The sequence below is a fragment of the Streptomyces sp. NPDC046821 genome (assembly GCF_040645335.1).
Classification (GTDB): domain Bacteria; phylum Actinomycetota; class Actinomycetes; order Streptomycetales; family Streptomycetaceae; genus Streptomyces.
In genome coordinates, this window is record NZ_JBEYYB010000010.1 from 56,935 (window position 1) to 172,277 (window position 115,343).

101 protein-coding genes and 3 tRNA genes (2 of these 104 only partly in view) are annotated in these 115,343 nt (G+C 69.7%); 44 read left to right on the plus strand and 60 right to left on the minus strand.

Going from position 1 to position 115,343, the window contains the following annotated elements:
- The 5 genes from ABZ893_RS21290 to ABZ893_RS21310 all read left to right on the plus strand — a co-directional run.
- Window positions 1-1,388, plus strand: the 3' portion of a protein-coding gene (locus ABZ893_RS21290; RefSeq protein WP_361405952.1) for an acyl-CoA dehydrogenase. The gene continues 439 nt to the left of window position 1, outside the view; the window shows 1,388 of its 1,827 coding nt (coding positions 440-1,827); its start codon lies beyond the left edge, outside the window; the stop codon is at window positions 1,386-1,388.
- Window positions 1,389-1,495: 107 nt separating this feature from the next.
- Window positions 1,496-2,119, plus strand: a complete 624-nt coding sequence (locus ABZ893_RS21295; protein ID WP_361405955.1) for a Uma2 family endonuclease — start codon at window positions 1,496-1,498, stop codon at window positions 2,117-2,119.
- A gap of 61 nt (window positions 2,120-2,180) precedes the next feature.
- The gene (locus ABZ893_RS21300; RefSeq protein WP_361405958.1) at window positions 2,181-3,500 is read left to right on the plus strand and encodes a M18 family aminopeptidase; all 1,320 of its coding nucleotides are present in this window, start codon (window positions 2,181-2,183) and stop codon (window positions 3,498-3,500) included.
- Between the two features lie 127 nt (window positions 3,501-3,627).
- Window positions 3,628-6,642: a transcriptional regulator gene (locus ABZ893_RS21305; RefSeq protein ID WP_361405961.1), complete on the plus strand. Its 3,015-nt coding sequence runs from the start codon at window positions 3,628-3,630 to the stop codon at window positions 6,640-6,642.
- 139 nt (window positions 6,643-6,781) lie between these two features.
- Entirely contained in the window at window positions 6,782-7,519 is a 738-nt protein-coding gene (locus ABZ893_RS21310) for a DUF4232 domain-containing protein (protein WP_361405963.1), read from the plus strand.
- 27 nt (window positions 7,520-7,546) lie between these two features.
- Here the strand turns inward: ABZ893_RS21310 and ABZ893_RS21315 are convergent, their stop codons facing one another.
- The gene (locus ABZ893_RS21315) at window positions 7,547-9,322 is read right to left on the minus strand and encodes a thioredoxin-like domain-containing protein (RefSeq protein ID WP_361405966.1); all 1,776 of its coding nucleotides are present in this window, start codon (window positions 9,320-9,322) and stop codon (window positions 7,547-7,549) included.
- Window positions 9,323-9,448: 126 nt separating this feature from the next.
- On the opposite strand from ABZ893_RS21315, the gene ABZ893_RS21320 reads away from it, so the two are divergent.
- The gene (locus tag ABZ893_RS21320; RefSeq protein ID WP_361405969.1) at window positions 9,449-10,324 is read left to right on the plus strand and encodes a YhjD/YihY/BrkB family envelope integrity protein; all 876 of its coding nucleotides are present in this window, start codon (window positions 9,449-9,451) and stop codon (window positions 10,322-10,324) included.
- A 42-nt stretch (window positions 10,325-10,366) separates the two neighbouring features.
- Window positions 10,367-10,861 (plus strand): LURP-one-related family protein, encoded by a 495-nt coding sequence (locus tag ABZ893_RS21325; RefSeq protein WP_361405972.1) that lies wholly within the window; start codon window positions 10,367-10,369, stop codon window positions 10,859-10,861.
- Window positions 10,862-10,884: 23 nt separating this feature from the next.
- On the opposite strand, the gene ABZ893_RS21330 is transcribed toward ABZ893_RS21325, so the two are convergent.
- Entirely contained in the window at window positions 10,885-11,682 is a 798-nt protein-coding gene (locus tag ABZ893_RS21330) for a carbon-nitrogen family hydrolase (RefSeq protein ID WP_361405975.1), read from the minus strand.
- 177 nt (window positions 11,683-11,859) lie between these two features.
- Between ABZ893_RS21330 and ABZ893_RS21335 the strand changes: the two genes are divergently transcribed.
- A complete protein-coding gene (locus tag ABZ893_RS21335) occupies window positions 11,860-12,684 on the plus strand; it encodes a maleylpyruvate isomerase family mycothiol-dependent enzyme (protein ID WP_361405978.1) in 825 nt (274 codons plus the stop codon).
- A gap of 149 nt (window positions 12,685-12,833) precedes the next feature.
- Here ABZ893_RS21335 and ABZ893_RS21340 read toward each other — a convergent pair whose 3' ends face one another.
- Window positions 12,834-14,138: an MFS transporter gene (locus ABZ893_RS21340; protein ID WP_361405981.1), complete on the minus strand. Its 1,305-nt coding sequence runs from the start codon at window positions 14,136-14,138 to the stop codon at window positions 12,834-12,836.
- A complete protein-coding gene (locus ABZ893_RS21345; protein ID WP_361405983.1) occupies window positions 14,135-14,812 on the minus strand; it encodes a GntR family transcriptional regulator in 678 nt (225 codons plus the stop codon). The genes ABZ893_RS21340 and ABZ893_RS21345 overlap by 4 nt, the downstream gene beginning before the upstream one ends.
- Before the next feature lie 251 nt (window positions 14,813-15,063).
- Here ABZ893_RS21345 and ABZ893_RS21350 point away from each other — a divergent pair, with 251 nt between their 5' ends.
- Window positions 15,064-15,960 carry a D-alanyl-D-alanine carboxypeptidase gene (locus tag ABZ893_RS21350; protein WP_361406662.1) on the plus strand — a complete coding sequence of 299 codons (897 nt, stop codon included), beginning with the start codon at window positions 15,064-15,066 and terminating at the stop codon, window positions 15,958-15,960.
- On the opposite strand, the gene ABZ893_RS21355 is transcribed toward ABZ893_RS21350, so the two are convergent.
- From ABZ893_RS21355 to pdhA (ABZ893_RS21370), 4 genes are all read right to left on the minus strand, one after another.
- The gene (locus ABZ893_RS21355) at window positions 15,950-16,264 is read right to left on the minus strand and encodes a hypothetical protein (RefSeq protein WP_361405986.1); all 315 of its coding nucleotides are present in this window, start codon (window positions 16,262-16,264) and stop codon (window positions 15,950-15,952) included. The genes ABZ893_RS21350 and ABZ893_RS21355 overlap by 11 nt on opposite strands.
- A 130-nt stretch (window positions 16,265-16,394) precedes the next feature.
- Complete coding sequence (locus ABZ893_RS21360; RefSeq protein ID WP_361405989.1) at window positions 16,395-17,840, minus strand: dihydrolipoamide acetyltransferase family protein; 1,446 nt, start codon at window positions 17,838-17,840, stop codon at window positions 16,395-16,397.
- A gap of 10 nt (window positions 17,841-17,850) precedes the next feature.
- Window positions 17,851-18,831, minus strand: a complete 981-nt coding sequence (locus ABZ893_RS21365; RefSeq protein ID WP_361405993.1) for an alpha-ketoacid dehydrogenase subunit beta — start codon at window positions 18,829-18,831, stop codon at window positions 17,851-17,853.
- A 2-nt stretch (window positions 18,832-18,833) separates the two neighbouring features.
- Window positions 18,834-20,012: a pyruvate dehydrogenase (acetyl-transferring) E1 component subunit alpha gene (pdhA, locus tag ABZ893_RS21370; protein WP_361405996.1), complete on the minus strand. Its 1,179-nt coding sequence runs from the start codon at window positions 20,010-20,012 to the stop codon at window positions 18,834-18,836.
- Between the two features lie 385 nt (window positions 20,013-20,397).
- On the opposite strand from pdhA (ABZ893_RS21370), the gene ABZ893_RS21375 reads away from it, so the two are divergent.
- Both ABZ893_RS21375 and ABZ893_RS21380 read left to right on the plus strand, forming a co-directional pair.
- Entirely contained in the window at window positions 20,398-21,066 is a 669-nt protein-coding gene (locus tag ABZ893_RS21375) for a response regulator transcription factor (protein WP_361405999.1), read from the plus strand.
- A gap of 81 nt (window positions 21,067-21,147) precedes the next feature.
- Complete coding sequence (locus tag ABZ893_RS21380; protein WP_361406002.1) at window positions 21,148-21,573, plus strand: pyridoxamine 5'-phosphate oxidase family protein; 426 nt, start codon at window positions 21,148-21,150, stop codon at window positions 21,571-21,573.
- 15 nt (window positions 21,574-21,588) lie between these two features.
- Here ABZ893_RS21380 and ABZ893_RS21385 read toward each other — a convergent pair whose 3' ends face one another.
- The gene (locus tag ABZ893_RS21385) at window positions 21,589-23,211 is read right to left on the minus strand and encodes a protein kinase (protein WP_361406005.1); all 1,623 of its coding nucleotides are present in this window, start codon (window positions 23,209-23,211) and stop codon (window positions 21,589-21,591) included.
- A gap of 310 nt (window positions 23,212-23,521) precedes the next feature.
- On the opposite strand from ABZ893_RS21385, the gene ABZ893_RS21390 reads away from it, so the two are divergent.
- A complete protein-coding gene (locus ABZ893_RS21390; protein ID WP_361406008.1) occupies window positions 23,522-25,087 on the plus strand; it encodes a protein kinase in 1,566 nt (521 codons plus the stop codon).
- A gap of 163 nt (window positions 25,088-25,250) precedes the next feature.
- Here ABZ893_RS21390 and ABZ893_RS21395 read toward each other — a convergent pair whose 3' ends face one another.
- The 9 genes from ABZ893_RS21395 to pdhA (ABZ893_RS21435) form a co-directional block, all read right to left on the minus strand.
- A complete protein-coding gene (locus ABZ893_RS21395) occupies window positions 25,251-25,793 on the minus strand; it encodes a bacterial proteasome activator family protein (RefSeq protein WP_361406011.1) in 543 nt (180 codons plus the stop codon).
- An 83-nt stretch (window positions 25,794-25,876) separates the two neighbouring features.
- Complete coding sequence (locus ABZ893_RS21400) at window positions 25,877-26,017, minus strand: hypothetical protein (RefSeq protein WP_361406014.1); 141 nt, start codon at window positions 26,015-26,017, stop codon at window positions 25,877-25,879.
- An 804-nt stretch (window positions 26,018-26,821) separates the two neighbouring features.
- Window positions 26,822-27,802: an NAD(P)H-quinone oxidoreductase gene (locus ABZ893_RS21405; RefSeq protein WP_361406017.1), complete on the minus strand. Its 981-nt coding sequence runs from the start codon at window positions 27,800-27,802 to the stop codon at window positions 26,822-26,824.
- A 17-nt stretch (window positions 27,803-27,819) separates the two neighbouring features.
- Window positions 27,820-28,926: a potassium channel family protein gene (locus tag ABZ893_RS21410; protein WP_361406020.1), complete on the minus strand. Its 1,107-nt coding sequence runs from the start codon at window positions 28,924-28,926 to the stop codon at window positions 27,820-27,822.
- Complete coding sequence (locus tag ABZ893_RS21415; RefSeq protein ID WP_361406023.1) at window positions 28,914-30,836, minus strand: molybdopterin-binding protein; 1,923 nt, start codon at window positions 30,834-30,836, stop codon at window positions 28,914-28,916. Before ABZ893_RS21415 ends, ABZ893_RS21410 begins: the two co-directional genes overlap by 13 nt.
- The gene (locus ABZ893_RS21420; RefSeq protein WP_361406026.1) at window positions 30,833-31,801 is read right to left on the minus strand and encodes an NTP transferase domain-containing protein; all 969 of its coding nucleotides are present in this window, start codon (window positions 31,799-31,801) and stop codon (window positions 30,833-30,835) included. Before ABZ893_RS21420 ends, ABZ893_RS21415 begins: the two co-directional genes overlap by 4 nt.
- Before the next feature lie 58 nt (window positions 31,802-31,859).
- The gene (locus ABZ893_RS21425) at window positions 31,860-33,344 is read right to left on the minus strand and encodes a dihydrolipoamide acetyltransferase family protein (RefSeq protein ID WP_361406029.1); all 1,485 of its coding nucleotides are present in this window, start codon (window positions 33,342-33,344) and stop codon (window positions 31,860-31,862) included.
- Window positions 33,344-34,357, minus strand: coding sequence for an alpha-ketoacid dehydrogenase subunit beta (locus tag ABZ893_RS21430; RefSeq protein ID WP_361406032.1), 1,014 nt, complete (start codon window positions 34,355-34,357; stop codon window positions 33,344-33,346). Before ABZ893_RS21430 ends, ABZ893_RS21425 begins: the two co-directional genes overlap by 1 nt.
- A complete protein-coding gene (pdhA, locus tag ABZ893_RS21435; protein ID WP_361406035.1) occupies window positions 34,354-35,490 on the minus strand; it encodes a pyruvate dehydrogenase (acetyl-transferring) E1 component subunit alpha in 1,137 nt (378 codons plus the stop codon). The genes ABZ893_RS21430 and pdhA (ABZ893_RS21435) overlap by 4 nt, the downstream gene beginning before the upstream one ends.
- Before the next feature lie 173 nt (window positions 35,491-35,663).
- Between pdhA (ABZ893_RS21435) and ABZ893_RS21440 the strand changes: the two genes are divergently transcribed.
- A complete protein-coding gene (locus ABZ893_RS21440) occupies window positions 35,664-36,200 on the plus strand; it encodes an Lrp/AsnC family transcriptional regulator (RefSeq protein ID WP_361406038.1) in 537 nt (178 codons plus the stop codon).
- 21 nt (window positions 36,201-36,221) lie between these two features.
- Here ABZ893_RS21440 and ABZ893_RS21445 read toward each other — a convergent pair whose 3' ends face one another.
- Window positions 36,222-36,812 carry a TetR/AcrR family transcriptional regulator gene (locus ABZ893_RS21445; protein ID WP_361406041.1) on the minus strand — a complete coding sequence of 197 codons (591 nt, stop codon included), beginning with the start codon at window positions 36,810-36,812 and terminating at the stop codon, window positions 36,222-36,224.
- Entirely contained in the window at window positions 36,809-38,332 is a 1,524-nt protein-coding gene (locus ABZ893_RS21450; RefSeq protein WP_361406044.1) for a 3-hydroxyacyl-CoA dehydrogenase, read from the minus strand. The genes ABZ893_RS21445 and ABZ893_RS21450 overlap by 4 nt, the downstream gene beginning before the upstream one ends.
- A gap of 195 nt (window positions 38,333-38,527) precedes the next feature.
- Between ABZ893_RS21450 and paaN the strand changes: the two genes are divergently transcribed.
- On the plus strand, window positions 38,528-40,234 hold the full coding sequence (gene paaN, locus ABZ893_RS21455; protein WP_361406047.1) for a phenylacetic acid degradation protein PaaN: 1,707 nt from the start codon (window positions 38,528-38,530) through the stop codon (window positions 40,232-40,234).
- Between the two features lie 255 nt (window positions 40,235-40,489).
- Here the strand turns inward: paaN and ABZ893_RS21460 are convergent, their stop codons facing one another.
- From ABZ893_RS21460 to ABZ893_RS21470, 3 genes are read right to left on the minus strand one after another with little or no spacing between them, the layout of a single operon-like run.
- Complete coding sequence (locus ABZ893_RS21460) at window positions 40,490-41,272, minus strand: TrmH family RNA methyltransferase (RefSeq protein WP_361406050.1); 783 nt, start codon at window positions 41,270-41,272, stop codon at window positions 40,490-40,492.
- A 25-nt stretch (window positions 41,273-41,297) separates the two neighbouring features.
- The gene (locus ABZ893_RS21465; RefSeq protein WP_361406053.1) at window positions 41,298-42,482 is read right to left on the minus strand and encodes an HTTM domain-containing protein; all 1,185 of its coding nucleotides are present in this window, start codon (window positions 42,480-42,482) and stop codon (window positions 41,298-41,300) included.
- The gene (locus ABZ893_RS21470) at window positions 42,479-43,459 is read right to left on the minus strand and encodes a DUF5819 family protein (protein WP_361406056.1); all 981 of its coding nucleotides are present in this window, start codon (window positions 43,457-43,459) and stop codon (window positions 42,479-42,481) included. The genes ABZ893_RS21465 and ABZ893_RS21470 overlap by 4 nt, the downstream gene beginning before the upstream one ends.
- A gap of 286 nt (window positions 43,460-43,745) precedes the next feature.
- Between ABZ893_RS21470 and paaA the strand changes: the two genes are divergently transcribed.
- The 6 genes from paaA (at window position 43,746) to ABZ893_RS21500 (ending at window position 48,921) form a co-directional block, all read left to right on the plus strand.
- The gene (gene paaA, locus ABZ893_RS21475) at window positions 43,746-44,798 is read left to right on the plus strand and encodes a 1,2-phenylacetyl-CoA epoxidase subunit PaaA (RefSeq protein ID WP_361406058.1); all 1,053 of its coding nucleotides are present in this window, start codon (window positions 43,746-43,748) and stop codon (window positions 44,796-44,798) included.
- Entirely contained in the window at window positions 44,795-45,085 is a 291-nt protein-coding gene (gene paaB / locus ABZ893_RS21480; protein WP_361406061.1) for a 1,2-phenylacetyl-CoA epoxidase subunit PaaB, read from the plus strand. The genes paaA and paaB overlap by 4 nt, the downstream gene beginning before the upstream one ends.
- 110 nt (window positions 45,086-45,195) lie before the next feature.
- Window positions 45,196-45,879, plus strand: coding sequence for a 1,2-phenylacetyl-CoA epoxidase subunit PaaC (gene paaC / locus ABZ893_RS21485; RefSeq protein WP_361406665.1), 684 nt, complete (start codon window positions 45,196-45,198; stop codon window positions 45,877-45,879).
- Entirely contained in the window at window positions 45,873-46,574 is a 702-nt protein-coding gene (paaD, locus tag ABZ893_RS21490; protein WP_361406064.1) for a 1,2-phenylacetyl-CoA epoxidase subunit PaaD, read from the plus strand. Before paaC ends, paaD begins: the two co-directional genes overlap by 7 nt.
- A complete protein-coding gene (locus tag ABZ893_RS21495; protein WP_361406066.1) occupies window positions 46,574-47,632 on the plus strand; it encodes a 2Fe-2S iron-sulfur cluster-binding protein in 1,059 nt (352 codons plus the stop codon). Before paaD ends, ABZ893_RS21495 begins: the two co-directional genes overlap by 1 nt.
- A 155-nt stretch (window positions 47,633-47,787) precedes the next feature.
- Window positions 47,788-48,921, plus strand: coding sequence for an acyl-CoA dehydrogenase family protein (locus ABZ893_RS21500; RefSeq protein ID WP_361406069.1), 1,134 nt, complete (start codon window positions 47,788-47,790; stop codon window positions 48,919-48,921).
- Window positions 48,922-48,956: 35 nt separating this feature from the next.
- On the opposite strand, the gene ABZ893_RS21505 is transcribed toward ABZ893_RS21500, so the two are convergent.
- From ABZ893_RS21505 to ABZ893_RS21520, 4 genes are all read right to left on the minus strand, one after another.
- The gene (locus ABZ893_RS21505) at window positions 48,957-49,286 is read right to left on the minus strand and encodes a rhodanese-like domain-containing protein (RefSeq protein WP_361406668.1); all 330 of its coding nucleotides are present in this window, start codon (window positions 49,284-49,286) and stop codon (window positions 48,957-48,959) included.
- A gap of 118 nt (window positions 49,287-49,404) precedes the next feature.
- Window positions 49,405-50,271, minus strand: a complete 867-nt coding sequence (locus tag ABZ893_RS21510) for a hypothetical protein (protein ID WP_361406072.1) — start codon at window positions 50,269-50,271, stop codon at window positions 49,405-49,407.
- A 181-nt stretch (window positions 50,272-50,452) separates the two neighbouring features.
- Complete coding sequence (locus ABZ893_RS21515) at window positions 50,453-51,886, minus strand: DUF2252 domain-containing protein (RefSeq protein WP_361406075.1); 1,434 nt, start codon at window positions 51,884-51,886, stop codon at window positions 50,453-50,455.
- 383 nt (window positions 51,887-52,269) lie between these two features.
- A tRNA-Leu gene (locus tag ABZ893_RS21520) sits at window positions 52,270-52,353 on the minus strand.
- 649 nt (window positions 52,354-53,002) lie between these two features.
- Between ABZ893_RS21520 and ABZ893_RS21525 the strand changes: the two genes are divergently transcribed.
- The 6 genes from ABZ893_RS21525 (at window position 53,003) to pknB (ending at window position 61,179) form a co-directional block, all read left to right on the plus strand.
- The gene (locus ABZ893_RS21525) at window positions 53,003-53,869 is read left to right on the plus strand and encodes a DUF3662 and FHA domain-containing protein (protein WP_361406078.1); all 867 of its coding nucleotides are present in this window, start codon (window positions 53,003-53,005) and stop codon (window positions 53,867-53,869) included.
- Window positions 53,870-53,879: 10 nt separating this feature from the next.
- Window positions 53,880-54,404, plus strand: a complete 525-nt coding sequence (locus ABZ893_RS21530) for an FHA domain-containing protein (protein ID WP_361406082.1) — start codon at window positions 53,880-53,882, stop codon at window positions 54,402-54,404.
- 117 nt (window positions 54,405-54,521) lie between these two features.
- A complete protein-coding gene (locus tag ABZ893_RS21535) occupies window positions 54,522-56,087 on the plus strand; it encodes a Stp1/IreP family PP2C-type Ser/Thr phosphatase (protein ID WP_361406085.1) in 1,566 nt (521 codons plus the stop codon).
- Between the two features lie 26 nt (window positions 56,088-56,113).
- On the plus strand, window positions 56,114-57,553 hold the full coding sequence (locus ABZ893_RS21540; protein WP_361406088.1) for an FtsW/RodA/SpoVE family cell cycle protein: 1,440 nt from the start codon (window positions 56,114-56,116) through the stop codon (window positions 57,551-57,553).
- Window positions 57,550-59,010: a penicillin-binding transpeptidase domain-containing protein gene (locus ABZ893_RS21545; protein WP_361406091.1), complete on the plus strand. Its 1,461-nt coding sequence runs from the start codon at window positions 57,550-57,552 to the stop codon at window positions 59,008-59,010. The genes ABZ893_RS21540 and ABZ893_RS21545 overlap by 4 nt, the downstream gene beginning before the upstream one ends.
- Before the next feature lie 171 nt (window positions 59,011-59,181).
- Window positions 59,182-61,179 carry a Stk1 family PASTA domain-containing Ser/Thr kinase gene (pknB, locus tag ABZ893_RS21550; RefSeq protein ID WP_361406094.1) on the plus strand — a complete coding sequence of 666 codons (1,998 nt, stop codon included), beginning with the start codon at window positions 59,182-59,184 and terminating at the stop codon, window positions 61,177-61,179.
- Window positions 61,180-61,258: 79 nt separating this feature from the next.
- On the opposite strand, the gene ABZ893_RS21555 is transcribed toward pknB, so the two are convergent.
- The 6 genes from ABZ893_RS21555 to ABZ893_RS21580 form a co-directional block, all read right to left on the minus strand.
- Window positions 61,259-61,999 carry a class E sortase gene (locus ABZ893_RS21555; protein WP_361406097.1) on the minus strand — a complete coding sequence of 247 codons (741 nt, stop codon included), beginning with the start codon at window positions 61,997-61,999 and terminating at the stop codon, window positions 61,259-61,261.
- Between the two features lie 148 nt (window positions 62,000-62,147).
- Complete coding sequence (locus ABZ893_RS21560) at window positions 62,148-63,446, minus strand: class E sortase (RefSeq protein ID WP_361406100.1); 1,299 nt, start codon at window positions 63,444-63,446, stop codon at window positions 62,148-62,150.
- Window positions 63,443-64,093 (minus strand): aminodeoxychorismate/anthranilate synthase component II, encoded by a 651-nt coding sequence (locus ABZ893_RS21565; protein ID WP_361406103.1) that lies wholly within the window; start codon window positions 64,091-64,093, stop codon window positions 63,443-63,445. Before ABZ893_RS21565 ends, ABZ893_RS21560 begins: the two co-directional genes overlap by 4 nt.
- Window positions 64,093-64,251, minus strand: coding sequence for a hypothetical protein (locus ABZ893_RS21570; RefSeq protein ID WP_361406106.1), 159 nt, complete (start codon window positions 64,249-64,251; stop codon window positions 64,093-64,095). The genes ABZ893_RS21565 and ABZ893_RS21570 overlap by 1 nt, the downstream gene beginning before the upstream one ends.
- Before the next feature lie 31 nt (window positions 64,252-64,282).
- The gene (locus ABZ893_RS21575; protein ID WP_361406109.1) at window positions 64,283-65,014 is read right to left on the minus strand and encodes a class E sortase; all 732 of its coding nucleotides are present in this window, start codon (window positions 65,012-65,014) and stop codon (window positions 64,283-64,285) included.
- A 15-nt stretch (window positions 65,015-65,029) separates the two neighbouring features.
- On the minus strand, window positions 65,030-65,755 hold the full coding sequence (locus tag ABZ893_RS21580) for a DUF881 domain-containing protein (protein ID WP_361406671.1): 726 nt from the start codon (window positions 65,753-65,755) through the stop codon (window positions 65,030-65,032).
- A gap of 195 nt (window positions 65,756-65,950) precedes the next feature.
- Here ABZ893_RS21580 and crgA point away from each other — a divergent pair, with 195 nt between their 5' ends.
- Complete coding sequence (crgA, locus tag ABZ893_RS21585; protein ID WP_361406112.1) at window positions 65,951-66,208, plus strand: cell division protein CrgA; 258 nt, start codon at window positions 65,951-65,953, stop codon at window positions 66,206-66,208.
- A 243-nt stretch (window positions 66,209-66,451) separates the two neighbouring features.
- Here crgA and ABZ893_RS21590 read toward each other — a convergent pair whose 3' ends face one another.
- Window positions 66,452-67,354 (minus strand): rhomboid family intramembrane serine protease, encoded by a 903-nt coding sequence (locus tag ABZ893_RS21590; RefSeq protein ID WP_361406114.1) that lies wholly within the window; start codon window positions 67,352-67,354, stop codon window positions 66,452-66,454.
- A gap of 78 nt (window positions 67,355-67,432) precedes the next feature.
- Entirely contained in the window at window positions 67,433-67,960 is a 528-nt protein-coding gene (locus ABZ893_RS21595) for a peptidylprolyl isomerase (RefSeq protein ID WP_361406117.1), read from the minus strand.
- A gap of 317 nt (window positions 67,961-68,277) precedes the next feature.
- On the opposite strand from ABZ893_RS21595, the gene ABZ893_RS21600 reads away from it, so the two are divergent.
- On the plus strand, window positions 68,278-68,985 hold the full coding sequence (locus ABZ893_RS21600) for a DUF5324 family protein (RefSeq protein WP_361406120.1): 708 nt from the start codon (window positions 68,278-68,280) through the stop codon (window positions 68,983-68,985).
- 137 nt (window positions 68,986-69,122) lie between these two features.
- Here the strand turns inward: ABZ893_RS21600 and ABZ893_RS21605 are convergent.
- A tRNA-Ala gene (locus tag ABZ893_RS21605) sits at window positions 69,123-69,195 on the minus strand.
- A gap of 181 nt (window positions 69,196-69,376) precedes the next feature.
- Between ABZ893_RS21605 and ABZ893_RS21610 the strand changes: the two genes are divergently transcribed.
- Entirely contained in the window at window positions 69,377-69,925 is a 549-nt protein-coding gene (locus tag ABZ893_RS21610) for a DNA-binding protein (RefSeq protein ID WP_361406123.1), read from the plus strand.
- 117 nt (window positions 69,926-70,042) lie between these two features.
- The gene (locus ABZ893_RS21615) at window positions 70,043-71,683 is read left to right on the plus strand and encodes a protein kinase (RefSeq protein ID WP_361406126.1); all 1,641 of its coding nucleotides are present in this window, start codon (window positions 70,043-70,045) and stop codon (window positions 71,681-71,683) included.
- 23 nt (window positions 71,684-71,706) lie between these two features.
- Here the strand turns inward: ABZ893_RS21615 and ABZ893_RS21620 are convergent, their stop codons facing one another.
- Both ABZ893_RS21620 and ABZ893_RS21625 read right to left on the minus strand, forming a co-directional pair.
- Window positions 71,707-73,194: a hypothetical protein gene (locus tag ABZ893_RS21620; protein WP_361406129.1), complete on the minus strand. Its 1,488-nt coding sequence runs from the start codon at window positions 73,192-73,194 to the stop codon at window positions 71,707-71,709.
- A gap of 364 nt (window positions 73,195-73,558) precedes the next feature.
- Window positions 73,559-73,687, minus strand: a complete 129-nt coding sequence (locus ABZ893_RS21625) for a DLW-39 family protein (RefSeq protein ID WP_003999697.1) — start codon at window positions 73,685-73,687, stop codon at window positions 73,559-73,561.
- Window positions 73,688-74,001: 314 nt separating this feature from the next.
- Here ABZ893_RS21625 and ABZ893_RS21630 point away from each other — a divergent pair, with 314 nt between their 5' ends.
- Together ABZ893_RS21630 and ABZ893_RS21635 are read left to right on the plus strand one after the other, a co-directional pair.
- Window positions 74,002-74,340 (plus strand): DUF6344 domain-containing protein, encoded by a 339-nt coding sequence (locus ABZ893_RS21630; protein WP_361406131.1) that lies wholly within the window; start codon window positions 74,002-74,004, stop codon window positions 74,338-74,340.
- Between the two features lie 430 nt (window positions 74,341-74,770).
- Window positions 74,771-75,904: an FUSC family protein gene (locus ABZ893_RS21635; protein WP_361406133.1), complete on the plus strand. Its 1,134-nt coding sequence runs from the start codon at window positions 74,771-74,773 to the stop codon at window positions 75,902-75,904.
- Window positions 75,905-75,931: 27 nt separating this feature from the next.
- Here the strand turns inward: ABZ893_RS21635 and ABZ893_RS21640 are convergent, their stop codons facing one another.
- The gene (locus tag ABZ893_RS21640; protein ID WP_361406135.1) at window positions 75,932-76,498 is read right to left on the minus strand and encodes a potassium channel family protein; all 567 of its coding nucleotides are present in this window, start codon (window positions 76,496-76,498) and stop codon (window positions 75,932-75,934) included.
- Window positions 76,495-77,337 (minus strand): hypothetical protein, encoded by an 843-nt coding sequence (locus ABZ893_RS21645; protein ID WP_361406138.1) that lies wholly within the window; start codon window positions 77,335-77,337, stop codon window positions 76,495-76,497. Before ABZ893_RS21645 ends, ABZ893_RS21640 begins: the two co-directional genes overlap by 4 nt.
- Window positions 77,338-77,535: 198 nt before the next feature.
- Here ABZ893_RS21645 and ABZ893_RS21650 point away from each other — a divergent pair, with 198 nt between their 5' ends.
- Entirely contained in the window at window positions 77,536-78,933 is a 1,398-nt protein-coding gene (locus ABZ893_RS21650; RefSeq protein ID WP_361406141.1) for a glutamate decarboxylase, read from the plus strand.
- A gap of 81 nt (window positions 78,934-79,014) precedes the next feature.
- Here ABZ893_RS21650 and ABZ893_RS21655 read toward each other — a convergent pair.
- From ABZ893_RS21655 to dnaA, 9 genes are all read right to left on the minus strand, one after another.
- Window positions 79,015-79,091 (minus strand) — tRNA-Ile (locus ABZ893_RS21655).
- A gap of 101 nt (window positions 79,092-79,192) precedes the next feature.
- Window positions 79,193-79,864, minus strand: a complete 672-nt coding sequence (locus ABZ893_RS21660) for a DUF3566 domain-containing protein (RefSeq protein WP_361406144.1) — start codon at window positions 79,862-79,864, stop codon at window positions 79,193-79,195.
- Window positions 79,865-79,882: 18 nt separating this feature from the next.
- Entirely contained in the window at window positions 79,883-82,474 is a 2,592-nt protein-coding gene (gene gyrA, locus ABZ893_RS21665) for a DNA gyrase subunit A (protein ID WP_361406147.1), read from the minus strand.
- A gap of 42 nt (window positions 82,475-82,516) precedes the next feature.
- Window positions 82,517-84,619 (minus strand): DNA topoisomerase (ATP-hydrolyzing) subunit B, encoded by a 2,103-nt coding sequence (gyrB, locus tag ABZ893_RS21670; RefSeq protein ID WP_361406150.1) that lies wholly within the window; start codon window positions 84,617-84,619, stop codon window positions 82,517-82,519.
- 274 nt (window positions 84,620-84,893) lie between these two features.
- The gene (locus ABZ893_RS21675; protein WP_361406152.1) at window positions 84,894-85,448 is read right to left on the minus strand and encodes a DciA family protein; all 555 of its coding nucleotides are present in this window, start codon (window positions 85,446-85,448) and stop codon (window positions 84,894-84,896) included.
- Complete coding sequence (recF, locus tag ABZ893_RS21680; RefSeq protein WP_361406155.1) at window positions 85,445-86,569, minus strand: DNA replication/repair protein RecF; 1,125 nt, start codon at window positions 86,567-86,569, stop codon at window positions 85,445-85,447. Before recF ends, ABZ893_RS21675 begins: the two co-directional genes overlap by 4 nt.
- A gap of 77 nt (window positions 86,570-86,646) precedes the next feature.
- A complete protein-coding gene (gene gnd, locus ABZ893_RS21685; protein WP_361406158.1) occupies window positions 86,647-87,525 on the minus strand; it encodes a phosphogluconate dehydrogenase (NAD(+)-dependent, decarboxylating) in 879 nt (292 codons plus the stop codon).
- Window positions 87,526-87,683: 158 nt separating this feature from the next.
- On the minus strand, window positions 87,684-88,814 hold the full coding sequence (gene dnaN, locus ABZ893_RS21690; RefSeq protein ID WP_361406160.1) for a DNA polymerase III subunit beta: 1,131 nt from the start codon (window positions 88,812-88,814) through the stop codon (window positions 87,684-87,686).
- Window positions 88,815-89,845: 1,031 nt separating this feature from the next.
- Complete coding sequence (gene dnaA, locus ABZ893_RS21695; protein ID WP_361406163.1) at window positions 89,846-91,870, minus strand: chromosomal replication initiator protein DnaA; 2,025 nt, start codon at window positions 91,868-91,870, stop codon at window positions 89,846-89,848.
- Window positions 91,871-92,246: 376 nt separating this feature from the next.
- Between dnaA and rpmH the strand changes: the two genes are divergently transcribed.
- From rpmH to ABZ893_RS21740, 9 genes are all read left to right on the plus strand, one after another.
- Entirely contained in the window at window positions 92,247-92,384 is a 138-nt protein-coding gene (gene rpmH / locus ABZ893_RS21700) for a 50S ribosomal protein L34 (RefSeq protein ID WP_015659252.1), read from the plus strand.
- Between the two features lie 18 nt (window positions 92,385-92,402).
- The gene (gene rnpA, locus ABZ893_RS21705; protein WP_361406166.1) at window positions 92,403-92,774 is read left to right on the plus strand and encodes a ribonuclease P protein component; all 372 of its coding nucleotides are present in this window, start codon (window positions 92,403-92,405) and stop codon (window positions 92,772-92,774) included.
- On the plus strand, window positions 92,771-93,130 hold the full coding sequence (yidD, locus tag ABZ893_RS21710; RefSeq protein WP_100597227.1) for a membrane protein insertion efficiency factor YidD: 360 nt from the start codon (window positions 92,771-92,773) through the stop codon (window positions 93,128-93,130). Before rnpA ends, yidD begins: the two co-directional genes overlap by 4 nt.
- Window positions 93,131-93,133: 3 nt before the next feature.
- Window positions 93,134-94,423 (plus strand): membrane protein insertase YidC, encoded by a 1,290-nt coding sequence (gene yidC / locus ABZ893_RS21715; RefSeq protein WP_361406169.1) that lies wholly within the window; start codon window positions 93,134-93,136, stop codon window positions 94,421-94,423.
- A gap of 15 nt (window positions 94,424-94,438) precedes the next feature.
- Entirely contained in the window at window positions 94,439-94,951 is a 513-nt protein-coding gene (locus ABZ893_RS21720) for a R3H domain-containing nucleic acid-binding protein (RefSeq protein ID WP_361406171.1), read from the plus strand.
- Window positions 94,952-95,057: 106 nt separating this feature from the next.
- The gene (rsmG, locus tag ABZ893_RS21725) at window positions 95,058-95,774 is read left to right on the plus strand and encodes a 16S rRNA (guanine(527)-N(7))-methyltransferase RsmG (protein ID WP_361406174.1); all 717 of its coding nucleotides are present in this window, start codon (window positions 95,058-95,060) and stop codon (window positions 95,772-95,774) included.
- A 353-nt stretch (window positions 95,775-96,127) separates the two neighbouring features.
- Entirely contained in the window at window positions 96,128-97,204 is a 1,077-nt protein-coding gene (locus tag ABZ893_RS21730) for a ParA family protein (protein ID WP_361406177.1), read from the plus strand.
- The gene (locus tag ABZ893_RS21735) at window positions 97,201-98,301 is read left to right on the plus strand and encodes a ParB/RepB/Spo0J family partition protein (protein WP_361406180.1); all 1,101 of its coding nucleotides are present in this window, start codon (window positions 97,201-97,203) and stop codon (window positions 98,299-98,301) included. Before ABZ893_RS21730 ends, ABZ893_RS21735 begins: the two co-directional genes overlap by 4 nt.
- Before the next feature lie 306 nt (window positions 98,302-98,607).
- Window positions 98,608-99,225, plus strand: a complete 618-nt coding sequence (locus tag ABZ893_RS21740; protein WP_361406183.1) for a GNAT family N-acetyltransferase — start codon at window positions 98,608-98,610, stop codon at window positions 99,223-99,225.
- Window positions 99,226-99,328: 103 nt separating this feature from the next.
- Here ABZ893_RS21740 and trxA read toward each other — a convergent pair whose 3' ends face one another.
- From trxA to ABZ893_RS21775, 7 genes are all read right to left on the minus strand, one after another.
- On the minus strand, window positions 99,329-99,661 hold the full coding sequence (gene trxA, locus ABZ893_RS21745) for a thioredoxin (protein WP_361406186.1): 333 nt from the start codon (window positions 99,659-99,661) through the stop codon (window positions 99,329-99,331).
- 46 nt (window positions 99,662-99,707) lie between these two features.
- On the minus strand, window positions 99,708-100,670 hold the full coding sequence (gene trxB / locus ABZ893_RS21750; protein ID WP_361406189.1) for a thioredoxin-disulfide reductase: 963 nt from the start codon (window positions 100,668-100,670) through the stop codon (window positions 99,708-99,710).
- Between the two features lie 141 nt (window positions 100,671-100,811).
- Window positions 100,812-101,846: a hypothetical protein gene (locus ABZ893_RS21755; RefSeq protein WP_361406192.1), complete on the minus strand. Its 1,035-nt coding sequence runs from the start codon at window positions 101,844-101,846 to the stop codon at window positions 100,812-100,814.
- Entirely contained in the window at window positions 101,843-102,568 is a 726-nt protein-coding gene (gene sigM / locus ABZ893_RS21760) for an RNA polymerase sigma factor SigM (protein ID WP_361406195.1), read from the minus strand. Before sigM ends, ABZ893_RS21755 begins: the two co-directional genes overlap by 4 nt.
- A gap of 28 nt (window positions 102,569-102,596) precedes the next feature.
- Entirely contained in the window at window positions 102,597-104,315 is a 1,719-nt protein-coding gene (locus ABZ893_RS21765) for a protein kinase family protein (protein WP_361406198.1), read from the minus strand.
- A gap of 119 nt (window positions 104,316-104,434) precedes the next feature.
- Window positions 104,435-106,693 carry a murein biosynthesis integral membrane protein MurJ gene (gene murJ, locus ABZ893_RS21770; RefSeq protein ID WP_361406201.1) on the minus strand — a complete coding sequence of 753 codons (2,259 nt, stop codon included), beginning with the start codon at window positions 106,691-106,693 and terminating at the stop codon, window positions 104,435-104,437.
- A 45-nt stretch (window positions 106,694-106,738) separates the two neighbouring features.
- The gene (locus ABZ893_RS21775; RefSeq protein ID WP_361406204.1) at window positions 106,739-109,075 is read right to left on the minus strand and encodes a DUF6049 family protein; all 2,337 of its coding nucleotides are present in this window, start codon (window positions 109,073-109,075) and stop codon (window positions 106,739-106,741) included.
- Between the two features lie 193 nt (window positions 109,076-109,268).
- Here ABZ893_RS21775 and ABZ893_RS21780 point away from each other — a divergent pair, with 193 nt between their 5' ends.
- On the plus strand, window positions 109,269-110,720 hold the full coding sequence (locus ABZ893_RS21780; RefSeq protein ID WP_361406206.1) for a CCA tRNA nucleotidyltransferase: 1,452 nt from the start codon (window positions 109,269-109,271) through the stop codon (window positions 110,718-110,720).
- A 105-nt stretch (window positions 110,721-110,825) separates the two neighbouring features.
- On the opposite strand, the gene ABZ893_RS21785 is transcribed toward ABZ893_RS21780, so the two are convergent.
- The 4 genes from ABZ893_RS21785 to ABZ893_RS21800 all read right to left on the minus strand — a co-directional run bounded on the left by ABZ893_RS21785 (window position 110,826) and on the right by ABZ893_RS21800 (window position 114,528).
- Window positions 110,826-111,233, minus strand: coding sequence for a hypothetical protein (locus tag ABZ893_RS21785; protein ID WP_361406209.1), 408 nt, complete (start codon window positions 111,231-111,233; stop codon window positions 110,826-110,828).
- A 114-nt stretch (window positions 111,234-111,347) separates the two neighbouring features.
- Window positions 111,348-112,604 (minus strand): MFS transporter, encoded by a 1,257-nt coding sequence (locus ABZ893_RS21790; protein WP_361406211.1) that lies wholly within the window; start codon window positions 112,602-112,604, stop codon window positions 111,348-111,350.
- Between the two features lie 117 nt (window positions 112,605-112,721).
- Window positions 112,722-113,804 carry an inositol-3-phosphate synthase gene (locus tag ABZ893_RS21795; protein WP_361406214.1) on the minus strand — a complete coding sequence of 361 codons (1,083 nt, stop codon included), beginning with the start codon at window positions 113,802-113,804 and terminating at the stop codon, window positions 112,722-112,724.
- A gap of 43 nt (window positions 113,805-113,847) precedes the next feature.
- On the minus strand, window positions 113,848-114,528 hold the full coding sequence (locus tag ABZ893_RS21800; RefSeq protein WP_361406216.1) for a helix-turn-helix transcriptional regulator: 681 nt from the start codon (window positions 114,526-114,528) through the stop codon (window positions 113,848-113,850).
- Window positions 114,529-114,911: 383 nt separating this feature from the next.
- On the opposite strand from ABZ893_RS21800, the gene ABZ893_RS21805 reads away from it, so the two are divergent.
- A protein-coding gene (locus ABZ893_RS21805; RefSeq protein WP_361406219.1) for a transglycosylase domain-containing protein crosses the window boundary here: on the plus strand, window positions 114,912-115,343 show its 5' portion. 2,313 nt of this gene lie beyond the right edge of the window; the window shows 432 of its 2,745 coding nt (coding positions 1-432); the start codon lies at window positions 114,912-114,914; its stop codon lies beyond the right edge, outside the window.

Genomic DNA, 115,343 nt, shown 5'->3' on the forward strand with positions numbered 1-115,343 from the left:
AGAAGATCGCCGGGATCGCCGTCGAGCGGCAGTGGGGCTCGACGATGGTGCTGACCGAGCCGGACGCCGGTTCGGACGTGGGCGCGGGCCGTACCAAGGCGATCGAGCAGGAGGACGGCTCCTGGCACATCGAGGGCGTGAAGCGCTTCATCACGTCCGGTGAGCACGACATGTCGGAGAACATCCTCCACTACGTCCTCGCCCGTCCCGAGGGCCACGGCCCCGGCACCAAGGGCCTGTCCCTGTTCCTCGTCCCGAAGTTCCACTTCGACTGGGAGACCGGCGAGCTGGGCGAGCGCAACGGCGTCTACGCGACGAACGTCGAGCACAAGATGGGCCTCAAGGCGTCCAACACCTGCGAGATGACGTTCGGCGACCAGCACCCCGCCAAGGGCTGGCTGATCGGCGACAAGCACGACGGCATCCGCCAGATGTTCCGCATCATCGAGTTCGCCCGCATGATGGTCGGCACGAAGGCGATCTCCACGCTGTCGACGGGCTACCTGAACGCCCTTGAGTACGCCAAGGAGCGCGTCCAGGGCCCCGACCTCGCCCAGTTCATGGACAAGACGGCGCCCAAGGTCACCATCACGCACCACCCCGACGTGCGCCGCTCGCTCATGACGCAGAAGGCGTACGCGGAGGGGATGCGCGCGCTCGTGCTGCACACCGCCGCCGTCCAGGACGACATCGCGGTCAAGGAGGCCGCCGGCGAGGACGCGTCGCAGCTGCACGCCCTCAACGACCTCCTCCTGCCCATCGTGAAGGGCTACGGCTCGGAGAAGGCCTACGAGCAGCTGGCGCAGTCGCTCCAGACGTTCGGCGGCTCGGGTTACCTCCAGGAGTACCCGATCGAGCAGTACATCCGTGACGCCAAGATCGACACCCTCTACGAGGGCACCACCGCGATCCAGGGCCAGGACTTCTTCTTCCGGAAGATCGTCCGCAACCAGGGCGCCGCGCTGAACGGCCTCGCCGAGGAGATCAAGAAGTTCCTCGCGGTCGGCACCGGCGGCGAGGCCCTCGCCCCGGCCCGCGACGCGCTCGCCAAGGCGGCCGTCGAGCTGGAGGCCATCGTCGGGGTCATGCTGACCGACCTGGCCGCCACCGAGCAGGACACCAAGAACATCTACAAGGTGGGCCTCAACACCACCCGCCTGCTGCTCGCCTCCGGTGACGTCGTCGTCGGCTTCCTGCTGCTGCGCGGCGCGGCCGTCGCCGCCGAGAAGCTGGAGACGGCCTCGGCGAAGGACAAGGCGTTCTACGAGGGCAAGATCGCGGCCGCGAAGTTCTTCGCCGCGACCGTCCTCCCGGGCGTAGGCCTGGAGCGCCGCCTGGCCGAGAACGTCACCCTCGACGTGATGGACCTGGACGAGGCCGCGTTCTAGGACGTCGGCTCATGGACGCGTGAACCGGTGCCGCCACCCGACTCGTTCGGGTGGCGGCACTGTCGTATGCGCTGGGTACGCTGATCACACGGCCGAGAATCCCGTCCATGGGAGGAACCATGACCGCCGAGCTCCAGCCCGCCGGACTCCACAGTCTGCAGCCCGATGGCTCTGCATGGCCGATGCCGCCTCAGGACGGCTATACGACGGACGACTTCTTCGCCCTCGACCTCCCGCCGCACACAGAGCTGATCGACGGGAGCCTGGTTTTCGTGAGTCCGCAGCGCAAGTTCCACTCGCTGGCGATTGATCTACTGGCCTACACCATGCGCCGCACCGTCCCCGAACACCTCCGAGTGCGACGTGAGATGGCCGTCGTCCTGGGTCCGAAGCAGGTACCCGAACCGGATCTCGTCGTCGTAGCCGCCGAGGCCGACGCCGACCCGGTGCAGACCCGCTACGACGCCCGCGACGTCGTCCTCGCCGTCGAGGTCGTCTCCCCCGACTCCGAGGACCGCGACCAGGACACCAAGCCCCGCAAGTACGCGGCAGCCGGGATCCGGCACTACTGGCTCGTCACGATGGACGAGAACAACCGGCCCGCGGTCCACACCTACGAGCTCGACCCGCACACCGGCGCCTACACGCCCACCGGCGTCCACCACGACAAACTGAAGGTCTCGGTCCCCTACGACATGGACATCGACCTCACCGAGATCGACCGCCTTTGACCGGGGCTCGCCCGGTTCCGGGCGGCGGGTGGGGTGGGGAGTGCTAGTTACTCTGGCCCGCATGAGCGTCCTCCCCTCTTCCTCCCCCGACGCCGGTGCCCGGTTCGACCGTGGGCTCACCGACGACCTGATGTCCTTCCTCTCGGCCAGTCCCTCGCCGTACCACGCCGTGGCGAACGCCGCCGCACGGCTTGAGAAGGCCGGATTCCGCCAGGTCCCGGAGACCGACGCGTGGGACGGGACGACGGGCGGCAAGTACGTGATCCGCGGCGGCGCGATCGTCGCCTGGTACGTCCCCGAGGGCGCCGCCCCGCACACCCCGTACCGGATCGTCGGCGCGCACACCGACTCGCCGAACCTGCGGGTCAAGCCGCTGCCCGACATGGGGTCCCAGGGCTGGCGGCAGATCGCCGTCGAGATCTACGGCGGGCCGCTGCTCAACTCCTGGCTCGACCGGGACCTCGGCCTCGCCGGCCGGCTCACCCTGCGGGACGGCTCGTCCCGGCTTGTGAACGTCGACCGCGCCCTGCTGCGCGTACCGCAGCTCGCCATCCACATGGACCGCTCGGTCCACAGCGACGGCCTCAAGCTCGACAAGCAGAAGCACATGCAGCCCATCTGGGGCCTCGGCAACGACGTCCACGAGGGCGACCTGATCCGGTTCCTGGAGGACGAGTACGGCCTCGACGAGGGCTCCGTCACCGGCTGGGACCTGATGACGCACTCCGTCGAAGCGCCGTCCTACCTCGGCCGCGACAAGGAACTCGTCGCCGGGCCCCGCATGGACAACCTGCTCTCCGTGCACGCCGCGACCGCCGCGCTCGCCGCCGTCTCCGCCACGCCCGACCTCCCGTACATCCCGGTCCTCGCCGCCTTCGACCACGAGGAGAACGGCTCCCAGTCCGACACCGGCGCCGACGGCCCGCTGCTCGGCACCGTCCTGGAGCGGTCCGTGTTCGCGCGTGGCGGCTCGTACGAGGACAAGGCCCGTGCCTTCGCCGGGACCGTGTGCCTGTCGTCCGACACCGGGCACGCCGTGCACCCGAACTACGCCGAGCGCCACGACCCGACCCACCACCCGCGCGCCGGCGGCGGCCCCATCCTCAAGGTGAACGTCAACAACCGCTACGCCACCGACGGTTCGGGCCGCGCGGTGTTCGCCGCCGCGTGCGAGAAGGCCGGCGTGCCGTTCCAGTCGTTCGTCTCCAACAACTCCATGCCCTGCGGCACCACGATCGGCCCGATCACGGCCGCCCGGCACGGCATCAAGACCGTCGACATCGGCGTCGCGATCCTCTCCATGCACAGCGTCCGCGAGCTGTGCTCCGCCGACGACCCGGTCATGCTCGCGAACGCCCTCGCCGCCTTCCTGGAGGGCTGAGTTCCACGGCCGGTGACAGGTATCGGCCACATCCTGGACCGCTGACCTGCCGCTCCCCCCGGCCCCGTAAAATCGCCCCTGGACGGGCGCGATCACGGAGGTCGGGGGCCGAGGGAGGGCACCGGGCGTGGAGTTCAGGATTCTCGGCGCCGTCGCGGTCGCCACGGAGACCGGCGACCTGCCGCTCGGCCCCGCCAAGCGCTCCGGCCTTCTCGCGATGCTGCTCCTGCGCCCCAACAACGTGGTCCGCGTCGAGCAGCTGATCGCCGCGCTGTGGGAGGACGAGCCTCCGCTCCACGCCAAGACCGTCGTGCAGAGCCACGTCTCCCGGCTGCGCGCCCTCCTCGCCGCGCACGACGCCGAGATGTACGGGGTCCGGCTGACCACACAGGGCTCGGCGTACTCGCTCCAGCTGCCGGAAACCTTGCTCGACGCCCACCGGTTCGAGGAGCTGGTCGCCCTCGCCCGGCTCCAGCACCGGCCCGCCGACACCGTCCAGATGCTGCGCGAGGCGCTCTCGCTGTGGCAGGGCCCCGCCCTCACCGGCACGGTGCGCAGCGCGCCCCTGGAAGCCGCCGCGCTCGCCCTCGAAGAGCTGCGGATCGCCTCCGTCGAGGGGCTCGCCGAGGCGTACGGGCAGCTCGGCGAGCATGTGCGGGCGGCCGCCGTGCTGCGTCCTGAGGCGGTGGCGCATCCGCTGCGCGAGTCGCTGGCCGCCGCGCTCGTGCTGGCCCTCGGACGCTCGGGCCGGCAGTCCGACGCGCTCGACCACTACCACCGCACGCGCCGGCTCCTCGCCGACGAGCTGGGCGTCGATCCGGGGCCGGTGCTCGCGGCGGCGTACCGGACGATTCTGGGGACGCCTTCGACGCAGGCGCCTCCGCAGGCGGCGTTCGCGGGGAGTGGGCGGACGGCGGCTGGGCGGACGGCGGCTGGTGGGGGGCCGGTGCCGGGTGCTGTGGCGGGTGCTGTGGCGGGGCCGGGTGCTGTGCCGGTGGCTGGTGCTGTGCCGGTGGCTGGTTCTGTGGCCACTGCGGCGCCGGTGCCTGTTGTGGATGCGGTGCCGGTGGCGGCGCCTGTGGCTGCGCCCGTACCGGCTGAGCAGCCCGGTGCCGGGGCCGAGTCGGCGGCTGATTCCGCGTCAGGTGCGGAGGCCGAACCCGTAGGCGTACCCGTACCCGTACCCGTAAGGGATACCGTCCCCAGCCCCGACGAAGCCGAACTCCCCGCGCCCCCCAGCGGCGGTCTCACCCCGTCGCCGCACCTCCCCCCGCCCAATCTTCTGCCCCGGCTCCCGCGCGGTTTCAGCGGGCGGGACGCCGAACTCCGCGCTCTCGACCGTGTGTTGACCGGTGACGACGCCCCCGTGTGCCTGCTCGCAGGGCCCGCCGGGGTCGGCAAGACCGCCCTCGCCGTGCACTGGGCGCACCGGCGGCACGCCCGTCAGGACCTGTTCCCGGACGGAGTCCTCTTCGCCGACCTGCGCGGTTTCAGTGACACACCCGCGCCCGAAACCCCCGCCGTCCTACGGGAGTTCCTGCTCGCGCTCGGCGTACAGACCCGGAGCATCCCCGAGACCACCGCCGCGATGGGCGCCCTCTACCGCACCCTCGCCGCAGGGCGTCGCCTCCTCGTCGTCCTCGACAACGCCCGCACCTCCGCGCAGGTCCGCCCCCTGCTCCCCGGCGGCGACCACTGCGCCACCCTGATCACCAGCCGCGACCGGCTCGGCGGACTCATCGCCTCCGACGCCGCCGTCCCCGTACCCCTGCACCCCCTGCCGCCCGGCGACGCGGCCGGGCTTCTCGCCGCCGTGCTCGGCGAGGACCGGGTGGCCGCCGAGCCCGAGGCCGTCGAACGGCTCGCCGGGCTGTGCGACGGGCTGCCGCTCGCCCTGCGCGTCACTGCGGCCCGCCTCGCCGAGCGCCCCGACGGCACCCTGGACGCGATGGCCGCCGAACTCGCCGACGAGCAGCGCCGGTTGAGCCTGCTCGACATCGAGGACACCGGCGTGTCCGCCGCGCTGCGTCTCACCGTGCGGCACCTGCCCGAACCCGCCGCCGAACTGTTCGGCCTGATCGGCCTGCACCCCGGTTCCGACCTGGACCGGCACACCGCCGCCGCGCTCACCGGCACGACGCCCGACGAGGCCGACGCCGCCCTGTCCCGGCTCGCCGCGGCCCACCTCGTCGCCGAGTCGGCCGGCGGCCGCCGCACCCCGCACGACCTGGTCCGCCTCTACGCCCGCACGCTCGCGCCCGAGCCCGGCGCCGAACCGCTCGGCCGCCTCCTCGACCACTACCTGCGCACCGCCCTCGACGCGGCCGCCGCCGCCCACCCCGAGAGCAAGCCCTGCTGCGCCCTGCCCGCGGACATCCGGCCCCCGCACGCCGTACGGGAGTTCCCCGACCGCGCCGCCGCGCTCGCCTGGTACGAGTCCGAGCGGCCGGGCCTGGAAGGCGCGGTCGCCGCCGCTGCCGCCGCCGGACGCCACGACCGGGCCTGGCGGATCGCGCTCCTGCTGTGGCCGGTGATCCTGCTGAAGGTCGGCGACGGCTGGGTCCCGCTGCTCGAACAGTGCCTCGTCTCCGCCGAGCACGAGGATGACCCGGACGCGCAGTCGCGGGCCCGTGCCCTGCTCGGCTGGGTCCTCCACGAGGAGGGCCGGGACGACGAGGCCCTGGTCCACCTCGAACTGGCCCCCGGACTCGCGGCCCGCGCCGGCGACGTGACCAGCGAGGCCATCGCCTGCGTGAACCTCGCGGTGGCGCTCAACGGCACCGGCGAGCTCGAGCGCGCCGGGCTGCTCCTGTCCCGCGCCGTCACCCTCGCCGTACAGGTGCAGCATCCGCCGACGGAGGCGCTGGCGCTGCACCATCTGGCCCGGCACTGCCTCGACACGGGCGCCCATGAAGCGGCCCTGTCGCACGCCGTACGGGCGCTCGATCTGACGTCGCCGGACGAGGCCGCCCGGCGCGTGCTGCTGCTGACCTCGGGCGGTGAGGCGCTGGCCGCGCTGGGACGGCCCAGCGAGGCCGCTGACCTGCTCGGACAGGCGCTGCTCACGGCCGATTCGGAGGGGTTCGAGGAGGGCGCGGCAGCCGTGCGGAAGGCTCTCGAGTCCTTGCCAGCGGATCGTTAGCGCCGCGCAAGCCGATCGACAGAGGCACCCCCGAAGCTGAACTCAGCACCGAAACGGTGCCGGTCTCTTCGAAGACCGTTCAGCAGATCGCATTCACGGACCACGACCACGGTCCGTACCTACCCGGGGGAGCCCCACCATGACCGCCCACCGCAATCGTTCCCGTACCGCCCTCGCCGTCGCGGCGCTCGCGGCCCTGAGCCTGACCCTCACCGCCTGCAACGACGGCGGCTCGGGCACCAAGGACGAGGGCGCCGCGTCCTCCGGCAACACGTCCACCGCGACGGCCGGCTCGGACAAGGGTTCCGACAGCGGCTCCACGGGCGGCTCGACCTCCGGTTCGTCGGCCTCCGGTTCGTCGACCTCCGGCGGTACGGGCTCCACCACGTCCGGCGCGAAGCAGAGCACCGACAAGGGCTCGACCGGCGGGACCGGCGGGACGGCGGCGAAGGCCCCCGAGTGCAAGACCGGCTACCTCGACTACACCCTCAAGCGCGAGAACCCCGAGCAGCAGGGCGACCACCTGCTGATCACCGCCGAGAACCGCTCCGCCACGGCCTGCACCGTGCAGAAGTTCCCGGTCATCACCCCTGGCGCCGCCAACGGCGACATCCCTGTCGCCAAGGACAACGAGCAGCCCGCGCAGCCGCTGCTCGTCCAGCCCGGCGGCAAGGTCTACTCCGCGATCGCCGTCGTCCAGGACGTCAAGGCCTCGGACGACTACTTCAAGTCGATCCGCCTGAGCCTGCTCATGAACAACCCCGACGACTCCGTGACCGTCAAGCTGGCCACGCCCGGCGAGGTCGAGTACGACCCCAACATCGACGACGGCATCGAGGTGTACTCCTGGAACACCCAGCGCCCGTACGCCAACTGACCCTTCCCTCAAGGGACTTGAGGGGCTTTACGCCTCGTCCATCCCGGCGAGCACCAGCGGGAGCCGGTCCGCGCCGCCCTCGGTGATCCGGACCGGCACGCCCCAGTCCTGCTGGTGGACGTGGCAGGCCGGGTACTCGTTGGCGGGGTCGTCGTCGCAGGACGCGGCCATCGCCGACACGTGCAGGACGCCCTCCTGCACCTTCGGGTCGAGGACCAGCTCACGCGAGAGGTCCGACCCCGCACCGTCGCCGGCGAGCAGCAGCTCGGGCGGCGTGGAGGAGACGAGAAGCCGGGTCGAGGGCCCGTACCGGGTGTCGAGCTTCTGGCCGGCCGGCGCCTGGAAGATGACGTCGAGCCGGAGCTTGCCGCCCGCCACCTCGGTGGCGGCGCGCTGCGTGCGGTGGGCCACGGACTCGACGCGCACGGCCTCCTCGGGGAGGCGCAGTCGCGTCAGGCGGTGGCGCGCCGACTCGACGACGACGATGTCGCCGCCGACAAGGACGGCGTCGCTCGGCTCCCGCAGATCCGTGGCGAGCGTGGTGACCTCACCGCTCGCCGGGTCGAAGCGGCGCAGCGCATGGTTGTACGTGTCCGAGACGGCGACCGAGCCGTCCGGCAGGGCGGTGACGCCCAGCGGGTGCTGGAACAGCGCTTGACCTGCGGCGCCGTCCCGGTGACCGAAGTCGAACAGGCCGGTGCCGACCGCCGTGTGCACGACGCCGTCCAGGTCCACGTACCGCAGCGCGGACGTCTCGGAGTCGGCCACCCACAGCCGGTCGTCGCCGGCCGCGAGGCCGGACGGCTGCGCGAACCACGCCTCGGCGCCCGGCCCGTCGACCAGACCCTCGTTCGTCGTACCGGCCGCGACCTCGACGGTCTTCGTCGTCGGGTCGTACGCCCACAGCTGGTGGACGCCCGCCATGGCGATCCACACCTTGCCGCCGAAGACGGCGACGTCCCACGGCGACGACAGGGCGACCTCAAGGGCGGGACCGCTGGTCGGCGCGCCCTGCCACCACTGGCGGCCGGTGCCCGCGAGCGTCGTGATCTCCCCGCTCGCGAGGTCGACCGCCTTCAGCGAGTGGTGCACGGTGTCGGCCACGACGACCGTCGAGTCGTCGAGCAGGGCAAGACCCTGCGGTTCGTTGAAGTCCCCGGCGCCGCCGATGCGCCGGACGACGGTCTCGCCGTCGGCGGCCATCTCGACGAGCTGGTGCCGGGTGGTGTCGGAGACGAGCAGGTTCCCGGACGGCAGCAGGAGCGCCTTGCCGGGGAAGCGCAGGTCGGTCGCGACCGGCTCGGGCGCCACGTACGGGCCGTCGCCGCGGCGCAGCGTGCCCTTCGCCTCGTGCTCGGCCTCCAGCTGCTCGACCAGCCGCTCGATGGCGTGCGCGTGCCCCTCGCCGGCGTGCTGCGCGACGACGTACCCCTCGGGGTCGATCACCGCGAGCGTGGGCCAGGCCCGGACGGCGTACTGCTTCCAGGTGGCGAGCTCGGGGTCGTCGAGGACGGGGTGCTCGACGTTGTAGCGCTCGACGGCGTCGACGACGGCGGAGTGCTCGGCCTCGTGCACGAACTTCGGCGAGTGCACGCCGATGATCACGACGGTGTCGCGGTGCTTCTCCTCCAGCTCACGCAGCTCGTCGAGGACGTGCAGGCAGTTCACGCAACAGAATGTCCAGAAATCAACGATTACGATCCGCCCGCGGAGAGCCGCCAGGCTGAGTTCCTTACCGCCGGTGTTGATCCAGCCGCCCTTGCCGATGAGTTCGGGCGCTCGGACACGTGCACGCTTTGCCATGGTTCAAGCCAACCACATCTGCGCGTGTCCATATTCCGCTGCCCGTTCCGCTCCCGTTCCGCCGTACGGCCCAGCCCGCCGACCGTAGGAGTGTCCGGGGACGGAGGGTGCCCGACGCTGGCTTTTATGAGGGGTGAGAGTTCACGCGGCGGCCTCGCCGGCGGGTTGCGCGCGGTACGGCGATGGGGTGCCGCGCGGGGCGCCGACCTGCGGGAGTGGCTGCCGTTCGCCGCCCGGATGACTCGCCAGATGGTGGACGTGAGCCTCCTCGACTCCTCGACCCGGCTCGCCGCGCAGGGGTTCCTCACGGCCATCCCGCTGCTCTTCGCCTTCGCCGCGTTCGCCCCGTCGTTCGTCCGCGACGAGCTGGTCTCCTCGGCCACGTACGTACTGGGCCTGTCCGGGGCGGCGGTCGACCAGCTCAAGAACGTCACCGGCACGACGGACCAGGCCGCGCGCGAGGCCTCGGGGACCGTCGGCGTCTTCGTCACGCTGCTGTCGGCGACCGCGTTCAGCCGGGCGCTGCAACGTGTGTGCGAGCGGTCCTGGCACCTGCCGCCCGCCGGTCTGCGGATCGTCGCGTGGCGGTGGGTGGTGTGGCTGCTCGTGTGGCTGGCCGCGCTCGTGGTGCAGGGGCTGCTGCGGGACGGGTTCGGGGCGGGCGGATGGCTGGGGCTTCCGCTGTCGTTCGCGGCGAGCACGCTGCTGTGGTGGTGGACGCAGCATCTGCTCCTCGGCAGCCGGGTGCCGTGGCTGCCGCTGCTGCCGGGCGCGCTGCTCACGGGCATCGGCGTGGTCGCCCTCGCGTGGGCGTCGCGCTTCTACATGCCGCGCACGCTCGACCGCTCACTGGCCGCGTTCGGCCCGCTCGGCGTCGTCTTCACGCTGCTGTCGTGGCTCATCGTGCTGTTCACGGTCGTCTGCGTGGGGATCGCCGCCGGGTACGTCCTCGCCCACGAGGAACGGCTCGCACGAAGGCTCGGGACACCGCCGCCCGGGTGACCGGGGAGAGTCGAAGCGCGCGCTTCGGGCACCCTACGACGTATGAGATACGAGGTTCGCGAGCGGCTGCTCGGTGTGGGCGAGGACTACTGGATCGAGGACGAGCGGGGCCACAAGGCCTTTCTCGTCGACGGCAAGGCGATGCGCCTGCGCGACACCTTCCAGCTGAAGGCGCGTGACGGGCAGGTCCTCATCGACATCCACCAGAAGATGTTCGCCCTGCGCGACACGATGGTCATCGAGCGCGACGGCCAGGCGCTCGCCAAGATCAAGCGCAAGCGCCTCTCGCTGCTGCGCAACCACTACCGGGTCGAACTGGTCGACGGCACCGAGCTCGACGTCAGCGGCAAGATCCTCGACCGCGAGTTCGTCGTCGAGTACGACGACGAACTGCTCGCGGTCATCTCGCGCCGCTGGCTGCGGGTGCGGGACACGTACGGCGTCGACGTGATCCGCGAAGACGCGGACTCCGCGCTGCTCATCGCCGTCGCGGTCTGTGTGATCCATCTGGCGGAGAAGGAGGGGAGGGACGACTGAGGTTCAGGTGGTGCGGGGGGGCGTCAGCGGTGCGGGCGGTCCAGGCCCAGGATGCGGTCCTTCAGGGCCGGGAACTGGTCGCGCGTCGTGGCGACCCGCCCCGCGTCGAACTCGACGGTGAGGACCTCCTCGTCGGCGCCCGCCTCCGCGATCACCTCGCCCCACGGGTCCACGACCATGCTGTGCCCGGCCTGCGGCATCCGCGCGTGCGTACCCGCGGTGCCGCAGGCCAGTACGTACGTCTGGTTCTCGACGGCGCGCGCCTGGGCCAGCAGCCTCCAGTGGGCGAGGCGCCGCTCGGGCCAGCCCGCCGAGATGACGAGCGTCTCGGCGCCCCGGTCCACGAGTCCCCGGTACAGCTCGGGGAAACGCAGGTCGTAGCAGGTGGTGACGCCGAGGACGGTCTCCGGGAGGCGTACGGTGACCAGCTCGCCGCCCGCGCTCATCAGCACGGCCTCGCCCTTGTCGAAGCCGAAGCGGTGGATCTTGCGGTAGGCGGCGGCGAGTTCGCCGTCGGGCGAGAAGACGAGGGCGGTGTTGTAGAGCGGTCCGTCAGGGTCTCGCTCGGGGATGGAGCCGGCGTGCAGCCAGACGCCCGCGTCGCTCGCGGCCTTCGCCATCGTCTCGAACGTGGGCCCCTCCAGGGGTTCCGCCTCGTCCGCGAAGGACTCGTAGGCGAAGGCGCCCGTGGTCCACAGCTCGGGGAGGACCACCAGATCGGCGGACCCGGCCTGATCTCTCACCATCGAAGCGGCGCGCAGCCGACGGGAATTGACCGATTCGTCATCATCTACACGGATCTGGATGAGCGAGGCGCGCACACTACCACCGTCCTGGCATTCGAGCCTTCAACACAGGCCTACGATCGTCATACGAAAGCACTGCCGGGGTGCCTGTCAGCAGCGTACTGTGCATTTCCGGGGGTTCCCCCCGGACCCCGCAGACGCGTTCTCAGACACCCATTGCCCGCGCCACAACCGCCCGAGGGGTCCCGTTCCGTGAGTCTCCACCCCAGTCTTCAGTCCTACGCCGATGCCTGGACCCATTCCGTCGAAGCGATATCCGAGCTGGTGACGCCCCTGGTGGAGGGCGAGTGGAACCGGGCCACCCCCTGCCCCGGCTGGTCGGTGCGGGACATCGTCTCCCATGTCATCGGCGTGGACTGCGAGATGCTGGGTGACCCCCGGCCCATCCACACGCTGCCCCGCGACCTGTACCACGTGAAGACCGACGCGCAGCGCTACCACGAGGTCCAGGTCGACGTACGCCGTCACCACACCTCGCCGGAGATGGTCTCCGAGCTCGAGTACACGATCATCCGCCGCAACCGGCAGCTCCGCAACGAGAGCCGTGAGCCCGACACGATCGTGCGCGGCCCGCGCGGCGTCGAGGAGACCCTCGAATACTCCATGCGCAGGCGCGCGTTCGACATCTGGGTGCACGAGCAGGACCTGCGCCAAGCGCTGAACAAGCCCGGCAACCTGGACTCCCCCGGCGCACACGTCACGCGCGACATGCTGCTCGCGGTGCTGCCGAAGGTCGTCGCGAAGGACGCGGCGGCGCCGCCGAACTCGGCGATCGTCATCGATGTGCACGGTCCGATCGAGTTCCTGCGCACGGTCCGCGTGGACGCCGAGGGGCGCGGAACGATCGACGGCGCGCCCTCTCTCGGCCCGGCCGTGACGCTCTCGCTCGACTGGGAGACGTTCGTCCGTCTGGCCTGCGGGCGGATCAGCCCGGAGGGCGCGCAGGACCGGCTCAAGATCGAGGGCGACCCGGAGCTGGCGGCGGCGATCCTGAACGCGATGGCGGTCACGCCGTAGGACGTACGGCGGTGGGCGTCACGCCGTAAGACGTAGTACGTAAGACGACGGGCTGCGTCACCGTAAGACCGTCACCGTAAGACGAAGGGCGGGGCCTCGGCCCCGCCCCGCCCTACCGGTCTTTCCCAGGCCGGAATGTGCACCCCGTATCAGACCGGAACGTGCACCGTCTCCACCCGGCTGGCCACCAGCCGCTCGCGCTCCCGGCGCACCGCGCGGCCGCGCAGGCGCAGGATCTGGCTCATGCCGAGCGCTTCGAGCACGAACACCGCGGAGAACGCCACGCGGTAGTTGTCGCCGGTCGCGTCCAGCAGGACGCCGATCGCGAACAGCGTCGTCATCGACGCCACGAAACCGCCCATGTTGACGATCCCCGACGCCGTGCCCTGCCGCTCCGGCGGGTTCGCCGGACGCGCGAAGTCGAACCCGATCATCGACGCCGGGCCGCACGCGCCGAGCACCGTGCACAGGACGATGAGCAGCCACATCGGCGCGTGGTCGCCGGGGTAGGCGATCGTCGCCGCCCACATCACCGCCGTCGCACCGATCGTGCCGAGCGCCAGCGGCAGCCGGGCCGCGTGGTGCCGGGCCACGATCTGCCCGTAGACGAGGCCGATCATCATGTTGGAGACCACGACGAGGGTGAGCAGCTCGCCCGCCGTGCCGCGGGACAGGCCCTGTGCCTCGACGAGGAACGGCAGGCCCCAGAGCAGCAGGAACACCATCGCGGGGAACTGCGTCGTGAAGTGCACCCACAGGCCGAGCCGCGTACCCGGCTCGCGCCAGGCCGTCTGGATCTGGCGGCGCACGAAGGCCCCGCCGGTGTGGTGCACGGGCTCCGGCGCGAAGCCCTCGGGGTGGTCCTTGAGGAACAGCACCATCACGACGAGGACCACGACACCGGCGATCGCGCTGCCCGCGAACGCGGCCTCCCAGCCCACACCGTGCAGCAGGCGGGCGATCACGAGCGTCGACACGAGGTTGCCGGCCATGCCGACGAGGCCGGCGAGCTGTCCGACGAGCGGCCCGCGCCGGGCGGGGAACCAGCGGCTGCCGAGCCGCAGCACGCTGATGAACGTCATCGCGTCACCGCAGCCGAGCAGCGCGCGCGACAGCAGGGCCGTCCCGTACGAGGGCGAGAACGCGAAGCCCAGCTGGCCGAGGGTGAAGAGGACGACGCCGATCGTCAGGACGCGCTTGGGGCCGAGCCGGTCGACCATCAGGCCGACGGGTATCTGCATCCCGGCGTAGACGAGGAGCTGGAGGATCGAGAACGTCGACAGCGCCGAGGCGTTGATGTGGAAGCGGTCGACGGCGTCGAGGCCGGCGACACCCAGCGAGGTGCGGAAGATGACGGCGACGAAGTAGACGGCGACGCCGATGGACCACATCCGGACGGCTCTGCGGCCGCCGGGCGGGTCCCCGGGCAGTGCCGTCATCCCGGCGGAGCTCATCGGACGTCCCCCCTCGCCAGGTTCGAGACCCAGCTGACGTGCTTGTGTACGGCGGCGACGGCCGCGTCGGCGTCACCGGAGCGGAGCGCTTCGAGGATCTCCTCGTGCTCCGCGATGTTCTTGGCGATCCTGTCCGGGTGCGCCTGCATCACGGCGACGCCCATGCGCAGCTGGCGGTCGCGCAGCTGGTCGTAGAGGCGGGACAGGATCGCGTTGCCGCCGTGGCGGACGATCTCGGCGTGGAAGCAGCGGTCGGTGATCGCCACCTCGGCGAAGTCGCCGGCGGCGGCCTGCGTCCGCTGCTGGTCGAGCAGCTCTTCCAGGCGGGCGATGAGGCTCGCCGGCGCGGGGACGGCCTTGCGTGCCGAGTGCTCCTCGACGAGGAGGCGGGTCTCGACGACGTCGGTGATCTCCTGCGCGGAGACGGGCAGGACCAGGGCGCCCTTCTTCGGGTAGAGCTTGATCAGCCCCTCGACCTCGAGCTTGAGCAGCGCCTCGCGTACGGGGGTGCGGGACACCCCGACGGCCTCGGCGAGCTCGCCCTCCGTGAGCAACGTCCCGCCCTCGTAACGGCGTTCGAGCACGCTGCGCTTGATGTGGTCGTAGACACGGTCGGCCGCGGGTTCCCGCTTGACGGCGGGGGCGGGGGTCGGAGACGGGGGCGAGGAAGACATGCGCACATCATAGATACAACACGTACGCAAGATAGGTGTCCGTCCGGCATTCGGATGGAGAGCTGCGTCACTCGGGGTTGCGACGGGGGCTCGCGCCCGGCGTCACGGGGGGCTCGCGCCCGGCGTCAGGGGGCCGAATTTCTTCCCGGCCCCGCACATCCATTCACCCCCTTCATGAGTCTCACCAGCGAGCGGCACCCTCATGTGGCCGCATTCCAGGGGCATTTGGAGCGTTCGACTTGAAAATTCGCATCAAGGGCAGAATCAAGGGCATTCGTCGTGCAACCGCCGCCGTGACCACCGTGACCGCGGGCGCCGTCCTCGCGACCGGGGCCTTCGCACCCGCGGCGCAGGCGGCCACGCTGCCCACCCCCACGATCGTCGCCAAGGGCGGCTACGTGATGAACAACGGGACCGGTACGAGCCTGTTCTCCAAGGCCGCGGACACCCGTCGCTCCACCGGTTCCACGACCAAGATCATGACCGCGAAGGTCGTCCTGGCGCAGACGAACCTGAACCTGGACGCCAAGGTCACGATCCAGAAGGCGTACAGCGACTACATCGTCTCGAAGAACGCGTCGTCGGCCCACCTGATCGTCGGCGACAAGGTCACCGTCCGCCAGCTCCTGTACGGGCTCATGCTCCCGTCGGGCTGCGACGCCGCGTACGCGCTGGCCGACAAGTACGGCTCCGGCACCACGCGCTCGGCCCGCGTGACGTCCTTCATCGGCAAGATGAACAAGGCGGCCACCGCGCTGGGCCTGAAGAACACGCACTTCGACTCGTTCGACGGCATCGGCAGCGGCGGCAACTACTCGACGCCCCGCGACCTGACGAAGATCGCGTCGTCGGCGATGAAGAACTCGACGTTCCGCACAGTCGTGAAGACGACGTCGACGAAGCAGAAGGTCACGACGAAGAGCGGCGGCTACCGCTACATGTCGTGGACCAACACGAACAACCTGCTCGGCAGCTACGCCGGCACCATCGGCGTCAAGACCGGCTCGGGCCCCGAGGCCAAGTACTGCCTGGTCTTCGCCGCCACCCGCAACGGCAAGACGGTCATCGGCACCGTCCTCGCGTCCGACTCGGTCACCAACCGCACGGCAGACGCGAAGAAGCTGATGGATTACGGCTTCAAGAAGTAGTCACCGTCCAGAAACGTGAGTCGGGGGCGGGCGGCGCCACGGGCACCCAAGCCGCGCGGTCCGCCCCCGGACTCCAGTCCGGGACGTGACCGCCGTAGTAGATCGTGAACGCCCAGTACCGCTCGTCCTCGTGGAGGATGAGGTCGTCCTCCACGGACAGGTCCTGGCCGTCCCACTGCACATTGACCCGCGCCACCGCCTCCGCCCGGACGATCCCGAACTCCGCGACCATCTCGTCCACGACGGCGTCCAGAAGTTCCCGCGTCTGGGGACAGGTGGGCATGGTGTAGCTACCGGTACTCATCGCCGGCTCTCCTTCGGGTGTGGTCAGCCCGTCTCACGGCTCTGCCCCGCCGAGCCGAAGCTCGACGGGGCAGAGTTAGCGCCGCGTCAGACTGCTGAGGACCCGCCGAGGGCAGCCCTCAGTCGTTTGCTCACGCCCAAGTGATCAGCCGCTTCGGCTGTTCAAGGATCGCCGCTACATCCGCGAGCACCTTCGAGCCGAGTTCTCCGTCGACCAGGCGGTGGTCGAAGGAGAGGGCCAGGGTGGTGACCTGGCGGGGCTTTACCTTGCCCTTGTGGACCCAGGGCTGGAGTTTGATCGCTCCTACCGCGAGGATCGCCGATTCGCCGGGGTTGAGGATCGGCGTGCCCGTGTCGACGCCGAAGACGCCCACGTTCGTGATCGTGACCGTGCCGCCCTGCATGGCCGCCGGGGACGTCTTGCCCTCGCGTGCCGTGCCGACCAACTCGCCGAGGGCGGTGGCCAGTTCGGGCAGCGTCAGCCCGTGGGCGTCCTTGATGTTCGGGACGATCAGGCCGCGGGGTGTGGCCGCCGCGATGCCCAGGTTCACGTAGTGCTTCTGGACGATCTCCTGGTTCGCCTCGTCCCAGGCCGCGTTCACCTCGGGGTTCCGCTTGATCGCGACGAGCAGGGCCTTGGCGATGAGCAGCAGCGGATTGACCCGCAGCCCCTGCATGTCCTTGTCGGCCTTGAGCTCCTCGACGAGCTTCATCGTGCGCGTCACGTCGATCGTCACGAACTCCGTGACGTGCGGCGCGGTGAAGGCGGAGCCGACCATGGCGGCGGCGGTCGCCTTGCGGACGCCCTTGACCGGGATCCGGGTCTCGCGGACACCCGCCTGGACGGGGGCGGGAGCGAGTGTGGCGGCGGGGGCCGCCACCGGCTCCGGCTCACGCGTCACGGCCGGCTCCGGCGACACCGGCGTGGCGGCCGCGCGCACGTCCTCGCGGGTGATGACACCGTCGGGCCCGGAGGGTGTGAGCGAGGCGAGGTCGACGCCGAGGTCCTTGGCGAGCTTGCGCACGGGGGGCTTGGCCAGGGGGCGGCCGTTGCCCTTGCCGTGCCCGTTCGTGCGAGCGGGGGCTTCCGGCACGGGAGCGGGGGCTTCCGGCACGGGAGCGGGTGCAGGCGCCGGCTCCGTGACCGCCGCTTCAGCAGCCGCCGCCTCCGTCGCGGCACCCTTTCGAGGCCTCCGCTTCGTCGACGCCTCGGACACCCCGTAGCCCACCAGAACAGGCTGGCGCCCCTGCGGCTCCTCTTCCTCGCCGGCCTCCTCAGCCGGAGCAGGGGCAGCCGCGGCAGCGGACCCGGCCCCACCGGCCACGTCCACCGCGATGATCACCTGCCCGACATCCACGGTCGTCCCCTCGGGGAACCTCAGCTCGCGCACCACGCCGTTGAACGGGATGGGCAGCTCGACGGCCGCCTTCGCCGTCTCGACCTCGCACACGACCTGCCCGTCGGTGACCGTGTCACCGGGCTGGACGTACCACTTGAGAATCTCGGCCTCGGTGAGCCCCTCGCCCACGTCGGGCATCTTGAACTCTGCCGGCGCAGCGTCAGTCATCGTCGTCACGGCCCTCTCCTCAGTACGCCAGCGAGCGGTCGACGGCGTCGAGCACCCGGTCGAGGCCCGGCAGGTACTCGTCCTCGAGACGCGCCGGCGGGTACGGCACGTGGTAGCCGCCGACCCGCAGCACGGGCGCTTCCAGGTGGTAGAAGCAGCGCTCGGTGATGCGGGCGGCGATCTCCGCGCCCGTACCGAGGAAGACCGGGGCCTCGTGGACCACGACGAGCCGGCGGGTCTTCTCGACGGACCGCTGGATCGCGTCGAAGTCGATGGGCGACATGGAGCGCAGGTCGAGGACCTCCAGGGACTTGCCCTCCTCCTCGGCGGCCGCGGCCACCTCCATGCAGACCTTCACCATCGGCCCGTAGGCGACGAGCGTGAGGTCCGTGCCCTCGCGCAGCGTGCGCGCGCCGTGCAGTGGTCCGGGGATCGCCTCGGTGTCGACCTCGGACTTGTCCCAGTAACGCCGCTTCGGCTCGAAGAAGATCACCGGGTCGTCGCTCTGGATGGCCTGCTGCATCATCCAGTACGCGTCCGACGAGTTCGACGGAGAGACCACCTTGAGGCCCGCCACGTGCGCGAACAGCGCCTCGGGCGACTCGCTGTGGTGCTCGACCGCGCCGATGCCGCCGCCGTACGGGATGCGGACGACGACCGGCAGCTTGATCTTGCCGAGCGCGCGGGCGTGCATCTTCGCGAGCTGCGTGACGATCTGGTCGTAGGCGGGGAAGACGAAACCGTCGAACTGGATCTCGACGACCGGCCGGTACCCGCGCAGGGCGAGGCCGATGGCCGTGCCGACGATGCCGGACTCGGCGAGCGGGGTGTCGATGACCCGCTCCTCACCGAAGTCCTTCTGCAGCCCGTCGGTGACACGGAAGACACCGCCGAGCTTGCCCACGTCCTCGCCCATGACGAGGACCTTCGGGTCGGTGTCGAGCGCCTTGCGCAACGACTCGTTGATCGCCTTGGCCAGCGGAAGCTTCTGTACCGCCATGATCAGTTGCCCCCTTCGGCATCTGCGAACGACGCCTGGTAGGCGGCGAACTGAGCGCGCTCCTCGTCGACGAGCGAGTGCCCGTCCGCGTACGCGTTCTCGAAGATGGCCATCCGGTCCGGGTCCGGCATCGCCCTCACCGCTTCACGTACTCGAAGACCCAACGCTTCGCTCTCGGCCTCGAGTTCCGCGAAGAATCCCTCATCCGTGTCAGTTTCGGATTCGAGGTAGGTGCGCAGGCGCAGAATCGGGTCCTTCGCCTCCCACGCCTCACGCTCCTCGTCGGCCCGGTACTTCGTCGGGTCGTCGGAGGTGGTGTGCGCGCCCATGCGGTACGTGAACGCCTCGACCAGCGTCGGCCCCTCGCCCCTGCGGGCCCGCTCCAGGGCCCACTTGGTGACGGCGAGGCAAGCCAGGACGTCGTTGCCGTCGACGCGGACGCCGGGGAAGCCGTAGCCCTGCGCGCGCTGGTAGAGCGGCACGCGGGTCTGCTTCTCGGTCGGCTCCGAGATCGCCCACTGGTTGTTCTGGCAGAAGAAGACGACCGGCGCGTTGTACACGGCCGAGAACGTGAACGACTCGGCGACGTCGCCCTGGCTGGAGGCGCCGTCACCGAAGTACGCGACGACGGCCGAGTCCGCGCCGTCCTTGGCGACGCCCATGGCGTAGCCGGTGGCGTGCAGGGTCTGGGAGCCGATGACGATCGTGTACAGGTGGAAGTTGTTGCTGTTCGGGTCCCAGCCACCGTTGTTGACGCCCCGGAACATGCCGAGCAGGTTCGTCGGGTCGACGCCGCGGCACCAGGCGACGCCGTGCTCGCGGTAGGTGGGGAAGACGTAGTCGTCGTGGCGGGTCGCGCGGCCGGAGCCGATCTGCGCGGCCTCCTGGCCGAGCAGCGAGGCCCACAGGCCCAGCTCGCCCTGGCGCTGCAGCGAAGTGGCCTCGGCGTCGAAGCGGCGGGTGAGGACCATGTCGCGGTACAGGCCGCGCAGTTCCTCCGCCGTGATGTCCTCGACGAACGCGGCGTACTCGGCGTGCTCGGCGTTCTCCACGCGCACGCCCTCAGGGCTCAGCAGCTGGACAAGGTCCGGCGCTCCCGCGCCGGCTGACTTCTTCGCAGACTTTTTCGCAGCGGTGCGCTTGCGCGGCGTACGCGCTGCCGCAGTGCTGTCCACGGTCACGTGTGCTCCTCCGTCGGTCCGGCCCCCGGGTTCGCCGGGAAAGCCTGAGGGTCTCCCCAACCCTGTGAGGGCCCGGGGAGGCTCGCCTGGCCCGTCCTGCGCACGGGGTGGGTGCGACTCGGCCGGGTGCAGGCGTGACAGGTGCCCCGGCGAGCCCCTGCACCATGCACGTTACCCAGTGCTCCACATATCTGCGAAACCCCATCTGACCTGCGATTTTGCTTGGATATCCAAGTAAATAGAGCAAGTGGGGAACACTCGCTGGTCAGACGTGGTGAAGACAGCGGTCGAAGCTCTGGGTGACAGCCTGGCAGCCAGCCGGAACACCGGCACGTTATCCCGCTCACCTCGGGCGACGGAAGAGTTCGTATGTGAGACTGACCGGGTGCACGAAGAGGGAAAAATCCGCGTATTTCTACTCGATGACCATGAAGTCGTACGCCGAGGAGTGCACGAGATGCTCTCCGCCGAGGAGGACATCGAAGTAGTGGGCGAGGCGGGCACGGCGGCCGACGCGCTGGCCCGTTTTCCGGCCGCCGGTCCCGACGTCGCGGTCCTGGACGTACGGCTTCCGGACGGCAGCGGCGTCGAGGTCTGCCGCGAGATCCGCTCGCAGGACGAGTCCGTCAAGTGCCTGATGCTCACGTCGTTCGCCGACGACGAGGCCCTCTTCGACGCGATCATGGCCGGCGCCTCCGGCTACGTACTGAAGGCGATCCGGGGAAACGAGCTGCTCAGCGCCGTGCGGGACGTGGCCGCCGGGAAGTCGCTGCTCGACCCCGTCGCCACCGCCCGCGTCCTGGAGCGGCTGCGCGACGGCGGCCGGAACAAAGAGGACGACCGGCTCGCGAGCCTGACCGACCAGGAGCGCAAGATCCTCGACCTGATCGGCGAGGGCCTCACCAACCGCGCCATCGGCGAGCGGCTGCACCTCGCCGAGAAGACGATCAAGAATTACGTGTCCAGCCTGCTGTCGAAGCTGGGCATGGCCCGCCGCTCGCAGGCCGCCGCCTATGTCGCGCGTCTCCAGGCCGAGAAACAGCACGCTCCGTAACCGGTTCGGGACTTATGTCCCCTTCACATGGGGCCGGGTGCCTCTGTTCCGGTGCCTCGCCGGGGGCGCACAGTGGGGGTCATGCCCTGCGAACCGGAAGAACCACGGGCCGAAGAACGGCGTGCCATCGAACTCATCGGCAGCGTGGACTACGGCAGGATCGCGACGAGTATGCGCGCCCTGCCGTTCCTCGCCGCCGCCCGCCACATCGTGGTCGACGGCCGGGTCGTCCTGCGGATGCACCAGGGCTACGGCTACCACCAGGCCTGTTCCGGCACCGTCGTCGCGTACGGCGCCGACAATCTGAACGCCGGCGACCCCGCCGAGGGCCAGTGGTCCGTCCAGTTCGTCGGCACCTGCGAGGCCGTCGAACCGACCGCCGGCGAGCTGGAACGCTTCGGCCCCGCGCCCCACCTCGTGGACGGGAAGCCTTACGCCCCCGTGTATCTGCGGATCGACCCGCAGCTGGTCACCGTGCACGAGATGACGGGCAGCGCGCCTCGCTGACGGGGGCGTGGAGGGTCAGGCCGGGTTGCCCGTGGAGACCTCGAGCTGGATCGAGTCGGGGTTCTTCGGGTCTATCTCCGTGCCCGCCTTCGGGTACTGGTTCATGACCGTGTCCTGGCCGTAGACGTTCTCGTCGACCCTGCGGATGTCGAACTTCCAACCCGCTGCCTGGAGGCAGGACTTGACCGACGAGATGTTCTTGTACGTGAAGTCGGGGAGCTCGACCTTGTTCGGGTCGTTGTAACCCGTCGACGGCTCCTTGCACTTGTCCAGCTCGATCGTCTTCGTCAGGTCGGGGCCCTTGTGCCCGGCGACGACCGCCGGCTTCTTCTTGGGCTTGTTGCCGCCGCCGTTGTCACCGCCGTTCATCACCAGGGCCGTGATCAGGCCACCGATCGCCACCACCGCGACGACCGCCGCACCGACGATCACCGCGGTGTTCCGCTTGCCACCGCCGCCGACGGCCGAGCTCGGCGTCGTCTGCGGCGCGGAACCGTAGGGCGCGGGCCGCAGCGGGGTCTGATGCTGCGGCGTGTACGGGGAGGTGGGCGCCGGGGTCGCATAGCCCGGCTGCGGATATCCGTAGCCCGGGGTGGCCGGGGCCGGCGTGGGAGCGCCGTACGGATTCGGCTGGTACGGCGTCTGCACCTGGCCGTTCGGCGCGGGCGTCGCCTGGTCGACCGGCGGGAAGACGGCGGAACCGACACCCGCGCCGCTGGACGTCTGCGCGCCCGGCACGATGCTGGGCGCCGCGGCCTGGAGCGACTGGGCGACGCGCAGGCACTCGTCCCGCATCGCCTCCGCGCTCGGGAAGCGCTCGTTCGGGTTCTTCTTCAGCGCGCGGGCGACCAGCGCGTCCACGGCCGGGGGCACCGACCGGTTGATCGACGAAGGAGCGACCGGCTCCTCCTGGACGTGTGCGTACGCTATCGCCAGCGGCGAGTCGGCCTCGAACGGCAGCCGCCCGGTGACCAGTTGGAAGAGCATGATGCCGACCGAGTACAGGTCGGAGCGGGCGTCGACGCCGCGGCCGAGCGCCTGCTCGGGCGACAGGTACTGCGGGGTGCCGACGACCATGCCGGTCTGCGTCATGGACGTGACACCCGACTGCATGGCGCGGGCGATGCCGAAGTCCATGACCTTGACGACGTTCCGCTTCGTCATCATGACGTTGCCCGGCTTGATGTCGCGGTGGACCAGGCCCATCTCGTGGCTGATCTCGAGCGCCGCCAGCACATCGGCCGTGATCTTCAGGGCCTTGTCGGTCGGCATGGCGCCGTAGTGCGCGATGTCCGCGTCGAGCACCGAGCCGAGCGGCTGGCCCTCGACGTACTCCATGACGATGTACGGGGTGGTCATCCCGTTGAGATCGTCCTCGCCGGTGTCGAAGACCGAGACGATGTTGGTGTGCGTGAGCTTCGCCACGGACTGGGCCTCGCGGCGGAACCGCTCGCGGAACGCCTGCTCCCGGCCCAGCTCGGTGTGCAGGGTCTTGATCGCCACCTGCCGGTCGAGCACCGAGTCGTACGCGAGGTGGACGGAGGCCATGCCGCCCTCGCCGAGCAGATCACGCAGCTGGTAGCGACCGCCGGCGACGGCACGCCCCGCGTACCGGCCCTGTGCGCCGTCCTGGCTCATGTTCTACGTCCCCCATCGGCGCGGCCGGTGATCGATTACCACTATTCCCGGCCAAGTCTGCCCCAGGGCACCGACACGTCAAGTTCGGTGCCCGTTCCGTGACCGTACGGGCAAGAAGCGTCGCGGAAGCGTTACAGGAACCGCCCGCACGATTTGCAAGTCATTGCCCCAGGAAGGTTTGATGGCCGGTCCATCTCGGGACGGCGTGCCGGGCGGAGCCTGTAGCGTGGCCCGACGGAGACCGTGACGACCACCGCGCGCACCTCAGACAGTGCGGACAAGACGCGGACAGAAACGACGGCGAGGACCGATGGCACAGACGCAGCGCGCTCAGGGCCCGTCCGACCCCGAGACGGCCGGCGGCGGTATGTCGGACGCGCCGGAGCTGTGGGGTAACGGCGGACTGGTCGGTGACGGCCGGTACCGGCTGACCCGCAGACTCGGCCGGGGCGGCATGGCGGAGGTGTTCGCCGCCGAGGACGTACGGCTCGGGCGCACCGTCGCCGTGAAGCTCCTGCGCTCCGACCTCGCCGAGGACCCCGTCTCCAAGGCCCGCTTCACACGCGAGGCACAGTCGGTCGCGGGCCTGAACCACCACGCGGTCGTCGCCGTGTACGACTCCGGCGAGGACGTCGTCGGCCACTCGGTCGTCCCCTACATCGTGATGGAGATCGTCGAGGGCCACACGATCCGCGACCTCCTCCTGAACGCCGAGGCGCCCGGCCCCGAGCAGGCCCTGATCATCGTCTCCGGGGTCCTGGAGGCACTCGCCTACTCGCACCAGCACGGCATCGTGCACCGCGACATCAAGCCGGCGAACGTGATCATCACCAACACCGGCGCGGTGAAGGTGATGGACTTCGGCATCGCGCGCGCCCTGCACGGCGCGCAGTCGACCATGACGCAGACCGGCATGGTCATGGGCACGCCCCAGTACCTGTCGCCCGAGCAGGCCCTCGGCAAGGCCGTCGACCACCGCTCCGACCTGTACGCGACGGGCTGCCTGCTCTACGAACTGCTCGCGCTGCGGCCCCCGTTCACCGGCGAGACGCCGCTGTCGGTCGTCTACCAGCACGTCCAGGACATCGCCGTGCCGCCCTCCCAGGTCCTCGACGCGGTGCCGCCGGAGCTGGACGGGCTCGTCATGCGCTCCCTGGCCAAGGACCCGGACGACCGGTTCCAGACGGCCGAGGAGATGCGGGGCCTGGTCCAGTACGGGCTGCAGATGCTGCACGAGCAGGGCGGCCACACCGGCACGTGGAACACCGGCCCGGTCGAGGCCGACATGATGCACAGCGGCGGCAACACCCCGGCCATGGGCGTCGCGGGCACGACGGCCATGCCGCACCCGATGCACGGCGGTACGGCGGCCCAGCCGATGCTGCGGCCCATGGGCGACGACGACGGCGGCTTCGACGGCGGACCCCGCGGCGGCCGTGGCGGCCGCGGCAAGATGTGGCTCCTCGCGGCTCTCGCCATGATCGCCATCGTGGGCGGCGCCGCGTGGGCGCTGAGCGGCAAGGACAACCACAACGGCGGCCCCAGCACCACGCAGTCGCCCACGGCGACGCACTCGAAGCAGCAGAAGGAGCCCACGCAGAGCTCCGACACCGGGGCCACGCACGAGGGCACGACGAACCCGGGCACCGGGTCCGGCGGTCAGCCCGACTACTCGCCGTCCTGGACCCCCAGCCACGACTCGGTGACGCCTTCGCAGACCGCGCAGCAGCCCACGCAGCAGCCGACCGACTCGGCACCGACGAGCAGCCAGCCGACGTCGCAGGAGCCGCCCCCCAGCGACCCGACCCCGCCCAGCCAGGAACCGCCCTCGGCCAGCCCGGATCCGCTCGGGGGCGTGGGTAACACCGGGGGCTGAGCGGTCGCCTTTCGGTGACGGCGTCCCTCGCTGACCAGGACATACGACGGCGCCCGGCCGGTCATCGAGACCGGCCGGGCGCCGTCGTTCTTGTGTGTGGCGTGCGAGGGCTTTGCGGGTGGGGGCCTTTACGGGGGCGCGCCGATCACCCGTACCGGTTCCTTTACAGGTACGGGCCTCCGGAGCGGCCGGCCGCGCGTGGGTCGTCGCCGTCCTCCCCGCCGCCCACGCCGGGCGGCAGCGCGCGGCGCATCTGCTCCAGCTGGGCCCGCGCGGCCATCTGCTGCGCGAACAGCGTCGTCTGGATCCCGTGGAACAGACCCTCGAGCCAGCCCACCAACTGGGCCTGCGCGATCCGCAGTTCGGCGTCGCTCGGGATCACCTCGTCGGTGAAGGGAAGCGAGAGGCGCTCCAGCTCCTCGACGAGTTCCGGCGCGAGACCGTCCTCCAGCTCCTTCACGGAGCTGGCGTGGATCTCCTTGAGCCGGACCCGGCTGGCCTCGTCCAGAGGAGCCGCACGCACTTCTTCCAGCAGCTGCTTGATCATGCTGCCGATGCGCATCACCTTGGCGGGCTGTTCCACCATCTCCGTCACCGGGACCTCGCGGGAGTCATCGTCTCCACCGCCACCGAGCGCCATTCCGTCCTGGCCCACGACCAGGACCTGGGGGCTCTCCGGTGACCTTTCGTTCCTCGGCATCTCCATGCCGCCATTCTCTCGCACCGAGCTGTCACACCTCCGTGGTGCCCCCTGACGAGGGTGATCCACCACATGTGTCGGCTATTGGGTCAGTTGCGGCGCAGGCGCAGGGCCAGAAAGCAGAGGCCGAGGCCGACCAGGACGAGGCCGGCGCCCAGCGGCAGGACGCCCACGGCGGGGATCGCGGGGTCGGCGACGGCATGGCTCGGGGTGCGGGCGGCGGTGTCCACAGGGGCGTCGCTGGGCGGTGCAGGCGGCGTGACCTGCTGGTCGGCGGGGTTGTCGGGGTGGCCTCGGTGGGCGCCGGGCGGCCACTCGTCAGGCTGGATGACGTTCGCCGAATGCGTGAGGGAGGGGGAGGCGGAGGGGGGTCCGGATTTCTTCGGCGCGCCCGCAGACGCCGAACCGGGGTGTCCGGTGGGGGAGGTGACCGGTCTGCCGGGGGAGGCGCTGGGGTTTCCGTTTCCGGAGGAGGCGCCGGCGGACGGGGGCCAGGCGGCCGCGGGATCAGTGGTGGCGGTGCGCGAGGTGCCGGATCTAGACGGTTCGCCGCCGGGGAACTGGCCGGGGGCGGTCCTCGCGGGGTGGTGGGGGCGGTCCGGCGGCGTACGCCAATCGCCCGCGCCGCCGCCGAACCAGGTACCGCCGGGCTGGGCTCCATCGGCGGCGGAAGGCCGTCCGGGCTCGGGCTCGACGGCGTACGCGTACGAGAGGGAGTAAGCCGGTCCGAGCAGGAGGGCTGCCAGGAACAACAGCGGGCCTACGCGTGGCGGTAGTCCTGCGCGTGGCAGTGGTCCAACGTGTGGCAGCGGGCCTGCGCGTGGCCGCCGGTGTCGGCGCAGTGGTCGGGCGGTGGTGCGGAGGCGTGGAGTCATTCCGCGCGCTCCTCCCGGAATCGAGTCACCAAGATCGGACGTATCCCGGAATCAGCGTCACATAACGCCATAACTCCGGCATCTTGGTGTCACTCCGGTCCCGCCACTCGGCCGATCCCGGGGCCGCGTGCACGACCCCGGTCGGCGGCCACCCCGGGGTTACTGGAGCGTGAGCAGCACCTTGCCGATGTGTCCGCTCTCCTCGATCACCCGGTGCGCCTGCGCCGCGTCGCTCATGGGCAGCTTCCGGTCGACGATCGGCCGGACGCGTCCCGTCGAGACCAACGGCCACACGTGCTCCCGTACCGCCGCGACGATCGCCGTCTTCTCGGCCAGCGGGCGGGCGCGGAGCGAGGTCGCGGTGATGGCGCCGCGCTTGTTGAGGAGCGTCGCGATGTTCAGCTCGCCCTTGACGCCGCCCTGCATACCGATGATGGCGAGACGGCCGTTGGTGGCCAGCGCCTTGATGTTGCGGTCCAGGTACTTGGCACCCATGTTGTCGAGGATGACGTCCGCGCCCGCGCCGTCCGTGGCTCGCTCGATCTCCTCCACGAAGTCCTGCTCGCGGTAGTTGATAAGGATGTCGGCGCCCAGCTCCGCGCAGCGGTCGAGCTTCTCCTTGGTGCCGGCCGTCACCGCGACCCGCGCGCCGACGGCCTTCGCCAACTGGATGGCCATCGTGCCGATGCCGCTCGATCCGCCGTGGACCAGGAAGGTCTCCCCGGGGCGCAGGTGGGCGATCATGAAGACGTTCGACCAGACCGTGGCGGCCACCTCGGGGAGCGCGGCCGCCGTGACGAGGTCGATGTTCTCGGGCAGCGGCAGCAACTGGCCCGCGGGGACGACGACCTTCTCCGCGTAACCGCCGCCAGCGAGCAGTGCGCAGACCTCGTCGCCGACGGACCAGCCCGAGACGCCGGGGCCGAGCGCGACGACGCGGCCCGAGCACTCCAGGCCCGGGATCTCGGTGGCGCCGGGCGGCGGGTTGTAGAAGCCCTGGCGCTGGAGCAGGTCGGCACGGTTGACGGCGCCGGCCGCCACCTCGACCAGCACCTCGCCGTCACCGGGTACGGGATCGGCGACCTCCGCCCAGACGAGCGCCTCGGGTCCACCGGGTTCCGGAATCGTGATCGCATACATGGCGGCGAGGCTACCTCTCAGTCCTGCGGCAGCGGCCGCGAATCCGGAACGGAAGTGGTGCCGGGGCTGACCCGCACGATCGTGATCAGACGGTCCGTCAACTCCAGTGTGCCGATGGCCTGGTCGTCGTAGCCCAGCACCCGGTGGCCGCGTACGACGCTCACCACCAGGTCCTCCGTCTCGCGGACCTTCAGGCCCACCTCGGACTTTATGACCGGCCGTTCGACCAGGTCGAGGCCGCTGCCCTGCTGGATGAGGTCCTCCATGACCCTGCCCGCGCTCGGGCTGAGCACGGAGAGGCCGAGCAGCCGGCCAGCCGCGCTGGCGCTGGTGATGACGGCGTCGGCGCCGGACTGCCGAAGGAGAGGGGCGTTCTCCTCCTCGCGGACCGCCGCCACGATCTTCGCGGTGCGGTTGAGCTGGCGCGCGGTCAGGGTGACCAGGACCGCGGTGTCGTCGCGCTGGGTGGCGATGATGATCTGCCGCGCCTTCTGCACCTCGGCGCGCAGCAGTACGTCGCTGCGGGTCGCGTCGCCGACGACACCGGCGTAACCGTGGGCCGTCGCCGACTCGACGACCTTGCTGCTGGGGTCGACGACGACCACGTGGTCCGCCTTCAGGCCCGTCGCGGTGACGGTCTGGACCGCCGACCGGCCCTTCGTGCCGAATCCGACGACGACGGTGTGGTCTCGCAAGTTGGACCTCCAGCGGTTCAGCCGCCACTCCTCCCGGGTGCGCTCGGTGAGCACTTCGAGAGTGGTGCCGACCAGGATGATCAGGAACAGCACACGCAGGGGCGTGATGACGAAGATGTTGATGAGCCGGGCGCTGTCGCTGACGGGCGTGACGTCGCCGTATCCCGTGGTGGAGAGGGTGACGGTCGCGTAGTAGAAGGCGTCCAGCAGGTCGACTTTGGTGTCGGAGCTGTCGTTGTAGCCGCCGCGGTCGGCGTAGACGATGAACGCCGTGATGACCAGCACGGCGAGCGCCATGAGCAGTCGCCGGGTGACCTGCCGGAGCGGTCGCTGGACGACACGGCGGGGCAGCTTCACCTGACGGGAGGCGACCTGCTCGTCGTCCTGGCGGGCTATCGCGTCGGAGCCGGGAAGTTTCACGTGAAACACTCCTTGGCTCCGCCGGTTCCGTGGCCGGGTGCGTGGCCGGTTCCGTGGCCGGGGTGGGCGTGTTCGCGGATGCCGTATTCGTCGTGGGCGGTGCCGCCCGACGGGGTCCACGACCAGGGCAGGTCCAGGATCTGCAGTTGCTGCCCGGCCTCGGCTCCGCCGGGTGCCACGACGGCCAGTCCGTCGGCCGCCGCGATGCCGCGCAGCATGGCCGGCCCGTTGTAATGCAACGGCACGGCCCGGTTCCCCCGCAGCACCACGGGCACGAGCCGGGTGTCGTACGGGTGCCCGTGTACGGCGCTCTGGAGCGGCGCGGTGTACGCGTCCTGCGCCGGCCGACCCGCCAGCACTCTCAGCAGCGGCTCGGCGAGCGTGAGCAGACCGGAGACGGCGGCGAGCGGGTTGCCCGGCAGGCCGACGAGGTGCTGGCCCTCCTTGATACGGGCGAGCAGCATCGGGTGCCCCGGCCGCACCTTCACACCGTCGACGAGCAGTTCGGCGCCGACGCGGCTCAGGGTCGGGTGCACATGGTCGACGGGGCCCGAGGCGGTGCCGCCCGTCGTCACGATGAGGTCGGCGTCAGAGGACCGTACGGCCTCGAACAGTGCCTCCGCGTCGTCGCCGAGGCGTCGTACGGAGATGACCTCCGCGCCCAGCGCCCTGAGCCAGGGCGGCAGCATGGGGCCGAGCGCGTCCCTGATGAGGCCGTCCCGGGGGAGGCCGTCGGTCAGCAACTCGTCGCCCAGGACGAATACTTCGGCCCGTGGACGGGGCACCGTCGGTAGCGCGTCGTACCCGGCGGCGGCCGCCAGCCCGAGCACTGCCGGTGTCACCAGGGCGCCGGGAGGCAGGAGTTGGTCGCCGACGCGGCACTCCTGGCCGCGCGGGCGGATGTCCTGGCCGTGGCCGACGTCGCGCAGGGCGAACAGCCTGCCCTTGTCGTCCGTGCGGCCGTGCTCGCTGCGGATGACGGCGGTCGCCTCGCGCGGGACGCGGGCACCGGTGGCGATCCGGACGGCCTCACCGTCGGACAGCGGCTCGGGCTGGTCCTGCCCGGCGAGGATCCCTTCGGCCCGCACGTCCCAGGGCCCGGGACCGGCGACGACCCAGCCGTCCATGGCGGAGGTGTCGAAGGAGGGGAGGTCGCAGAGGGCGAGGAGGGGTTCGGCGAGGGTGAGACCGAGGGCGCGGTCCAGGGGGACGGGGTGGGTGGTGGGGGTGTTCTCGGGGGTGCTTTGGGGGGCTGTGCTTCGGGGGGTGGTGTTCTGGGGGGTGGGGGCGTTGGCCTGGGGTTTGGGCTTGGCGGGCTGGGGGGCGGTCGCGTCGCCCTCGGCCGTGGCGTCGGCCATCACGTCGGCTGTCGCGTCCTGAAGCGTGTCGGCTTCGCCGTCGGTCTTGCCACCCTGGAGTGCGGTGGCTTCGCCGTCGGCCTTGGCGCCCCGGAGTGCGGTGGCTTCGCCGTCGGCCTTGGCGCCCTGGAGCGCGGTGGCATCCCGCTCGGCCGTACGGCGACGGAGTGCGGCGGCGTCGCGTCCGGCCTTTTCGGCGACGGTGCGCGCGGCGGGCCAAGGGGTGGCCCGGTGCCGGGCAGGAGTGGGGGCGGACGCGCCCGTACCGCCGCCCGCTGTTTCACCGGACGCGCCCGTACCGGAACCCGCAGGCTGACGTGAGCCGGATGCGGATGCCGTGGGGTCGACGGAGCGGCCCGAGCCATGTGCCGGGGCGCCGGGGCCTGCCCCCTGTGCAGGGCCCGCCGAACCCCGGCGGTCCGAGCCCCCGCCCGGCGCCGTACCGTCTGCGCCCACGCGACCCGCCCGGCCCTCGTTGACCAGGGCGAGCGCCTCGTCGAGGGCACTGTCCTCGGCCGCGCGCGCCTGCGCGGCCGAGAACTCGGCGCTCTGTCCGGTCATCCCGCGTCCGGCCGCGCGTCCGAGGACCCACCGGATGCGGGCCCACCGGATGCGGACCCACCGGACGACGGCCCACCGGATGCGGAACCGCCGCCGGAACCTTCCCCGGCCGCCGCCTCCTTCGCCCACCGGTCGGCGAGCGCGACGGCCTTCGCGGCGGCCTCGGCGACCGCTTCCTTGCCTCCCCCGGCGCGCGCGGCGGCGTACCCGACGAGGAACGTCGTCAGGGGCGCGGCGGGTCGGGCCACGCCGTGCGCGGCATCGCGGGCGAGGTCGAGCAGGACGCCGGTGTCGACGTCGAGTTCGATGCCCAGTTCATCCTTGGCTGCGGTGATCCATTCTTCCAACACGTGCCCATGCTCCCTGATACGTGAACGGGCGGCTGCGATGTCGTCCCAGGTGTCGCAGTCGAAGGACGCGACGGGGTCGGTGATGCGGGTGAGTTCGAGTCGCCGGACGAGCAGCCGCAGGGGCAGCCCGGTCAGGCCGCCGTCGTGCTCGGCGGCGATCTCGGCGAGGTGGTGACGCAGGGGCGCGCTGCGGTAGGCCGCGACGAGCGGCTGGTCCCGGCCGTCGGCGTCGGTGAGCAGCACCCCGTCCGCCGTTCCGGCGCTCAGGGCGTCGAGCAGGCGCCGTACCGTCCCGTCGCTGAGGAAGGGCAGGTCGGCGGAGAGGACCAGGACGTCGTCGGCCGTGGTGGCGCGCAGGCCGGCGCCGAGGGCGGCCAGCGGTCCGCCCCCGGGCGGGTCCTCCCGGGTCCAGCGCACGGGGTGCGTGGTGGGGCGGGGCTCGGCGACGACGACGGTGGTGCCAGCGGTGGCGCAGGCGGCGAGGACCCGGTCGAGCAGCGACCTGCCGCCGACGCGGACCGCGGGCTTGTCCGTGCCACCCAGCCGCCGGGCGGCGCCGCCCGCGAGCACGACGGCGTCGTGGGCGCGGGGGCTCGGCACGGAAGCAGCGTTCATCCTCCGAGTATGGGCGTACGAACGATCATTGCCACCCCCGCAGGCGGGCCGCTCGTCGTCACAGGGTGCGCAGGAGCACCGCCGGTTGCTCGACGCAGTCCGCCACGTAGCGCAGGAAACCGCCCGCCGTGCCGCCGTCGCACACGCGGTGGTCGAACGTGAGCGACAGCTGGACGACCTGTCTCACGGCCAACTCGCCTTCGTGGACCCAGGGTTTGGGGGTTATGCGCCCTACTCCGAGCATGGCGGCCTCGGGGTGGTTGATGATCGGCGTCGAGCCGTCGACGCCGAAGACGCCGTAGTTGTTCAACGTGAAGGTGCCGCCCGTGAGTTCCCCCGGCGTGAGCCGACCGGCGCGCGCCGATTCGGTGAGGCGGGCGAACTCGGCGCTCAGGGATTCGGCGTCGCGCGCGTGCGCGTCCCGCACGACGGGCACGACGAGCCCCCGCTCGGTCTGGGCGGCGAACCCGAGGTGCACCTCGTCGAGCTGCACGACCTCGCGGGCGGCGAGGTCGACCCGGGAGTTGAGCTCCGGGTAGCGGGCGAGCGCGGCGGTGCAAATGCGGGCGAGCAGGGCGAGCACGGAGATCTTCGGTCCGCCGGCCGCGTTCATCGCCACGCGCGCGTGCATGAGTTCCGTGGCGTCGGCGTCTACCCAGCAGGTCGCGTCGGGGATCTCGCGCCGGCTGCGGGAGAGCTTGTCGGCGACAGCGCCCCGGATGCCGCGCAGGGGTACGCGGATGCCTCCGGTGACGATGTCGTGCGTGGCCGGGGTCGGGGTCGGGGGCACGAGTTCCGTTTCGAAGGCTTCGGCCTCGGCTACGGCCGCAGCCTCTACGGGCGTCCCGGTCACCCCGGCGCCCCGTGCCGGAACGCCCGCTTCCAGCCCACTCGCCTCCAGCGCGCTCTCGACATCGGACCGCATGATCAGCCCGTCGGGCCCCGACCCAGGCAGTTCACGCAGGTCAACACCATGCTCACGAGCAAGCTTGCGCACGAGTGGCGAGATCACCGGGACGGGACCGGTCCGAGGCTGCGGACGCGCGGGCCCGGCCTCGGGCTCAAGCGCGGGCTCAGGTTCGGGCTCGAGCGCGGGCTCGGCCTGGGCGGATGGCGCCCCGGAGAAATCACCCCGCGGACTGACCCTGCGCCGCCGAGCGGGAGCCGCCGCCGTCCCGTACCCCACAAGAACGTTCCCGGAGCCCTCGTTGGCGTCGGAGGACGCGCCTCCGGAAGAGGTGCCCACGGTCCGCGTGCTCACGGGCGGTGCCCCCAGCGCCTGCGTGTCCACCGACGCCGTCCCCACCGCAACGGTCAGCAGCGGCGAACCCACCGGCAACTCCGTGCCCTCCTCGCCGAAGCGGGCGGTGACCACGCCCGCGTAGGGGCACGGGACCTCGACCATCGCCTTGGCGGTCTCGACCTCGACGACCGGCTGGTCCACCGCCACCACGTCGCCGACCTGCACGAGCCAGGTGACGATCGACGCCTCGGTGAGACCTTCGCCGAGGTCGGGCAGCTTGAACTCCAGGACCTGTGCCATCAGTTGCCCGCCTCCCACTGCAGCCGGGCGACCGCGTCCAGGATCCGGTCCACGCCCGGCAGATGGTGCCGTTCCAGCATCGGCGGCGGGTACGGGATGTCGAACCCGGCCACGCGCAGCACCGGGGCCTCCAGGTGGTGGAAGCAGCGCTCGGTCACGCGCGCGGCGATCTCCCCGCCGGGGCCGCCGAAGCCGTTCGACTCGTGGACGACGACCGCGCGCCCCGTGCGCCGCACCGACGCGCTGACCGTCTCGTCGTCGAAGGGCACCAGGGAGCGCAGGTCGACGACTTCGAGGTCCCAGCCCTCGGCCCGCGCGGCCTGAGCCGCCTCCATGCAGACGGGCACCGAGGGCCCGTACGTGATGAGCGTGGCGCTGCTGCCGGGGCGGCGCACCACGGCCCGCCCGATCGGCTCGACCTCGGTCGGGTGCTCGGGGTTCCAGGAGTCCTTCGACCAGTACAGGCGCTTGGGTTCGAGGAGGACGACCGGGTCGTCGGAGGCGATGGCGGCGCGCATCAGGCCGTACGCGTCGGCGACGGTGGCCGGCGTGACGACGTGGAGGCCCGGGGTGGCCATGTAGTAGGCCTCGGAGGAGTCGCTGTGGTGCTCGACGCCGCCGATGCCGCCGCCGTAGGGCACGCGCACGGTGAGGGGCAGCGGCATCGCTCCCCTGGTGCGGTTCCGCATTCTCGCCACGTGCGAGATCAGCTGCTCGAAGGCGGGGTAGGCGAACGCGTCGAACTGCATCTCGACGACCGGCCGCAGCCCGTACATGGCCATGCCGACCGCGGTGCCGAGGATGCCCGCCTCGGCGAGCGGTGTGTCCGTGCAGCGGTCCTCGCCGAACTCCTTGGCGAGCCCGTCGGTGACCCTGAAGACGCCGCCGAGGGTGCCGACGTCCTCGCCGAGGACGTGCACCGAGGGGTCGGCGGCCATGGCGTCGCGCAGGGCGCGGCCGAAGGCCTGGGCCATGGTGGCCGGCTTGGCGCTCTGGGCCGCGGCGGTGGTCATCGCTGCGCCCCGTCCGCCTCGGCGTCCAGCTCGGCACGCAACTGGGCGGCCTGCTCGCGCAGTTGCGTGGTCTGCTCGGCGTAGACGTCGCGGAAGAGGTCCATGGGGTCGAGCACCGGGTCCTGGTTCATGCGCTCGCGCAGGTCGGCGGCCAGCTTCTCGGCGTCGTCGCGCACGGCCTTCTTGCCTTCCTCGTCGAGGAGTCCACGGTGCGTCAACTCCCGCTCCAGGAGCAGGATCGGGTCATGGTCGCGCCACGCGTCGACCTCGCTGTCGCTGCGGTAGCGCGTCGCGTCGTCCGCGTTCGTGTGCGCCTCCATGCGGTACGTCACGGCCTCGACGAGGGTCGGACCGCCCCCTTCGCGCGCGTGGCGCACGGCTTCGCCGAGCACCTCGTGCACGGCCACCGCGTCGTTCCCGTCCACGAGCCGGCCCGGCATTCCGTAGCCGACGGCCTTGTGGGCGAGCGACGGGGCGGCGGTCTGCTTGGCGAGCGGCACGGAGATCGCGAAGCCGTTGTTCTGGACGAAGAAGACGACCGGGGCCCGCCACACCGCCGCGAAGTTCAGCGCCTCGTGGAAGTCGCCCTCGCTGGAGCCGCCGTCGCCGACCATGGCGAGCGCGACCACGTCGTCGCCCTTTAGGCGGGCGGCGTGCGCGAGGCCGACCGCGTGCGGGAGCTGGGTCGCGAGGGGCGTGCAGAGGGGGGCCGTGCGGTGCTCGCGCGGGTCGTAGCCGGTGTGCCAGTCGCCGCGCAGCAGGGTCAGGGCCTGCACCGGGTCGAGGCCGCGGGCGACGGCCGCGAGGGTGTCGCGGTAGCTGGGGAAGAGCCAGTCGCGCCGTTCCAGGACGAGGGCGGCCGCGACCTCGCAGGCCTCCTGTCCGGTGCTGGAGGGGTAGACCGCGAGCCGGCCCTGCTTCGTCAGAGCGGTCGCCTGCGCGTTGTACCTGCGGCCGCGGACCACTTCCGCGTACAGCCGGTGCAGGAGCCGGGGATCGGCCTTGGCCGCTGCGTCGGTGCCGAGAACCCGGTACGGCTCGGCGTCGGGCAGCAGCGGTGCGGGATCCGTGCGCGGCTGCCAGGCGGGCGGCGGGGTGGGCCGGTAGGCGTCCCGCTGCTCCATGACCGTCATGACGGCACCTCCTCGTTGGAAGCGGCTGGGAGACGCGACGGTGTGGTGCGCCTCACCTACCGATTGTTCGGTCGTCGGCACATTTTGGCTACAGGCACCTTCAGGCTGTGGACAAACGGTTCTCCACAGCTTGGGATGGACGCAGTACGTCCATGGTAGGGAAGCGGGGGGACATGGCATCTGAACGAATGGCCGACGACCCGGGCGGCGACCGCTCCGAGCACCCGCCCCACCCGCCGCCCGACCGGGGCCCCGCGTACCAACCGCGCCCGCTGGACGCGATCGACCGCGACATCCTGCAGATGCTCCAGCTGGACGGCCGCGCCTCGATACGTTCCGTCGCCGAACGCGTCCATGTGTCACGGGCCAACGCCTACGCGCGTATCAACCGGCTCATCGACGACGGCGTCATCCGCGGCTTCGGCGCCCGCGTCAACCACGAACGGGCAGGTCAGGGCGCCTCCGCATACATCACCCTCAAGATCGTCCAGAACTCCTGGCGCACCGTGCGCGAGCAGCTGCGCCGCCTCCCGGAGGCCTCGCACATCTCACTGGTCAGCGGCGACTTCGACGTGCTCCTGATGGTGCACACGCAGGACAACAGGGCTCTGCGGGAACTGGTGCTCACCAAGCTCCAGGCCATGCCGGAGGTACTGAGCACGCGCACGCTGCTGGTGTTCGAGGAGGAGGACCTGGAACCGGACGCGTGACGACGCCCCGGCGAGAACAGGTCACCCCTCCCTGCGCAGCCCCCCGAAGATCAACTGCGAGACGGCTTCGGCCACTTCGCGGTCGTCCATGCCACGGCCGCCCGGCCGGTACCACTCCGCGATCGAGTTGATCATGCCGAACACGAGGCGGGTCGCGAGCCGTACCTCGATGTCGTCCCGCACGTCCCCGTCGGCGGCGGCCGCCTTCAGGAGCTCGGCCACCTGGTGGTCGAACTCCCTGCGCCGCTCCATCGCCCAGCGCTCCGTGTCGGTGTTCCCCCGTACGCGCAGCAGCAGGGTCACGTACGGGAGCTCGGATATGAGGACCTGGACCATGCGCCGGGTGACGTACTCCAGGCGCTCGACGGCGCGCCCCACGCGCGCGTGCTCCTCGCCGAGGATGCCGAAGAGACCGTCGAGCGCGCGGCTGACCGCGCGGCGCAGCAGCTCCTCCTTGCCGGACACGTGGTGGTAGATCGACGACTTGGAGATGCCGGCCGCCTTGGAGAGGTGCTCCATGGAAGTGCCGTCGTAGCCACGCTCGTTGAAGACCTGCACGGCGACCGACAGGAGGGTCTCGGGCGTATAGGTGTCGCGTCTTGCGGTGGTCATGCGGAGCCCTCCCGCTGGTCGGAGGCGTACGAGTGGCGGTAGAGCGCGAGCGAGGGGGCGTAGCGGCCGGACGGGTCGCGGAAATTCAGGTCGTCGAGGAGGGCGTACGCCCAGTTCTTGCCGAGTTTCCTGCTCCATTCGACGGGCCCCATCGGGTAGTTGACGCCCAGGCGCATCGCCGTGTCGATGTCCTCCGGAGTGGCCACTCCCTTGGCGACGGCTTCGTGCGCGAGGTCGATGATCCGGGCGACCGTGCGAGCCACGATCATGCCGGGCACGTCACCGATGACGCTGACGTCCTTGCCGATGGCCTGGAAGAGGCCGGTGGCCTCGCGCAGGGTCTGCTGGGACGGCTCCGGCGAGGCCGCGAGGGCGATACGGGTGGCGGCACGGTAGTCGAACGCGAGGTCGAAGTAGACGACGTCCCGGTACTCGACGGACGTCTGGCCGTCCGCGAGGGCGAGCTGGCCGCCGCTGGGCAGGACCAGGCGCGTGCCGTTGTCCTCGTCCTCCTCGCGCACCTGGATGCCCGCCTCGCGGATCAGCGTGAGCAGCTCGGCGGCAGGCCCCAGGTCCCCCTCGGCGACGACGTAGGCGGGCGCCGGGGCGGGCAGCGCGGTGTGCGGCTCCGGCCGCTCCTCGCCGTCCGTGTACGCGTACCAGCCACGGCCCGCCTTGCGGCCGAGCATCCCGGCCTCGACCAGGCGCCGCTGGGCAAGGGAGGGCCGGAACTTCGCGTCCTGGAAGAAGGCCTCCCACACGGAGCGGGTCACCGCCTCGTTGACGTCCTGGCCGATGAGGTCCGTCAGCTCGAAGGCGCCCATCTTGAAGCCGCCGCACTCACGAAGGACGGCGTCGATGGTGGCGGGCTGGGCGCCCTGCTCCTCGTAGACCGCGAAAGCCTCGGCGTAGAACGGCCGCGCGATGCGGTTGACGATGAATCCGGGGGTGTCCGCGCAGACGACGGGGGTCTTGCCCCAGGCGCGCGCCGTCTCGTACGCGCGCGTGGCCGCCGTTACGTCCGTCGCCGCGCCGGAGACGACCTCGACCAGCGGCATCAGGGGCGCCGGGTTGAAGAAGTGCAGGCCGACGAGGCGTCCCGGCAGGCGCAGCGCGCCGCCGACGGCCGTGACGGACAGGGACGAGGTGTTGGTCGCGAGCAGACAGTCGTCCGCCACGATCTCCTCGAGGTCACTGAACAGCCGCTGTTTCACGTCGAGCCGCTCCACCACGGCCTCGACGACGAGCGCGGCTCCCGCGAACTCCTCAAGCGTCTCGGCGGGGCGCAGGCGCGCGCACGCCGCGTCCCGTTCGGCGGCATCGAGCCTGCCCTTCTCGACCAGGCGGCCGAGGCGCGCGGCGATGGCGTCCGCGGCTTCTCGGGCGCGCCCCGGTACGGCGTCGTGGAGCCGCACGGGGTGGCCGGCCGTCAGGGCGACCTGGGCGATGCCCTGGCCCATGGTGCCGGTGCCCACCACGCCCACGAGGCGTTCGGGACTGCCGGGCTCGTGTGCTGTCATGCTCGCGATCCTCCCGCACAAGACCACGGCCGGGGCCCCGGGGGTCGAGGCTCAGAGAGCGGGCGCGAAGTTTTCCACAGGTTCGACAGACCCCCTTGTCCCGACCGATCGTTCGGTTACTCTAGCCGTGTCCGCCTGTTCCTGCCCAGCTCGCCGGCTCGACGAAGAGCCGCCTCCACGAGGAGTTGGTCCCGCATGGCCGCCGAAGTCTCCCCTCACGATCTGATCGCCAAGCACCGGCCCACCCTGGACCAGGCACTGGAGGCGATCCGCACGCGCGCGTACTGGTCGCCGCACCCCGAGCACCCCAAGGCCTACGGAGAGCACGGCAGCCTGAGCATGGCCGACGGCAAGGCCGCCTTCGACGCCCTCCTCGGCACCCGGCTAGACCTGGACCAGCCCGGCACGGACGACTGGGTGGGCGGCGAAGTGTCGCCGTACGGCATCGAGTTGGGCGTGACCTATCCGCACCCCGACCTCGACGCCCTGCTCCCCGCCATGCGGGCGGGCGTGCGCGCGTGGCGCGAGGCGGGCGCGGAGGCGCGGGCCGCCGTGTGCCTGGAGATCCTGGCCCGGATCAGCGCGCGTACGCACGAGTTCGCGCACGCGGTGATGCACACCAGCGGCCAGGCCTTCATGATGGCGTTCCAGGCGGGCGGCCCGCACGCCCAGGACCGCGGCCTCGAAGCGGTGGCGTACGCGTACGTCGAGCAGGTGCGCACGCCGGACATGGCCGAGTGGAGCAAGCCGCAGGGCAAGCGCGACCCCCTCGTCCTCGGCAAGCGGTTCACCCCGGTCGGGCGGGGCATCGCACTTGTCATCGGCTGCAACACCTTCCCGACGTGGAACGGATATCCGGGCTTCTTCGCCTCCCTCGCCACCGGCAACCCCGTCCTGGTGAAGCCTCACCCGCGCGCGGTGCTGCCGCTCGCGCTCACCGTCCAGGCGGCCCGCGAGGTCCTCGCCGAGTCCGGCTTCGACCCGAATCTGGTGGCACTCGCCGCCGAGGCCCCCGGCGAAGGCCTCGCCAAGACGATCGCCCTGCGCCCCGAGATCAAGATCATCGACTACACGGGTTCCACGGCCTTCGGCGACTGGCTGGAGACGAACGCCCGGCAGGCGCAGGTCTACACGGAGAAGGCGGGCGTCAACACGGTCGTCATCGACTCGACCGACCGCTACAAGGGAATGCTGTCGAACCTCGCGTTCTCCCTGTCCCTCTACAGCGGCCAGATGTGCACCACCCCGCAGAACCTCCTCGTCCCGCGCGACGGCATCACCACGGACGAGGGCCCCAAGTCGTACGACGAGGTGGTCACCGACATCGCGGCGGCGGTCGGCGGCCTCCTCGGCGACGATGCCCGGGCGAACGCGCTGCTCGGCGCGCTGGTCAACCCGGACGTGAAGGCCCGCCTGGAGGGCGCCTCCGCGCTCGGTGAAGTCGCCCTCGCCTCAAGGGAGATCGCCCACCCGGAGTTCCCGGGTGCCGTCGTCCGTACGCCGGCGATCGTCAAGCAGGACGGCGCGCGCAAGTTCTGGGACGGCGCCGAGTCCGAGGCCGCCTACCTCGGCGAGTGCTTCGGCCCGGTCTCGTTCGCCGTCGCCGTCGACTCCACGGAGGAAGCACTGGAGCTGCTGCGGCGCACGGTGCGCGACAAGGGCGCGATGACGGTCGGCGCGTACACGACCTCCGGCGAGGTCGCCGAAGCCGTAGAAGAGGTCTGCCTGGAGGAGTGCGCCCAACTCTCCCTCAACCTCACGGGCGGCGTGTACGTGAACCAGACGGCAGCGTTCTCCGACTTCCACGGCTCAGGCGGCAACCCGGCGGCTAACGCTGCGCTGTGCGACGGGGCATTCGTGGCTAATCGGTTCCGGGTGGTGGAGGTGCGGCGGGAGGGGTGACGGGGCCCTCCGGGCGGGAGCGGGGGCCCTCCGGGCGGGAGCGGGGGCCTGGGCCCCGGGGCCGGGTCCGGGGAGCCGGGGCCGGGGGTTGGGCGCTGGGTGGGGAGGTAGCTGGCAGGCGGGTCGCTCGACGGGTGGCGGTGAGGCGGCCGCGCGACTGTGCCGACGTGGCGGCGGTCGGGCGGCTGCGGCGGCCGGGTTCCGGCGGGGCGGCAGCAGCGGCGGCGTGGCGGCCAGCCCGCTTGCCCCGGCGCTTCAAACCCCCGAGCGCCCCGCAGGGCCCCCCGATGTGCCGCACGTGCTCCAGTGGAAGAGGGTCATGCCCACGCTCGTCGCCAGGTTGTAGCTGGAGACCTGGGCCCGCATCGGCAGCGACACCAAGTGGTCGGCGCGGGCGCGCAGTTCGGGGGAGAGCCCGCTGCGCTCCGAGCCGAAGGCGAGGAGCGCGTCGTCCGGCAGCGCCATCGCCCGGATGTCCTCGCCCTCCGGATCGAGCGCGTACACCGGACCCGGCGGAAGCTCCTCCACCGCCAGGCGCTCGACCGCCGTCGCGAAGTGCAGGCCCGCGCCGCCGCGTACGACCGTCGGATGCCAGGGGTCGAGGCTGCCGGTCATGACGACGCCGGTCGCCCCGAAGCCGGCGGCGAGGCGGATGACGGCGCCCGCGTTGCCGAGGTTGCGGGGGTTGTCGAGGACGACGACCGGCGCGTTCCTCGGCAGTCGTGCCACGGCGGCCAGGTTCGCCGCGCGGTCGGGCCGCGCCGCCAGCGCGGCCACCCCAGTGGGGTGCAGACGAGGCACCAGGGCCCGCAAGGACTCCTCCGGCACCTCCACCAGAAGCCCGTCCAACGCGTCCCGCACGTCGGGCGCCAGCTCCTCCGCCAGCGCGAGCGCCGCGGCCCGACTCGTCGCCAGAGCCACAGGCACGCGCGCGCCGAACCGCAGCGCGTGCTTGAGCGCATGGAACCCGTCGAGGAGCACCGACCCCTCGGCGTGCGCGCGCCACGCCCCGACGCCGGCGGCATCCGCCCTGTTCATCCGGCCTTCTCCACGCTGCTCGAAGTCATCGGGTGAAGCCTACGTGGGCCTGTTCGGCGCTCTCCTCGGCCCGCGGCCCCGGCAGCGTCGGCGCATGGCCCGTACGGGAAAACAGGCCTCCACGCGCGCGTGCCGCCCAGCCGCCCAGCCGCTTCAGGAACGACGTCGGCAGGAACACCGCGTCGGCGGCGATCATCGCGAGCGAGAAGAACGGCAGCCCGAGCAGCACCGCGATCACCGCGTGCTCGCACATCATGGCGACAAGGAGCACGTTCTTGACGCGCCGGTTGAACAGCGTGAACGGGAAGGCGACCTGCACCAGGACCGTCCCGTACGACACGAGCATGATCATGATCCCGTGCGAGGCGAGCAGGTCGCCGAGGGCGGGCCAGGGCGAGAAATAGTCCAGGTGGAGCGGGTAGTAGACGGCGGTTCCGTCCTGCCAGCGGCTGCCCTGGATCTTGTACCAGCCGGCCGTCGCGTAGATCAGGCAGGCCTCCGCCATGATCACGAAGAGCGCGGCGTTGTGGGCGAGGTTCGCGATCACGTCGAGCAGCATCCGGGGCTCCCCGTACGGGTCCCTCCGGTTCACCGCCCACCACAGGCCCTGCACGGCCCACAGGCCCCAGAAGACGATCAGCCAGCCCCAGCTCACGACCCCCAGGAAGGTGATCGCGGAGAGCCCGATCCCGGCGAGCCACCACAGCAGCGGCCCCACCCGGTCCGGCCGCCCGAAACCGTCCTCACGCGCGCGTGCCGCCCGTCGCGCGTCCAGCGACCAGACCTGCCCGCACCGCGTGAACACCAGGTACATCGACATCAGATGGATGACGTTGTCGCCGCCGTCCCCCATGAAGATGCTGCGGTTCTGCAGCGACAGCACGCCGATCATGAAGAGGACGGACATCGTCCGGGTCCGCCAGCCCAGCATCAGCAGCGCGCTGACCAGGACCGCGGCGAAATAGACGAACTCGAACCAGACGCGGCCGTCCGACCACATCAGCGCGGTGAAAGCGCCGTTGCCTGCGATGAGCTGCCGCGCCATGTCCCAGCTCCACGGCCCGTCGGGCCCGTACAGCTCGTGGCGGTTGGGGATCTCGCGGAGCAGGAACAGCAGCCAGGTCGCGGAGAACCCGATCCGGATGACGGCACTCTGGTACGGGCCGAGAGCGGCACCGGTGACAAGGTCGATACGGCCGATACGGTTCACCGGGCACCCGCCGTTCCGGCCGCGGCACGCGCGCGCGTGCCGTCGTCGAGGGCCCTGTCCGCGACCGTCACCGTCCACCAGGGGTTCTCGCGGTAGTAGGGCTTGAGGTCGACTTTCTCGCCGCTCCACGAGGGCGGCTCGACATTGGTGGTCTGCGAGCGGACCTGCACGCGCGTGATGCTGCCGGGCTTCGTGCTGTCGCCGCCGGTCAGGCCGCTTTCGGCGGACAGGCGGAGGACGACGATGCGGCGGATGTAGCGCTCGGACAACTGGCCGCGCAGCCCGTTCGGACGGTTCTCCCCGTCGTGCGACGACATGTAGAAGTCCCACGCCCGGCGCAGCTCGTTCTGCTGCGTGTGGCTGGGCAGCAGGTTCCCGTCTATCGCGGCGCCGTCCTGCGCCGACAGGTCGTACCAGCCGGTCGTGCGCGTACCGCCGTCGGCCGTACGGATCTCGGCGCGGGCCTGCACGGCGATGTTCTGCTGGAGCGGGTTGGGCGCGAACAGCTTCCAGTTCTGCTCGAATTCCGGATAGACCCAGCCGTCGACGGCCCGGCCGTACTTCTTGGAGACGGTGTTGGGCGGCGCGACGTGCAGAAACACCATGGCCAGATGCGTACACGCCCCGACGGCGATCAGGACGAGGGCGAAGGCGCCGAGGATCTGGTAGCGGAGGGAGAGGGCGGAGAGGCCTGTACGGGGGGTGAGCGCTTCGACCGGCTGGGCGAGGGCCGGCTCGGACGCCTGTGCTTCCGGGTGCGCTTCAGGGCTCACAGGGGTTACTCGGCCCAGCTCCGGCCCGCGCGAAGGCGCCGGACTCCGCTCCTGCCAAGGCTCCGCGCCCGGCGCGTCCGACGGCTCCGCGCCCGGCCCGTCCGACGGCTCCGCGCCCGGCCCGTCCGACGGCTCCGGACTCGGCCCCGGACTCGGCTCCGGGTCGGAACGCCGGGCCGTCGAGCCCTTGTCGTACGCGTCCATGCCGCCGTCTCCCGAGTTCTCCTGATGCCGTTGGCCGGCGCCATTGCCGAACCGATTCCTCGCCGCACGGCCCACTCCGGACTCCCGGCACCGCACCGGCACCGTACTCAGCCGCGCGTGCGAGGCACAGGCCCATCGGGTTTTCCGCAGCGGCCCATGGAGTTATCCGGAGTTATCCACAGGCCGGACCTCGCAGGGTTGACACCTTACGGCGCCTCGTCCCACCATTGAATCCGACGAACCGAACGATCGGTCGGGAGATTCGCTCAGGTCGAGGGAGACCGGGATGGCGACAGCAGCTGCGCACCAAGCGGCGCGGACACAGGCGGCCCACGCCACGTCCGACGCCACCGGCACGTCCTCGGGCCCGGACTCGGGCACCGCCGCGTACCAGACAGCGTTCGACACCGCCGTGGCGGCGGAGGAGCGCATCGAGCCCCGCGACTGGATGCCCGACGCCTATCGCGCGACCCTCGTGCGCCAGATCGCCCAGCACGCCCACTCCGAGATCATCGGAATGCAGCCGGAGGCGAACTGGATCACGCGCGCGCCCTCCCTGCGGCGCAAGGCGATCCTGATGGCCAAGGTCCAGGACGAGGCCGGCCACGGCCTGTACCTGTACAGCGCGGCCGAAACGCTCGGCACAGGCCGCGACGAGCTCCTCGACAAGCTGCACAGCGGCCGCCAGAAATACTCGTCGATCTTCAACTACCCGACGCTGACCTGGGCGGACGTCGGCGCCATCGGCTGGCTCGTGGACGGCGCCGCGATCACGAACCAGGTCCCCCTGTGCCGCTGCTCGTACGGGCCGTACGCGCGCGCCATGGTCCGGATCTGCAAGGAGGAGTCCTTCCACCAGCGCCAGGGCTACGAGCTGCTCCTCGCCCTGAGCCGCGGCACCGACGCCCAGCACGCGATGGCGCAGGACGCCGTCGACCGCTGGTGGTGGCCCTCGCTGATGATGTTCGGCCCTCCCGACGACGAGTCGGCGCACTCGGCGCAGTCCATGGAGTGGAAGATCAAGCGCCACTCGAACGACGAGCTCCGCCAGCGCTTCGTCGACATCTGCGTACCGCAGGCCGAGTCCCTCGGACTCACCCTCCCCGACCCCGACCTCAGATGGAACGAGGAGCGCGGGCACCACGACTTCGGCGCCATCGACTGGACGGAGTTCTGGGAGGTCCTGAAGGGCAACGGCCCGTGCAACGAGCAGCGGATCACCCAGCGCAGGCGGGCACACGAAGAGGGCGCCTGGGTCAGGGAAGCGGCCGCGGCCCACGCGGCCAAGCACTCGGGAGCGAACGGGATGACCGGGAAGAACGGGAAGGCGACGGCATGAGCGACGCGAAGGACTGGCCGCTGTGGGAGGTCTTCGTACGCTCCCGGCGCGGGCTGTCACACACCCACGCCGGCAGCCTGCACGCCCCGGACGCCGAGCTCGCCCTGCGGAACGCACGCGACCTGTACACGCGCCGCGGCGAAGGGGTCTCCATCTGGGTCGTCCCCTCGGCCTCGATCACAGCTTCCTCGCCCGACGAGAAGGACCCCTTCTTCGAGCCCGCCGCCGACAAGCCGTACCGGCACCCCACGTTCTATGAGATCCCGGAAGGGGTGAAGCACCTGTGACCACCTCTCCGACGACCTCTCCGACGACCTCAGAGACCAACTCGCCTTCTACGGAGCGCCCGACCGTTTCTACGGAGCACCCGGCCGTCAGCGCCGCCGCCGCGCTCGCCCTGGGCGACGACGCGCTCGTGCTGTCGCACCGGCTGGGGGAGTGGGCCGGACACGCTCCCGTCCTCGAAGAAGAAGTCGCCCTGGCCAACATCGCCCTCGACCTCCTCGGCCAGGCCCGCGTCCTCCTCTCCCTGGTCGGCGACGAGGACGAGCTGGCCTACCTCCGCGAGGAACGCGCCTTCCGCAACATCCAGTTGGTCGAGCAGCCCAACGGCGACTTCGCCCACACCATCGCCCGCCAGCTCTACTTCTCCACCTACCAGCGCCTCCTCTACGGACACCTCGCCACGGCCGACGACCCGCTCACCGGCCTCGCCGCCAAGGCGGTCAAGGAGGTCGTCTACCACCAGGACCACGCGGAGCAGTGGACCGTACGCCTCGGGGACGGCACCCCCGAAAGCCACGACCGGATGCAGCGGGCCTGCGACGCCCTGTGGCGCTACACAGGGGAGATGTTCCAGCCAGTCGACGGCATCGAAATCAACTGGCAGGAGATGGAGGCAAGTTGGACCGTGTCGATCACCGCCGTCCTTGAGCGGGCGACCCTGAAGGTCCCAGAAGGCCCGCGTACGGGTGCCTGGAGGGCCGGCGCCGGACGCCAAGGCCTGCACACCGAACCGTTCGGACGGATGCTCGCCGAGATGCAGCACCTCCACCGGAGCCACCCGGGGGCGACATGGTGACCAGGACCCCCGAGGCCTCCGCCCGGAGCGCCTCCGCCCAGAGCGCCACCGGCCTGAGCCTCACCGGCCAGAGCGCCACCGGCCAGACGGAAACGCCGCTCGAAGCGGAGCTGCGCAAGCTCGCCGGCTCCGTCCCCGACCCCGAGCTGCCCGTACTCACCTTGACCGAGCTGGGCGTTCTTCGCGCCGTCCACTGCCACACCCCCAGCAGCGTCGAGGTGGAGCTGACCCCCACCTACACCGGCTGCCCCGCCGTCGAGACCATGTCCACGGACATCGAGCGCGTCCTGCACGACCACGGCATCGCCGACGTCACCGTCCGCCGCGTCCTCACCCCGGCCTGGACCACGGACGACATCACGGACGAAGGCCGCCGCAAACTCCGGGAGTTCGGCATAGCGCCGCCCCGCGCAGTCCAGCCGGGCCAAGGACCGGTGACCGTCACCCTGGGCCCCACCCGCACCACAACACCCGCGCCCACACCTGCGCTCACCCCGACCGAACCGACCGAACCCACCGACCCGGCCGCCGCCGCACTCCTCGGCGCCCCCGAGGCAAGCGACGCCCCCCTGCGCTGCCCGCACTGCGGCTCCACCGACACCGAACTCCTGAGCCGCTTCTCCTCCACCGCCTGCAAGGCCCTGCGCCGCTGCCTCGACTGCCGTGAACCCTTCGACCACTTCAAGGAGTTGTGATGGCCCGCTTCCACCAGCTCCGCGTAGCGGCGGTCGACCGGCTCACGGACGACTCCGTGGCCCTCACATTCGACGTCCCCGAAGCCCTGCGCGAGGACTACCGCCACGCGCCCGGCCAGCACCTCGCCCTGCGACGCCCCGCCGACGACGACGAGATCCGGCGCACCTACTCGATCTGCTCACCGGCCCCCGGCCCCGAAGGCCCCCGGACCCTCCGCGTCGGCGTCCGCCTGGTCGAGGGCGGAGCGTTCTCGACGTACGCGCTCAAGGAGGTCGCCGTCGGCGACGCCATCGAGGTGATGATCCCGGCCGGCCGCTTCATCCTCGAACCCACCCCCGGGCTCTACGCCGCCGTGGTCGGCGGCAGCGGAATCACCCCGGTCCTGTCGATCGCGGCCACGCTGCTCGCCCGGGAACCCGAGGCGAGGTTCTGCCTCATCCGCAGCGACCGCACCGCGGCGTCGACGATGTTCCTGGACGAGGTGGCCGACCTCAAGGACCGCTACCCCGACCGGTTCCAGCTGGTCACCGTCCTCTCCCGCGAGGAGCAACAGGCCGGCCTCGACTCCGGCCGCCTCGACCAGGAACGCCTGACGACCCTGCTGCCCGCACTGCTCCCCGTCGACGACGTCGCCGGCTGGTACCTGTGCGGCCCCTTCGGACTCGTCCAGGAAGCCGAGCGCACCCTGCGCGCACTCGGCGTAGGAAGAGACCACATCCACGAAGAGATCTTCCACGTCGACGACGGAGCGGCACCCGCACGCCCCGCACCGAGCCTCGCGCACTCCACGGTCACCGCCCAGCTCGACGGCCGCTCCGGCACCTGGCCCGTCGACGAAGGCGAATCACTGCTGGACGCCGTACTGCGCAACCGCCCCGACGCGCCGTACGCCTGCAAGGGCGGCGTCTGCGGAACGTGCCGCGCGTTCCTCGTCTCGGGCGAGGTACGCATGGACCGCAACTTCGCGCTCGAACCCGAGGAGACCGACGCCGGCTACGTACTCGCGTGCCAGTCCCACCCGGCCACGGAAAGGGTGGAACTGGACTTCGACCGCTGACCCGAACCGGCCTGACGGGTGCACTGGCCGACCGACCGCCCCCGCACACCCCACCGGCCCCCCGCCTTCCCTTCTTATAGAACCTGTTCTATCTTGACGCACCGTCAGATCATGGCGCGTCGTCACGATGAACCGGTGCACGGGAGGACAGGGCAGTGGACTTCACCTTCACCGAAGAACAGCAGGCGGCCGTCGAGGCGGCCAAGGCCGTGTTCGGCCCCGTCGCACCCGACGGCGTACCGAGCCCGGCCCTCACGTCCGGCGCGGTGGCCGACGACTTCGACCGATCCCTCTGGTCGAAACTCGCCGACGCCGACCTGCTCAGCCTCCTGCTCGACCCCGAACACGGCGGCGCCGGCCTCGACGCCATCGCGCTCTGCCTGGTCCTCCGCGAATCCGCCAAGGTCCTCGCCCGCGTCCCGCTCCTCGAACACACGGCGACCGCCGTCGCCGTACAGGCCTACGGCAGTGACGAGTTGAAGAAGCGGATCCTCCCCCAGGCGGCCCGCGGCGAACTCGTCCTCACGGCCGCCTCCGCAGGCCGCACCGGACACGACCCGGCCGAACTCGCCGTCAACGCCCACCGCGACGGCGACACCTGGACCCTCGACGGCACCCAGACCGGCGTCCCCTGGGCGCACAACGCCGACCACATCGCCGTACCCGCCCACACCCAGCAAGGCAGCACCGTCATCGCGGTGGTGCCCAACCCGCACGAGGGCCTCACCCTCGCCGAGCAGTTCTCCACGTCCGGCGAACGTCTCGCCGAACTCCACCTCGACAACGTGCGTCTCGATGCCCACCACGTCATCGAGGCCGACGAAGCCTGGGACCGGCTGAACCAGCTCCTCACCACGGGAACCTGCGCCCTCGCCCTCGGCCTCGGCGAAGCCGTCCTGCGCATGACCGGCGACTACACCAGCAAGCGCGAACAGTTCGGCCACCCCGTGGCCACGTTCCAGGCCGTCGCCGTCCAGGCCGCCGACCGGTACATCGACCTGCGCGCGATGGAAGCCACCCTGTGGCAGGCCGCCTGGCGCATCAGCACCCGAGCGGGCGGACCGCTCCCGGCCGCGGGCGACATCGCGGTGGCCAAGATCTGGGCGTCGGACGGCGTACGACGCGTCGTACAGACCGCCCAGCACCTGCACGGCGGCTTCGGCGCCGACACCGACTACCCGCTGCACCGCTACCACGCCTGGGCCAAACAACTGGAGCTGTCCCTCGGCCCCGCCGCCGCACACGAGGAGACACTCGGCGACCTCCTGGCCGCCCACCCCCTCGGCTGAGGCGCCGCGCCGAGCGGGCACGAACGCTCAGAGACTCAGAGCACGAAGCCCGACTGTCCCTTGTCGTCCACGACGGGCCGCCCCACGGCGGCCCACACCTGCATACCGCCGTCCACGTTCACCGCGTCGATGCCCTGCTGCACGAGGTACATCGTCACCTGGGCGGAACGCGCGCCGGACCGGCAGATCACGTTGACCCGGGCGTCCTGGGGTGCCGCCTCGGTCAGCTCGCCGTAGCGCGCCACGAACTCGCTGATCGGAATGTGCAGCGCGCCCTCGGCGTGGCCCGCCTGCCACTCATCGTCCTCACGGACATCGAGGAGAAAGTCCCCGTCCACAAGCTCGCCGACCTCAACCGTGGGCACACCAGATCCGAAATGCATACCCCCGACGCTACCCGACCCGCCCGGGCCGGCGGCCCGCCGCGGGCACCACCGCCGTGGCCGGCGGCTCGCCGCAGGCGCCACCGCCATGGCCGGCCGTTCAGCTACCGGCGACCTGCTCGCCCGTCAACCGCTGCAGCTCCGCCTCACGCTCGGAGACCTGCGCGAGCAGCTGCTCCGCGATCTCCTCAAGAAGCCGGTCGGGGTCGTCCGGCGCCATCCGCAGCATCGCGCCGATCGCACTCTCCTCCAGCTCGCTCGCGATCGCCGTCAGCAGCTCCTTGCGCTGCGCCAGCCACTCGAGCCGCTCGTACAGCTCCTCGCTCGGGCTCGGCTTCCGCTCCTCGGGCGCGGGCCCCTCGGCCCACTCGTCGGACAGCTCCCGCAACAGGCCTTCGTCACCGCGCCCGTACGCAGCGTTGACCCGCACGATGAACTCGTCGCGCCGGTCACGGTCCTTCTCGTCCTGCGCCAGATCGGGGTGCGCCTTACGGACGAGCTCCCGGTAGAGCTTGCGCGCCTCGTCGCTCGGGCGAACCCGCTGCGGAGGCCGCACGGGCTGATCGGTGAGCATCGCCGAAGCCTCCGGCGACAGCCCGTCCCCGTCCATCCACTGGTCGAACAGCTCCTCGACACCGGGCATGGGCAGAACCCGCGCCCGAGCCTCGTCCGCCTTACGCCGATCCTCCGAATCCCCGGTACGCGCGGCGACCGCCTCGGCGATCAACGCCTCCAGCTCGTCCAGCCGCGTATACATGGGGCCCAGCTTCTGGTGATGCAGCCGGGAGAAGTTCTCCACCTCGACCCGGAACGTCTCCACCGCGATCTCGAACTCGATCAGCGCCTGCTCTGCGGCAAGCACAGCCCGCTCAAGCCGAGCCTCAGGACGCTCCCCACCAACAGCCGGCCCCTGCGCCTCAGCGGCAGTGGCCTCGGACGCACTCGACTCAGCTCCCGGGATCGTCACCCAACCAGCCTAGGGCACGCCCCACCGAGCCTTGCCCGACGCCTTCTCCCGCTCGGTTCCGGGAGCCTCCCCCTCCCCTCCCCCTCCCCTCCCCCTCCCCTCTCCCTGCGCCCCCCGTTCCTCCTGACCAAAGACACAGAGGCACAGAGGCACAGAGGCACCCCCGCCGTACCCCCGCCCCTCAAACCCCCACCTCAGCCCGCACCCGCCCCTCCCTCACCGCCTTGGCCAGCTCCGCATGGTCGCGTTCCGTGCGGTCGGCGTAGGTGGCCGCGAACTGGGCGACGGCCTCGTCCAGTTCCTCGTTCTTGCCGCAGTAGCCGGCTATCAGGCGGGGGTCGGCGCTGTGGGCGTGGGCTCGGGCGAGGAGGGCGCCAGTCATGCGGCCGTAGTCATCCAGCTGGTCGGCGGCGAGTGCTGTCGGGTCGACGCTTCCCTTGCGGTTTCTGAACTGGCGTACCTGGAAGGGCCGTCCGGCGACGGTCGTCCAGCCGAGCAGGATGTCGCTGACGACCTGCATCCGCTTCTGCCCGAGGACCACGCGCCGCCCCTCGTGGACGACCGGCTGCGTCTCGAACCCGGCTTCGGGCAGATGCGGCAGCAGCGCCGAGGGCCGTGCTTCCTTCACCTGAAGCACGAGTGCCTCTCCCCGATGGTCGAGGAGCAGCACCACGTACGACCTGGTGCCGACGCTGCCCGTGCCGACGACTCTGAACGCGACGTCCTGGATCGCGTAGCGGCCGAGCAGGGGGAGTCGGTCTTCGGAGAGCGTGTGCAGGTAGTCGCCGAGTGAGGCCGCGACGGCCGCCGCCTCGTCGTCGGGGACGCGGCGCAGTACGGGTGGTGCGTCGACAAAGCGACGCGTGCCGTCCTCGGCCAGTTCCGTGGACTTGGCGGCGAAGCGTCCGCTGGTGTTGTTGCGCGCCTTCTGGGATACCCGGTCCAGCGTGCCGGCGAGGTCGTGGGCGTCTGTGTGGGAGACGAGTTCCTCGTCGGCGATCGCGTTCCACGCGTCGAGCGCGGGCAGCCGGGCCAGCAGGCGCATGGTGCGGCGATACGCGCCGACCGCGTCCCGTGCGGCTCTCCGGCAGCTGTCCTCGTCGGCTCCGGCTTCGCGGCCTGCGAGGACGAGAGAGGTGGCGAGTCGCTTGACGTCCCATTCCCATGGGCCGTGCACGGTTTCGTCGAAGTCGTTGAGGTCGATGACGAGGCCGCCCCGGGCATCGGCGTAGAGGCCGAAGTTCGCCGCGTGGGCGTCTCCGCAGATCTGGGCGCCGATACCGGTGACGGGTGTCCGGGCCAGGTCGTGGGCCATGAGGCCGGCGGATCCGCGCAGGAACGCGAACGGGGTCGCCGCCATCCTGCCGACGCGTATGGGGGTGAGTCCTTCGATGCGGCCTCGGTTGGACTCCTCGACCGCGGTGACGGCGTCGGGGCGGTCAGGGTGCGGGGTGAAGGCGGAGTGCGCGGAGCGTGGCACGCGATCGCGCAGGGCCTTGCCCTCTTGTTTGGGCGATCCGGAGGAGGGGCGCACCGCGAATCCTGGGACGGTCGGCAGCCGCCGTGCCGTGAGTTCCTCGCCTGGTGCGGGCACCGCCGTGTCGAGCTCGGTCACGTGGACCGCCTCCCCCGTGTCGGATGTCGCTGAACATCAACTGGCCCCGACCGTACCGTCGGCGACCGAAGCCCGTCAGAGCCTGTGGACAACCTCGCGACTGTGGAAAACCGGACGCCCGAGGGCCACGCGATGGCCATCCCCGCGAAGAATAAGTGTGATTGTCCTCACGTGACCCACCACGGCCCACCACGGCCCGCCGGCCCGCCAAGCCACCCCACCCCGGCCCACCCACACGCAAACGCACCGCACCGGAACGCCCACCCAAGCCGCCCCACCTGCCGCCGCACCCGCAACAACCCCCGCCCGGAACACGTACCGGAACCCGCCCCCGAACACGCAGAAGCCCCGTAGATCCGGAGATCTACGGGGCTTCCGTATTGTGCGCGAGGGGGGAGTTGAACCCCCACGCCCTTGCGGGCACTGGAACCTGAATCCAGCGCGTCTGCCTATTCCGCCACCCGCGCATTGGGTGTGTCTTCCGGCCCCTTGCCCTTTCGGGGTGAGCGCCTTCCGACATGCAGAAGATTAGCACGGTGCGGAGGGTGGATTCACATCCGATTCCCGGCACCCGTTCGAGCACCTGCTCGGACGCCTTCCGAGCAGGCCGGTCCGACGCCCACCCCCGCTGACCTCGCAACCGGCCGGCCCGGCGACGACAGAGAGAGTCGAAGGACGCCCGAACCCATCCACCTGCAATCTCGTCTTACATCTCGTCCCGCAAACCAGAGCTGCGACCAGACCCGCAACCAGAGCTGCAACCAGTCAAGGATCTCGTCAGGGATCTCCTCAGGCATCCCGTCCGTTATCCCGTCACACCCGCAACGTTCCGTACCGTCGGGAGGGACCCCGACAAGGGACCCCGGCCACCACTCACCCCGCACCTCTGCTCGCCCCGCCCGCACCCACCCCGAACCCGCCCTCTCAAACCCCCCTCCCCCATCCCCTCCCGGCTCCTTACCCGCGTGCGCGACACTGTCCGGGAGGCCCCTCTACGATCCAGCTGTGAGCGTCGACACTCGTCGACCGGGCTGACAGGGGGAACCAGCCGATTTCCCGGCGCGTGGATACGATCAGTAAGCAGTACCAGGACGAAAACGAAGGAGGAGGTGCCCCATGGGAGTCCTGAAGAAGTTCGAGCAGCGTCTCGAGGGTCTGGTCAACGGCACCTTCGCCAAGGTGTTCAAGTCCGAGGTCCAGCCCGTCGAGATCGCCGGCGCTCTCCAGCGCGAGTGCGACAACAACGCGACGATCTGGAACCGCGAGCGGACCGTCGTCCCCAATGACTTCATCGTGGAGCTGAGCGCGCCGGACTACGAGCGCCTCAGCCCGTACTCGGGCCAGCTCGGCGACGAGCTGTCCGGGATGGTGCGCGACTACGCGAAGCAGCAGCGCTACACCTTCATGGGACCGATCAAGGTCCACCTGGAGAAGGCGGAGGACCTGGACACGGGTCTCTACCGGGTGCGCAGCCGTACGCTCGCGTCGAGCACGAGCCAGCCGCAGCCGCACGAGCCGCACCAGGCTCACCAGCCGCCCATGCCCGGCCGGGGTCCGGCGTCGCCGCCCCAGGCAGGCGGGGGCTACGGCTACCCGCCGCCGGCGAGCGCGCCGCCCATGCCCGCGGGGCCGCCTCCGGGCCGTCCCGCGCAGGCTCCGGCCGGTGGCCGGCCGCGTGGCGCGGGTTCGGCGGCGGGCGCGCAGGTGCGCCACTGGATCGAGATCAATGGCACACGCCACCAGATCTCCCGCCCCACTCTGGTCCTCGGTCGCAGCACCGAAGCCGATGTGCGGATCGACGACCCCGGCGTCTCTCGCCGGCATTGTGAGATTCGGACCGGAACGCCCTCGACGATCCAGGATCTCGGGTCCACCAACGGCATCGTGGTGGACGGGCAGCACACCACCCGCGCTACGCTCCGCGACGGCTCGCGGATCGTCGTGGGCAGCACCACCATCATTTACCGGCAAGCCGAAGGGTGAAGCGGGGGCAATGTCAGAGCTGACCCTTACGGTCATGCGGTTGGGTTTCCTGGCCGTTCTGTGGCTGTTCGTGATCGTGGCCGTCCAGGTCATCCGTAGCGACCTGTTCGGCACGCGCGTCACCCAGCGGGGGTCGCGTCGTGACAGCGGGCGCCAGCAGGCGGCTGCCCGCCAGGCCGCGCCGCCCCAGCAGCGTGCCCAGCAGAGCAGCGGCGGGGGCGGTGGGCGGCAGCGCCGTGGCGCTCCCACGAAGCTCGTCGTCTCCGAGGGGACCCTCACGGGCACCACGGTGGCGCTGGCGGGCCAGACCATCACGCTGGGCCGTGCGCACGATTCGACGATCGTCCTGGACGACGACTACGCGTCGAGCAGACATGCCAGGATCTACCCGGACCGGGACGGTCAGTGGATCGTCGAGGACCTGGGGTCCACGAACGGCACGTATCTCGACCGGACCCGGCTGACCACCCCGCAACCGATTCCGCTGGGCGCGCCGATCCGCATCGGCAAGACCGTCATCGAGCTGCGGAAGTAGTACGACAATGAGCGAGCGGAGCGAGCGAGCCGACGCGGTCACCCACGACCTGAGCGCGCTCCCGACCGGAGGGTGGGCACCGTGCGGATGTACCCGGAGCCGACGGGCGAGGTGCGCATGAGTTTGTCCCTGCGCTTCGCCGCCGGATCGCACAAGGGCATGATCCGCGAGGGGAACGAGGATTCCGGTTATGCCGGTCCGCGTCTTCTCGCGATCGCCGACGGCATGGGGGGTCAGGCCGCCGGTGAGGTCGCCTCGTCCGAGGTGATCTCGACGATCGTCGCGCTCGACGACGACGTTCCGGGTTCCGACATCCTCACGTCGCTCGGCACGGCCGTGCAGCGGGCGAACGACCAGCTTCGGATGATGGTCGAGGAGGACCCCCAGCTCGAGGGCATGGGGACGACCCTGACCGCTCTGCTGTGGACGGGTCAGCGCCTCGGTCTCGTGCACGTCGGTGACTCGCGTGCGTATCTGCTGCGTGACGGTGTGCTGACGCAGATCACGCAGGACCACACGTGGGTGCAGCGTCTCGTCGACGAGGGCCGCATCACGGAAGAGGAAGCCACGACGCATCCGCAGAGGTCTCTCCTCATGCGGGCGCTGGGCAGTGGTGATCATGTCGAGCCGGACCTGTCGATCCGTGAGGTGCGGGCCGGTGACCGGTATCTGATCTGTTCCGACGGTCTCTCGGGTGTCGTCTCGCATCAGACGATGGAGGAGACGCTCGCCTCGTATCAGGGTCCGCAGGAGACGGTTCAGGACCTGATCCAGCTGGCGCTGCGGGGCGGTGGCCCGGACAACATCACGGTGATCGTGGCGGACGTCCTGGACATCGACAGTGGTGACACGCTCGCGGGTCAGCTGTCCGACGCCCCGGTCATCGTGGGCGCGGTCGCGGAGAACCAGCAGCACCAGCTGCACGACGGTGGCGCCATGCAGACGCCGGCGGGCCGTGCCTCTGAGCTGGGCCGCGGGTCCGGCAGGCAGGTGCCCGGTCAGGCCGGCGGCGGTGGCGAGTTCGGCCCGCCCGGCAGTGGCGAGCAGGTCGGTTACGCTCCTGAGGGGGGTTTCGGCGCGTACGGGGACGATGATTTCGTCAAGCCGCGGCGTGGCCGGAAGTGGCTCAAGAGGTCGTTCTTCATCGCCCTGACGCTGGGTGTCGTGGGCGGTGGTCTGTACGGCGGGTACCGCTGGACGCAGACGCAGTACTACGTCGGTTCGAACGAGTCGCATGTGGCGCTGTACCGCGGGATCAGCCAGGACCTGGCGTGGGTGAGCCTCTCGAAGGTCGAGACGGACCACCCCGAGATCGAACTCAAGTACCTGCCGCCGTATCAGCGCAAGCAGGTCGAGGCCACGATCACCGAGGGCAGCTTCGGTGAGGCCAAGAGCAAGATCGACGAGCTGTCGCTGCAGGCATCCGCGTGCCAGAAGGACGCGGAGCGCCGTCAGGCGGAGAAGGAGAACGAGGGGAACGCGAAGACCGGCGCGGGTCAGGCGGGTGGCACCACCGGCGCCGCCAAGGCGTCCTTCACCACGTCGCACGGTTCACCGACCACGCCGAGCCCGACATCCACGCCGTCCGAAACGGCCAAGTCCAAGACCGTACCGACGCCCACACCTGGCCCCAGCCTCTCGGAGGATGAGCAGAAGCTGGTCCCGCTGTGCGGTAAGCAGTAAGCAGCCGTTGGGGGCCTTTGCACGCCATGAGCAGTAGCACTACACACACGTCGACCATCGGCGCGATCGGTGCGCCGAGCCGGCGCAACACCGAGCTCGCGCTCCTCGTGTTCGCCGTCGTCATCCCCGTCTTCGCGTACGCCAACGTGGGCATGGCGATCGACGGTTCGCTGCCCGCCGGGCTTCTCGGCTACGGGCTCGGCCTCGGCCTGATGGCGGGCGTCGCGCACATCGTGGTGCGGCGGTTCGCGGCGTACGCCGATCCGCTGCTCCTGCCGATCGCGACCCTGCTCAACGGTCTGGGTCTGGTCATCATCTGGCGGCTCGACCAGTCGGAGCGCCTGCAGCAGCTCGCGAAGATGCAGTACGGGGCGTTCAGCCCGTCCGCGCCGAAGCAGCTGATGTACTCGGCGATCGGTATCGCCCTGTTCGTGGGCGTGCTCATGCTGCTCAAGGACCACCGGATCCTGCAGCGCTACACGTACATCTCGATGGTGGGTTCGCTGATCCTGCTGCTGCTGCCGCTCGTGCCGGGTCTCGGTATGAACGTGTTCGGCGCGAAGATCTGGATCAGCGTGGCCGGGTTCTCGATCCAGCCCGGTGAGTTCGCGAAGATCGTCATCGCGGTGTTCTTCGCGGGTTACCTGATGGTGAAGCGGGACGCGCTGGCGCTGGCCAGCCGCCGTTTCATGGGCCTGTACCTGCCGCGTGGCCGTGACCTCGGTCCGATCATCGTGGTCTGGGTCATGTCGATCCTCATCCTGGTGTTCGAGACGGACCTCGGTACGTCGCTGCTGTTCTTCGGCATGTTCGTCGTGATGCTGTACGTCGCCACCGAGCGCACCAGCTGGATCGTGTTCGGTCTGCTGATGTCGGCGGTCGGCGCGGTCGGTGTGGCCTCGTTCGAGCCGCACGTGCAGATGCGTGTCCAGGCGTGGCTCGACCCGATGCACGAGTTCCTGCTGAGCCGGCAGGGCGTCCAGGGTCACTCCGAGCAGGCGATGCAGGCGCTGTGGGCGTTCGGTTCGGGCGGTGTCCTCGGTACGGGGCTCGGCCAGGGTCACTCGGACCTGATCAAGTTCGCCGCGAACTCCGACTTCGTCCTCGCCACGTTCGGCGAGGAGCTGGGTCTCGCGGGGATCATGGCGATCCTGCTGCTGTACGGGCTGATCACCGAGCGCGGTCTGCGGACGGCTCTCGCGGCGCGTGACCCGTTCGGCAAGCTGCTGGCGGCCGGTCTGTCCGGCGCGTTCGCGATCCAGGTGTTCGTCGTGGCCGGCGGTGTCATGGGTCTCATCCCGCTGACCGGTATGACCATGCCGTTCCTCGCGTACGGCGGTTCGTCCGTGATCGCGAACTGGGCGCTGGTCGGCATCCTGATCCGGATCAGTGACACCGCGCGCCGTCCCGCGCCCGCCCCCGCTCCCAGCCCCGACGCCGAGATGACCCAGGTGGTCCGACCTTGAACAAGCCCCTGCGCCGGATCGCGATCTTCTGCGGGCTCCTCGTCCTCGCTCTGCTGATCCGTGACAACTGGCTCCAGTACGCCCAGGCCGACAAGCTCAAGTCGGACAAGCAGAACCCGCGCGTCGCGATCGAGCGGTACGCGCAGCCGCGCGGCGACATCATCGTCGACGGCAAGTCGATCACGGGTTCCGTGGCGACGGACGGATCGCTCAAGTACAAGCGGACCTGGAAGGACGGCCCGATGTGGTCGCCCGTCACGGGTTACGCGTCGCAGCTGGTCGGTGCGAGCCAGATCGAGAGCATCGAGGACGGCATCCTCACCGGTAACGACGACCGGCTGTTCTTCCGCCGCACCCTCGACATGATCACCGGCAAGAAGAAGGAGGGTGGCAATGTCGTCACCACCCTCAACGCCGCCGCGCAGAAGGCCGCGTACGACGGTCTGAAGAACCGGGGCAAGGGTGCCGCCGTGGCGATCGACCCGAAGACGGGTGCGATTCTCGCGATGGCGTCGACTCCTTCGTACGACCCCTCGTCGTTCGCCGGGATCATGACGAAGGACGGCGACACGTTCGGGAAGCTCGACAAGGACAAGGACAAGCCGCTCACGAACCGGGCGCTGCGCGAGACGTACCCGCCGGGTTCGACGTTCAAGATCGTGACGGCGGCGGCGGCCCTCGAGCACGGGCTGTACAGGGAAGCCGACTCGCCGACGGACACGCCGCTTCCCTGGGTCATGCCCGGTACGCAGACGGAGCTGAAGAACGAGGGGAACATCCCCTGCAAGAACGCGACGCTGCGGGTGGCCCTGCGCTACTCCTGCAACACCGTGTTCGGCAAGATCGGCGCGGACCTCGGCAAGGACAAGATGCTGGAGACCGCCGAGAAGTTCGGCTTCAACAAGGAGCAGTTCACTCCGGTCCGTTCGAACGCGTCCGTGTTCTCCAACGACATGAACACGTCGCAGACGGCGCTGTCCTCGATCGGCCAGTTCAACACCGCGGCGACGCCGCTGCAGATGGCGATGGTGGCCGCCGCGGTCGCCAATGACGGCACGCTCATGGAGCCGTACATGGTCAGCCAGCTGCAGGCGCCGAGCCTGGACGTCATCGAGCAGCACACGCCGAAGAAGATGAGCCAGCCGCTGTCGCAGAAGAACGCCCAGATCCTTCAGTCGATGATGGAGACGGTCGTCAGCGAGGGCACGGGTACGAACGCGCAGATCCCCGGCTACATCGTCGGCGGCAAGACGGGTACCGCCCAGCACGGCCTCAACAACAGTGAGAAGCCTTACGCCTGGTTCCTCTCGTACGCGAAGGCCAAGGACGGCAGCTCGCCGGTCGCGGTCGCCGTGGTCGTCGAGGACGGCAGCGCCAACCGCGACGACATCTCCGGTGGCGGCCTGGCCGCGCCGATCGCGAAGAGCGTGATGGAAGCGGTGCTCACCAAGAAGTGAGCCCGGTCACGTCTCCTTCACAACGGTGCACGTTGCGGTACCGGTCCTGTATCGGGTGACGGTCTGGGGCAGGTGGGGCAGAACATGCCGGGTACCGTGTGCCCGGACAGCACACCGTCCGACCCCGCACGGGTGCCGGCCGGGACCGACGGAGAGGGCTGGTAGGTAACCATGGAAGAGCCGCGTCGCCTCGGCGGCCGGTACGAGCTGGGCCAGGTGCTCGGCCGTGGTGGCATGGCGGAGGTCTATCTCGCCCATGACACCCGGCTCGGACGCACCGTGGCGGTGAAGACGCTGCGCGCGGACCTCGCGCGTGATCCGTCGTTCCAGGCCCGGTTCCGCCGGGAGGCCCAGTCGGCCGCCTCGCTCAACCATCCCGCGATCGTCGCCGTGTACGACACCGGTGAGGACTACATCGACGGGACCTCCATCCCGTACATCGTGATGGAGTACGTCGACGGGTCCACGCTGCGTGAGCTGCTGCACTCCGGGCGCAAGCTGCTGCCCGAGCGCTCCATGGAGATGACCATCGGCATCCTCCAGGCGCTCGAGTACTCGCACCGCGCGGGCATCGTCCACCGTGACATCAAGCCGGCCAACGTCATGCTGACGCGGACCGGTCAGGTCAAGGTGATGGACTTCGGCATCGCCCGCGCCATGGGTGACTCCGGCATGACCATGACGCAGACGTCCGCCGTGATCGGCACCGCCCAGTACCTCTCCCCGGAGCAGGCCAAGGGCGAGCAGGTCGACGCCCGCTCCGACCTGTATTCGACGGGCTGTCTCCTCTTCGAGCTGCTGACCGTGCGGCCGCCCTTCGTGGGCGACTCGCCGGTCGCTGTCGCGTACCAGCACGTGCGGGAGGAGCCTCAGCCGCCGAGCGTGTTCGACGGCGAGATCACGCCCGAGATGGACGCGATCGTCCTGAAGGCGCTCACCAAGGACCCGGACTACCGCTACCAGTCCGCCGACGAGATGCGGGCCGACATCGAGGCCTGCCTGGACGGGCAGCCCGTCGCGGCGACCGCGGCGCTCGGCGCCGTCGGCTACGCCGGCCACCCGGACGACCAGCAGACCGCGATGCTGCGCCCGCAGGGCGGCGGCGGTGCCGCGACGTCGATGCTGCCTCCGGTGAACCCGGACGACGGCGGCTACGGCTACGACGAGCGCCCCGACCGGCGCCGCTCGAACCAGGGCAAGAACCGCACGTCGACGATCCTGCTGGTCGTCGCGGGCATCCTCGTCCTGGTCGGCGCGATCCTGATCGGCAAGTTCATCATGAGCGGGGGCAGCGGGAGCAACGATCCGTTCCCGGCGCCGAACTTCGTCGGCAAGACGGTCCCCGACGCCAAGCTCGCCGCGTCGAACCGCGATCTCAAGATCGACGCCTCCAAGAGCGAGCCCTGCGACAAGTACCCCAAGGGCCAGGTCTGTACGCAGAACCCGGCCGCCGGGTCCGACGTCAAGAAGGGCGACACCGTCACGCTGACCGTGTCGACGGGCGCGCCGAAGGTCACCGTGCCCGACATGCGCGGCCTGGACTACAGCGAGGCCGAGACGCAGCTCACCGACAAGGGTTTCCAGGTCACGAAGGAGACGAAGGAGTCGAGCCAGACCCCGAACGTCGTCATCAGCCAGGACCCGCAGAACGGCACCAAGGTCGAGAAGGGCAGCACGATCACCCTTACCGTCGCCAAGGAGAAGACGCTGGCCACCGTGCCGGACGTCTCCAACAAGACGTGCGACGAGGCCACGACGCAGCTCGAGGCGAGCAACCTGAAGGCCGTGTGCACCGAGGAGGCGAACGGCTCGGCCGAGGCCGGCAAGGTCTTCTCGCAGAGCCTCGCCGCAGGATCGTCGGCCGATCCGGGATCCACGGTCACGCTGAAGATCGCCAAGGCGCCGGAGCAGATCACGATCCCCGGTGACATCGGCGGCAAGAAGCTCAAGGACGTCCAGAAGCAGCTGTCGGACATGGGCCTCGTCGTGGCGCTCGCGCCCGGCGCGTCGAACGACGAGAACGCGACGATCGTGAGCAGCCAGCCCGCCCCGAACTCCCCCGTGAACAAGGGCGACACCGTCACCCTCTTCACCGTGCCGCCCGGCAACGGGAACGGCAACGGGAACGGGAACGGCGGCGGGATCTTCGGCGGGATCACCGGCCAGTAGGACGAAGCTGTCAGGAAAGAGCCCCGGCACCGCGCTTGCGGTGCCGGGGCTCTTTCATGGGCTTACGAGAGTGTGCGGGTCAGCGCAGCTCCGGCGGCGGCGTCCGCTTGCTGTCGACCTTGTCGACGCGCTCCAGCTCGCCCCACACGATGTAGCGGTACGTGGACGTGTAGACGGGGGTGCACGTCGTGAGCGTGATGTAGCGGCCGGCCTTCGTGACGCCCGACTCCTCGGGGATCGCGCCGAGGACCTTCACGTTGTACTTCGAGGTCTCGGGAAGGATCTCGTACACCTTGTAGACGTACCAGTTGTCCTTCGTCTCGAAGACGATCGGGTCGCCCTTCTCGATCTTGTCGATGTTGTGGAACTTGGCGCCGTGCCCGTCCCGGTGGGCGGCGAGCGCGAAGTTGCCCGTCTTCGCCGACGGGAGCGCGGACTTCACCGGGTCCGTGTAGTAGCCGGCGACACCGTCGTTGAGCACGCTCGTCGAGGTGCCCTTCTCGACGAGCACCTCGCCGTTCTTCATCGCCGGTACGTGCAGGAAGCCGATGCCGCCCTTGGTGTCCAGCGCGCCCGGACCCGGGTCGGTCCACTGGTGGCGGACCTGGTCGCTCTGCTTGTCCGCCGCGCGGTCCGCGAGCACGTTCGTCCACCACAGCGAGTAGGCGACGAACAGGCCGAGCACCAGGCCGGCCGTGATGAGGAGCTCGCCGAAGAGACTGACGGCGGCGGCGATACGGCCACGTCCTCGTCGTCGTCGCGCGGGCGGGGCCTCGTCGGTCCGCGCGGCCCCCTCGTCCTGGTCGGTCGTCGCTGCCACTGCTCGTGCCCCGTCCCTGTTCTTGTGCCTGTGCCTGTGCCTGTGCCTGCGGTCTGCGGTCTGCGGTCTGCGGTCTGCGGTCTGCGGTCTGCGGCTGCTGTATCTGCGGCCGCTGCTCCGGCCGCTGTGTGTCCCGCCGCCGCCCCGGCTAGCGCACGAGCGCGTCCGGCTTCCCCTTGCTGCGCGGCCGTTCCTCGACCATCTTGCCCCAGACGATCATTCGATACGTGCTGGTGAATTCCGGCGTGCACGTGGTCAGCGTGATGTACCGGCCCGGAGCAGTGAACCCGGAGCCGGGCGGCACCGGATCGAGGACGGACGTGTTGCTCGGCGGGGTCTGCGGAAGGATGCTCGTCATCTTGTACACGTAGTACGTGTCCTGCGTCTCGACGACGATCGGATCACCCGGCTGGAGCCGGTTGATGTAGCGGAACGGCTCGCCGTGCGTGTTGCGGTGCCCGGCGATGCCGAAGTTGCCGGTCCTGGCGTCCGGCATCGGTGTGTCGATGCTGTCCTTGCCGTAGTGGCCGACCATGCCGCGGTCCAGGACGTTCGTCTTGCTGATGCCCTCGGCGATCGGCACGACGACGTCCAGCTTCGGGATGCGCAGGATCGCGAACCCCTGGCCCGGCGCGAACTTGTCCGGCTTGCGCTTGCCGTTCGCCCAGTCGTCCTGAAGGTGATGCGCCGCGCTGCCCGCCTCGTCGTGAGCCCGTATGTTCGACCACCACAGCTGGTACGTGACGAAGAGCAGCATCAGTACGCCGATGGTGATGAACACCTCGCCGATCGCGCGGCTGGCGACCTCACCGGTACTGGGCTTCAGTGCGCGTGCGGCACGGCGTGCTTCTACGCGGCTGAGGGGGCGGGCGTCGGGGTCACCGGACGTGGTTGAGTCACCGGACGCGGCGGCGGGGTCACCGGGCTTGGCCGACCTTGCCGTCTGCACGGCCGCAGCCGAGTGCCGGCCGCCCTGCTTGGCAGCCTTCCGGCGCGCGGCCCGGCCACCGATCGCTACGGGTTCGTCCCGGCGGTCGGGGGCTGCGGGCTCGGGGTCCGCCGCCGTGTATCCCTGCGCTATTCGCCGGGTGTCCGCCGTCCGCAGGGCTACGGTCTCGTCGTCGGCGACGATCTGCGGGGCCGGCTCCGTGTAGGACGGCGGGGCTTCGGCGTAGATCGGGGGCTGGGCCTGGGGTCGAGCGTCGGGCTGAGGCTCGGGCTCGGTCCGGGGCTGGGGTTCGGGCTCATGGTGCGCCACGTCGGCGGCGCGGAACCACGGCGAGGGATGCTGCCCCGCCTGCCCCCCGGAGGGCACAGCCGCAGCCCCCGGCAACGGGTCGTTCAGCGGATCGTCGAGCCCCTGAACGGCCGCCTCGAACGCGTTGGCAGCCTCGTACGGATCCTGCTCGTACGAGGCTCCCTCGCGCTCGGGGCGCAGGGCGGTCACGCCGAGGCCCTGCCCACGACCGGGGCGAGCCCGGCCGATCGCGCCACCGCTGTCTTGTCACCGCACTCTGCCAGCCAGTTGGCCAGCATCAGATGGCCGTGCTCGGTGAGGACGGACTCGGGGTGGAACTGCACGCCCTCGACGGGCAGTTCGCGGTGGCGCAGGCCCATGATGATGCCGTCGTCGGTGCGCGCCGTGACCTCGAGCTCGTCGGGGACGGTCTCCGGTTCGGCGGCGAGCGAGTGGTAGCGGGTCGCGGTGAACGGGCTCGGCAGACCCGCGAAGACGCCCTTGCCCTCGTGCCGGACCAGGGACGTCTTGCCGTGCAGGAGTTCGGGCGCGCGGTCCACGACCCCGCCGTAGGCGACCTGGATCGACTGGTGGCCGAGGCAGACGCCGAGCACGGGCACGCCGGTCGCGGCGCAGTGGCGCACCATGTCGATGCAGACGCCGGCCTGTTCGGGGGCGCCGGGCCCGGGGGACAGGAGGACGCCGGCGAAGCCGTCCTGGGCGTGCCGGGTCTCCACCTCGTCGTTGCGCAGGACCTCGCACTCGGCGCCGAGCTGGTAGAGGTACTGGACGATGTTGAAGACGAAGCTGTCGTAGTTGTCGACCACGAGAATGCGGGTGGGATTGCGCTCGCCCACTAGTTGTTCACCGTCACATCGTTGAAGGGCAGCAGAGGCTCGGCCCACGGGAAGACGTACTGGAAGAGCACATAGACCACTACGAAGACGAGCAGGAGCGAGATCAGTGCCCTGATCCACGTGTTGCCCGGCAGATGCCGCCAGATCCAGCCGTACATGCCGTCCCTTCCGTCGAGGTACGGCAACAGACTAACGGCGCAGGGCCTCCGGTTTCCCGGCCTCCGCGGGCTGGGTGGCGTCAAGATGTGCCCACACGATGAGCCGGTGGCTGTGGCCCCACTCCGGCTCACAGGTCGTCAGGGTGAGGTAGCGGCCCGGCTCCTTGTATCCGGACTCGCGCGGCACGGGGTCGATGACACCGACATCGGTGGGCAGCGTCTTGAACGGCTTGGTGTCGATGCGGTACGTGAACCAGGTCGTGCCGTCGGTGAGGACGACCGCGTCGCCGGGGCGCAGCTCGGGGAAGTCCTTGAACGGGTCGCCGTAGGTGCGGCGGTGGCCGGCGACGGCGAAGTTGCCTTCCTGGCCGAGCTGCGCGGTGCCCGCGTAGTGGCCGAGGCCCTTCTGGAGGATGTCCACGCCGGTGCCCTGGAGCACGGGCTTGTTCCACGTGAAACCAAGCCGCGGGATGTACATGACGGCGAAGGGCTTGCCGTCCTTGTAAGGGGGAGGGGGTGCGACGCCGCTGTCCGCCTCGCCGGTGCCCGACTTGCCGTCGTCTGTGGGCGTCGTCCCCCCGGACTGTGCGGCCGCCACCGAGCCCTTGGACCACTGGTTCTGGAGGCTGTCGATCTGGTTGTTCATGACGCTGTCGGCCTTCACGCCGGTCCAGAACAGGATGTACACGACCAACAGCACCATGAGGGCGCCGATGGTGATGCACAGTTCGCTCAACGTCCTGACGACCACTCGTACCGACACAGACTCCCCCGGCGGCTACTCCACAGGCTTCGCGTAGTGGAGATCCACTGTGCCCGAGTAAGCGGGAAGAGTCACCGCCCCGTCGTCCTCGACTTTCCAGCCGAGGCCGTAGGCGTTGACGTAGAGCATGTAGTTCTGGATCTGCGGCGAGACGGCGAGGGCCTTCTTCAGCTTCTCGGGGTCCCCGACCGCGGTGATCTTGTACGGGGGTGAGTAGACGCGGCCCTGGAGGATCAGGGTGTTGCCGACGCAGCGCACGGCACTCGTGGAGATGAGCCGCTGGTCCATGACCTTGATGCCCTGCGCGCCGCCGCTCCAGAGCGCGTTGACGACGGCCTGGAGGTCCTGCTGGTGGATGACCAGGTCGTTGGGCTGGGGCTCGGGGTAGCCGGGGAGCTTGGGGCCGGCGTTCGGCGGGGCGTCCATGAGGGTGACCGAGACGGCGTCGCCGCTCACCTTCAGCGTGCCGGACGCCTTCTCCAGGGCGGTCAGCTTGGCGTCGGCGGCCTTGTCGGTGCCGCGGCGCTCGGCGAGGGACTCGACCTGGTCGCGGATCGCGCTGTTCGTCTCCTCGAGCTGGCCGTTCTTGTGGCTGCGCTCCTGGATGAGGTCGGAGAGCTTCAGCAGCGAGGTGTCCGTACGGATGTTGGTGCCCTTGGCCGTGTTGAAGCTGGTGAAGAAGATCAGCCCGGCCAGGGCGAAGACGGCGACGGTCAGCAGGCGCACAGGTCGCAGGCGTATGCGCGGGCGGCCCCCGCCGGGGGCCTCTTCCCGGGAGTCGGCTGAATTGCTCAACGTACCCTTATCTCCTTCGGCGCCGCGGAAGCACTACGCTAACGGACGCCCGGGGGAGCGCCGAGTTTCCCCTTGTACGCTGCCCAGAGCCAGCCCACGTTCTCTGCGCGGCCACGCAGCGCATCGACAGGAGAGACCCTCGTGCCGAAGTCACGTATCCGCAAGAAGGCCGACTACACGCCGCCGCCGGCGTCGAAGCAGGCGGCGAACATCAAGCTGACCAACCGCGGCTGGGTCGCGCCGGTCATGCTCGCGCTGTTCCTGATCGGGCTCGCCTGGATCGTCGTCTTCTACGTCTCCAACGGCACCATGCCGGTGAACGCGCTGGGCAACTGGAACATCGTCGTGGGCTTCGGCTTCATCGCCGCCGGGTTCGGCGTCTCCACACAGTGGAAGTAGCTCTGCCCTCAGTTATCCACTGAGTTATCCACAGCTGTTTCCACAGTGGGGAAAAGGTCGGAAGATCTGTGGATAACCCACTGGGTGTTGACGCCGGTGTGACTGACTCATCGCAGCTCGCCCGCATGTTCGCCCCTTGTCCTGACTGGGAAAACCCAGGTCAGTGACAAGGGGCACGCTTGTTCCGCACACGGTGCACAAGATCCGGCACGCGCTGTGGACAACATCGGCCACAGAACGGGCTCAAGTGAGCTGGGACGTCCTCACAAGCACAGTGACGACGACCACGGCGAGGACCACGGCGCTGGTGCCGTACTGCACCAGGGAGCGGCGCTGCCGGGGCGCGTGGACCATGGCGTATCCGACGACCACACCGGCGACGAGACCGCCGAGGTGGGCCTGCCACGCGATGTTCCCGGAGAAGGTGAAGATCAGGTTGATCACCAGCAAGGCGATGACCGGGCGCATGTCGTAGTTGAGGCGCCGCATCAGCACGGCCATGGCGCCGAACAGCCCGAAGATGGCGCCCGAGGCACCGAGCGAGGGCTGGTTCTGCGCGGCGATGAGATACGTGAGCGCGCTGCCCGCGAGACCCGAGACGAAGTAGAGCGTGAGGTAACGGGCGCGGCCGAGCGCCGCTTCGAGCGGGGCGCCGATCCACCACAGGCTGAGCATGTTGAAGCCGATGTGGATATAGCTGCCGTGCAGGAACATCGACGTCAGGAGCCGGTACCACTGCCCCTCGGCGACTCCCTCGATCCCGCCGAGCAGCGGCACGTAGGCGCGCCCGATCAGGTCGAACCGGTCGGTGAAACGGTCACCGACCGACAGCTGCACCAGGAAAACGGCGATGTTGAGGCCGATGAGGATCTTCGTGACCAGCCGGGGGTCGGACGTCAGACTGCCGCCCGCGATGGTCCGCGGGGTGGCGGCCGCGGGCCGGTGACCCGTACCGGAATCTCCCCGCACACAGTCGGGGCACTGGAAGCCGACCGAGGCGCTGACCATGCATTCCGGGCAGATGGGCCGCTCGCAGCGGGCGCAGCGGATACCGGTCTCACGGTCGGGGTGCCGGTAACAGACGGGCAGACTCTGGGCGTCCTGCGGACCCTGTGGGCCCTGCGGACTCCCTGGCACCTTTTCCATCGGAATCCCCTAGATCTCGGCTCGGTCAACACACCGCCCCGCCCATCCTTACGGATGAGCGGGGCGGTTTTGTTCCCGTCAGCGGGTCTCGACGACGACCGACTCGATGACCACGTCCCTGACCGGACGGTCCGTACGCGGGTTGGTCTGCGTGAGCGCGATGGCGTCCACGACCTTCCGGCTGGCCTCGTCGACGACCTCACCGAAGATCGTGTGCTTACGGGTCAGCCAGGCCGTCGGCGACACCGTGATGAAGAACTGGGAGCCGTTCGTCCCCGGGCCTGCGTTGGCCATGGCCAGCAGGTACGGCTTGTCGAAGGCGAGGTCGGGGTGGAACTCGTCCCCGAACTGGTAGCCGGGACCGCCCGTGCCGTTGCCCAGCGGGTCACCGCCCTGAATCATGAAACCGCTGATCACCCGGTGGAAGACCGTGCCGTCGTAGAGCTTGTCCGTGGACTTCTCGCCCGTCTCCGGGTTGGTCCACTCCCGCTCGCCCTTGGCGAGCTCGACGAAGTTCTTGACGGTCTTGGGCGCGTGGTTCGGCAGCAGCCGGATCTCGATGTCGCCTTGGTTGGTCTTCAGGGTGGCGTACAGCTGCTCAGCCACGATCTGCCTTCCGTTGCCTTCTGTGACGGACCGATCCTCGCACGCCCCGGCCGGGCAGTCTCGCGGCGGCGACCGGGCGAATCCTGGCGAGTCGCCACCGAGGAGGCGCCTCCCCCGGGTATCCGTGGCATTGTCGACCGCAAGCCCCCCTATGCACCGTTTTGATCAGCTCTTGCCCGGAGTACCGCGGTACGCCCGAAGGCGGCTCTCCTACCCCGGTTGCCAGCCCTCGCCTGCCGCACGGCCCCGTCCGGCAGGCATGATCCGAAAAAGGGTGGAAAGGTGAAAACCTGTACGCCACCGAGGAGGAGGATCCCGTGACCCGCATCGACAGCGTGCGCGCCGCGACCGGATCGGCGAAGGAAAGCGTGCTGCACGCCGCGGAAGTGGTGGCGCCCTACGCCGAGACGGCCAAAGACCGGGCCACGCTGTACGCGCACGAAGCGCGCGTACGGCTCGCGCCCGTCGTGTCGCAGGCCGCACAGCAGACCCGCGACCAGTACGACACCTACCTCGCACCGCATCTCGAACTGGCGCGTACGCATGTACCGCCGAAGGTCGACCAGGCCGCGCAGGAGGCCGCCGTCCGCACGCGGAAGGCCGCCCGGAAGGCCTCGGCCTACGCCCGGCCTCGCATCGAGCAGGCCGTGGCCGCCGCCCAGCCCGTCGCCGAGGAGGCGACGGCCCGCAGCACCGCCGCGCTCGCCGCCCTGCGCGGACAGGTATCGCCGAAGGAGATCCAGAAGCTCGTACGCAAGCACGAGCGGCGGGCGCGGTGCGGACGGGTCGCCAAGGGCTTTCTCGTGGCCGGCATCCTCGCCGGTGGCGTCTTCGCCGCCTGGAAGTGGTGGGACAAGCAGGCCAACCCGGACTGGCTGGTGGAACCGCCGGCCGCGACGGAGGTCCCCGACTCCAAGCCGCTGTCCTCGGTGGACGACAACGGGCAGAGCTCCCTCGACCCCGAGGTACAGGCCAAGCAGGCCGAGGCCGAAGCGGACGCCTCCGACGGCAACGACCGCGGCTGAGCGCCGCCGGCCATTCACAACGCCGGTTTCACGTGAAACCGGCCCCGAGAATCGGCCCGGAGGCCGGCCCCGAGAACCAGCACACAAAGAAGACCCCTCCACCTGCGTTCCCGCAGGTGGAGGGGTCTTTTGGGTTGTGGAGCCTAGGAGAGTCGAACTCCTGACATCTGCCATGCAAAGACAGCGCTCTACCAACTGAGCTAAGGCCCCGAAAATGACGCGCCAACCGGAAGAAGTGCGATCCGGTGCGCGACGTAGACCAGAGTACCGGGTCACCCCCCGGATCCCGCAAAAGGATTGGGGGTCCCGGTCCACGACCACTCTCCGTAAGATGCCCCACGTGGTTCGCGGCAGCGAACCGCCGTATTGGGGAAGCGATGGGGAGACGCACATGGACGCCGCACAGCAGGAAGCGACCGCAAGAGCCAGAGAGCTCCAGCGAAACTGGTACGGAGAGCCACTGGGGGCGCTCTTCCGTCGTCTGATCGATGATCTGGGTCTCAATCAGGCCCGGCTCGCGGGGGTTCTCGGTCTGTCGGCGCCCATGCTGTCCCAGCTGATGAGTGGTCAGCGCGCAAAGATCGGCAACCCTGCTGTCGTGCAGCGTGTCCAGCAGCTTCAGGACCTGGCGGGGCAGGTCGCGGACGGAAGCGTCAGCGCCGCCGAGGCCACCGACCGGATGGACGAGATCAAGAAGTCTCAGGGGGGCTCCGTTCTCACCAACGCCACGCAGGCGACGACCAGTTCGGGCGCGCCCACGGTCAAGCGCGTGGTCCGCGAGATCCAGTCGCTGCTGCGCTCGGTCTCCGCTGCGGGGGACATCATCGATGCGGCGGACACCCTCGCCCCGAGCCACCCCGAACTGGCAGAGTTCCTCCGGGTCTACGGCGCCGGACGCACCTCCGACGCCGTCACGCATTACCAGGCTCACCAGAACTGATTCCGGCCGCAGTCAGTGGCATCGGGCCGGCCGCCTGTTCGCGGCCGGCCCTGGGCTACGGGACGATCCGAGAGGCCGGACGCGTCGTGACGGCCGAGGGGGGAGCGACGCAGCACGATGGGTGAGGTCTTCGCCGGACGCTACGAACTGGCCGACCCGATCGGTCGCGGGGGAGCCGGAGCCGTGTGGCGCGCCTGGGACCACCGGCGCCGCAGGTATGTGGCGGCCAAGGTCCTGCTGCAGAGCGACGCGCACACGCTGCTCCGCTTCGTGCGCGAGCAGGCCCTGCGGATCGACCACCCCCATGTCCTGGCCCCGGCCAGCTGGGCGGCGGACGACGACAAGGTCCTGTTCACCATGGATCTGGTCGCCGGCGGCTCACTGGCCCATCTGATCGGGGACTACGGGCCGCTGCCTCCGTCCTTCGTGTGTCTGCTTCTGGATCAGCTCCTCTCAGGGCTCACCGCGGTGCACGCGGAGGGGGTCGTGCACCGCGACATCAAGCCCGCCAACATCCTTCTGGAGGCGACCGGCACCGCCCGGCCTCATCTGCGCCTGTCGGACTTCGGCATCGCGATGCGCAAGGGAGAGCCCCGCCTCACCGTTTCCGACTATGTGGTGGGCACGCCCGGCTACTTCGCCCCGGAGCAGGCCATGGGCGGTGAGCCCGACTTCCCGGCGGACCTGTTCGCCGTAGGCCTCGTGGCGCTGTATCTGCTGCAGGGCGCCAGGCCTGATTCCCGGGCGCTCATCGAGCACTTCACCGACTATGGAACTCCCGGCGCTCCACGGGGCGTTCCGGGCCCGCTGTGGACGGTCGTGGCCGGTCTCCTGCAGCCGGACCCCGAAGCCCGCTTCCGCAGCGCGACAGGCGCGCGCAAGGCCCTCCTGGCGGCGTCGGAGCTGCTCCCCGAGCCCGGTCCGGACGATGTGCTCGTCGAGGTTCTCGACCAACTCGGCGCGCTCCCCCCGGGCTTCACCCCGAACGGCCCGACCACGACGTCCCGGCAGGTCGGCGTCGGACTGGCGCCTCCCATATCTCCGACGTCCACCGGGTCTCCGATATCCCCGGTCCGCCCGGCATCCCCCGCACTGGTGCCCGGACCGCCGACCTATGCGCCGGCCGTACCCGATGTCCGCTCCGCGGAGTCCGGCGCCGCTGATCGCCGTACGGAAGAACCGGACTCCGGGGGGACCGACACCGCGGACATCCGCATGTCGAAGACCAGCACGGCGGAAACCGGCACGGCCACGAACAGCGCTGCGACGACCAGCACGGAGTCGACCGGCACGGCGACGACGAGGATGTCGGACACCGGCAGTTTCCACCTTCCGCCACCGCCTCCCGCTCAGCCGCCCACACTCCCCACGGCTCCTCTCACCCCCGCACCAGGTCAGACCGCCCCCGAGCACGCGGCCCAGCTCCACCCCCCAGCTCCACAGGAACCACCACACACCCCAGCACCCACGCGCCCGCACCCCCACGAGCCCTCCCCCCAGAATCCGTACGCCGCTTCGCCCGCGCCGACTGTCCCGCAGCCGCCGCCCGCGCCGCTCTCTATCTCTACGTACACCGGCCGGAGCGATCAGGTTCCCGTCAGCGGCCACCCCGTTTCCGCTCGGCCGGAAGCACACCCCCGCCCCCACCGGCGCGTGCGGAAACGACGGCCGGGACCACCCCCTCAGGTGGCGATCCCGGTGCTTTTCGTCGCTCTGATCAGCTTCGCCGTGGGCATCTGGGCACTCACCCAGGCGTGACCCACGGGCCAGGCCGGCCTCTGTCAACCAGCGGGCGCCCGGCGGCGAGCGACGTACGTCCACACCCCGAGCCCCAGCACCAGTACGGACCCCGTGCCGATCCCGGCGATGCCGATGACCGTCATGCGGTGTGCCCGCCCGACCCCGCCCTGCGCCTCGGCCGACTGCCCCGCCTCACCCTGGGCGCCGTCCCCTGCCGACCCCCCACCGGCGGTCGGCCCGAACCCGCTCTCCGCAGCAGCCCGGTCCGCGTTCGTGACCTGGAACGCCCCCGGATCACGCACATAGGAAGGCGCCGACTCCGCATCCCCACGCACCGTCAGACGGAGCGTCAGCGCAGACTCGGTGTTCCCGAACGTCCCCTTCATCTCCGGCGTGAGGGAGACCTTCAGGTAGTACCAGCCGGCGAACCGCACACCCGCCTCGTCCGCGCGCGACAGATAGCGGTTCTCGTAGGCGACCGGAGGCAGTGAGTCCAGAGCCGCCGTCGAGGGCTTCCCCGCGTACGAGGCGTCCTTCGAGGTCACCGGCGTGCGGGCCGGGTTGTACAGCGCGACGCTCAGCGCGTTCGGGACGAAGCCCGTACGCGTCGAATCACCGGCGGAATTGCCTGGTTCACCGGCGGAACTGCCCAGTTCGACGTCGGTGAAGAGCTGTTGCCCCCAGTCCAGCGGGACCCGGTAGAAGAGCGTCTGACCTGGGCGGATCCGGTCGTTCCACACGCCTTGGCGAAGGCTCTGCGCATCGTTGAAGCCCGTGCCACCACGGCGCTCGGCAGGGATGCCGTCGGGCAGCCGGGGCGACGCCGTCGGCCAGACACCGGGCCCCGCCGTGGCAGGCGGCGGCGCCTTGAGTGCGGGCTCCGACGCGACACTCAGCTCAAGGTCCCAGTTCTCCCGCGTGGAGTCCGCCGCCGTCCTGCGCTCGACGACCACGTAGTACGTGCCCGCGTCCTGGCAACGCCCGCCGCCCGACCGTACGAGCCGCTGCGCGGTGGCGGCGAGCGGCCTCGGGTACTCGGCCGACCGGAACGCCGAGGTCTCCGCGTCACAGCGGTTGCCCTGCGCGTCCTGGAGGGCCACGGAAATGCTGTCGTCGAAGGCCACCTTCACGTCGGCGCCGGCCTTCGGAACCGCCACGGCCGAGACGTACGCGTCAGAGGATCCGTCGAGGTCGACGCGGTAGTAGCGCGTGCCGGCCGACCGCTTCGCGCGCGCCCCGGTGGCGAGGCCGGCACCCCTGACCCCGGCCTCGACCGAACTGCGATAGACCTCACCGGACTTCAGCTCGGTCGCATCGGCACTGGTCAGCGCCCCCTGAACAGTCTTCGCACCCTTCGCGAAGACGTAGGGAGCGGGGGCTGCCGCCGCGAACTCCGTCAGCCCCGGCATCACGACCGGCACGACCACCGCGCACATCGCCGCCGCGAGCGCCGCCCCCGGCCGTATGTGCCCGCCCAGCCCCAGTCCCCGCCCCGGCCCCAGGCGCCGCCGCCCCACGCGCCGACCCATCACGCGCCTCCTCGTAGCCCCCGCAGTCGTCCCGCCCTCGGACGACCATCCTGCCGCTCCCGCCCCACACGTCCCTCAGGCATTCACGGAAGCAAGCGAATGATTTACGTGAGCAAACATTCGGGGGCGTGCCCCGACAGCACCCCGGGCTCACCCCACACGCCGCCCTAACCCTGCCCCGAGACCGCCCGGAGACCGCCCGGGGCGCCACCCTGACACCGGCCGGACACGACCCGGGACGCCGCCCTGACACCGGCCGGACGCCACCCGGGACGCCCGCCCTGACATGGCCCGAAAACCCCCGGGCAGCACAAAGCCCCGACCACAAACGCGATCGGGGCTTTGAAGAGACTGTCGTCGATACTCACGAACCCGTGGGCACGGAGTCAGTCGCCTCCGTCCACAGATCCTGCTCGGCGCGATCCGCCTGGATCTGGCGGTACACGAGGAGCCCGCCGATGGCGGCCAGTGCGACCAGGAGAAGCTTCTTCACTGCGCTACCTCGTCTTTCTTTGACGTAGGGGACCTCTGGCGCCCGACTATACACACCGATCGAGACCGATCAGTTACCTGCACCCGGGCCCAACTCCCGCACCCCGCCGCCCAATCCGCGCGATCACAGTGCTGCGATCACTCTTCGCAGAATGTGACATTCAGCGTGATTCATCGCCTCACGGGGCACTTGAGGCCATCCGGGTGGTGTTCATCTGAAGATCAACGCGCCACGGGCGTCGGTCCCGCACTTCCGAGTCCACATACACATCATGAGGAAAGTACGCAAATCGCCCAACCTGAAAGTGAGGGGTCATGGCCGCCAACAAGGTCGTCAAACTGTGGACCGTCATCATCACCGCCTTCCTCGCGGTGCTCGCCGCGATGGGTCTCACCTCCCCGGCCACCGCGGCCACGCCCGTACAGCAGACCGAGGGCGTCCTCAACGCGGCGGTGACCACCCCCGCCGCCACCACCGTCCAGGCACCCTGGGCCCTCGAACGGTCCCTGCCGCCCACGATGAAGCAGCGCATCCGCGCCGAGGCCCACGGCTCCTCTCCCAGCTGCCGCCACCGCCCGACAGCCGACACGCTCTCCGGGCACGACTTCGGCGAGACAGCAGCAGGGATCAACGCGCTCCATGCCCAGAGCTGACGACGACAGCGAGCGACAGCGACACAGGCAGCGACACGAGCAGCGACTGCGACACAGGCAGCGACAGCGACACAGGCAGGACCAGTCCCTCCGCAAGAAGAGCCGGCGAGGAAGACCGTCAGGTACCGCCGGCAGGCACCACCGTCAGTACTTACTGTCAGCGACTCCCCGTACTCACTGGCAGGCACAGCCCAGCCACGCACCCCAGAACTTCACGCTCCACGCCCCCTCACGACCCCGGCCGCTCACAGGCTGAGGGTCTTCTCGGCGTGCCCCGACCCGGCCAGAGCAACCGGCGTCGGCCAGACGGCGGCGCCTGAGCCTCCCCTCGACGGGTCTACGGCGGGTCGCCTCATGCCGAAGATCAGCGAATCGGAGAATTCGCCACCGAAACGGCATACCTGGCACGTAAGTGAGAGGGAGGGCGGCCATGGCCGGCGAGAGCGATCAAGCAGCACGGCCCGTCCACGGGCGGAGGGTCATCGGCTGGCTGGCGAAACTGTTCGAGCAGAACCCCGCAGGCCTGAACTGGCCGCGGGCGGTGGCGTTCCTGGACGTCGCGATGGTGCCGCTCTTCGTCTTCTGGGCGATCGGGTACGAGCAGTACCTGCTCAGCGCGCTCTTCGGTGTGCTGTTCGTGGCCCTGTCCGATCCGGGGGGCAGCTACGGGCACCGCGCGCTCGACATCGCGGTCTTCGGGGCGATCGGTGCCGGCGTGACCGCGGTGGCCTTCGCGATCGGGGCGTACGACTGGGGCCGGCTCGTGCTCGCCTCCTTCCTCGTCACGCTGGTGGCCGGGCTGGCAGCCGTATTCGGGGCCCGCAGGTTCGTCAACGCCCTGCTGCTCAACATCTGGTTCATCGTCGCCATCGCGCTGGAGTCGGGCCTGCACGGGGCGAGCCACATCACCAGCCACATCTGGGCTCAGGTGTCGGCCTGGACCGGAGGGGCCGCGCTGTGGCTCCTCGTCTCCTTCGCGTGGTGGCTGATCAGCGGGCGCGGCGACCTTTCCCAGCCCTTCTCGGAGCTTCCGGGTGACACCTCGCGGCAGAAACTGACCCCGCCGCTGATCTTCTTCGCGTTGATCCGTGCCCTGGCCATCGCCGGCACCTTCGCGCTCGCCTACGGGCTGAACCTGTCGCACGGCTACTGGCTCCCGATCGCGACCATCATCGCGATGAAGCCGAACCTGGGGCAGGCCACCCTCGTCAGCGCACAGCGGCTCACCGGCGCGTTGATCGGCGCCGGTGTGGCGATGCTGCTGCTGTTGGTACCCGTGAACGAGACCGGACTCAAACTGTTCGCGGTGCTGCGCGGGCTCGAAGCGGTCGCGCTCGTCCTGTTCATGCACGCGGCGGCGGTGCGCTTCTGGAATTACACCTTCTACACCGCGGCCGTCGCCGCGGGCGTGCTCATCCTCCTGGACATTCCCAAGCCCTCCGACTATTCGGCCGAGGGCTACCGGGTGCTGTGGACCCTGTGCGGCGTGGGGATCGGCCTGGTCGTCATGCTCCTGGCGGGCCTGCTCTCGAAACTCACCGCCAAGACACCACGACCGGCCTGAGCCACCACAAGCCCCCCCCCACCGGTCTCATTGCTTCTTCGGAGGCGTCCCCGATGACCGCCGTTGGATACCGATCTGCACCGCGCCGAGGAACAGCTTGGCCACCAGCCCCACCAACACCAGGCCGCCGAGCATCTGGAACATGACCAGAACGCGGGCGGTCTCGGTCTTCGGAGTGATGTCGCCGAATCCCACAGTGGTGAATACCGTCACCGTGAAGTACAGCGAGTCCGTACGGTTCAGCGATTCACTGAACGAGTCATGCGCAGCGGCGTCCAGCAGGAAATAGGTTCCGGCAAACACCAGCAGGAACACCGGCACGGTGGTGGTGAGCGCCTGAATCGCGCGCAGGCGCGGGTGCGGGTGGTGGGTGATCGAGTACGCCTGCCACCAGACGACGGCCGCGAAAGCCAGGAAGCCGACCAGGAACCAGATGGCCTCCGCCGAGCCCACAGCTTGGTCGAGGGGCAGCACGTAGTACAGGACCAGCAGGACCACGGGGGTGACCGACGCTTTCAGCACCGCCCACAGGACCAGCCGCCGGCGCCGCCTCGGCTCCAGATTCGCGTACTGAAGAGTGTCATCGACGCTCATGGGTGCTCCCCGAGCTGAAGGATCCCGCCGGCGGAGAAGCACAGGGCACCGACGAAGGTGGCCCAGTCGGCGATGTCGGCGTTGAGCGGGCTTCCGGTGGCGGGGCGGGTGAAGGCGGCGAGCGCCGAGACCATGAAGAGGGCGGAGCCGAACTGGTTCACGGCGACGATCCACCAGCCCAGACTGCGGCGGCGGAAGCAGAACCTGCCGTGGCAGATCTCGACGAACGCGAGATGGCCGGAGACCAGGAACAGCGCGCAGCCGATCACGTCCGGGGCCCAGATCAGCCGGTTGACCTGCTTGACGCTGAGGCCCTGGAGGAACGAGTCCAGCAGGTCGACGGCGAACACGAGAGTGCCGGCGAACAGGACGAACGTACTCAGCCAGTCCACCCGCGTCGGCTCGTAGCTCCACCAGCGCCAGGGCTGGGTGATCAGGCGGCCCTCGCCGCCCGGGACGTGCCGGGGGGCGTTGACGACCTGGAGCAGGGACACGTAGCCGCCGGTGTTGAAGAAGAGGCCGCCGGCGAAGTAGATCGAGGCGCTTGTGGTGGCGTCGCCGGAGCCGAGCTGTGCGACGCCCGCGCCGGCCGCGAAGAGGGCTCCGCCGATGACGAAGGCGGTCGCGGCGATGACGTTGAGCCTGCGCAGGCGGCTGAGCGCGACCTCGTCCGCACTGGTGTGCCGGCTGGCGGGTGCCCCGGGCTCGCGGACGGCGATGAGGCCGCGCCGGCGCGCGAGGCGTGACTCCCACACCGCTGTGCCGCCGCCGGGAGGGTGCCAGGTGAGCCGGGTGGTGAACGGTCCCGCGCCCTCGGCGCGCTGCTCGGGTGGTCCCACGGGCCGAGACTAGAGCGCCCGCCGGGGCCGTCCGGCGAGCGAAACGCTGCGTGGGCCCGTCCGGGCCGGTGAGCGGCCACCCCCCCCTGCCCTGATCGAGCCACCCGCCCGGACCTCGCCCGCTGTCGGCCCCCCGCCCCCGCTCATAGCCTCCAAGAACAGGGAGCGACGAAGCGAACGAAGCGAGAGGAGCCACCGGTGGCTCTCCACAATGCCCAGGACGCGGCCACTGGCCTGGCCGCTTCCGCCGACATCTTCACGTCACCGCTGAGCGAGCAGCCGCTGTCCAAGCGGGCGATGCCGGAGCTGCCGACGTCGGCGGACATCGTCTACCAGCTGCTGCGCAACGAACTGCTGCTCGACGGCAACGCGGCCCAGAACCTGGCGACGTTCTGCACCACCTGGAGCGACGACGAGGTCCGGCGCCTGATGGACATGTGTCTCGACAAGAACATCGTCGACAAGGACGAGTACCCGCAGACCGCGGAGATCGAGGCCCGGTGCGTCAACATCATCGGCAAGCTGTGGCACGCGCCCGTCGGCGCCAACGTCGAAGAGCCCGCCGTCGGAACCTCGACCACGGGCTCCAGCGAGGCCGCCATGCTCGCCGGACTCGCCCTGAAGTGGCGCTGGCGCGACCGCCGGCGAGCCGAGGGCAAGCCCACCGACCGGCCGAACCTCGTGTGCGGCCCTGTACAGGTCTGCTGGGAGAAGTTCGCCCGCTACTTCGACGTCGAGCTGCGCCAGGTCCCCGTGGAGCCCGGCGCGACCGGCCTGGAGCCGCATCAACTGCGCGAGTACGTGGACGAGAACACCATCGGCGTCGTGGCGATCCTGGGCGTGACGTACACCTGCACGTACGAGCCCGTGGCGGAGATCGCGGCCGAACTCGACCGCATCCAGGCGGAGACCGGTGTCGACGTCCCCGTGCACGTCGACGCGGCGTCGGGCGGGTTCATCGCGCCCTTCCTCCACCCCGACCTGAAGTGGGACTTCCGCCTGCCCCGGGTCGCGTCGATCAACGCGTCGGGCCACAAGTACGGCATGGCGCCGCTCGGCGTGGGCTGGGCGCTGTGGCGGGACCATGCGGCCCTGCCGGAGGGTCTGGTCTTCCATGTCGACTACCTCGGCGGCGACATGCCCACCCTCGCCCTGAACTTCTCCCGTCCCGGCGGGCAAGTGGTCTGCCAGTACTTCATGTTTCTACGCCTGGGCCACGAGGGATACCGGCTCGTCTACCAGGCGTGCGCCGACACGGCGCAGCACTTGGCTCAGCAGGTGGCCGACATGGGCCCCTTCACGCTGCTGTACGACGGCGCCGGGGCACTGCCCGCGGTCTCCTGGACCCTGACCGACCCGAGCTCGGTCGGCTGGAGCCTGTACGACCTGTCCGACCAACTCCGTATGCGGGGCTGGCAGGTCCCGTCCTACCCGCTCCCGCCGGACCGCCAGGAGACCGTGATCCAGCGCGTGCTCGTACGGCACGGCGTCGACCGGGACGAAATCGAACTGCTCGCCGAGGACATGCGCCGGGCGATCGCGCGTCTCGACAAGGGAAAGCCACACGACGCGGCCCGCGTGGGCTTCCACCACTGATCAAGGCCCGCCTGGCCAAAGGCCCACAGTCACCCATGTACGCCGAAGGCCCCCAACCGAATCGGTTGGGGGCCTTCGTACTGGTGGGGCTAACAGGATTTGAACCTGTGGCCTCATCCTTATCAGGGATGCGCTCTAACCAACTGAGCTATAGCCCCGCCGCGCTTTGCGGTGTGTGTCCCGCGCGCTGACCTCTGAAGATTAGCGCACTCCCGGGCCAGTCCCAAAATCGATAGCCGGGAGGCATCTCCGAGGGCCGTTACTCGTCCTCGGCGAGGGTCAGCTCGACGCCGCCCACGAAGCCCGCGGAGAGGTTGTAGATGAACGCGCCGAGCGTGGCCAGCGCCGTCGCGAGGACGACGTCGATGACCGCGATGATCGACGTGAACATCAGGACGTGCGGCAGCGACAGGAACGACTGAAGGTCGAAGCCGTTGGACTGGTTCGAGCCGGTGGCCTCGGACAGCGTGCCGCCCACGGTCGAGAAGACGCCCATGGCGTCCATGACCATCCACAGCACCGCGGCCGCGACGATCGTGCAGATGCCCAGCGCGATGGACAGCAGGAAGCTGACCTTCATCACCGACCACGGATCGGCCTTGGCGACCCTGAGGCGCGCCTTGCGCGTACGAGGCGTCGTGCTCGCCCCTGTGCGCGGCTTGCGGACCGCGCCACCGGGCGGGGCCGCCTGGTAGGCCTGCGGCGGGTGGTACGGCTGAGAGGCCTGCTGGGGTTGCGGTCTCTCACCGGGCAGCGGACCGCTGCCCGTGTCGCCGGCGTACTGCTGCGCCTGCGTCTGCGGACCTCTGGTGTCCGTCACAGTTCCCCCCTGGGATCCATGAGACTCCTGCGAGTCGTTCGAGTCGATGGCGGGGCCACGGCCGCCTTCCGTTTCCGTGCCGGTCGGTCCGGCGCCCGTGGCTCCGCTCACGATGGCTCTCTCCTCGCGCTACTCGGCCGAGGACTCCGCGCCCTCGTCCGTTCCGACAGCCGCCTCGGCCTGAGCGGACTCGTCGGCGGCGTCGTCACCGTCGACCTCCTCCGCCTCACGACCGGCCTCGGCGTTACGGGCGATACCGACCACGGCATCGCGCTTGCCCAGGTTGATCAGTTGGACGCCCATGGTGTCACGGCCCGTTTCCCTGACCTCGTTGACTCGCGTACGAATCACACCGCCCGAGAGCGTGATGGCGAGGATCTCGTCGGTCTCCTCGGTCACCAGCGCTCCGACCAGCGAACCACGGTCCTCCACGATCTTGGCGGCCTTGATGCCGAGGCCGCCGCGACCCTGGACGCGGTACTCGTCGACAGCGGTCCGCTTCGCGTACCCGCCGTCCGTTGCGGTGAACACGAACGTACCCGGCCTGACGACATTCATCGAGAGCAGCTCGTCACCCTCGCGGAAACTCATGCCCTTCACACCGGACGTCGCGCGGCCCATCGGGCGCAGCGCGTCGTCGGTCGCCGTGAAGCGGATGGACTGCGCCTTCTTGCTGATGAGCAGCAGGTCGTCCTCGGCGGAGACCAGCTCGGCGCCGATCAGTTCGTCGTCCCCGCCGTCCTCCGTTTCCCGGAGGTTGATCGCGATGACGCCGCCCGAGCGGGGCGAGTCGTAGTCCTTGAGGGACGTCTTCTTGACGAGGCCGCCCTTGGTGGCGAGCACCAGGTAGGGGGCCGCCTCGTAGTCGCGGATCGCGAGGATCTCGGCGATCGACTCGTCCGGCTGGAAGGCCAGCAGGTTGGCGACGTGCTGGCCGCGGGCGTCACGTCCGGCGTCCGGGAGTTCGTACGCCTTCGCGCGGTAGACGCGGCCCTTGTTCGTGAAGAACAGCAGCCAGTGGTGCGTCGTCGACACGAAGAAGTGGTCGACGATGTCGTCTTCCTTGAGCTTCGTGCCGCGGACGCCCTTGCCGCCGCGCTTCTGCGAGCGGTAGTCGACCGTCTTGGTGCGCTTGACGTAGCCGCCGCGCGAGATGGTGACGACGATGTCCTCTTCGGCGATCAGGTCCTCGATGGACATGTCACCGTCGAAGGGCACCAGCTTGGAACGCCGGTCGTCGCCGAACTTGTCAACGATGGCCGCCAGTTCCTGGCTGATGATCTGGCGCTGCAGCTCCGGCGAGGCGAGGATCGCGTTGTACTCGTTGATCTTCGCCTGGAGTTCGTCGTGCTCGGCGACGATCTTCTGGCGCTCCAGGGCAGCCAGGCGGCGCAGCTGCATCTCGAGGATGGCGTTGGCCTGGATCTCGTCGATCTGGAGGAGGCCCATGAGGCCCTCTCGCGCGATCTCGACGGTGTCGCTGCGCCGGATGAGGGCGATGACCTCGTCGATGGCGTCCAGGGCCTTGAGGAGGCCACGCAGGATGTGGGCGCGCTCCTCGGCCTTGCGCAGGCGGAACTTCGTCCGCCGGACGATGACCTCGACCTGGTGGCCCACCCAGTGGCGGATGAAGGCGTCCAGGGAGAGGGTGCGGGGCACGCCGTCGACGAGCGCCAGCATGTTGGCGCCGAAGTTCGTCTGCAGGTCGGTGTGCTTGTAGAGGTTGTTCAGGACGACCTTGGCGACGGCGTCGCGCTTCAGGACGATGACGAGGCGCTGGCCGGTGCGCGAGGACGTCTCGTCGCGGACGTCGGCGATGCCGCCGACCTTGCCGTCCTTCACGAGGTCGGCGATCTTCTGCGCGAGGTTGTCCGGGTTGACCTGGTACGGGAGTTCGGTGACCACCAGGCACTGGCGGTTCTGGATCTCCTCGACCTCGACGACCGCGCGCATCGTGATGGAGCCACGGCCCGTGCGGTACGCCTCCTCGATGCCCTTGCGGCCCACGACGAGGGCGCCGGTCGGGAAGTCGGGGCCCTTGATGCGCTCGATGAGCGCGTCCAGGAGCTCCTCGTGCGAGGCGTCCGGGTTCTCCAGGCACCACTGGGCGCCGGCCGCGACCTCGCGCAGGTTGTGCGGCGGGATGTTGGTGGCCATGCCGACCGCGATACCGGCCGAGCCGTTGATCAGCAGGTTCGGGAAGCGGGCCGGCAGGACGGTCGGCTCCTGGGAGCGGCCGTCGTAGTTGTCCGTGAAGTCGACGGTCTCCTCGTCGATGTCACGGACCATCTCCATGGACAGCGGCGCCATCTTGCACTCGGTGTAGCGCATGGCGGCGGCGGGGTCGTTGCCCGGGGAGCCGAAGTTTCCGTTGGAGTCCACCAGCGGCATACGCATCGACCACGGCTGGGCCAGGCGGACCAGGGCGTCGTAGATCGAGGAGTCGCCGTGCGGGTGGTAGTTGCCCATGACGTCGCCGACGACGCGGGCGCACTTGTAGAAGCCCTTCTCGGGCCGGTAGCCGCCGTCGTACATCGCGTACAGGACGCGGCGGTGGACGGGCTTGAGGCCGTCCCGGACGTCGGGCAGGGCGCGCGACACGATGACGGACATCGCGTAGTCGAGGTAGGAGCGCTGCATCTCCGTCTCGAGCCCGACGGGCTCGATCCGCATCGTGATGGCGCCCTCTTCAGGGGTGCTCGGAGTGTTCTCGTCGGCCATTGCTGGTGAAGATCCTTTCTGCGGCGGTCAGCTGAGACCGACTCAGATGTCGAGGAAGCGGACGTCCTTGGCGTTGCGCTGGATGAACGAGCGGCGTGCCTCGACGTCCTCACCCATGAGGACCGAGAACAGGTCGTCGGCCTGGGCGGCGTCGTCGAGCGTGACCTGGCCGAGGACGCGGTGCTCCTGGTCCATGGTCGTGACGCGCAGCTCCTCGGCGTTCATCTCGCCGAGACCCTTGAAGCGCTGGACCGAGTCGTCACGGATGCGCTTGCCGGCCTGCTTGCCCAGCTCGATGAGGGCGTCGCGCTCGCGGTCCGAGTACGCGTACTCGAAGTCGTCCCGGCCCCACTTGATCTTGTAGAGCGGCGGGCGCGACAGGAAGACGTGACCGGCCTCGACGAGCGGGCGCATGAAGCGGAAGAGGAACGTCAGCAGCAGGGTGTTGATGTGCTGGCCGTCGACGTCGGCGTCCGCCATCAGGATGATCTTGTGATAGCGGAGCTTCTCGATGTCGAAGTCCTCGTGGACTCCGGTGCCGAAGGCGGAGATCAGCGCCTGGATCTCCTGGTTCTGCAGGATCTTGTCGATCCGCGCCTTCTCGACGTTCAGGATCTTGCCGCGGATCGGCAGGATGGCCTGGTACTGCGGGTTGCGGCCGGACTTGGCCGAGCCGCCGGCGGAGTCACCCTCGACGATGAAGATCTCGCACTTGGTGGGGTCGTTCGACTGGCAGTCGGAGAGCTTGCCCGGCAGGGAAGCCGTCTCCAGGAGGCCCTTGCGACGGGTCAGGTCGCGGGCCTTGCGGGCCGCCACGCGCGCGGTGGCCGCCTGGATGGACTTGCGGATGATGTCCGAGGCCTCGTTCGGATTGCGGTCGAGCCAGTCCGTGAGGTGCTCGTGCACGACCTTCTGCACGAAGGTCTTCGCCTCGGTGTTGCCCAGCTTGGTCTTGGTCTGGCCCTCGAACTGGGGCTCGCCGAGCTTGACCGAGATGATCGCGGTCAGACCCTCGCGGATGTCGTCACCCGTGAGGTTGTCGTCCTTCTCCCGCAGCAGCTTCTTGTCGCGCGCGTACCGGTTGATGAGGCCGGTGAGCGCCGCGCGGAAGCCCTCTTCGTGCGTACCGCCCTCGTGCGTGTGGATCGTGTTCGCGAAGGAGTAGACGCCCTCGCTGTAACTCGTGTTCCACTGCATCGCGACCTCGACGGAGAGGAGCCGGTCCTTGTCCTCGGCCTCGATGTCGATGACGGTCGGGTGGATCGCCTCGCCCTTGCGGGAGTTGAGGTACTTCACGAAGTCGACGATGCCGCCTTCGTAGTGGTACGTCACCGTGCGGGCCTCGAACGCGGTGTCGTCGACCGCCTCCTTGGCGTCCGCGCCGGCCGTGGCCTTGGCGGACTCGCGCTCGTCGGTGAGCTTGATCGTCAGGCCCTTGTTGAGGAAGGCCATCTCCTGGAAGCGCCGCGACAGCGTCTCGAAGGAGTACTCGGTGGTCTCGAAGATCTCGCCGTCGGCCCAGAACGTGACCGAGGTGCCGGTCTCGTCGGTGGCCTCGTGCTGGGCGAGAGCCTCGGTCGGCACGCCCATCTTGTAGTCCTGCGTCCAGCGGTGGCCGTCCGTCTTGATCTCGACGGAGACGCGCGTGGACAGGGCGTTGACGACGGAGACGCCGACGCCGTGCAGACCGCCGGAGACGGCGTAACCCCCGCCGCCGAACTTGCCGCCCGCGTGCAGGACGGTGAGCACGACCTCGACGGCCGGCTTCCCCTCGGAGGGGATGATGCCGACCGGGATGCCTCGGCCGTTGTCGATGACGCGGACGCCGCCGTCGGCCAGGATCGTCACGTCGATCGTGTCAGCGTGGCCGGCCAGCGCCTCGTCGACGGAGTTGTCCACGACCTCCTGCACCATGTGGTGCAGGCCACGCTCACCGGTCGAGCCGATGTACATGCCGGGGCGCTTGCGGACCGCGTCCAGACCCTCGAGGACGGTGATGGCGCTGGCGTCGTACGACGAGGTGACCTCGCCGGAGGACTGGGGCGCCTCCGCGGGGGTCTCGCCGGCGGCGTCGGCGGCAGTGGACGGGATGTTCTCGTTGGGGTTGCCGGAATCGGCCACGAAGCGCCCTTTCTGGCACAGCACAAGCCGTACTCCCGGCGGTGGCCGGAGCGGCTGCGTCGTTCAGCGATAGTCAGCGTTGCTCGGTGCGTCCCACGAGTGGGGCGGGATTACTCCCAGTCTACCGGTAGCGCTGACAGTGATGGGGGTTTGCCGGTACCTGAGTCCGCATGTGCCGCCCTGAACCGGCCTGTGCCGACTCCCCATATGCGGGCCCGGGCTCCAAGAGGCTCACAGCGGCACTCAGCGCTTCCGGGCGTCAACCGGGTGTCAACCCCGGGCCGTCGTGCCCGCCGTCTCACCCGTAGGTGTCGCCGGGACCCTTGCTTCCGGGGGCGCGCAGGGGCCCGTAACGGCGTGCGGGACCGCCCGGACCGAGGACCTTCAGGAGCCGTACGGTGCCGTGCCCGAGGTCCTCGTTGAGCCGCGCCACCAGCTGCGGAGCGAGGAGGCGCAGCTGCGTCGCCCAGGCCGTGGAGTCGCACTGGACGGTCAGGACGCGCTCGTCCTCGTCGTACTTCTGGGGGACGCAGTGCTTGGCGAGGTCGTCGCCGACGATCTCCGGCCAGCGGCCCATGACACCGCCGACGGCGGCCGGGGCCTCCCAGCCGCGCTCGGTGATCAGCCGGTTGATGGCCGCTCCGAGGGCGAGGGGGTCGCGGCCGTCGGCGCGCGCTCCGGACCTGAGTCCACCGCGCCTGGCCTGTTTCTTCTGCTGGGCGGCCGCGCCACGCGCGCGTGCCTGTTCCTTCGCGGCACGCAGGGCCACGCGCGCGAGGTCGACGCCGGAGGGCTCGGGGGCCTTCTTCGGGGCGTCCCCCGCGGCGTCCCCCGCGGGCGGGTTCTCGCTCACAGCCGCTCCACCGTGCCCTCGGACACCGCGTACCGCGTGCCCGTCAGGATGCCCGGAACGTCGTCGTCCACCGCCGCCGTCACCAGGACCTGCTCGCCGGGGGCGACCAGCTCGGCAAGGCGCTCGCGGCGGCGCGCGTCGAGCTCCGCGAAGACGTCGTCGAGGACGAGCACCGGCTCGTTCCCCTCGGCCCGCAGCAGGTCGTAGGAGGCGAGGCGCAGTGCCAGCGCGTAGGACCAGGATTCGCCGTGGCTCGCGTACCCCTTCGCCGGGAGCTGGCCGAGCTTGAGGACGAGGTCGTCGCGGTGCGGTCCGACGAGGGTCACGCCCCGCTCGATCTCCTGCTTGCGGGCGGCTTCGAGCGCGGTCATCAGCTGCTCGTAGAGCTCTTCGCGCGCGTGGCCGTCGATTTCGGGCGAGGAGGGCTTGTATTCGAGGGCGAGCGGTCCGCCGCCGGGGGCCAGCTGCTCGTACGCCTTGTCGGCGAGCGGCTGGAGCGTGGCGATCAGGTCGGACCGCTGCGCGAGCAGTTCGGCGCCCACGCGCGCGAGGTGCTGGTCCCATACGTCGAGGGTGGACAGGTCCATGGTCCGGCCGCCGTGCCGGCGCGCGAGGGCGGCGGACTTCAGAAGAGTGTTGCGCTGCTTGAGCACGCGGTCGTAGTCGGAGCGGACCCCGGCCATGCGCGGGGAGCGTGCGGTGATCAGCTCGTCGAGGAAGCGGCGGCGCTCGCCGGGGTCGCCCTTGACGAGGGCGAGGTCCTCGGGCGCGAACAGCACGGTCCGGACGATGCCGAGGACGTCACGGGGTCTGACCTGCGAGGACCGGTTGATCCGGGCGCGGTTCGCCTTGCCGGGGTTGAGTTCGAGCTCGATGAGCTGCTGGCGGTCGCCCTGCCGGACGGCGGCCCGGATGACGGCGCGCTCGGCGCCCATGCGCACCAGCGGCGCGTCCGAGGAGACCCGGTGGCTGCCGAGGGTGGCGAGATAGCCGACGGCCTCGACGAGATTGGTCTTGCCCTGCCCGTTCGGTCCCACGAAGGCGGTGACGCCCGGATCGAGAGGGACCTCGACCCGGGCGTACGAGCGGAAGTCGGCCAGCGACAGATGCGTGACGTGCATGGTCGTTCGCCGACCTCCCCCAAGGTGTGGAGCGGGTGTGGATTACTGCTGTGTACTGCTCTGTACTGCGGGTTTGTCTACGGCTTCTTCTCGACGGCGTGGCCGCCGAACTGGTTGCGCAGGGCCGCGATCATCTTCATCTGCGGTGAGTCCTCCTGGCGGGAGGCGAAGCGGGCGAAGAGGGACGCGGTGATCGCGGGGAGCGGGACCGCGTTGTCGATGGCCGCCTCGACCGTCCAGCGGCCCTCGCCCGAGTCGGCCGCGTAGCCGCGCAGCTTGTCGAGGTGCTCGTCGTCGTCCAGGGCGTTGACCGCGAGGTCGAGCAGCCAGGAGCGGATGACGGTGCCTTCCTGCCAGGAGCGGAAGACCTCGCGCACGTCGGTGACGGAGTCGACCTTCTCCAGGAGCTCCCAGCCCTCGGCGTAGGCCTGCATCATGGCGTACTCGATGCCGTTGTGGACCATCTTCGCGAAGTGGCCCGCACCGACCTTGCCGGCGTGCACGGAACCGAAGTCGCCCTCCGGCTTGAGGGCGTCGAAGATCGGCTGGACCTTGGCGACGTTGTCCTTGTCGCCGCCGTACATCAGCGCGTAGCCGTTCTCCAGGCCCCAGACGCCGCCCGAGACGCCGCAGTCGACGAAGCCGATGCCCTTGGCGGCCAGCTCGGCGGCGTGCTTCTCGTCGTCGGTCCAGCGGGAGTTGCCGCCGTCCACGACGACGTCGCCCGGCTGAAGGAGCTCGGAGAGCTCGTCGATGGTGGCCTGGGTCGGGCCGCCGGCGGGGACCATCACCCACACGACGCGCGGGCCCTTGAGCTTGCCCACAAGCTCTTCGAGGCTGTGGACGTCCGCGAGGTCCGGGTTGCGGTCGTATCCGATGACGGTGTGGCCTGCGCGGCGGATGCGCTCGCGCATGTTGCCGCCCATCTTGCCGAGACCGACGAGACCGAGCTCCATCAGGTGGTTCCTTAAGTTGCGACCGGGCTTGAGATGGTGCGTGAGGTGCTGTGTGTGGCACTTCCGCACCCGTCTCCGAGCCTAAACCCGGACTCTCACGCCTACCTGTGGGCACAGCCGCGCAGGCGGAACGCCCGGCGGCCGTGCCCTGTGGAGCGTCAGCCCGACAGCCGCACCGGCATGATCAGGTACTTGTACGCGTCGTCCGCCTCGGCGTCCACGGCGGGCCTGCCGCTGAGGAGGGCCGGCTTCGTGGACGTCGTGAACGAGAGCTGGGCGACCGGGGAGTCGATGGCGCTCAGGCCGTCCAGCAGGAACGTCGGGTTGAAGGCGATCGAGATGTCGTCGCCGTCGAGCTGGGCGTCGACCCTCTCCACAGCCTGTGCGTCGTCGCTGGAACCGGCCTCCAGGATGAGCACACCCTGCTCGAAGCTGAGCCGCACCGGAGTGTTCCGCTCGGCGACGAGGGCCACACGCTTGACGGCCTCCACGAAGGGGGCGGTCTCGATGACGGCCACGGAGTTGAACTCCGTCGGGAACAGCGTGCGGTACTTCGGCAGGTCGCCCTCGAGCAGACGCGTCGTCGTACGACGGCCGGCGCCCTCGAAGCCGATGAGGCCCTCACCGGCACCGGAGCCCGAGAGCGCCAGGGTGACCGTGTCACCGCTGGTGAGCGCCTTGGCGGTGTCCAGGAGCGTCTTGGCGGGCACCAGGGCGACCGCGGACGCCTCGGGGTCCTCCGGCTTCCACAGGAACTCGCGGACCGCGAAGCGGTAGCGGTCGGTGGAGGCCAGCGTGACCGTGTCGCCCTCGATCTCGATCCGCACACCCGTGAGCACCGGCAGGGTGTCGTCACGGCCGGCCGCGATGGCCACCTGGGCTGCGGCGGAGGCGAAGACCTCACCCGGGACGGTGCCCGTGGCGGTCGGCATCTGCGGCAGCGCCGGGTACTCCTCCACAGGGAGGGTGTGGAGTGTGAATCGCGAGGTGCCGCAGACCACAGTCGCCCGTACACCGTCTGTGGAGATCTCCACCGGTCGGTTCGGCAGGGCGCGGCAGATGTCTGCCAGCAGCCGGCCGGAGACGAGGACGGTGCCCTCTTCGTCGACCTCCGCGTCCACCGAGACCCGCGCGGAGACCTCGTAGTCGAAGCTCGAGAGGCTGAGTGCGCCTTCCTCGGCCTTCAGGAGAAGGCCCGCGAGGACCGGCGCAGGCGGTCGGGCCGGGAGGCTGCGCGCCGCCCAGGCCACTGCCTCCGCGAGTACGTCGCGTTCCACCCGGATTTTCACCGTTAGCCGCCTCCTGCTGTCGCTGGCTGCTCTCGCCCTGCGTTGATCTTCGGTCTTCGTCGTCTGACTCGGTGTCGCTCAGCCGCCACAGGGGAAGGACACCGGGGACCAGTCTGACGTACGGCGCTGACACTCGTTGCCGCTCAGGGTCAAGTCGTGCCGAGGCGCACTCGGGCTCCGGGCACCGAGTTGTGCACAGCCCCCTCTTCGATGCGGATTCCCAGCTCTCTCTAGTTGGGAGTAGTAGTAGGGGCTGTGGAAACCGTGGATAACTGCCTTTTCGCAGGTCAGCGCCGGTTTTTTGTCCACCGGGCCTGTGGGCACGAGCAGTGGACAACCGGGGTTCTCTGTGGACGGGGAAAAGTTCTGCACACCCGATGCACAGGCGGGGGCCACTTCTCCCCAGAGCCGTCCCCAGCTTTACCCCCGTTCCCCACAGCCCAACCACACCCCTTGATGTGACGCCTTTCACTCGGCCCGGTGATCGCGCCCCGTTCGTTGCCGAACAGTGGACAGCTGTGTGGAGAAGCCACCGATCACTGTGCACAAGGGCCTCTGACCTGTGGGTTCACGGTGGACAACTCACACACAGCCCTGTGGAGGAAAACTTTGTCCACAGCCTGTGGAGATCTTTTTTCCACGAGTCCACAGCCACCTGACCTGGTCTGATGGTCATTCAGCGAAGACCCCTGTGGATACAGTCTGGACAACTTGGCAGTCCCCAGGGTGTGGACGCAAGAAAGTGGCCACATCTGTGGAGAACGGCCGTAACCAGGGGCGGGAATCGAACACCGGGGACCTGCTCTGACCACGGAGAACGTCGCCGGAACGGCGCCGGAACGCCGGAGAGCGCCTGAGAACGACGAAAGGGCGCCCCAGGAGTTCGTCCAGGGGCGCCCTTCGTGGTGTTCAGCGGGGGCCGGCGGCGGCGCGCAGGTTCGTTCTGACAGCAGCCGGCGGCAGCCTTAAGCGGTCTGACGACGATCTGACGGCAGCCTGAAGCGGTCCGACGGCAGTCCGAGGCCGGCTCGTCAGCCGTTCTTGATGCGGTTCGTGAGTTCGGTGACCTGGTTGTAGATCGAGCGCCGCTCGGCCATCAGCGCGCGGATCTTGCGGTCCGCGTGCATGACGGTCGTGTGGTCGCGGCCGCCGAACTGGGCCCCGATCTTCGGCAGGGACAGGTCGGTGAGCTCACGGCACAGGTACATGGCGATCTGGCGTGCCGTCACCAGGACGCGGCTGCGAGACGATCCGCACAGGTCGTCCACCGTCAGGCCGAAGTAGTCGGCGGTGGCCGCCATGATCGCCGTCGCCGTGATCTCGGGGGCCGAGTCCTCGCCGCCGGGGATCAGGTCCTTGAGGACGATCTCCGTCAGACCGAGGTCCACCGGCTGCCGGTTCAGCGACGCGAACGCCGTGACCCGGATCAGCGCGCCCTCCAGCTCGCGGATGTTGCGCGAGATGCGGGACGCGATGAACTCCAGGACCTCCGGCGGAGCGTTCAGCTGCTCCTGCACCGCCTTCTTACGGAGGATCGCGATACGCGTCTCCAGCTCGGGCGGCTGGACGTCCGTGATCAGTCCCCACTCGAAGCGGTTCCGCAGCCGGTCCTCCAGGGTCACCAGCTGCTTGGGCGGCCGGTCGCTGGACAGCACGATCTGCTTGTTCGCGTTGTGGAGCGTGTTGAAGGTGTGGAAGAACTCCTCCTGCGTCGACTCCTTGTCCGCGAGGAACTGGATGTCGTCGACAAGAAGGATGTCCATCTCGCGGTACCGCTTGCGGAAGCTGTCGCCCTTGCCGTCACGGATCGAGTTGATGAACTCGTTCGTGAACTCCTCCGAGCTCACGTACCGCACGCGCGTGCCGGGGTACAGACTCCGCGCGTAGTGGCCGATCGCGTGCAGCAGGTGCGTCTTGCCGAGCCCCGACTCCCCATAGATGAACAGGGGGTTGTACGCCTTCGCGGGCGCCTCGGCGACGGCGACCGCGGCCGCGTGCGCGAACCGGTTCGACGCACCGATGACGAAGGTGTCGAAGAGATACTTCGGGTTCAGCCGCGCGGTCGGCTCGCCGGGACCGGCCGCGGGCGCGGGCTGCGCGGCCAGCGGTGAGGGGGCGCCACTGGGGACGCCGCGGCCACCGCGACCGGAGTCCTGCCCTGGGCGGCCGCCCATCGGTCCCTCGTTGAGATCACGGCGCTCGTGCCGGCCGTGCCGCCCCTGACGCTCGGGCATCTGCTGCTCGTACGACGCCCGCTCGGACGGCGGCTCATAACCGGAACGCTCGACCTGCTGGTCGTAGCCGCCGGAACGGTCCGACTGGTCGTAACCGGAGCGGTCCGACGGCTGGTCGTATCCGGCGCCGCGGTCCGGCTGCTGGTCGTAGGGCGACCGGTCCTGCTGGTCGTAGGGGGAGCGCTCCTGCTGCCGGTAGTCGTGCTGCGGCTGCTGGGGCGGGGTCGCGTACGGGTCGCGCTCGGGGAAGCCGAGTCGGGGCTGCTGCCAGCTGTACTCGTCCTGCGAGCGCGGCCAGGCGCCCGGCTCCGGACGCTGATAGTCCGGGTAGGCGGGACGAGCGGTGGGGAGCTGGTCGGCGCGGCCGCCCTGGGGCTGATCGCCGCGGGGGCCCTGCCCGTGGTCGTCCGCGGCGCGGCGCCCGTACGGCTCGTAGGGCTCGTGGCTCTGGGGCTGTGCCTGGGCCTGGGCCTGGGCCGACGGCAGCTCGGGCTCGTCGTAGCGGTGCTGCTGGACGGGCGGGGCCGGCGGGGCGGGCTGCTCGCCGACCGAGTCGTCGACCGTGATCGCGATACGGATCGGGCGGCCGCACTCGCGGCTCAGCGTGTCGGCCACGACAGGCGCGAGGCGTCCCTCGAGTACGCCCTTCGCGAACTCGTTCGGAACGGCGAGGAGTGCGGTGTCGGCGACCAGCGCGAGAGGCTGGCAGCGCCGGATCCAGTGCTCGTCCTTCGTCTCGACGCCCTGCCCGCGGCCTTCGCCGAGGAGCTGCTCCAGAACTCGTGGCCACACTGCGGCAAGATCGGCAGGTACGTCAGCCACAGGGCACGCTCTCTCGCTGGTCCCACGAAGGTGTGGTTCTGGGACGGGTCGGAAGAAAATCTGGGTGGGGGCGGTGAGAAGGGAACGAAACGGGGTTCAGCCACGGTAGTCAGGGCAACGGGTGCGGTTCAAGTTGTTGTCCACAGCCTGTGCACAGTGTCCCTCACCCGATGCCGGTTTGACCGGATGGCGCAGCCGCGCGTACCGTGACCAGGTCGAGTTGTCGATGGCTGCTGCCGCCTGCCTCCGATGGGCAAAGATCACGATCTGTGATTGTGAAGCGGTGCACTCGGTGCGTATACGCGAGCTTCTCGTGGGCGCACGGTGACAGCCAGGCGATGTCCCGCCACCACACGATCATTTCTGGAGCCCCCGAGTGAGCAAGCGCACCTTCCAGCCGAACAACCGTCGTCGCGCGAAGACCCACGGCTTCCGCCTGCGGATGCGCACCCGTGCCGGCCGCGCGATTCTCGCGAACCGCCGCGCCAAGGGTCGCGCCAGCCTGTCCGCCTGATCGCGTACAGGTCATGACGTGCTGCCTACCGAGAATCGGCTGAGGCGGCGCGAGGACTTCGCGACCGCGGTACGCCGAGGACGCCGGGCCGGCCGCCCGCTCCTCGTCGTCCATCTACGTAGCGGTGCAACGGACCCGCACGCGCCTGGGGAGAGCGTTCCCCCGACGCGTGCGGGTTTCGTCGTGAGCAAGGCAGTCGGTGGATCTGTCGTACGTAACGCGGTGAAGCGCAGGCTTCGCCACCTCATGCGCGACCGACTAGCTCTGTTGTCCCCCGGTAGCCTGGTAGTCGTACGTGCGTTGCCCGGCGCGGGTGACGCCGACCATGCACAGCTGGCCCGAGACCTGGACGCCGCGTTTGAGCGGCTGCTGGGAGGTGGCGCGCGATGAAATATCCGCTGCTGGCTTTGATCAAGCTCTACCAGTGGACCATCAGCCCTCTGCTGGGGCCTGTGTGCAAGTACTACCCGTCGTGTTCCCACTACGGCTTCACAGCGATCGACCGCCACGGTGCGATCAAGGGAACAGCTCTCACCGCCTGGCGCATCCTCCGGTGCAATCCGTGGTCGCTGGGCGGTGTCGATCACGTTCCGCCGCGCAAGCGTCCGCGGTGGCACGAAATGCTGCGTAACGCGTGGCGCGAACGCAAGGGCGGGCCTTCCGCCGCCGGCGCGCCTTCAGAGTGTGGCCACACCAGCCCCTCGAGCCCCGCCGCCGAGACCCCGTCCCATGCTCAAGGAGCTTGATTAGTGGACACGATTGCCAGTCTCTTCAGCTTTATCACGACACCAGTTTCGTGGGTCATCGTCCAGTTCCACTCGTTGTACGGGGCGATCTTCGGCCCGGACACGGGCTGGGCCTGGGGCCTGTCCATCGTGTCGCTGGTGATCCTGATCCGTATCTGCCTGATCCCGCTCTTCGTGAAGCAGATCAAGGCCACTCGGGCCATGCAGACGCTGCAGCCCGAGATGAAGAAGATCCAGGAGCGCTACAAGAACGACAAGCAGCGCCAGTCCGAAGAGATGATGAAGCTGTACAAGGAGACGGGTACCAACCCGCTCTCCTCGTGCCTTCCCATCCTGGCGCAGTCGCCGTTCTTCTTCGCCCTGTACCACGTGCTCAACGGCATCGCCACGGGCACCACGATCGGCGTCATCAACAACGCCCTGCTGGCAAGCGCGCGTAAGGCGCACATCTTCGGCGCCCCGCTCGCGGCGAAGTTCACGGACAGCTCCGCCAAGGTCGAGTCCCTCGGCGCCACGCTCACCGACGTCCGTGTCGTCACCGCGATCATGATCGTGATGATGTCGGCGTCGCAGTTCTACACGCAGCGCCAGCTGATGACGAAGAACGTCGACATGACGGTGAAGACGCCGTTCATGCAGCAGCAGAAGATGCTGATGTACGTCTTCCCGGTCATGTTCGCCGTCTTCGGTATCAACTTCCCCGTCGGTGTCCTCGTCTACTGGCTGACCACCAACGTGTGGACCATGGGCCAGCAGATGTACGTCATCCGCCAGAACCCGACCCCGGGCAGCAAGGCCCAGGCCGCGTTCCTGGAGCGCCTGCTCAAGCACGTCACGCACGCCGAGAAGACCCGCAGCCGCCGCGAGCGCGCCGTCGTGAAGGCGATCGTCTCCAAGGGCCGCGAGCGCAACGAGTTCGAGCGCAAGTTCATCAACGGTCTGACCAAGGTGAACCTCGCCGCGCAGGCCGACGGCACGGTCGTGAAGAGCACCGCCGGCACCCTGACCGAGGACGAGGACGGGACCACGACGGGCGGCGGCGCGCCGAAGCGGCAGCAGCCCAAGCGTCAGTCCAAGGCGCAGCGCCACTCCGGCGCCGCCCACAGCGCGGCCAAGGCCGAGTCCGAGGCGTCGGAGCCCACGTCCCTCGAGAAGAAGGACGAGGCGGAGGACGCCAAGCCCGAGGCCAAGCCGGAGGGTGGCAAGCCCGCGTCCGGTACCCCTGCCCGCAGCAAAGCCAAGTCCGGACAGCGCAAGGGCCAGCAGCGGCCCAAGTCCCCGTCCAAGAAGTAAGAAGGAGTCCATCCCGTGACGGAAGGCACCACCTCCGCCGCTCCTGAGGGCAGCGACACCCTGACTCGTCTCGAGCAGGAGGGCGAGATCGCGGCGGACTACCTCGAGGGTCTGCTCGACATCGTCGACCTCGACGGCGACATCGACATGGACGTCGAGGCCGACCGCGCCGCCGTCTCGATCGTCAGCGATGCGGGCAGCCGCGATCTGCAGAAGCTGGTCGGGCGCGACGGTGAGGTCCTCGAGGCCCTTCAGGAGCTGACGCGCCTGGCGGTCCACCGGGAGACCGGGGACCGCAGCCGCCTGATGCTGGACATCGCCGGGTACCGCGCGAAGAAGCGTGCGGAGCTCTCCGAGCTGGGTGCCAAGGCCGCGTCCGAGGTGAAGAGCCTCGGTGAGCCGGTCAAGCTCGACCCGATGACGCCCTTCGAGCGCAAGGTCGTCCACGACGCGGTCAAGGCCGCCGGCCTGCGCAGTGAGTCCGAGGGCGAGGAGCCGCAGCGCTTCGTCGTCGTGCTCCCCGCCTGAGCGGCTCGTCGCTCTACGGCCCCGTCTGTTCGCAGGCGGGGCCGATCTTTGTCAGCCTGATAGTCAGCCACCCGATGGGGTAGCGCGGTACGGAAGGACGGTCCACGTGACGGAGGCAGCAGAGCTTCCCCCGGCTCCTGAACAGGCCCGAGCGGTATTCGGCGAGCGATTCACGGACGCGGTCCGGTACGCGGAGCTGCTGGCCGACGCGGGGGTGAAGCGTGGTCTCATCGGTCCCCGGGAAGTGCCCCGGCTGTGGGAGCGGCACATCCTGAACTGCGCCGTGCTGTCCGAGGTCGTGCCGGAGGGCGTCACCGTGTGCGACGTGGGGTCCGGTGCCGGGTTGCCCGGTATCCCGCTCGCCCTGGTCCGGCCCGACCTGAAGATCACGCTCCTGGAGCCGCTGCTAAGGCGCACGAACTTCCTCACCGAGGTCGTCGAGCTGCTCGGGCTCGACCATGTGACCGTGGTGCGCGGTCGTGCCGAGGAGGTCCTCGGCAAGCTGACGCCCGTCCATGTGGTGACGGCGCGCGCTGTCGCCCCGCTGGACCGCCTGGCGGCCTGGGGCGTTCCGCTGCTGCGGCCGTACGGCGAGATGCTGGCCCTCAAGGGCGACACCGCCGAGGAGGAGGTCAAGAGCGCGGGGGCTGCCCTGAGCAAGCTCGGCGCGGTGGCGACCTCGGTGCTGCATGTCGGTGAGGGCGTCGTGGATCCGCTCTCGACTGTGGTGCGGGTCGAGGTCGGTGAGAGTCCCGGCGGTGTGCGCTTCGCGGCGAAGCGAGCCAAGGCGGCTCGCGCGGGACGGGTCCGGCGTCGACGCTGACCGGTTTTACCGGCGCTGACTGTGTTCTAAGTGACAGTGCTTCTGCACGACGATGGCCGCCCGAGTCCCTGAGGCTCGGGCGGCCATCGCTTTTTTGGCGTGACGCTTGTCTCGCCTGAATGCCCCTAACGTATGTATGTCGGGGTGTCGCACGGGTGCCGAACGGGCCTCGGTGCATCGTGTTTCACGTGAAACGTCGCTCACTGCTGCAGGGCATCATCAATCGCGGCCGGGCAGCGGCCGCACCTCGCGACCGTAGGTCTCCTGGATCCCTCGAATCGGGCACGAAGTTCTCCACAAAGGCTGCTTCCTCCACAGAAGACAGGACCTCGCTGGTTCACGACCCCGATGTCATGGGAGGCTCTGTTCATTGCGAGCCTGAAGTCGAGGAGAGTGAATCCTTGCGGTCCGACGCCAACATCGCGGGACCGATGACCGATCCGGTCCCCGGTCCCCGTACCGAATCGGCGGGGGAGGATGTTTCACGTGAAACACCGCCCCCGATGGACGACACCCCCATCGGCCGTGCGGCCCAACTGGCGGTGGAAGCCCTGGGGCGTGCAGGCGAAGGCCTGCCGCGACCCGAGCAGACCCGAGTCATGGTCGTTGCCAACCAGAAGGGCGGGGTCGGTAAGACCACTACGACGGTCAACCTTGCGGCCTCGCTGGCGCTGCACGGTGCCCGCGTCCTGGTGATCGACCTTGACCCGCAGGGCAATGCCTCCACCGCTCTGGGGATCGACCACCACGCCGAAGTGCCTTCGATCTACGACGTGTTGGTCGACAGCAGGCCGCTCTCCGAAGTCGTACAGCCCGTGGTCGACGTGGAGGGTCTCTTCTGTGCCCCTGCGACCATCGACCTGGCCGGCGCGGAGATCGAGCTGGTGTCGCTCGTGGCGCGCGAGAGCCGGCTGAAGCGCGCGATCCAGGCCTACGAGCAGCCGCTGGACTACGTCCTCATCGACTGCCCGCCGTCGCTCGGTCTGCTGACGGTCAATGCCATGGTGGCCGGAGCCGAAGTCCTGATCCCGATCCAGTGCGAGTACTACGCACTCGAGGGCCTGGGGCAGCTCCTGCGGAACGTGGACCTGGTCCGCGGCCACCTGAACCCCGAACTGCACGTGTCGACGATCCTGCTCACCATGTACGACGGCCGCACCCGGCTGGCGTCCCAGGTCGCCGACGAGGTCCGAAGCCACTTCGGTGAAGAGGTTCTGCGGACGAGCATCCCGCGTTCCGTCCGCATCTCCGAGGCGCCGAGCTACGGGCAGACCGTGCTCACGTACGACCCGGGATCGAGCGGTGCGCTCTCCTACCTCGAGGCGGCGCGCGAGATGGCCCTTCGTGGGGTCGGCATCCGCTACGACGCCCAGCACGCCCATGCGGGCACTCAACTTGACCAGCACAGCACGGTGGAGGGTATGCAGTGAGTGAGCGACGGAGGGGTCTGGGCCGTGGTCTCGGCGCACTGATCCCGGCAGCACCCACCCCCGAGAAGGCGGCACCCGCGACGGTGGCGGGCGGGGCCTCCGGCTCGCCGTCCGCCGTGCCGGTCCTGACGGCGGAGCGCGGAGTGGCGGCGGCGAAGGTCGCCTCGCTTCCGCAGCCGCCGGTTTCACGTGAAACAGAGTTGGTCGGAGGATCCGCCGCCGCTCCCGAGTCGGTGGCGGGAGCGTACTTCGCCGAGCTTCCGATCGACGCCATCACGCCCAACCCGCGTCAGCCGCGCGAGGTGTTCGACCAGGACGCGCTCGCCGAGCTCGTGACGTCGATCAAGGAAGTCGGGCTGCTCCAGCCCGTCGTCGTGCGGCAGCTGAGCCCGCAGCGCTACGAACTCATCATGGGCGAGCGTCGCTGGCGTGCCTGCCGCGAAGCCGGGCTTGAGCAGATCCCCGCGATCGTCCGGGCGACGGACGACGAGAAACTCCTCCTCGACGCGCTCCTGGAGAACCTGCACCGCGCTCAGCTGAACCCTCTTGAAGAGGCCGCCGCATACGAGCAGCTTCTGGTGGACTTCAAGTGCACGCACGACCAGTTGGCCGACCGGATCGGCCGTTCGCGGCCGCAGGTGTCCAACACCCTGCGCCTCCTGAAGCTCTCGCCGGCCGTGCAGCGTCGGGTGGCGGCGGGCGTTCTGTCGGCCGGGCACGCGCGCGCCCTGCTCGCCGTGGAGGACTCGGAGGAGCAGGACCGCCTCGCTCACCGGATCGTCGCCGAGGGCCTCTCGGTGCGGGCCGTCGAGGAGATCGTGACCCTGATGGGCTCACACCCGGCGAGTGCGGCGCGCTCGAAGGGACCGCGGGCCGGAGGGCGTCTTTCGCCGGCGCTCAGCGAACTCGCCACACGGCTGTCCGACCGGTTCGACACGCGGGTGAAGGTCGACCTCGGGCAGAAGAAGGGCAAGATCGTCGTCGAGTTCGCCTCCATGGATGACCTGCACCGCATCCTCGGTCAGCTGGCTCCGGGCGAGGGCCCTGTCCTCCAGAACGGAGCCCCGCAGGACGAGGGCCAGGAGGACGAGGGATAGTCCCTTTCGGGGTAACTCTCAGCAGAGCAGGCCGTGTCCGGAGTGCACCGGAACGCGGCCTGCTCTTTGCTTTCTGTCGGTATCGATGGAATCGCTTCGTGGATACGATGCGGTGGGGTGGAGCGCATCCCTCAACGTCACCTCATTCGGGAGGCTGGTCGTGCAATCGGTGAGTCGTGCCGGGCTGATGACCGCGGGTCTCGGGCTGGGCGCGGTCGGCGGATTCATCGGCAGCCTGCTCAGGGAACGGAGCGCTCTGACGGCCGCCCGGGATGCGGCGGGCGAAGGAAGTGAGGAACTGCCTTCATGGGGCGTCGGCTCGTACCGCTCACACTGGACAACCTTCCGGACCTTCCCAAGCGCTGCCGGTCGTGTGTCTTCTGGGAGCTGGATCCGGTCAGCGGCCAAGCCGCGATAAAGGCGGGCACTCCAGGTCTGGAGAAGGAAGCCTGGATCTCGGCTGTCCTCCTGGAGTGGGGCTCCTGCGGGCGCGTCGTGTATGTGGACGATGTCCCGGTCGGCTTCGTCCTCTACGCCCCACCGGCCTACGTTCCCCGCTCGACAGCTTTCCCCACCAGTCCGGTGTCCCCGGACGCGGTGCAGCTCATGACGGCGTGGATCGCCCCCGGCTATCAGGGGCAGGGGCTGGGCCGGGTGATGGTGCAGACGGTGGCCAAGGATCTGCTGCGCAGAGGGTTCAAGGCGATCGAGGCGTTCGGCGATGCCCGGTGGAAGGAGCCGGCCTGCATTCTGCCGGCCGATCATCTGCTGGCCGTGGGCTTCAAGACCGTGCGGCCGCACCCCTCCCATCCGCGCCTGCGCCTTGAGCTGCGGACGACGCTCTCCTGGAAGGAGGACGTCGAGCTCGCCCTGGACCGGCTTCTCGGAGCGGTTCAGAAGGAGCCGGCGTTGCGTCCTCTCTGAGTCTCTTTCGACTGCGGTCACGCAAACGGGCCAACCCATCAGGGTTGGCCCGTTCGTGTTTCACGTGAAACATCGCCGCGGCGCCGTGAAGCCGCGTGGTTGATCAGTCGGCGATGAAGTCCTCGAGGTCACGCAGGATGGCGGCCTTCGGCTTGGCACCGACGATGGTCTTGGCGACCTCGCCACCCTGGTAGACGTTCAGCGTCGGGATCGACATGACGCCGTACTTCGCGGCGGTGGCCGGGTTCTCGTCGATGTTGAGCTTGACGATCTCGATCTTGTCGCCGTGCTCGGCGGCGATCGCGTCGAGGGACGGGGCGATCTGGCGGCACGGTCCGCACCAGGCGGCCCAGAAGTCCACCAGTACGGGCTTGTCGCTCTTGAGGACGTCCTCGTCGAAGGAAGCGTCGGTCACGTTCTTGAGGTTGCCGGCCACGGCGGGCTCCTTAGTAGCTTCGGTGATGCGGTGGGGCGGGGTGGGTTCAGACGGCGGCGGCCGCAGCGGCCTCGCTGTCGGCGAGAGCGGCGAGGAACCGCTCGGCGTCGAGGGCGGCGGAGCAGCCGGTGCCGGCCGCGGTGATCGCCTGACGGTAGGTGTGGTCGACGACGTCACCGGCACCGAACACGCCGGTCAGGTTCGTCCGGGTCGAGGGAGCCTCGACCTTCAGGTAACCCTCGTCGTCGAGCTCGAGCTGGCCCTTGAAGAGCTCCGTGCGCGGGTCGTGGCCGATCGCGATGAACAGGCCGGTGGCGGGGAGCTCGGAGGTCTCACCCGTCTTGATGTTGCGCAGGGTCAGGTGCGAGAGCTTCTGGTCTCCGTGGACCTCGGCGACCTCGCTGTCCCAGACGAACTTGATCTTCGGGTCGGCGAACGCGCGCTCCTGCATGGCCTTGGAGGCACGCAGGCTGTCGCGGCGGTGGACGATCGTCACGGACTTGGCGAACCGGCTGAGGAAGGTGGCCTCCTCCATCGCGGTGTCACCGCCGCCGATCACGGCGATGTCCTGGTCCTTGAAGAAGAAGCCGTCGCAGGTCGCGCACCAGGAGACGCCACGGCCGGAGAGAGCGTCCTCGTTCGGCAGGCCGAGCTTGCGGTGCTGGGAGCCGGTCGTGACGATGACGGCCTTGGCGCGGTGCACGTTGCCCGAGGTGTCGGTGACGGTCTTGATCTCGCCCGTCAGGTCGACGGAGATGACATCGTCCGGAATCAGCTCGGCACCGAAGCGCTCGGCCTGGGCGCGCATGTTGTCCATGAGCTCGGGGCCCATGATGCCGTCCTGGAAGCCGGGGAAGTTCTCCACATCGGTCGTGTTCATCAGGGCGCCACCAGCGGTGACGGCACCCTCGAACACGAGCGGCTTCAGCGACGCGCGCGCGGTGTAGAGCGCCGCCGTGTAGCCGGCGGGCCCGGAGCCGATGATGATCACGTTACGGACGTCGCTCACGGCTTGATTCCTCGTCTCTGCGGGACTGCTGCGTTCTGCCGGGGGAGTCCCTCTCCGGACTCTCACCCCACCCAACGGATCCTACGGGGCGCGCATTCCCGGAGTGTCCGGGAGCACACGCGAAGTATGCGCCCGCGGCTGTCAGCGCCGGGTGTAGGAGTGGGCCAGCAACAGTTTGCCGGGCTGCGAGGAGGCCTGTTTCACACAGGCTGCGTCGATGACGTAGGCCGAGACCTGTGAGGGATCCGACGCGTGGGGCAGCACGACGAGATAAGCGGTGGTGCCCTTGTAGTCGCCCCGCTCCACGGCGAGGGCCGGGGTCGCACGGCCCGTGCCGCGCTGTATGCAGGCCGGCACCACCACGGCCTTCCCGCGCATCGGGGAGTTCGTCAGGGGGGCGTCGGGCGCCGACTGCTGGATGTCCACGGACGGGTTGGACGTTGCAGTGTCGGAGGAAGGGGCCGAGGGCTTCTGCGTCAGGAGGGTCTGAACCTGGTCCCGGAGCGTGTTCTCGGAGAAGGAGAGCGCCGAGCTCGCCTGGTGGGTCCGGCCGCTCTCGGGAGCGCCGGTGGGTGTGGTGCCGCCGTTCTGGAAGAGGAGCACGCCCAGACCGATCGCGGCCGCGGTGAAGACCGCTCCGAGCGCGGTGCCACGACGACGCCGGGTACGAGACCGGCCGCTCCGCCCCGGACCCGTCGCGGCACGGGGGCGTCCGGAAGGGCGGTCCGCGGAGGGGGCCGGCGAGTCGGCAGGCGATGTTTCACGTGAAACAGGCGACATGGGCCGAGGCTCGGGGATGACGGCGGCGGGGTCTTCGGCGGCTTCCGCTTCACCGGTGTTCCCGGTGTTCCCGGTGTTCCCGGAGTCCTCGGTGCCATCGGTGTCTGCGGCGCGGGTGGGCGTCTCTGGATCGTCGAGAAGTGCCTCCTCCGCAGCGAGTGCCGCGTCGATGCGGTCCGCGATGTCCACCGGCATTGGGGGCGGGTCAGGGAACGCGCCGAGCAGGCCGCGGATCTCCTCCAGGGAGGCGAGGACATCGGCGCACAGCGTGCAGCCGTTCAGATGTTGCCGGACATCCGCAGCGCGGGAGGGGGAGAGCAGGTCCTCGGCGAGGTCGGAGATCTCGGAGACCTCGGGGTGCTCGTGGTGCTCGGCCGTGTCGGTCGTGGATGTCACGCTCGCTCACCTCCGCCCTTCACGGCTGCTGAATCACTGGGTCCCGTCTTGTCCCGGGGTCCCGCTGCCGGTGGGACGGATGTCCCCTGCGTCCGGTTCCTTCCGGGCGCTTTCGGCGGCAGGTTCTCAGTACGTGAACCGGCGTCGTCGTCGGCCCGCAGATGTGTGACCAACGGCAGGAGTCTGGCTCTGCCGCGTGCGCAGCGGCTCTTGACCGTGCCGGTGGGCACGCCGAGGATGCGGGCGGCCTCGGCCACCGGGTAGCCCTGCATGTCGACGAGGACGAGCGCGGCGCGCTGGTCGGCGGGAAGGGTGCTCAGCGCCTCGATGAGCTGACGGTGGAGGTCGTTGCGTTCGGCTGGCGCGGCCGCCGACTCCTGGGGTTCGAGGAGCTGCTCCAGGCGCTCCGTGTCCTCGACCGGAGCGGTCTTCCGGGAGGCGGCCTTGCGCGCCCGGTCGAGGCAGGCGTTCACGGTGATGCGGTGCAGCCAGGTGGTGACGGCGGACTGCCCGCGGAAGGTGTGCGCCGCCCGGTAGGCCGAGACCAGGGCGTCCTGGACGGCGTCGGCGGCTTCCTCACGGTCGCCCAGGGTGCGCAGTGCGACGGCCCACAGCCGGTCACGGTGGCGGCGGACGAGTTCGCCGAAGGCGTTCTTGTCGCCCGCGACATGGCGGGCGAGGAGGTCCTGATCGCTTACTTCGCCGTATGCGGCGTCGTCCACTTTCGAACCCCCTCCCCCAGGTGAGCTCTCAGCCGCTGAACTTCACGTCGGTGAGAGCCTGCTTGTAACCCGCGCCGTAGTAGCCGTCGGATCCGGACTTCGGCAGAGCGGTCAGCCACACGAGTACGTACCGCGTGTTCACCGGCTTGCCGGCGTTGATCTTCAGGGTGGTGCCCGACGTGGTGCCGCTGCCGATGCTCTTCATGGAGTCGACCGACGTGGAGGGCGACAGGGAGTCGGCCGCGTACAGGGAGACCGAGGTGTGGTCGCCGCCGTACTGGAGCCCGATCGTCGCAGCCGAGACGTCCTTGGCCGAGCCCAGGTCGTAGACGATGCCGACGCCGGACTTGTAGGGCGCCAGATTCGGGCCGCCCTTGTAGGTCTTGGTGCGCCACGACGTGCTGCTGTCGCCGTCGTAGGTCTTCGCCACGTCCCCCGGGGCCTGAGGGCTGCCCTCGGCGACGTACTCCCTGGCGTCCTCGATGGTGAGCGGCTTCGTGGGCTTGGGCCTGCCCTTCTCGTCGCCGCCCGCGTCGCCTGACGTGCTGGAGTCCCCCGAATTGCCGTGGTCCATCAGGGCGTCCGCCAGCTGCCAGCTGCCGAGGCCGAGCGCCACGATGAGCAGCGCCGACACGGCCCACTTAAGGGCCTTGCCGGTCCGGCTCTGCAGCGGCGGCGGAGGCACCGGAGGCATGGGCTGGGGAACGCCGGGGCGCGCGGCCGGACGGCCGTACGTGCCCTGCTGGTAGGTCGTCCGCTGGTACTCCGGCGGCGGGGTGAACGTGGGCTCCGGCGGGCGGATGCGGGGCATCTCGCCGACGGCCTTCACGAGGTCCTCGGTCGTGGTGCACGGGGGTTCCTGCCGCGACGCCGTCGCCCCGTCGTTGACGAGGGCACGCATGGCCAGCTCGGACAGGCCGCGGTGGACGCCGGCGCGCACCTGGTCGGGCGCGATCAGGCCGATGTCCTTGGGCAGCCCCGACAGGCCGTACGCGTCGTCCTCGTAGGGCCAGCGCTGGGTGAGCGCGGCGTACAGGAGGGCACCGATCGCCTCGGTGTCAGTGCGCTGGGGTGTGTCCGACGTGATGCCGCGCAGGGCGGCGTTGACGGCGAGCCCGCGGATGCGCCACTGGCCCGTCGAGGTGCGCAGGACCGCGCTCGGGGTGAGCCGCAGATGGGCGAGCCCCTCACGGTGAGCGGCGGCCATCGCCTGCGATACCTGGTGCACGAGCTGGTACGCCTCGTGCACCTCGAGGGGGCCGGCGGCGAGCAGCGCCGTCAGTTCCGTCGCGTCGGGCAGCCATTCGTGCACGACGTACACGAGGTCGTTCTCCTCGACCGCGTCCAGGACCTGGACGAAGCGGGGGTCGCCGAGCAGTGCCGACGAACGGGCCGCGGCGAGGACGGACCGGCCTCGTGGGTGGTCGGCGGGGAGCAGGTGCACCCCGACGGCACGGCGGAGCTTCTCGTCCACCGCGCGCCAGCTGCTGAAGCCGTCGAGCCGGGTGACGCACTCCTCGAGGCGATAGCGTCTGGCGAGCTTGTGACCGCTGTGCAGCTCGGGGGGAGTGGAGGAGGCAGGGCTCTTCGGCCCGTCGGTCTTCTCCGCGTCCTCGTCCGCCGCTGCCGTGTCCTGCTCCCGAGTCTGGGTCGCACCGTCGGCCGTGGTCTGCTCCGCCTTCGCGGTCAGTGGCTCGTCACCACTGTCGTCTGCCACGTCGACGGCAGCCCTACTCCGTTCCGCCACCGTCGTTCCTGCCTCCCCACTCGTTGCGCGCTCTGCGACGCCAAAGCCAATTGTGCCCACAGTCCGGCGCTGAGCACGACACGCGGCAACCCGCGATGGTTGTGCGATGTGCCGTGCGGTCAGCGGCCGAGACGCCCGCGCACCATTCCGACCATCGAATTGAGCTCTTCGATCCGCATACGCCGTGCGGCGACGTAGAAGACGCCGAACAGTACGGCTCCGCCCACGACCAGGGCGGCGATGGAACCGCCGGCGCCGTTGCCCAGCGTCCTCATGACCAGGAAACCGACCACACCGCCGGCCAGGGCCGCCGGGATCGATGCCATGCAGAGGCGGGCGTACGTACGGATGACCTGGGCGCCGTCGAGGTCGCCGCCGAGGCGCTTGCGCAGCCGCTGCCAGGCGACGCCGACGCCGATCGCGTAGGCGAGACCGTATGCGGCGGCCATACCGACGACGGCCCACTTGGCGGGCAGCACGAGGTAGGCGATCACCGAGGCCGCGGCGTTGACGGCGGCGACGATGACGGTGTTGTAGAAGGGCGTCCGGGTGTCCTCGTACGCGTAGAAGCCGCGGAGCACGACGTACTGCACGGAGTACGGGATCAGGCCGAGGCCGAAGGCCATCAGGATGTAGCCCATGGACCGGGCGCCCGCAGAGCCACTGGAGCCGAACAGCAGGGTGCACATCGGGATGCCGAGGGCGACGAACATGAAGGCGACCGGGACGATCGCGACGGCGGAGGTGCGCAGGCCCTGCGAGATGTCGTCGCGGACTGCTCCGGGGTCGCCGTCGTGGGCCGCGCGCGAGATGCGCGGCAGCATCGCCGCCATGACGGAGACGGTGATGATGGCCTGCGGCATACCCCAGATCAGCTGGGCGTTCATGTAGCCCATGATGCCCGCGCCCTGGACGCCGGACGCCTTGCCGGCGGCGGTGGCGAGCTGGGTGACGACGAGGACGCCGGCCTGGTTGGCGAGGACGAACAGCACGGTCCACTTGGCGAGCTTGACCGCCTTGCCGAGGCCGTGGCCCTTCCAGTCGAACCGCAGGCGGAACCGGAAGCCGGTCTCGCGCAGGTACGGGATCATCGCCAGCGCCTGCACCGTCAGACCGAGCAGGGTGCCGATGCCGAGAAGCCGGACGCCGTCCGCCGGGATCGTCTCGACGTGCACATGCGAGTCCGCGGCCGTGCCGTAGACGTAGATGAACATGCCGAACGTGCAGATCATGACGATGTTGTTCAGGACCGGGGTCCACATCATCGCGCCGAACTTGCCGCGGGCGTTGAGGACCTGGCCCATGACCACGTGCACGCCCATGAAGAAGATCGTGGGCAGGCAGTAGCGGGCGAAGGTGACGGCGACGTTGTTGGCCGCCGGGTTGCCGGCGATCTTCGTCGACATCAGCTGGATCAGCAGAGGCGCGGCGAAGACAGCGATGGCGACGATGATGCCGAGCGCGACGATGACGAGGGTCAGCAGACGGTTGGCGTAGGCCTCGCCGCCGTCCTCGTCCTCCTTCATGGACCGCACGAGCTGCGGCACGAAGACGGAGTTGAGGCCGCCGCCGACGGTCAGGATGTAGATCATCGTCGGCAGCGTGTACGCCACAGTCCAGGCGTCACCGAGCGTGAAGGCACCGAGGGCCGCGGTGATCACCACGGTGCGGACGAAGCCGGTGAGCCGGGAGACCAGGGTGCCCGCGGCCATGACGGCGCTCGACTTCATGAGGCTCGACGCCCGGCCCCCCTTCTTCGGGGCAGGGGCAGGGGCAGGGGCGGCCACCGGAGCAGGCGCGTTGCCCTGCATGGGGGCCTGTGCCGGTCCGGCGGCCGCCGGTGCCGGGATGCCCGTGGCGTCGGCAGGCGGACGGGCCATGCCGTTGCTCTGCTGGTCGCGGAAGAGGTGCGCGAAGGCGTCGGGCTCGTGCTGCTCCTCGCCCGCCTGCGTCATCAGATCGTCGACGCCCACGAACTGCGTGGTCCTGGCGTCGTCCCCGTAGGGAAGGTGCTGGGACGGCCCCTCCGGCTCGGGCGCGGGCGTCTGGGCCCACACACGCGGGTCCGGGGGGTACTGGGCCGCGGGCGGCTGGGAGTAGAGCGGCTGGGGCGTCTCGTAGGTGCCGGGAGGCGGCGGGGGGTGCGCGGCGCGGTCGTAGAGCGCCTCCGTCACCGGATCCTGCGCGGAGAGGTCCTGGTCCCGGTACGGATCCTGGTCGAAGGCGTCCTGGAGGTACGCGTCCTGCGGATACGCGTCCGGGGCGGGGTGGGGCGGCGGGACCTGGCCGGCCGCGTCGTGGGGACCGGGGGCCGGGCCCTCGGCCGAGGCAGAGCCGCTCGGGCCCTGGCCCCGGTCACCGTCGTACGGCGCGTTCATGGTTACCCCACCTCATAGTCCCCGGGCCCACGGCCACGTCGTCGCTCAACGGTCCACTCTCTCACCCGTGCCGGACGGGTCCACGCTTTCCGGAGCGGTGTCCGGCGTCGGGTCACTCGGCTGCTCGGGGTCGTCTTCCCCGGGCTCCGGGCCCGATTCCCCGTTCGGACCGTCGTCCGGGCCTTCCTCGGCGCGTCGCGCGGCGGCGCGCTTGCGCTGCGTGTACATGCGGAACCCGGCGAGGACGAGGAGCAGGACGCCGCCCGCCATGACGAGCATCACGGTCGGGGTGATCTCGGTGACGTTCACGTCGAACCGGACCTCGGGGCCGTAGGGCTGGCCGTCCTCCGTGTACAGCTGGGCGAAGACCGGCACCCTGCCGTTGGCGTTGGACGTGGTCGTGAACTTCACCGACTGGCTGTGGCCGCCGGCGACCTTGATCGGCTGCTCGTCGTACGGACCGTTACGGATCTTGAGGCGGGTGCCGTTCGTCGAGGTGAGGCGCAGGACGAGGTGATCGACGCCCTGCACCAGGTTGTTCTGGACCGTCACGGGGATGGTCGCGCTGCGTCCGGAGAGCTTCGCCTCGGACTTGTCGATGAGCTTGACCTGCTTGGTGAGCGAGGTGAGGTAGTCGGCGACGCTTTCGCGGAACGCCTTCGCCTCGGTCGCACGGTCACGCCACGACGCGGACATCTGCCGGTCCATGGCCCGTCCGAACGGCGTCACCACGCGGGACGGGTCGGAGAGGATCACCTGGAAGTTGGTGAGCTTGTTCTGGGTGTCCTGGATCGCCTCGAAGGCCGACTGGGGCAGCTCCTGCTTGCGCAGGTACGACGGGTAGAACCGGGAGGAGGGGATGCGGGTCGTCGCGGCGGGGTCCGGCTTCGCCTTCGTGGCCGCGGCCAGGTCCTGCGACTGCGACCAGGTGCTGCTCTGCTCGGTCTTGATCGCCTCCGCCATGGACTGGGCCTGGCTGGCGGAGGGCATCCGCTGCGGAGCGACGACGATGCTGCGCTCGTTGTCCGGCTCCTGAAGGTTGATCATCAGGCTCTGGGCGAGGAACTCCTGGACGGCGAGCGTCGAGTTCTCGGCCTTCGTCATGTCGCCTTCGAAGGCCTCCGACAGCTGAGCGTCGGCCACCACGGCCGTCGTGCCGCTGCCGATGGGGCGGGCGGCGGACGGCGTGTAGGGCAGGCCGCCCCTCTCCCGGAGGCTGTCGCTGCGGGCGATCACCTTGTCGGCGCCGGCGGACGTCGCGACGTTGACGATGCTGGGGTCGATCGCGCCGTCGGCGGGCCAGGCGTAGCTCGTGTCCGGCTTGATGTGGAGAACCGTCTCGACCGTGCTGGAGGCCGCGTCGGTGGCGTCCTTGAGGTGGCTGAGGGAGCCGGTCACCCGCGTGCCGTTGTGGGCCAGCGAGGCGAGATCCGGGTCGGCGAAGGGGAGCGCGACGACCTTCTGGTCGGCCACGGCGTTCTTCAGGTCGTTCAGCCACTGCTTGGCGACGGCCTGGTTCTTGCCGGCGACCTCGGTGCCGTCGGCTTCCTTGATCCGGTACGGCCGCGTCATGGCGTCGACCGAGGCCAGCAGGTCGGGGTCGATGACCCAGGTCACGTCGAGGTCGGTGCCCAGGGACAGCATCTGCTGGAGGCGGCCGCCCGGGGCGATCTCCTTGGCGAGGTCGTCGTCATGGAAGACACGGGTCTGCTGCTCGTCGGATCCCGTCTCCGCCGTGAGGTGGGTCTGCGAGATCAGCGGCCACAGGAACGTCGTCTTCGTCTTCGTGTCGGCAGCGTCGGGGTGCCAGGGGAGGAAGGTCCGCTGGATACCGAGCGTCTGCTGGTACGGCTGGATCGCGGTCTGGCCCGTGAGGGCGACCCCCAGCTGGTAGACGCCGTCGTCGCCGAGGTGCAGCTGCTTCACGGGGACGGAAAGGCTGAAGTCCTGCGTCGATCCGGGGGCCAGCGTGGAGACCTTCTTGGCGTACTTGCCGCCGATCTCCCGGCCGTCCGGCACTCCCCCCGACGCGTGCCGGGAGGCGTTCTCGATCGACGCCCGCCCGCCGAGGGCCGAGCCGAGGCGGAGCGCCACGTGGGCGTTGTCGACGGCCTGCTTGCCGTCGTTGGTGAGTGTTCCGGTGACGGTGACCGTGTCGTCGTCACCCGGTGCGCTCGGAGTGAGCGAGTTCACGGAGACATCGACGGTGTTCGTGCCCGTGGCGTCGGCTGCGGGCGCCTGCGGGGCGGCATCGGCGGGGGCTCCGCCGAAGAGGGCCAGACCGGCGAGGAGAGGCGCTCCGGCGAGCAGTGCTCCTGCGCGCCGCAGCTTTCGATGGGCAGGTGAGGGAGTCATCCCTGGGAAGTCTGCCGCCTCGGCCACGCGCTCGTCCGTCCCTCGTCGTCGTCAGTGGTCGTCGGATGTGTCCACGCATGGTAACGAGGTGCGCTGTGGCGAAGTGCCGCGGACTGCTCCACATGATCGGAAGACAGGGTAGGGGTCATCGGGCACCCCTCGCGCCCACCGGGGGAAACGGTGCGGAACCCGGGGCCGGGGCCACGTACCCTTTTCTGTTGTGCCGAACGCCAACGATGACAATTCCCATGCCCTCAGCCAGGTGCAGCGCCGCGCGGTGAGCGAGCTGCTGCGGGTGGCCCCTGTCGCCGACGACCTCGCCCGTCGATTCCAGGAGGCGGGGTTCTCTCTCGCCCTGGTCGGCGGCTCGGTCAGGGATGCGCTCCTCGGCAGGCTCGGCAACGATCTGGACTTCACGACGGACGCGCGCCCTGAGGACGTACTCAAGATCGTCAGGCCGTGGGCGGACGCGGTGTGGGAGGTCGGGATCGCCTTCGGCACCGTCGGCTGCCAGAAGGACGGCTACCAGGTCGAGGTCACCACGTATCGCTCCGAGGCGTACGACAGGACCTCGCGGAAGCCCGAGGTCTCGTACGGCGACTCGATCGAGGAAGACCTCGTGCGTCGCGACTTCACGGTGAACGCGATGGCCGTGGCTCTGCCGGAGAAGGAGTTCATCGACCCGCACGGCGGCCTCGACGACCTTGCCGAGCGGATCCTGCGGACTCCGGGAACGCCCGAGGAGTCATTCTCCGACGATCCTCTGCGGATGATGCGTGCCGCCCGTTTCGCCGCGCAGCTGGACTTCGAGGTGGCCCCCGAGGTCGTCGCGGCGATGAAGGGCATGGCGGACCGCATCGACATCGTCTCCGCGGAGCGGGTGCGGGACGAGCTGAACAAGCTGATCCTCTCCTCGCACCCCCGCGAGGGCCTCAAGCTCCTCGTCGACAGCGGCCTCGCCGAGCACGTGCTGCCCGAGCTGCCGGCCCTGCGCCTGGAGCGGGACGAGCACCACCGGCACAAGGACGTCTACGACCACACGCTGATCGTTCTCGAGCAGGCGATGGCGCTGGAGGAGAACGGCCCGGACCTCGTGCTGCGTCTTGCGGCTCTCCTCCACGACATCGGCAAGCCGCGGACGCGTCGTTTCGAGGACGACGGCCGGGTCTCCTTCCACCACCACGAGGTGGTGGGCGCCAAGATGACGAAGAAGCGCATGACGGCGCTCAAGTACTCGAACGACCTCGTGAAGGACGTCTCGCGTCTGGTCGAGCTGCACCTGCGCTTCCACGGGTACGGCACCGGTGAGTGGACCGACTCCGCGGTCCGTCGTTATGTACGTGACGCGGGTCCCCTGCTGGATCGCCTGCACAAGCTGACGCGCTCCGACTGCACGACGCGTAACAAGCGGAAGGCGAATGCGCTGGGGCGGGCGTACGACGGACTTGAGGAGCGCATCGCGCGGCTCAAGGAGCAGGAGGAGCTGGACTCGATCCGTCCCGACCTCGACGGCAATCAGATCCAGGAGATCCTCGGGATCAAGCCTGGGCCGGCGATCGGGCAGGCGTACAAGTTCCTGCTGGAGATGCGGCTCGAGAATGGGCCGATGGAGCATGACGCGGCTGTCGCGGCGCTCAAGGAGTGGTGGGCGGAGCAGCAGGTCGCCGAGTAAGTGACCGAAGTCCTTGTTTCACGTGAAACAAGGACTTCGGGACAGACATGACGAAGGGCGCTGTTTCACGTGAAACAGCGCCCTTCGTCTATGCGATGCCAAGTGCTACTTGGTCGTCTTCAGGCAGAGAACCACGTCGTGGCTGCCGCCGGTCTGGTAGTAGGAGACCTCGGTGCCGCTGACCGAGTTGCACTTGCTTTCGTCGCTGCTGTTGTCGAACTTCTCGATGACCTTGAACTCGGAGTCACTGGAGGAGCAGTCGACCGTCTGGAGGTCCGGGGAGGACGTCGAACCGTCGTTGTGCATACAGCTGCCGACAGCCGTCGTCTCGGCGTCGCTCTGGCCGAGGTACCACTTCACGCCGTAGAGCGCGATGGCGACGACGATCAGCGCGACGATCCGGAGAACCTTCTTGCCGCCGCCTCCCGACACCGGGGCGGGGGCCGGCGGGATCGGGGCACCCTGGGCGTGCGGCGGGTACGGATTCTGGCCCTGGGGCGGCGGAGTGGTCACTTTGGGGGTCCCCCTCGAACTTGAGCGCGATGGCGCGGATAAGACGCCCGTAAGTTATACGGAGGGGCTGACAACTCTGAAGTCAGGACGAGGTCTGTGGCACTGATGTGACACTTACTGGGCGTCAAAACGCGTCATACCGACAGCAACCACCGCGTAGAGCGCAGCCACCGTGACCACCAGCGGAGCCGACCGTCCGTCAGGCGGCAGCATGAGTACGGCCACACCGGCCGCGCCGACGAACGCGACGTTGAACAGCACGTCGTAGATGGAGAAGATCCGGCCACGGAAGCCGTCGTCCACAGAGGACTGCAGGACCGTGTCGGTGGAGATCTTTGCGCCCTGGGTCGTCAGGCCGAGGACGAATGCGGCGGCCATCATGGGGAGCGGCGTGAACGGGAGCGCGAGCGCGGGTTCCAGGACGGCCGCCGCCCCCGCGCAGACAGCGATCCACCGGCCGGGTCCCAGTCGCCCCGCCCCCCAGGGTGTGATGACGGCGGCGGCGAAGAACCCGGCGCCCGAGACCGCCACGGCGACCCCGAGCAGGGCCAGCCCGTGGGACTGCGTGGACGACCAGGAGTAGCGGGAGAGCATGAGCACCATGACGGTCAGCGCCCCGTAGCAGAAGCGCATCAGCGTCATCGCGGCCAGAGCGCGCATGGCGTGCGGGCGCGCGGCCAGATGACGCACCCCCGAGGCGAGCCCTTTCGCCGTGCCGGAGAGCGCGGTCCGGATGCCCGGCAGCACCAGCTCGGGATCCGGGCCCAGCAGTTCGGCGGACAGGCGCAGGGAGGCGAGCGCCGCAAGCAGGTAGACGGCGGCGCCGACGAGCACCACGACGGCGTCGGAGTGCGATCCGAGCAGCCGTAGGACGAAGGCGGCTCCGCCGCCCAGCGTGGCGGCGAGGGTGCCCGCGGTCGGGGAGATGGAGTTCGCCATCACGAGCCGTTCGGCGTCGACGACTCGGGGCAGGGCGGCCGAAAGCCCGGCGAGGATGAAGCGGTTGACGGCGGTGACGCCCAGGGCGGAGATGTAGAAGAGCCAGGTCGGTGCGTGACTGATCATCAGGAGCGCCGTCACGGAGGCCAGGACGGTCCGCAGGAGGTTGCCGTAGAGGAAGACCTGGCGGCGGCGCCAGCGGTCGAGGAGGACGCCCGCGAACGGGCCGACGATCGAGTACGGAAGCAGCAGTACCGCCATGGCCGAGGCGATGGCGCTCGCCGACGTCTGGTTCTGCGGCGAGAACACGACGTACGTGGCCAGCGCGACCTGGTAGACCCCGTCCGCGCCCTGGGAGAGCAGCCGGAGTGCCAGCAGGCGCCGGAAGTCCCTCAAGCGCAGCAGTACACGCAGGTCACGGACGACAGACATGGGGCACAGCCTCACATAAGGGAAAGGTCCCCGGGAGCACGCCATGTGCATCCGGGGACCTCAACAGCCCACAAGTAGAAGCGCGTTACGTCAGCTACGCGCCCGTACAGCGTGTGGTCAGCGCTCGACCTCGCCCTTGATGAACTTCTCGACGTTCTCGTAGGCCTCGTCGTCGAAGTACTGGACCGGCGGGGACTTCATGAAGTACGAGGACGCGGAGAGGATCGGGCCGCCGATGCCGCGGTCCTTGGCGATCTTCGCGGCGCGCAGCGCGTCGATGATGACACCCGCGGAGTTCGGGGAGTCCCAGACCTCGAGCTTGTACTCCAGGTTCAGCGGAACGTCACCGAAGGCGCGGCCCTCGAGGCGGACGTACGCCCACTTGCGGTCGTCGAGCCACGCGACGTAGTCCGACGGACCGATGTGGACGTTCTTCTCGCCCAGGTCGCGGTCGGGGATCTGCGAGGTGACGGCCTGCGTCTTCGAGATCTTCTTGGACTCCAGGCGCTCGCGCTCGAGCATGTTCTTGAAGTCCATGTTGCCGCCGACGTTGAGCTGCATCGTGCGCTCGAGGCGGACACCGCGGTCCTCGAACAGCTTCGCCATGACGCGGTGCGTGATGGTGGCGCCGACCTGGGACTTGATGTCGTCACCGACGATCGGCACGCCGGCCTCGGTGAACTTGTCCGCCCACTCCTTGGTGCCGGCGATGAAGACCGGGAGGGCGTTGACGAACGCGACCTTGGCGTCGATGGCGCACTGGGCGTAGAACTTCGCCGCGTCCTCGGAACCGACGGGCAGGTAGCAGACGAGAACGTCGACCTGCTTGTCCTTGAGGGTCTGGACGATGTCGACCGGGGCCTCGGTGGACTCCTCGATGGTCTGGCGGTAGTACTTGCCCAGGCCGTCGTGGGTGTGGCCGCGCTGGACGGTCACGCCCGTGTTCGGCACGTCGCAGATCTTGATGGTGTTGTTCTCGCTGGCGCCGATGGCGTCGGAGAGGTCGAGGCCGACCTTCTTCGCGTCGACGTCGAACGCGGCGACGAACTCGACGTCACGGACGTGGTAGTCGCCGAACTGGACGTGCATCAGGCCCGGGACCTTGGTGTCCGGGTCGGCGTCCTTGTAGTACTCGACGCCCTGGACCAGCGAGGCGGCGCAGTTGCCCACGCCGACGATGGCTACGCGAACCGAACCCATTCCGGTTGCTCCCTGTGTGTATCGGTGAAACCCCGGATGGGCCTCACGTGGCGGTGTCGTCGGACGGATCCGGCCGGGTGCTGTCCCGGTTCCGGGGCAGGCCGCCCGTCTCTCCAGATGTGTCCTGCTGAGCTGCGTCCGCGGGGTCGGATCGCCGATGATCCCGCCCCGCCCGCTCGCTCTCGATGAGCTCGTTCAACCAGCGCACTTCGCGCTCCACGGATTCCATTCCGTGCCGCTGGAGCTCAAGGGTGTAATCGTCGAGGCGTTCCCGGGTGCGGGCGAAGGAGATGCGCATCTTCTCGAGGCGTTCCTCGAGACGACTGCGCCGGCCTTCGAGCACGCGCATCCGTACGTCTCCCGAGGTCTGCCCGAAGAAGGCGAACCGGGCGGCGAAGTGCTCGTCCTCGTACGCGTCCGGGCCGGTCTGCGAGAGCAGGTCCTCGAAGTGCTCCTTACCTTCCGCCGTCAACCGGTAGACGATCTTGGCGCGACGCCCTGCGAGTGGTGCGGCGAGGGCGTCCTCGGGTGTGTTCCCCGGCTCCTCGATCAACCAGCCGCTCGTGACCAGCGTCTTGAGGCAGGGGTAGAGGGTTCCGTAACTGAAGGCACGGAAGACCCCGAGCGAAGTATTGAGTCGTTTCCGCAGCTCGTAGCCGTGCATCGGGGACTCGCGCAGCAGCCCGAGGACAGCGAACTCGAGGATGCCGGAACGTCGGCTCAAGATCGCCTCCTCTCTGCCGCGGTCGGCTGTCACGACCGCTGTACGGACTCTTTATGTCGAGCTGATGTATCGACTCGATACATCACGACGATAGAACGGCCGCGCGGATGCGACAAGTGGGGGCACGGTGAACGGCGTCACATCACCGATTCATACCGAGCAAGTTGCCTGATTTGCGGTGAAGTTCGGCTCTAGGTGGGTTTTGACGGTGCGTAGTGTGTCCGCCATGCAGAACGCCGGGAACCAAGTGGCGGGTGAGGACGTCGTTGTCCCCGGTGTATTGCGGGTGAGAGCCACTGGCGCATCCGTATTTCGGGGGGACCGGAAACCAGCCGCCGTTTCCAGGTGCGTACACGCGCGCCTGCCCGAGGAGTAGTCGTTCCATGAGCGAGCACCGTCGCAAACCGCCGCAGCCCGAGGGCGGCGGACGTGCCGCGGCCCGACGCGGTACGTCCGGCGCATCGCCGGGTCGTCGCGCCGCCCCGCGTGATGCCACCGGATCGCCGTCTGATTCGTATGGAACACCAGGGTCCACAGGCTCGTACGGTTCCGCGGGCGACGACCGCCCGTACGGAGGCCGGGCGGAAGCGCGCCGCGCCGCGCAGCGCAGCGCGGGCAGCCGTAGGAAGGGACCCGATTCAGGCGGTGGCCGCGGAGGTGGCGGCCGGCGCGGTGGCGGCGGTCCCGATGGACCGAGTGGGCCCGGACGCGGCAGGGGCGGCCGTGGGCCGGCCGAGCCGCCGAAGAAGAAGTTCATCGACTACCCGCGCGCGGGCAAGTACGGAGTCCGTCGCTGGCTGCCGTCCTGGCGCCTC

What these genes read in the sequence shown, in the direction of transcription:
- ABZ893_RS21295 (WP_361405955.1), top strand. Translation starts at nt 1,496, where the DNA reads ATGGGAGGAACCATGACCGCCGAGCTCCAGCCCGCCGGACTCCACAGT.
- ABZ893_RS21300 (WP_361405958.1), top strand. Translation starts at nt 2,181, where the DNA reads ATGAGCGTCCTCCCCTCTTCCTCCCCCGACGCCGGTGCCCGGTTCGAC.
- ABZ893_RS21310 (WP_361405963.1), top strand. Translation starts at nt 6,782, where the DNA reads ATGACCGCCCACCGCAATCGTTCCCGTACCGCCCTCGCCGTCGCGGCG.
- ABZ893_RS21315 (WP_361405966.1), bottom strand. Translation starts at nt 9,322, where the DNA reads ATGGCAAAGCGTGCACGTGTCCGAGCGCCCGAACTCATCGGCAAGGGC.
- ABZ893_RS21320 (WP_361405969.1), top strand. Translation starts at nt 9,449, where the DNA reads ATGAGGGGTGAGAGTTCACGCGGCGGCCTCGCCGGCGGGTTGCGCGCG.
- ABZ893_RS21325 (WP_361405972.1), top strand. Translation starts at nt 10,367, where the DNA reads ATGAGATACGAGGTTCGCGAGCGGCTGCTCGGTGTGGGCGAGGACTAC.
- ABZ893_RS21340 (WP_361405981.1), bottom strand. Translation starts at nt 14,138, where the DNA reads ATGAGCTCCGCCGGGATGACGGCACTGCCCGGGGACCCGCCCGGCGGC.
- ABZ893_RS21345 (WP_361405983.1), bottom strand. Translation starts at nt 14,812, where the DNA reads ATGTCTTCCTCGCCCCCGTCTCCGACCCCCGCCCCCGCCGTCAAGCGG.
- ABZ893_RS21355 (WP_361405986.1), bottom strand. Translation starts at nt 16,264, where the DNA reads ATGAGTACCGGTAGCTACACCATGCCCACCTGTCCCCAGACGCGGGAA.
- ABZ893_RS21365 (WP_361405993.1), bottom strand. Translation starts at nt 18,831, where the DNA reads ATGGCGGTACAGAAGCTTCCGCTGGCCAAGGCGATCAACGAGTCGTTG.
- ABZ893_RS21380 (WP_361406002.1), top strand. Translation starts at nt 21,148, where the DNA reads ATGCCCTGCGAACCGGAAGAACCACGGGCCGAAGAACGGCGTGCCATC.
- ABZ893_RS21385 (WP_361406005.1), bottom strand. Translation starts at nt 23,211, where the DNA reads ATGAGCCAGGACGGCGCACAGGGCCGGTACGCGGGGCGTGCCGTCGCC.
- ABZ893_RS21390 (WP_361406008.1), top strand. Translation starts at nt 23,522, where the DNA reads ATGGCACAGACGCAGCGCGCTCAGGGCCCGTCCGACCCCGAGACGGCC.
- ABZ893_RS21395 (WP_361406011.1), bottom strand. Translation starts at nt 25,793, where the DNA reads ATGGAGATGCCGAGGAACGAAAGGTCACCGGAGAGCCCCCAGGTCCTG.
- ABZ893_RS21405 (WP_361406017.1), bottom strand. Translation starts at nt 27,802, where the DNA reads ATGTATGCGATCACGATTCCGGAACCCGGTGGACCCGAGGCGCTCGTC.
- ABZ893_RS21415 (WP_361406023.1), bottom strand. Translation starts at nt 30,836, where the DNA reads ATGACCGGACAGAGCGCCGAGTTCTCGGCCGCGCAGGCGCGCGCGGCC.
- ABZ893_RS21420 (WP_361406026.1), bottom strand. Translation starts at nt 31,801, where the DNA reads ATGAACGCTGCTTCCGTGCCGAGCCCCCGCGCCCACGACGCCGTCGTG.
- ABZ893_RS21425 (WP_361406029.1), bottom strand. Translation starts at nt 33,344, where the DNA reads ATGGCACAGGTCCTGGAGTTCAAGCTGCCCGACCTCGGCGAAGGTCTC.
- ABZ893_RS21430 (WP_361406032.1), bottom strand. Translation starts at nt 34,357, where the DNA reads ATGACCACCGCCGCGGCCCAGAGCGCCAAGCCGGCCACCATGGCCCAG.
- pdhA (WP_361406035.1), bottom strand. Translation starts at nt 35,490, where the DNA reads ATGACGGTCATGGAGCAGCGGGACGCCTACCGGCCCACCCCGCCGCCC.
- ABZ893_RS21440 (WP_361406038.1), top strand. Translation starts at nt 35,664, where the DNA reads ATGGCATCTGAACGAATGGCCGACGACCCGGGCGGCGACCGCTCCGAG.
- ABZ893_RS21445 (WP_361406041.1), bottom strand. Translation starts at nt 36,812, where the DNA reads ATGACCACCGCAAGACGCGACACCTATACGCCCGAGACCCTCCTGTCG.
- ABZ893_RS21450 (WP_361406044.1), bottom strand. Translation starts at nt 38,332, where the DNA reads ATGACAGCACACGAGCCCGGCAGTCCCGAACGCCTCGTGGGCGTGGTG.
- paaN (WP_361406047.1), top strand. Translation starts at nt 38,528, where the DNA reads ATGGCCGCCGAAGTCTCCCCTCACGATCTGATCGCCAAGCACCGGCCC.
- ABZ893_RS21460 (WP_361406050.1), bottom strand. Translation starts at nt 41,272, where the DNA reads ATGAACAGGGCGGATGCCGCCGGCGTCGGGGCGTGGCGCGCGCACGCC.
- ABZ893_RS21470 (WP_361406056.1), bottom strand. Translation starts at nt 43,459, where the DNA reads ATGGACGCGTACGACAAGGGCTCGACGGCCCGGCGTTCCGACCCGGAG.
- paaA (WP_361406058.1), top strand. Translation starts at nt 43,746, where the DNA reads ATGGCGACAGCAGCTGCGCACCAAGCGGCGCGGACACAGGCGGCCCAC.
- paaB (WP_361406061.1), top strand. Translation starts at nt 44,795, where the DNA reads ATGAGCGACGCGAAGGACTGGCCGCTGTGGGAGGTCTTCGTACGCTCC.
- paaD (WP_361406064.1), top strand. Translation starts at nt 45,873, where the DNA reads ATGGTGACCAGGACCCCCGAGGCCTCCGCCCGGAGCGCCTCCGCCCAG.
- ABZ893_RS21495 (WP_361406066.1), top strand. Translation starts at nt 46,574, where the DNA reads ATGGCCCGCTTCCACCAGCTCCGCGTAGCGGCGGTCGACCGGCTCACG.
- ABZ893_RS21525 (WP_361406078.1), top strand. Translation starts at nt 53,003, where the DNA reads ATGGGAGTCCTGAAGAAGTTCGAGCAGCGTCTCGAGGGTCTGGTCAAC.
- ABZ893_RS21530 (WP_361406082.1), top strand. Translation starts at nt 53,880, where the DNA reads ATGTCAGAGCTGACCCTTACGGTCATGCGGTTGGGTTTCCTGGCCGTT.
- ABZ893_RS21535 (WP_361406085.1), top strand. Translation starts at nt 54,522, where the DNA reads ATGAGTTTGTCCCTGCGCTTCGCCGCCGGATCGCACAAGGGCATGATC.
- ABZ893_RS21540 (WP_361406088.1), top strand. Translation starts at nt 56,114, where the DNA reads ATGAGCAGTAGCACTACACACACGTCGACCATCGGCGCGATCGGTGCG.
- pknB (WP_361406094.1), top strand. Translation starts at nt 59,182, where the DNA reads ATGGAAGAGCCGCGTCGCCTCGGCGGCCGGTACGAGCTGGGCCAGGTG.
- ABZ893_RS21570 (WP_361406106.1), bottom strand. Translation starts at nt 64,251, where the DNA reads ATGTACGGCTGGATCTGGCGGCATCTGCCGGGCAACACGTGGATCAGG.
- ABZ893_RS21590 (WP_361406114.1), bottom strand. Translation starts at nt 67,354, where the DNA reads ATGGAAAAGGTGCCAGGGAGTCCGCAGGGCCCACAGGGTCCGCAGGAC.
- ABZ893_RS21610 (WP_361406123.1), top strand. Translation starts at nt 69,377, where the DNA reads ATGGACGCCGCACAGCAGGAAGCGACCGCAAGAGCCAGAGAGCTCCAG.
- ABZ893_RS21615 (WP_361406126.1), top strand. Translation starts at nt 70,043, where the DNA reads ATGGGTGAGGTCTTCGCCGGACGCTACGAACTGGCCGACCCGATCGGT.
- ABZ893_RS21620 (WP_361406129.1), bottom strand. Translation starts at nt 73,194, where the DNA reads ATGGGTCGGCGCGTGGGGCGGCGGCGCCTGGGGCCGGGGCGGGGACTG.
- ABZ893_RS21630 (WP_361406131.1), top strand. Translation starts at nt 74,002, where the DNA reads ATGGCCGCCAACAAGGTCGTCAAACTGTGGACCGTCATCATCACCGCC.
- ABZ893_RS21635 (WP_361406133.1), top strand. Translation starts at nt 74,771, where the DNA reads ATGGCCGGCGAGAGCGATCAAGCAGCACGGCCCGTCCACGGGCGGAGG.
- ABZ893_RS21640 (WP_361406135.1), bottom strand. Translation starts at nt 76,498, where the DNA reads ATGAGCGTCGATGACACTCTTCAGTACGCGAATCTGGAGCCGAGGCGG.
- gyrA (WP_361406147.1), bottom strand. Translation starts at nt 82,474, where the DNA reads ATGGCCGACGAGAACACTCCGAGCACCCCTGAAGAGGGCGCCATCACG.
- recF (WP_361406155.1), bottom strand. Translation starts at nt 86,569, where the DNA reads ATGCACGTCACGCATCTGTCGCTGGCCGACTTCCGCTCGTACGCCCGG.
- gnd (WP_361406158.1), bottom strand. Translation starts at nt 87,525, where the DNA reads ATGGAGCTCGGTCTCGTCGGTCTCGGCAAGATGGGCGGCAACATGCGC.
- yidD (WP_100597227.1), top strand. Translation starts at nt 92,771, where the DNA reads ATGAAATATCCGCTGCTGGCTTTGATCAAGCTCTACCAGTGGACCATC.
- ABZ893_RS21730 (WP_361406177.1), top strand. Translation starts at nt 96,128, where the DNA reads ATGGGAGGCTCTGTTCATTGCGAGCCTGAAGTCGAGGAGAGTGAATCC.
- ABZ893_RS21740 (WP_361406183.1), top strand. Translation starts at nt 98,608, where the DNA reads ATGGGGCGTCGGCTCGTACCGCTCACACTGGACAACCTTCCGGACCTT.
- murJ (WP_361406201.1), bottom strand. Translation starts at nt 106,693, where the DNA reads ATGAACGCGCCGTACGACGGTGACCGGGGCCAGGGCCCGAGCGGCTCT.
- ABZ893_RS21790 (WP_361406211.1), bottom strand. Translation starts at nt 112,604, where the DNA reads ATGTCTGTCGTCCGTGACCTGCGTGTACTGCTGCGCTTGAGGGACTTC.
- ABZ893_RS21795 (WP_361406214.1), bottom strand. Translation starts at nt 113,804, where the DNA reads ATGGGTTCGGTTCGCGTAGCCATCGTCGGCGTGGGCAACTGCGCCGCC.